Source organism: Phenylobacterium sp., assembly GCF_013822795.1.
In the GTDB taxonomy this organism is placed as follows: domain Bacteria; phylum Pseudomonadota; class Alphaproteobacteria; order Caulobacterales; family Caulobacteraceae; genus Phenylobacterium.
In genome coordinates this window covers 56,960-168,557 of the sequence record NZ_PNLB01000003.1, presented here as the reverse complement: position 1 = coordinate 168,557, position 111,598 = coordinate 56,960, and the positions used below count along the sequence as shown (strand labels likewise).

Here is a 111,598-nt window from a genome sequence, read left to right as displayed (position 1 = left end):
GACGTAGTCGTCTCCCGCGCCGCCTAGGACGATGTCGTTGTCCTGGCCTCCGCGGACGGTGTCGTTACCGTCACCGCCTTGGCAGGTGTCTGCGCCGATGTTGCCGTAGACGATGTCCGCGCCGCCGTCGCCGGTCAGCAGGTCGTTGTCCTGGCCGCCGACAACCCAGTCGTCGCCAGCCCCGCCGGCGGCGGTGTCGGCCCCCGTGTTGCCGTGAATGTCGTCGAAGCCCGAGCCGCCCTGGATGCGATCATCGCCCGCTTCACCGCGTAGGTAGGTCTGTCCCTGGCCTGTGTCCGCAGCGCCAGGAGGCAGAGTCGCGGAGATGGTGTCATCACCATTGCCGCCCCAGATGGTGTCGCGGCCGCCGACGCCGGCCAGCACGTCGTCGCTGTCATAGCCCCGCAGAAGGTCCGCGCCCGGGCCGCCACTGACTGTATCGCTCCCCGCCAGGATGGTCGCGAATGCGGCCTGGGTGGCGTCGGTCGTTACCCAGGCTCCGATCCCAGCCGCCGGCAAGGAAAGGCCGGTGAACTGACCGCGGATGACGCCGACCGGAGAGCCGAGGTCCGCGAACGTGAGCTCGGTGACCGTTCCTCCTGCGAGCTGCTCGTTGGCGTCGTAGACCAGGCCGACCCCCACGAGGTCCGCCGTCGCGAGGAGCCCCTTTAGGACAAGGTGGGTCGATGTCGCGAGGTCGATGTCCGCGCCCAGCAGGTGCGAGATGTGGGCGTTGTCGAGGTTTCCCGAGATGGTGGCCGTGACGCCGCCGCCGGTGGGCGCCAGGGCCCCGGTGGCGCGCGAGGCGGTCACCGTCGCGACAATGTTCGACGCGTCGATTGCGTCTAGCGTCCGAGAGCGAAGGATCACCGCATCGTCCGCCGTCCGGTCATCGGCCTCGCTGTCGGCGAAGACGATGACGTCGCTTCCAACCTGCACTGCCACGTAGTCGATAGAGCCGTTCGCGATCTGGGCGTCGGCGAGCGATCGGGCCCCGGCGAAGGAGCTCGCGGTCGCCTCAAGGTAGTTTGTCTCCGACCCGGCGGGCCTTAGGAAACTCAGGCGGTCCTGCGGGGCCCAGTCGAGCACGACGTCCATCTGGCCGACGGCCGCAGGCGAGTCACCCGCCTCGACGATAAACAGGTCGCTGCCGTCCCCGCCAACCAGGCTGTCGGCGCCGTCACCGCCGCCCAGGACGTCGTCGCCGCCAGCGCCGTCGAGGAGATCGGACAGGCCGGAGCCCGCCAGTCCATCGCCCTTGGGTCCGCCCCTGAGGGAGCCGGCGCCAGGAATGCCGATCGCGAAGGCCGACCCGTCAGGGAAGATGACATCAGCGCCGCCGGCCAGGCCGACCCCAAAAACGACGGTCCGGCCGCCTGGGATGGAGAGCACCGACAGCGAGGCCGGCTCCGTCGTTGTCGCCGCGTTGAATGTGACCCGCATGCCTGCCCCCGTGGCGGTCGGAAGCGAAAAGACCAGGGTGTCGTTGGCGCGGTCGAAAGCCAGCGCCTGCGCCGCTGTGATGGTTTCGAAGACATAGGTCGACATCGGCCCAAGCGCCCCCCAACGCTCGAAGACCGGCCCTAAACACCTGAGCCGCAAAGGCGACGATGGGTTAACGGGCCCGCTACGTCAACGCGCGCCGAGAGATCGCTCAGCTGCCGGGCGAGCGCCGTTCGAAACGCCGCGCCGTTGGCGTCCCCTTTAGGCGCTGGCTTTGCGGTCTGGGAGGGGCTCTCAAATGTCCGCTTCGCGGAGAAACGCCAACGTCCGTTACTGGCGCTATTGCGACGTTGCGGACCGGACGGGCCGCTCTATCAAATGTTGATGTCGACAGTCGGCCGCTGCGCCTACCGTTCCCTCTGGCGGTCCGGCGACCCCTCCTCAATCCCTGGCGTCGAGCCGTGACCCGCTCCCTTCCAAGGGAGCGGGTCTCTCGTCCCACTCGGGGCGGCGGCTAAGCGGAACTGCGTCGCAGAGCGTCAGACTATCAAATGTGGGGATGTTCGTGTGCGAGGCGCCGTAGAATGGACGGGCGGCGCGCCGTGACGGCGATGCCGGGTGAAGGTCGATCGCCATCCGGTTTACGGCGAGGGACAGGGAGGGATTTAGGTTGCGCAACAGCGCGTTGATCGCGGCCAACGATCCGGTTGTCGCCGAGGCTCGGGCCGAACTGGCGATGGAGATCGCCGGGCTGGGAACCTTCGAGCGCGATCTGCAATCGGGTTGGGTGAGCTTCTCGGACCGCGCGAGCGAAATCTATGGCGTCGGTCCGGCCATGGCGTGGACCGACTGGTTGGAGGGCGTCCACGTCGAAGACCGCGCCGAACTGCTGGTGCTGAAGGAGCAGATCCTCGTCGACGCCAGCCTGATCGACTGCGAGGCCGCGTTCCGCTACCGGCGCCTGGACGGCGCCGAGCGCTACATCGTCAAGCGCTTCCGGGTGCTGCGGGACGCCGCTGGGGCGCCCGTGCAGGTCGTCGGCGTCATCGCGGACGAAACGCTGCGCCGGGCCGAGGAGCTGCGCGGCGCCTGGCTGCTGGCTCAGCTCCAGCATCGGGTGAAGAACGTCATGGCCATGGTCCGCTCGCTGGCGCGGCGCACGCTTGAGAATTCGAGCGATCTGGCGGGCTACTTCTCGCATTTCGATGGGCGGTTGAACGCGCTCGCGCGCGTCCAGAGCGCCCTTGTGCGACGGGTCGACGAGGGGTTGGACGTCGAGGAAATGGTCCGCGAAGAGCTGCTGCAGGTCGCGGCCGAGGATGAGCAGGTGGACGTGGCCGGGCCGGCGGTGCGCTTGCACGGGCCGGCGGCGGAGTACCTGGCGCTGACCCTCCATGAGCTGGCGGTCAATGCCATGAAGTTCGGCGCGCTGTCGGCGCAGGGCGGCAAGGTGATCGTCGCGTGGGACGTCTCGCGCGGGGAGGGGGGCGAGCGGCTTCGGCTGAGCTGGCGCGAAAGCGGGGTCCCGGCCCTGGCGGCCAATCCCTTGCGCAGCGGCTTCGGCCGCCAGCTCGTGGAGCAGGGCCTTCCCTATCAGCTGGAGGCGCGGACGGCGTTCCAGCTCGAACCGGGCGGCGTGCGCTGCGAACTGGATATCCCGCTGTCGACGGGGGAGAGCCGCCCGTGAGCCTCTTCCTGAACCAGCCGCCAGGTCCCCGCGCCGGCATCGTCATCCAGCGACTGAAAGCCATCGCTCAGCTCGGCGAGGACGCCGAAGCTCTGTTCGCCAGCCTCTCCGACGTCCAATCGCTGCCGGCTGGCGCCGAGCTGGTGACCGAGCGCGATACAATGGAGCGGCCGCGCTACCTGCTCAGCGGCTGGGCGGCCAAGGTGCGCTGGCTGCCGGACGGCCGTCGCCAGATCTTCAATTTCCTGCTGCCGGGCGAGGGCCTGGGCGTCTGCATGCGTCCCAATCCGCTGGCCCTGTCGACCGTCGTGGCGCTGACGCCGCTGCAGTACATCGACGCCGGTCCGGTGCAGCGGGCCCTGCTCAGCGACGACGATCGGTGGAACGACCTGCGCGAGGCCGTGCACGTCGCCTCCAGCCTGGGCGAGGCCTACCTGCTGTCGCAGATCATGCGGCTGGGCCGTCAGACGGCCTACGAGCGGCTGTGCCACCTGCTGCTCGAGCTCCGCGATCGTCTGACGCTCGTTGGCATGGCCAGCGAGACCCATTTCGCCATGCCGATGACCCAGGAAACCCTGGCCGACGCGACGGGCCTGAGCATCGTCCACGTCAACCGCATCCTGCAGCAGCTGCGCCGCGAACGGCTTCTGGAACTCCAGGCCGGAAAGGCCCACCTGCGCGATCCAGGCGCCCTGGCGGCGATCGCCGACTACAAGGCGCCGCAACCCTCCGAGGAGCGCCATCGCTTCCGTCATTAACATGGGTGAATGTCGTCGCCGGACTTCGGCGGCAATGGTCGCCTCGTGCGTACCGACGACGGGGGAAATCGACAGGACGGGGAAGCGGCGCTCGCCGGGCTGGCCGGGCGGCGCGTGCTCGTGGTCGAAGACGATTGGCTGCTGGCTAGCGAGATCGTCAGGGTCTTGGAGGCCGCGCGCTGCGTTGTCATCGGCCCGGCGCCAAGCGTCCCATTGGCCCTGGCCCACGTCGAAAGCGGCCAGGCGATCGACGCGGCGCTCCTTGACATAAATCTGCAGGGCCAGCTCAGCTACGAGGTGGCCGATCTGCTGTTGGCGCGGGGCGTGCGCTTCGCCTTCGTGACCGGCTATCCCAAGACCATGCTGCCTCGCCGATTTGGCGAAGTGCCGCTGTACGAGAAGCCGTTCGAGCCGCGCCGCGTGCTGGGCGGCCTGCTCGCTGACGACGCCGAAACGGCCTGAGGACGCTGCTGCCAGCGCAGGCTCCTGGGCGCACAATCAATCGTGTAGTCGACGCCGCCGCCCGAGAGGAACCGCGCACGCCGACTTAACATTGGTGAATGCGCGAGCCCTGCTCGACGACGTCATACTGCTGCGATCGGCCCTGGAGGTTTCGGTGAGCGCTCGGCAGATGAACGGCGGCGGCGTAGCCGTCGCAGGCGCTCCACCCGCGTCGCCCGTCAGCGAGTTAGAGGCGCTACAGGCGCTCTATGACCTGACGGATCGGCTGCTGAGAGCGGGGAGCCATGCCGACATCTTCGAGGCTGCGCTCGACGCCATCGAACTCGGACTGGGCTGCCCGCGCGCTTCGATCCTGCTGTTTGACGAGTTGGGCGTCATGCGTTTCGTCGCCTGGCGCGGGCTGTCGGATCAGTACCGTTCTGCGGTGGAGGGCCACACGCCCTGGCGTCCAGGCGAGGAGGGCGCCTCGCCGATCACGATCGGCGACATCAATAGCTCGGAAGAGGCCGACGACATCAAGGCGACGATACGCGCCGAAGGCATCGGCGCGCTGGCGTTTGTGCCGCTGACCGTTAGCGGCGGCGTGATCGGCAAGTTCATGGTGTATCGTCCGGCGCCGCACGACTTCGGCGAGGTCGAGACCCGGCTGGCGCTCACCATCGCGCGCCAACTCGGCTTTGCGCTTGAGCGCCATCGCGCCGAGGACCGCGCCCGGCGCAGCGCCGAGCAGTTCGGCGCCGTCTTCGACAACATCCCCGTGATGATCAAGCTGTTCGAGCCAAAGACAGGGCGGCTGCGTCTCAACTGGCAGTTCACGCGCACCCTCGGCTGGACGAGCACCGAAGCCGCTTCGGCAGATCTGATGAGCGAGCTCTTTCCCGATCCGGCGGTCCGCGCCCGGGTCCGCGGCAACATGGATCGCTGCGAACCAGGGTGGTTCGATGTCGCCATGGTGGCGCGCGATGGGCGACGTCTCGAAAGCAGCTGGGCCAACATCCGGCTCTCGGACGGAAGTCGGGTCGGCATCGGCATCGACATCACCGAACGTAAGCAGGCGCTGGAGCGTCAGGAGCTTCTCCTGCGTGAGATGGATCACCGCGTCCGCAATCTCTTTAGCCTGACGAGCAGCATGGTTCGGCTCAGCGCGCGCGAGCCGGGAGACCGCGCGGGGCTGGCCCGTGACCTGGAAGAGCGGCTCGCGGCCCTGGCGGCGGCTCATGCATTGACCATGCGCAAGGACGGCGAGGGCGCAGGCGCAGCGAGGCTTCATGATCTGATCCGGGCCATCCTCGCGCCTTACCGCCGTGGCCTTGAAGGGCAGCTGGACATCGTCGGCCAGGACCTGCCCCTGGACGGCGAGGCGGCCACCTCCTTTGCGATCCTGCTCTATGAACTGGCGACCAATGCAGCCAAGTACGGGGCGCTGTCGCGGGCCGGCGGCAAGGTCAGCATCGCGACGCGGCTCACCCAGCAGGACCTGGAACTGGACTGGGAGGAGACGGGCGGTCCGGTCGTCGCCGCAGAGCCTTCCGCCGGCTTCGGCAGCCGCCTCAGCCGGGCCGCCGTCGCCCAGCTCGGCGGCGATCTGCAGCAGGTCTGGCGCCCCGAAGGCCTGCAGATCCATCTCTCGGCGGCGCTGGATCGCTGTCTGCCGGATGATCGACTGGCCAGCTAGCTGCTAGCTGGCCCCTATCATTTGCAAATGCGCCGGCGATTTCGCGGCCGCAGTCTTTTTTCGGGGTGTGGAGAGCCGACAGATGCCCGCCAGCACCGAAATTGTCGTCATTCGCTCCATTCACGGCTGGAGTCTGCTTGCCGGAAGCGGGCGGTGGGGCCGCTATGCCTCGATCGAAGACGCGCTGAGGGGCGGCCGTAGAATACTGAACTGGGAGATTGCACGGGGCGCGCCTGCTCGCTGCTGATCCAGGACCCGAGCGGGCGCCGCCGGCGCGCGCTCATATGACGGCCTACCGGGTCATCGTCGTCGATACGATCGGCCTGCTGATCGGCGAGCTCGAGGTCGACTTCGAGACTGACCTGGAGGCTATCGCCGCAGTCTTCCTGGCGGAGATTCCTCACCAATGCGAACTCTGGTGCGGGCCGCGGTTGCTGGGGTTGTTTCCAGCATCAGTGAGCCTCAAGGCGCCTGACGCGTCCCGCCCATCACGGCCCAGGCTCGGGCCCGCGTGACTTCGCCAGCAGCGCCTCGCCCTGCCCAAATCCGAGCGCCCGGGCGACCCTGGTGTTCCAGTCGTAGGGATCGGCCCGCACGATCGCCTGGCCGCCCTCGTTGAAGAGCACGGTCTGATAGAGGAGCCGGACGGGAATAGGATTGGGCAAGGCGACGTTCTGCTCCCGACCTTCGGAACGTGCTCGCCGCCATGCGTCGCCGACGCCTTCCTGAGCGGCGATGATCTCCGCGAAGCCAAGGGCGTCCTCAACCCGCACGCAGCCATGGCTGCGCTGACGCTGCACCTCGCCGAAGAGCTGCTTGGCCGGAGTGTCGTGCAGATAGATGGCGTGCTCGTTGGCCATGTCGAACTTCACCAGGCCGAGGGAGTTGGCGGGCCCTGAAGACTGCACGATCCAGCCGTCCTTCCAGGCCATGTTGTTGCGGCGAAGATAGTCCTCGCCCTTGCTGGCGAGTTCCTTGCGTTCGATGGAGCGCGGCACGGTCCAGCTCGGATTGGCGACGAGGCGCTTGATGGGAGACGCGAGCTGAGGCGTCGCGGTATCCGGCTCGCCGACGATCACCCGCCGGCTGTCGATCGCCGCGCCGTCCTGCCAGTAGGTGAGACGCGCCGCGGCGATGTTGACGTCGATGCGTGTCGCGGGCGGCTCGCGCTCGAGCCATCGCAGGCGCTCCATGTTGGCGGCGATCTGCGCGGCGCGCTGCTCATCGGTGAGGCTGAGCGCTTCGAGCGTGCGACCGCCTAGCACGCCGTCGGCCTCGATGCCGTAGTCGCCTTGCATCCGCCGGACCGCTGCGACCATCGGGCCTGAATAGGCAAGGCCGCCCGCCTGGCGCGCCTCCAGGTAGTCGAGAGCGACAAGCTGGGCGGCCACAGCCGGAATGCGCACGTCGGACTGGCCTGGGCGGATCGACGTCGATGTCCTGGCGATGTCCGGTCCGGCGGCCGGCGCGCCTTCGCCCAGCGCCAGGTAGGCCTGCGACAGCTTGCGATAGTTCTCGTCCTGCGGGGCCAGCGCCTCCAACCAGGCGCCGACCTTCCGTTCGGACATGGCCTGCGCCAGCTCGCGCTGCAGGTCAGGGTCAGGGCGGGGCAAGGTATAGATCTCGAAGAGCTTGTGCGGATCGCTGGCGCCGCGCGCAAGGGCCGAGGCGTAGGCAAGGGCGGTCTTTGTCAGGGCCGCGTCGTCCTGACCGGCCTTGGGAGCGTCGAAGGCCAGTCTGTCCAGGCCGTGCGCGCGGCGCTTGTCGATGGCCTCGCTCAGTTGACGGGTGAGGCCCGCATCCCACGGCGGGGCTTCGAGCGTTGCGGATCGGTCGGGAGGCGGCTTGGCGTTGCAGCCGAGAAGGGCGAGGGACAAGAAAAGCGGGGCGACGAACTGGCCTGGGCGCACGCGGAACTCCTACTGGGAGCAGCCTGAACGCCCAAGGCGGCGCTTGCGCTGCATGGTCGGGCGACTTGAAATGGCGGGGGCGAGGTTCCCATCTGAGGGGCGAGGAGACGCCGATGGACATTTCGCCTGCCGTTCTGGGCTACCTGTTTGGGCTGTTCGCCGTTGGCGTGGTCGCGTTCGTCGTCGGGCTGCGCCTTGGCGCGCGCACGAAGATCCAACCCAACGCTTCCGAAGACGAACAGGCCGCCGCTGCGTTCGGCGTGCTGCATCGGCATTTCGAACGGCGCGCCCTGGCGGCGCTGGAGTCTTCCGGCGCGCCTATGTGGTCTCCCGACCCTGCGCGTGTCGCAGACCTCAGTCATGGCGGGGAGTGCGACGTCCCGGCGTTGGTCGGACGCAATGGTCTTGTGCAGCGGCCTCCGGGAAGCGGCCCGCGCCGGACCTAGAGGAAGCGCCGCCGCAGCTCGCGCTGGAGGCGCCGAGCCCAAGCCTCCCGTGTCGGATCGCCTGGCGCAGCGGCGCGTTTTCCCCGCATCCGTCCAGGAGGTGTCACATGCCAGCCAAGTCAGCGGCGCAGCAGAAGGCGGCGGGGGCAGCCCTCTCCGCCAAGCGGGGCGAAACCCCCAAGGGCAAGCTGAAGGGCGCCTCGAAATCGATGATGTCGATGAGCGAGACCGAGTTGGAGAAGATGGCCTCGACCAAGCGCAAGGGTAAGCCCGAACACGTCCGGAAGGCGCACTGACCGCGGGAGCCGAGCCCGTCAGCTGAGCTTGATCTTCCGCTCGATCTCGGCGGCGGCCTTCTCGGCCTTCTTGCGCCGTTCGAATACCCCTCGCATGTGCTTCCGGTCGCTGTCGCTCAGCTGCGCTTCGGCGGCCACGAACTGCTCCTGCTCTTCCTCGCGGATGTGATGCAGATACTCGGCCTTGAGGCCGGCGAACCGTCGCAGCCACCCGGGCGATGACATGTCGCGCGCGGCGAGGTCGGCGAGCATGTCCTCGATCTCCTTGTGCTCGGCGATGGCATGCCGCGCGAAGTCGGTGGTCTGCGGATCGCGCAGTACGCTCGACCACAGAGCCTGCTCCTCGGCCGCGGCGTGGGCCTTCAGCTCGCGGACGAGCTCCTCGAAGAGTTTGCGGCGCTCGGCGGAGGCACCCTGGGTTTCCTCGATCATTGCGAGCAGGGCGCGATGCCGGTCGTGATCTTCGACCAGGCGCCCGAAAACGTCGGGGTCGCCGCGGAAGCTGGTCCGGGGCGTGCTGCCGAGCCGCGCGGCAAGGTCCGGGGCCAACGCCTTGGCCTTGGCCACAGCAGAGGCCTTGGCCTGCGCTTCTGTCAGTCTGCCGCCTGCCTGCACCATGCTCGCGCCCTTTCCTGCGTGCCGCCCGCCAGAGCCGGGCTGCTGAGGCGTACGCTGTGGCAGGCGAAAAGTTCCTGCGGGCGGAACGGGCCCCGTCCTAGGCGCCGAGGTGCGACGCCTGGTCCGCCGCCAGCGGCAGGACGAGCGTGAAGCGGGTCTCCTGCGGACATGAGGATGCGCTCAACTCGCCGCCGTGCGCCTTGGCGATCTCCGAGGCGATGTGCAGCCCCAGGCCCAGGCCGCCCTGGCTCGGCTGCACCTCGCCGCGCACGAAGGGATGGAACAGGCGCTCCATTGTCGCCGGCGGAATCGGCTCGCCGCTGTTGGCCACCGACAGCGTCAGCTGCTGATCGGCCATCGCTGCGCGCAGACGGACCGGCGCCTGTTCGGCGCCATAGGCCAGCGCGTTGGCGAGCAGGTTCGAGACAAGCTGGCTCAGCCGGCCGGGATCGACCGGCGCCTGGGCGTGCAGCTGAAAGTCGCACTCGATCAAGCGTTCCGGATGGCTCGCCTCAAGCTCCTCGACCACCTGGCGAAGGATCGGCTCGAGGTCATGGTGCTGGCGCTCGAGGGCGATGCCGCCGCCGAGCCGGCCTCGCGCGAAGTCCATCACGTCGTCGATCAGCCCGGCCATCCGGTCGGTGCTCGATTCCATGAGCCGGATGACGTTCTGTCCCTTGTCGCTCAGCGGCTCCTTACGCAGCAGGCGGGCCGCGCCGCCGATCGAGGCGAGGGGATTGCGCAGGTCGTGGCCGAGCACGGCGATGAACTGCTCGCGCAGGCGCGCGGTCTCCTGCTCATGAGCGAGTTGGCGGCGCGTCAGCTGCTCCATGGTCTCCAGCGCCTTGGCGTGCGCCTGGAGTTGATCGCGCTGATCGGCCAGCTGCTGCCGCTGGCGGTGGAGATCGAAGAAGACGTTGGCCTTGCTGCGCAGGATGTCGGCCTCGATCGGCTTCTGGATGAAGTCGACCGCGCCGGCCTCATAGCCGCGGAAGCGCCGTCGCCCATCTGCGCTGCCGGCGGTCAGGAAGATGATCGGCACATGGCGCGCGCGCGCCGCGCCGCGCATGAATTCGGCGAGCTGGAAGCCGTCCATGTGCGGCATCTGGACGTCGACCAGCGCCAGGGCGAAGTCATGCACCAACAGCAGCTCGAGCGCTTCCTCGCCGGAACGGGCCGTGAGGCACTCAAGTCCGTCGCGCCTCAGCAGCGCTTCGAGCGAGATGAGGTTCTCTTCCAGGTCGTCGACCAGCAGGAACTTGACGGGCTGCATGAGCTATCGGCTTCCCATGGCGATAAGGATGGATGCAAGTTCGGCCAGCCTCGCCGATCGGGCGGACGGGCACGCCTTGAGCGCGGCGTGCGGCATCGTGGCCACATGGGCGTGGTCCGGGTCTTCCACCAACGCCACGCCGCCGGCGTCGGCGACAGCCTTGAGTCCGGCCGCGCCGTCGGAGCTGGCGCCGGTTAGCACCACGCCGGTCAGTCCCGGCCCGTAGGCGTCTGCGGCGCTCTCGAAAAGGACGTCGATCGACGGGCGCGAATGCAGCACGGGCGGGTCGTCCGAAAGGCCGAGGGTAAGGTCCTGCTCCACGAGCAGGTGATAGTCGGCCGGGGCGAAGTAGATCGTTCCGCCCTCGACCGGCTCCTTGTCGTCGGCTTCGCGCACCGGCAGGCGGCATTTGGCCTCGAACAGCGGCACCAGCGCGTTGGTTTGGGCGGGCGGCACGTGCACCACGATCAGGACCGGCAGTGCGAAGTCCTCCGGCAGCGCCGGCAAGATGGCCGAGAGCGCCTCCACCGCGCCCGCCGACGCGCCCATGACGATGGCCTGCGGGGTCATGCGTCGCGCCTCTGATAGATCTTCTCATCAGGGACGAACGGCGAGAAGGCGTCGGCATGGGCCGAGAAGCGCAGGCTCTCCTTCGATCCCAACCCGAGGAAACCCTTGCGGCTCAGGGCGTCGCGGAAGAGGCCGGTGGCGCGGTCCTGGAACTGCCGGTCGAAATAGATGAGCACGTTGCGACACGAGATCATCTGCATCTCGGCGAACACCGCATCCGTCACCAGGCTGTGGTCGGAGAAGACCACGCGATCGCGCAGCGACTGGTCGAAGACGGCGTTGCCGTAGTCGGCGCTGTAGTAGTCCGAGAGCGACGACTTGCCGCCAGCTTCCTGGTGGTTGGCGGTGAAGGCCTTGATGCGCTCGAGGCTGTAGACGCCGCGCCCGGCGCTGGCCAGCGCCTCAGGATTGATGTCGGTGGCGTAGAAGAGGGTTCGGGCCTCCAGGCCCTCCTCGCGAAACAGGATGACGAAGGAGTAGAGTTCTTCGCCACCGCTGCATCCGGCGATCCAGACCTTGAGCGACGGATAGGTGCGCAGATGCGGAATGACCTTCTCGCGCAGCGCACGCCAGTACGTCGGATCGCGGAACATCTCGCTGACCTGGACCGTCAGATAGTCGAGTAACTGCGGCAACACGGCCGGATCGTGCAGCACGCCGTCCTGCAGCGCCGAGAAGCTGGGATAGTCGAGCTGCTTCAGGGCCTGGCGCAGGCGGCGCTTGATGGAGGCGCGCGAATAGTGCCGAAAGTCGTAGTGGTACCGGCGATAGAGCGCCTCGAGCAGCAGCTCGATCTCGATGTCTTCGACCCTGCTCACGCCTACCTCGGCATCCAGACGCGGACGAGCGAGAGCAGCTTGTCGACGTCGAGCGGCTTGGCCATGTAGTCGCTGGCGCCGGCTTGCAGACACCGTTCCTGGTCGTCAGGCATCGCCTTGGCCGTCAAGGCCACGATCGGCAGCTTGGCCCATCGCGGGTTCTTGCGGATTTCCCGCGTCGCCGTCAGGCCGTCCATGACCGGCATCATGACGTCCATGAGCACCAGGTCGACGCCGCCGGCCCCATCCTGCGAGGCCTCGAGCGCGGCGATCGCCTCCTCGCCGTTGCGGGCGATCTCGATGACGGCGCCGCGCGGTTCGAGGATGTTGGAGAGCGAGTAGATGTTCCGCACGTCGTCCTCGACGATGAGGATACGGCGGCCTTCGAGCACCGCGTCGCGGTTGCGGGCCTTGCGCAGCATCTTGCGCTGCTCGGGCGGCAGCTTGGACACCACCTGGTGGAGGAACAGCGAGACCTCGTCGAGAAGCCGCTCAGGCGATTTGGCCCCCTTGATGATGATCGAGTGCGAGTAGCGCCGCAGCTGCTGCTCGTCGTCGGGCGACAGGTCATGGCCGGTGTAGACGATCACCGGCGGGAAGGAGCCTCCCTCGCTGCTCAGCGTCTCGAGCAGCGCGAAGCCCGAAGAGTCCGGCAGGGTCAGGTCCAGCACCATGCAGTCGAAGGTCTCCTGCTTGAGACGCTCGAGACATTCGGCGGCGGTGCCGACGCCGACCGTCTCCACATCGCTGGAGGCGAGGAGGCGGCTCACCGCGTCGCGCTGCACTTCGTCGTCCTCGACGATCAGCACCCGGCGGACGGTCCGCGTCAGCTGCGCCTCAAGGGATTGCAGGTCCTGCGCCAGCTCCTCGCGCTTGACCGGCTTGACGAGGTAGCCGACCGCGCCGAGCGAGAGAGCCGTCTGCGTGTGGTCGGAGGCCGAAACCACGTGGACCGGAATGTGCCGGGTCTCGTCGTCGCGCTTGAGCTGGTCGAGCACGGTCAGGCCCGACTGGTCGGGCAGCCCGACGTCCAGGACCACGGCGCTCGGCTTGAAGCGCTTGGCCAGGTCCAGCGCTTCCCCCGCAGTGCGGGCGATCAGGCTCTGGAAGCCGAGATCGCGCGACAGGTCGCGGACGATCGCGGCGAACGGGCCGTCGTCCTCGATGATCAGCAGGCTGCGCCGTCCGGGGACCAGTCCGTCGCGGTCGTCGGCGGGCGCCCGTGACAGGCTCGCCTGCGCGGCCGCGGGCCGGGCCGCCGGCGCCGCCGGCGTCGGCGCCGGGCTCGCCACGGGCGGAGCCGGCCGCGGCGCGACCTGGGCCGGATCATAGGCGAGCGGGACCACCAGCGTGAACGTGCTGCCTTGCCCCTCGACGCTGCTCACCGAGATCGTGCCGCCGAGCAGTCGGGCCAGCTCCGTGGAGATCGACAGCCCGAGGCCGGTGCCGCCGTAGCGGCGGCTGATCGTTCCGTCCGCCTGGTGGAAGGCCTGGAAGATGCTGGCCTGCTGGTCCTTGGCGATCCCGATGCCGGTGTCGGTGACCGAGAACGCCAGCCGGTCCTCGTCCACCGGGGCGATCGTCAGGCTGACGGCGCCGGCTTCGGTGAACTTGAAGGCGTTCGACAGCAGGTTCTTGAGGATCTGCTCCAGCCGCTGGCGGTCGGTCTCCAGGCTGGCCGGGCCGCCGTCGTCGACGTCGATTTCGAAGGCCAGGCCCCGCTCGGCGGCGAGCGGCTCGAACATCTGCCTCAGACCGGCCGCCAGGCTCCCCAGCGGGGTGGTCTCCGGACGGATCTGCAGGTGGCCGGCCTCGATCTTGGAGAGGTCGAGGATGTCGTTGATGAGCGTCAGCAGGTCATCGCCGGACGACTGGATGGTGCGGGCGAACTTGACCTGTTCCTCGGTCAGGTTGCCGTCGGGATTGTCGCCAAGCAGCTTGGAAAGGATCAGCAGCGAGTTGAGCGGCGTGCGCAGCTCATGGGACATGTTGGCCAGGAAGTCCGACTTGTAGCGGCTGGCCTGTTCCAGCTCGCGGGCCTTGAGCTCGACCGTGGCGTTGAACCTGGCCAGGTCGTCCCGCTGGGTCTCCAGTTGCTGGGCCTGCTCTTCCAGCTGGGTGTTGATCTGCTCGAGCTCGACCTGCTGCTGCTCGAGCCGGACCTGCGATTCCTTCAGGGCGCGGCCTTGTTCCTCCAACTCCTCGTTGGAGACGCGCAGCTCTTCGCTCTGGACCTGCAGTTCCTCGGCCTGCCGCTGGGTCTCGGCCAGCAAGGCGCGCAGTTCGCTGCGGAACTGCGCCGAACGCAGGGCTACGCCGATCACCGGCGCGGCTTTCTCCAGGAGGTCCATGACCGGCGCATCCACCGGATTGAGGAAGCCGAGCTCCATGACGCCGATCACCGCGCCGTCGGCCAGCAGCGGCACGATCAGCAGGTGAACGGGGCTGGATCGGCCCAAGGCCGACCCGATGGCGAGGTACCCTTCAGGCACCTCCCGCACCAGCATCGCCTTGCCGGTGTCGACGGCCTGCCCAAGCAGCCCCTCGCGCGCGGCGAACGTCTCGGTGATCGCCGTGTCGGCCGGCACGCCCAGCTTGGCGGCGAGCCGAAACTCCGGGCCGTCGCTGGCGAAGATCGCCCCGGCCTGCGCGCCGAGATAGCCGGCGTAGAAGTCCAGAACCCCGTCGCCCAGCTGGTTCAGCGACAGGTCGCCGAGCATCGCGGTGGCCGCGCCGGCCTGGCCGCTGCGCAGCCAGTCTTCCCGGGCCCGGGCCTTGGTCGCGCGCCGCACCAGCAGGCCGACGACGGCGGTCAGGACCAGGCCGAGCACGCACGACAGGATGCTGCTGATCCAGGCGGTGCGATAGGCCGCTTCCATCTCGACGAGCCGCATCGAGCGCTGGCGGATCTCCTCCTGCTGCATGCCGTCGAGCTGGGCGCGAATGGCGTCCATGACCGCCTTGCCGCGGCCGGCCTCGACCACCGCGGCCGCCGCGTCGCGGCCCTGGCTACGCCGCAGGGCGATCGTCTGTTCCAGCTCGACGAGCTTGGCGTTGACGTTCCGGCGCAGCGAGCCGATCCGGCTTTGCTGGACCGGGTTGTCCTTGGCCTCTTCGGCGATGGCGTCCATGCGCGAAGGGATCGCCGCAACCGCGTCGTTGTAGGGATCGAGATACCGCTCGTCGCCGGTCATGACGAAGCCGCGCTGGCCCGTCTCGGCGTCCTGCAACGCCGAGAGCAGGCGGCTGAACGACATGATGACCGTGTGCGTGCGGACGACCTGCTCGTTGTTGTCGCGCAGCATCTGGACGTTCAGGAACGCGACCGCGCCGCTGATCAGGAAAAACGTGAGCGCCGCGACAAGCCCGATGGTGGTCCAGACCTCCGAGCGTCGCGCGAACGGCGAGGAGTTAGCCGGCAATGACGCACCCGCCATTCGTATTCCTTGTATGGTTCCGGACGCCACCGCCCCGCAGCGTGACCGCAGTAACAGGTCGGCGCCGCCGGCCGATACCTCGTTTGTTAATGCGCGCGGGTTCGACGCGCCCCCATGCTCGCGACGGTCGCCCGTTCATCGCGGCCAAACGAAGCGAAGCTGTGCTGACGTACGGGATGTGTGGCGCCTGCTGGTCGCCGGCAGGACCCATGTCCCTGCGATCACATCCCGGTGAACCTTTTTCGCCAGTGCGGCTTCTCTACCGGCTTAGAACATGGAGGAGACAAAGATGCGCAATCTGACAATTCTCGCCGCCGGGGCCGCCGCCCTGATGATGAGCGCCTGCAACAGTCCGCAGGACAAGGCCGCCGAACGCGAGGCCGACGCCCTCGAGGCGCAGGCCGCGGCGACGGCGAACGAAGCCCAGGAAAAGGCGCTCAACGCCGAGGCCGACAGGGTCGAGCAGCAGGCCGGCAACGCAGACGGCGGGGCGACCACCGCCAACACGCCCGACACCAGCCCGTCGAAGTAGGACATGCCGTGGCGACTCTATTCCGCGGGCAGTCCGAGCCTGGCCCTGCTGGAAGTGCTCGTGCACCTCGACCTGCCGCCCGAATTGATCCCGATCGACTACCGCCTGCTGGCGATACATGTACCCGATGGGGCGCCGATGGAGCGTCTGGACGACCTCCCGGTCGATCCGCTGGTCATCGGCGACGACTTCCTGGCGCGCGGGGCGGCGCTGGCGCTGCTCGTGCCCAGCGCGGTCGTGCCTCAGGAAGTCAACGCCCTGATCAACCCGCGCCATCCGGCCGCCGAGGGCCTGAGGGTCGAGACGAACGCGCCGTTCCGGTTCGATCCAAGGCTGTTCTAGCCCTCGCTAGAGCTCCCAGACGATCCGCTCGATGCCAGGATCGCTACGGCGATAGCCCCGTCGGGGCGCGATGGAAGCGGCCTCGGAGACCTCCGCGTCCAACGCTTCACTCAGGTCAAGAAGCTTCCACCCTTTAAGTTCGCCGCGGCGGCCGCTTCGGACCCAGGCGCGCAAGATTGCGCGGCCGGTCCTGGAGTAGCCGATCGCGTGCACTTCCACGTGGCGTGAAAACGTCTCGTATCGAAGTTCGAGCTGCCTCTGAGTGCGCAGCGCTTCGGCGGCCTTATCAATCAGCATGGCGCGATCCTAAGCTGACTCGCGACGCATAAGGGCTCGGCTGGGCGCCGCAGGCCTCAGGCGCTGCCCCAGCTTCCCGTGGGAGCGGCGCATCCCGGTCGGGAGACCCATCCGCCTTATGAGCGGGGCGACCGACATGGTCGGGACCGGCGCCCCTGGTGGTCGAGGTCGGCGTCTAGCTGCAGCGCAGCGCCCCGCGGACCTCGCGGCTGTTCTGCGCTTAGAAGGCGCCAGCAGCGAGTTCGTGAACATAGTGCGCGACATCGGCGGGCCAGCGCTCGACGAGGGCATCGAAGCGGGAGCTCTCGCCGGCGTAAAGTGCGCGCAGGGCGTCCTCGTAGCCGGGAAGGTGGCCGGCCAGGGCGTACATCACCTTGTAGGTCGCAGTCTGAGCCTTGCGCGCCCGATCCTTGTCGGCGTTGTCATGTTGGGCCTGTTCCACGAGGCGTCGAAGCGCGGCTGAGGCGCCGCCGGGCTGCTCCTGCAGCCAGGCCCAGTGTTTCGGCAGCAGTGTGATCTCGCGCGCGGTGACGCCAAGCTTTGGACGCCCGCGGCCGCGCGGCGGTTCGGCGTCATTAGGGGCGGGGCGCAGTCGGCGGGCGACGTCCAGCGCATCGCCGCGCAGGTCGAGATCCACCACGTTTCCGCTCGCGTCCTCGAATACGATCGGCATCTCGGCCTGACGGTCCTGCGCCGCGTGGGCCGCCAGTGCGACGGCTTCCAGATCGCCGTCGGCCAGGCGCGTCGATCCGACGAAGGCTGTGTAGGTCTGCGGCATGGGCGGTTCCGTGGGCGATCCCACAGGCCAATCTTTCAGCGCGGCGCGCTTGTCAATATGCCCGGGTAGAAATGGGGGGTAGAGCGCCAGCCGCGCGCAGATCCTCGGCCATGGTCCAAAGTGGTTGGTGCAGGTGCGCGGCGAGGGCAGGTCGGGGGACGCCCGGACAGACGCCTGGCGAAGCGCGCCGGCCTGGGCGACGTGCGCGCGCAGCCGCTTGAGGATTTCGACCTTGGGAAGGAACAGCATCCGCCGGTCACGCTTGGCGGCCGCGGCGGTAATCCAGACGAGGGGAACGATTGGAGCGCAGGCGCCTGGGACGTAGAGGACGCTCTCGGCGGCATTGTCCAGCCGCTGCCCCTCAAGCGTCCGGCGCCGGCGTCCGAACCGGTAGACGCCCGCATACTTCGGATTGCCGAGCAGGTTGCCGACCGTCCAAGTCGACCAGGGCCGGCCGTCCTCGCCGGCGATCCCCTCGCTGTTGAGCGTTTCGGCGATCTGGCCCTGCGCGAAGCCGCCGTGCAGGAACATACGGAAGATGCGCTGGACGGTCTCCACTTCCTGTTGCGGACCGTGGACGAACGCCACCCGGTCGCCCCGGATGAGCCGCTGCTGGCCAGGCTGTAGGACGGCTTTGATCTCTCCTTGGTCGTCCACGATGGCGCGGCGTAGGCCATAGCCGGCGACACCGCCCATCTTGCGGCCGTCCCGGGCGTGCCGGTACTGGGCCGAGCGGACCTTCTGCGAGAGCTCGCGGCTGAAGTCCGCCGCCAGCAGGCGCTTGACCGCCTTGACGATGTCGCCGACGCGGCCGGACATCTCATCGAACGGCTCGCTGCAGTAGCGGACATCCACGCCGGCGGAGCGGCAGAGGTACTCGTAGTGCGCCGCCTCGTCGGTGTCCTGAAACCGGCCCCAGCGGCTGACGTCCTGGACCAGCACCGCCTCAAAGCCCGCGTCCCCTGAAACGACATCGGCGAGCAGGCCTTGCAGGCCTGGCCGGCCCTTCAGTCGCAGGCCGCTGCGGCCAGGGTCCTCGTAACTGCGGACGATCTGGTACCCGCGGGCCGCCGCGAACTCGGCGATCTGCGCTGATTGCGCCGAAAGGCTGTGGCGCTGCTGATCGCTCGAGACGCGGATGTACTGGGCGGCGGGTTTCAAGATTGACCCCGCCGGCTTGGGTGGCCGATCAGTCTGCAAGCTTGGCCCAGGCTTCCAAAGCGCCGCCTGTAAGTCCAGGAGCAGGCCGCGTACGGCCACCCATCGACAAGCGCGCAGGTGATGCGTCCCTCGCGGTGGAGGAGGGCGCGCAGGTCGGCGAGCAACTCCTCGTCGGTGCGCCAACGGCGAGCGTCCAGCAGCGCCTTGGCCCTGTCGAACAGCGCGCGGCCCACAATCGCGGGCGAGGCGCCTTCCACCCGCAGCCACTGCCGTGGCGGCGTCCGGAGCGCTTCGCCGAGCCGGCAGCGGGTGCGGCCGTAGACGTAGGTTCCTGTGTAGGCCTCTTGGCGAAGCACGGCCTTGACCTGGGCGGTGGTCCAGCCTGTTGCGCAGGGGCTTGGGCCGCCCTTGCGATTGAGCTCGCCGGCGATGGCGCGGACCGAGAGCCCGGTCACGGCATAGAGGCGGAATATGGCCTGGACGATCGCCACTTCGCCTGGCGGGCCGGGCGCAAAGACCGTGCGGTGGGCGGACGAGGCCTTGGCTTCGCCTCGATGCATCAAGCCGACCGGGCGACGTTCGCGATCGACCGCCAGCCGGCGCAGGCCAAAGGGCGGGGGGCTGTCCGTGAAGCCCTTAGTTACGACGTAGCGTCTGCCCAGGGCGACGCGTTCGGACTGGGCGCGGCTGAACTCCGCGGCCATCGCCCGCTTGACCTGTTTGATCAGGTTGGCCTCCGGAGAGCCCTCGTTCTCGAAGGGTTCGGCGCAGTAGTGAACGGCGACGCCCGCCTGGCGGCACAGGAATTCGTAGTGAGCGCCCTCGTCGATGTCCTGGAAGCGGCCCCAGCGGCTGACGTCGTAGACCAAGATCGCTTCGAAGCGCCGCGCGGGCGACAGGGCGTCGGCAAGAAGGCGCTGCAAGCCGCGCCGCGCGCGCAGCGTCAGGCCGCTGACGCCGTCGTCGCTATAGGTGTCGAGGATCTGAAAGCCGCGCACAGCGGCGTAGGCCGCATTGGCGAGGCCCTGCTGTTCCAGGGAGCAGCTCTGCAGGCCGGTCGAGGCCCGGACATACTGCACGGCGGGCGTCATGGCCCAAAGCTAGATCCTCGCCCCCGCAAGGCAAGCGTCAGTTGGGCCAACGTCTCGTTCGAGCCCCGCCTCGGCTGAGGTCCGGAAGCGGGCGGGCGGTCCGCCGATGTATAAAACATACATAATGTGTTCGCGGAAGTCCCGTTTGGGGCGTACCATGAACGAATGGTCGAGCGTGCTAAGCCCTCCGAACCCCAGCCGAAGGACACTCTTTCCGTAGAGGTCGGCGATTGGTTCAAGGCCAACGCCACCGGGCGGGGCGTATTGGTGATCGGCGTGGTCCTTGTGTTGCTGGCCCTGGTCGGGTTGGCCCAACTCTGGGTCTCCCTCGTCAGCTGAGACGGCGGGCGCGCCGACTGGCGACTCGGTGCACGGGGGTGACCAAGGGGCTGATCCTAACGGCCTTCGCCGACGCGGCGGAAGGCGAGGCCGCAGGACGCCTGGCAAGCTTGCAGCCCAATATGGTCGCCCCGCCGAACCCATCGTCCCTGACGCGGCCTGGCTGCCTGAGAGCTGCGCACCGCGCTTGGCGACGTCCAACGGCCGGGCGCAAAGGCCGCTTGGCGCAGAGGCGCCCGGGCCGCGCGGCGCTGCTGCAAGGTTCATCTTCTTGCCTGCTTCGAACCGATGGCGGGGCGTGGCGCCTCGATGTCTGCAGCGGGCCGCGCCCATCGCGGCCTTGATGGCCTGATCTGGCCGCAGGATAGCGGCTTCGCCGCCGCAGACCCTCCGCAACGGCCCCGGGCCCTTGGCCTTCTTCCCCTGACGGCTGCGCCGTCATTCCTCGCGAGGCAAGAAGCCCTCGCCGGGGCCGTCCTGCGCTCCGCTCCGGGCCCTACCGGGCTGCAGGGGCCTGCGCCTGCGGACTGCCGATCGCCATCAAGGCCGCGATGGGCGTGGCCGAGAGACCTCAAGAGGAGGCCCACATGGCCACCATCGGCACCTTCGCCAAGCATGAAGACGGCTCCATTTGCGGCGCCATCAAGACCCTGACCCTCAACGCCAAGGCGGTCCAGTTCCGCCCGGCCGAGAAGGATAACGACAAGGCCCCGGACTATCGCATCTTCGCAGAGCAGACCGAGTTCGGCGCGGCCTGGAAGAGGGTCTCGCGGGAGAACCGCGATTACCTCTCGGTCAAGCTCGACGACCCGAGCTTCGCGGTCCCGATCTACGCCAGCCTGGTCGACGCCGACGAAGGTTACAGCCTGATCTGGTCGCGCAGCCGCATCGCCGACTGACCCGCCAACGCCTCGCCGCGTGGAGCGGCGAGGCGCCTCCCTCAAACCATCCGAATTCGAAAGGAGGCCGCCATGACCGGCCCCAACGAGAACACGCGTCAGGACCTCTACGCCGCCGTCACCAACCAGATCATGGCCGACCTGGATAAGGGCGTCACGCCCTGGACCAGGCCTTGGACCGCCGAGCACTTGGCAGGGTGCGTCAGCCGACCGCTGCGCCACAACCACCAGCCCTACAGCGGGATGAACGTGCTACTGCTCTGGGCTCAGGCGCTCGCCCGCGGCTACGCCGCGCCGATCTGGATGACCTTCCGCCAGGCCCTGGAGTTCGGCGGCCATGTCCGCAAGGGCGAGAAGGGCGCAACCGTGGTCTACGCCAACGCCATCAGCCGCCCCGAAGAGGGCGGGGACGATGCGGAGGTGGAACGCAAGATCCCGTTTCTGAAGGCCTACACCGTCTTCAACGTCGATCAGATCGAGGGCCTGCCGGCCGCCTACTACGCGCTGGCGGCGCCCGCGCTCGATATGCGGCAGCGGGTGGAACGGGCCGAACGCTTCTTCGGGGGCACCGGCGCCGAGGTGCGGCACGGCGGCAAGCAAGCTTACTACGCTATGGCCGGCGACTATGTGCAGTTGCCGCCGTTCGAGGCCTTCATCGACCCCGAGAGCTACTATGCGACCCTGGCGCACGAGTGCACCCACTGGACGCGCCATCCAACCCGGCTGGATCGCGACTTCGGTCGCAAGCGCTTCGGCGACGCTGGCTACGCCCGTGAAGAACTCGTCGCCGAACTCGGCGCGGCCTTCCTCTGCGCGGACCTGGGACTTGAGCTGACGCCTCGCGAGGACCATGCGGCCTATATCGGCTGTTGGCTCGAGGTGTTGGCCGGCGACAAGCGCTTCATCTTCTCGGCTGCGGCCCACGCCCAGCGCGCTGTCGACTATCTCGTCTCGCTTCAAGCGCCTGACGCTTAGGCATGCGCGCGGCGGGCTCTCAAGTCCGCCGCGCGTCCGACCTCATGTCGCTTTCCCGGGGACGTAGGTGCGGGGCTTGGCTCGGAGTGAGCCCCGTCTTCTGGAGGGCCGGCGCAGCCGTTGCTGAGCGATGTGCTCGGCTTCCTTGTGCATTCGCGACCCCACTCTGGGCCGCGTGGCGGTCAGGCGCGGCAAGGCGCTGTAGTCCGCGGGAGGTGCGGTGAGGGCGGAGGAAGTGACGGAGTGCCGGTGTAATCGGGCCGGCGGGCCGCGCGCCCGTCGCCGCGCCCGGCCACGCCGTCGCGTCCGTCGGCGTTGTCGCTGTTGCGGGCGCACCGCCGCGACCCGCTCAACGGCGGAGAGGGACGATGACGGAACACTATGCGGGCCTGGACGTGGGCGTGGCCGAGACGGCGATCTGCGTCATCGATCTGCAGGGCGAGGTGCGGCTGGAGGCGACGGTGGCGACCGAGCCGGAGGCCATCGCCCGGGCCCTGGCGCCCTGGCGCGCCACGCTGCGACGGGCCGGGCACGAGGCCGGGGCGCTGTCGCCGTGGCTGCAGCCGGCGCTGAAAGCCCTGGGCGTGCCGGCGACCTGCCTGGAGACCCGCCACGTGCGCGCGGCGCTGTCGGCCCAGCGCAACAAGACCGACGCGACCGACGCCCTGGGGCTGGCCCACCTGATGCGGACCGGCTGGTACCGGACCGCCCATGTGAAGACCGAAGCGGCCTATCGGCTGCGGCTGCTGCTGATCCAGCGCCGCAACCTGAAGCGCAAATTCCTCGACCTCGAAAACAGCATCCGCCATTCGCTGAAGAGTTTCGGCGTCAAGCTGGCCAAGGTCGGCCGGGGCGCGTTCGACCGGGCCGTCCGCGACGCCTGCGCCGACGATCCGCTGACCGCCGAACTGATGGACTGCATGCTGATCGCGCGCGCGGCCTTGTGGACCCAGTACCTCAAGCTGCACGCCCTGACCGTGCGCGCGGTGGCCCAGGACGACGTGTGCCGGCGCTTCATGGCCATCCCCGGCGTCGGGCCGATCGCGGCCCTGACCTTCCGCACGGCGGTCGACGATCCGATGCGGTTCAAACGCTCCCGCGACGTCGGCGCCTACTTCGGCCTGACCTCCAAGCGCTGGCAGTCGGGCACGTCGATCGACATCCAGGGCCGCATCAGCAAGGCCGGCGATCCCGATGTCCGGCGCGCCCTCTACGAGGCGGCCTCGGCGATGCTGACCCGCTACAAGGGGCGCAGCGCGCTCAAGACCTGGGGCGAGACCCTCGCCAAACGCTGCCACAAGAAGGCGGTCGTCGCCGTGGCCCGCAAGCTCGCCGTGATCATGCACGCCATGTGGCGCGACGGCACCGTTTACGCCGATGCGGCCACGACCGGCGCCGCCGACGGCGGGGCGACGGCCAAGGACCGCAAACTGCTGGGCGCTTACGCATGACGCTGCGCCCTGACTGTCACGCCGCCGCCAGCTCCGCCTGACCGCGAAGGAGATCCGCCCCCGGCGGATGAGGACTGATGCAGACCAGGAAAGCGGGAAGCACGATATCTTGCCTGTGGCCGGAGCGATCCAGGACCACGCCGGAGTGCCTGTGATGCTGCCCCGCGAGACCGATGCCGACATGCGCCGCGACGGATCCAGCACCGCCCAGTCGGTCGAGACCCCGCCGTCGATGAGCGCGGAAGAGTGCACGGCGCATCAGGACTCGGCCGCCGACCAGGCTCCGGGCCGGCGATCGCACACGCAGGCGTGTCGCGGCGTCGCCGTCGGTTCGGGCGTACAACCCGCATCCAGGAGATCCATATGAAGACCCCGAAAAGCAGCAGACCGATTAAGAGGGCAAGATAAAAGGGGAGGGAGCGCAGTTCTCACCATCGCCCATCAGATCAATGGGTTGCGTCGATGACCTTAGAGATCCCACGACTTGCGACGAGTTTTGTTTCTCGTGGCTTCAGTCTGTTTTCAGTGCCTGTGGGCGGGGCCGGAATGGGCTCAAAGCGGACATCCAAAATACCCGCTCAGCGCACCGCGTTGCATCCCAAAGCCAGTGCGTCTGAAACGGCCACATAGCGGCCCATCGCAAATGGCCGCAATCGACAACTAGCCCCGTGCCGGCGACCGTGGCCGGGTTGGCTTCATGGCGAACCTCTTATCGTCTGCTCGCGGCCCCAATGGAGGCGATGGGACGAGCGCGGGCTCACGCGGCGCTAGATGGCGCAAGCCCATAAACAGCAGGAAACATCCGGTGCGCCTGGGACAACGCCGCCAGGAGGGTCAGATGGGCTCGCCAACCGCGGTACTCCGCGTCCTCATCAATCCCGAGCGCGCGGTCACCGGCGGGGGCGAAGCGTATGAGCTGCTCGGTGATCCCCTGGCGGCCGAAAATCCAGCAGCCAATCCGGTGGCGGGACAACATTACGCAGAGGCGTCCGGCGTCGAGGTGGAACGCCGTGGCGTCGGCGCGGCCCGACAGCGGGTGGTGGACGAACATGAAGGGCCGTTCGATGCCCTGGAACCGGTTTGCGGTTTCCACGAAGACATCGGAGAGGCCAGGCCCTAGTCGCTCGCGCACGGCGTTGACCTGGCTGACGTGGGCGCAGACGACACCGATGTCCGCCGGGGTCACGTCACGGACATGGCCGTCGTCGCTCATTCGGGGGCCGCGGCGCAGCAGGCGTAAGATTGAAGCGACGAGCTCCTCGGCCAATTCACGGTCTGCTTCGCCGGTTATCTGCGGCGGCAGCTCCACCATGACGATGGAGGCACCAGCCGCCACACCGTCCAGTGCAGCATCGAAGGGCATGATCCCGGCGACCTGGAAGCGGACCGAGCGGTCGCGACTCATCGCCTGGAACGGCATGTCCGGATAGAAGGCCGGCTGGATGATGCTGACCGTGTCTTCGTTCAGTCGGCGTGATACCGGCAGGGCAAGCTGCATCACGTCTGGGTGGCGTTTCACCAGCGCCGCGGGGCACGAGACCTGAGGGCCGGACGGATCACAGCGCCAACGCTCGATCTCGCAATTCACGAAGGGGTCGATCTGGCCCGGGTCGCCGATCAGTGCGTGGCGCGGCGCGAGGTTGGCGATCAGATGATATTTGTAGTCCGGAAGCTGGAAGGCCTCGTCGACAATCTGCATGTCGAACATCTGATCGGGGGTTTGAATCCACGACCATTTCGCCGCGTTGCCGACGGTGATGGAAGGCCCATGTGGCAGGTCGCCGATCCGATGGACGGGTATGACCCTCGGCGACTGACGAAGGTCGTCAGGCAAAGCCAGCGACTTCTTGGCGAACATGTAGATGGGCAGCCCGCGGGCGTTCGCGGCCAGGCGGCGCGTTAGCTCGAACGCCTGTTCGTTCGTCTGGGTGACGACCATGCAGCGTTCGTGGAGCAGAGCAGCGCTTTGCAATGCCATGCGCTGCGCCACACCAGTCTTTCCAGCGCCCGGAGGTGAGCGCAGGACTAGGGCGGGAACGCCTTGCCACTGGCTCGCTAGGACCGCATCAAAGGCCGCGTCGGCGGTCGCCTGTGGATCCGGTGCGCCGCTCATGCCAGGTCCTCCACGACAGCGCGAAGGTTCGCCGGCTTCATGCGAAGGCTAGGTGTGGCGGGCGGAAGCACGTCGCCGTGGGTCCAGGGCTCGCGCGCCAGGCGCGTCATCATTTGGCTGAGATCCCCCGCGATTCCCGGCCAGTCTGGCGCTTTTGGCCCGAAATCTAGCGTCGGGCCGACAGTCATCTTCTTGGCGACGTTTTTGCCTGGCGTGCCGACACGGCCCGTGACCCAGGTAAACGCTCCGCGCCGCTCGATTTCGGTGACTCGCATCACCAGATTGCCCCTGTCGAACAGCCAGAGTTCATCGCCAAGGCGTAGATGCAGACCGTCCTGGTGGCTGCTAAGCACGAGGTCGTATTCATACTGCCGCGGCCCGAGGTGATGCTCGTGTCTGCCGACCAGCTGGCCGCGCAGCACGCTGCCCTTCACCACGCCGCGTTCGCGTGCGGCGTTGTCGTGACGGAGCATCCCGGCCTCCACGTTGCTGACAGCACGTTCGCGGGCGGCGACCTTCATTGCGGCGGCCTTAGGACGGTCTTTGTAAGGGAGGCGATGGCTCTGGTCGCGGGCCTGCATGAAGCGCTCGAACTCCTCGGTCTCCTGTTGGGCCAACGCGATCAACGCCGGGTTGTCGAGCCAGCGCGGCTGGGCCAGCACGGCGATCGCCCGCTGTGTGGCCGTGTAGATGGGCCGGATGACTCCTTCGAGCATGTGGTGAATACGCGTCTGGTGGAACGCCTGCTCGGCGCCAGGCGCGGCCTTGTGAAAGGCCTCGATCGCGGGCTGCAGCGTGGAGCTGTCGAAGGCTGGGTCGGTCTTCACACCCACAGGCGTTTCTTCCGCAATGGCGACGGCGGCGAAGATATCGCGACCGGGGGGCGGATCGATCCAGGTCAGAAGGGTCAGCAGGTGTTCGTCCTCGGCCTCCTGCTGGCCGGTGGCGTAGTGCAGGCGCAGCGCCCCCGACGCACTGATAAGCGCCTGTTGACCGGCGACCGGCGAGCGTTCGCCCGCATAGGTCCAGAGTTCACCGAGCCGGCGCATGTCCGGCTCGTCGGTGAACCGCAGGCGGTCGGCGAGGGTGTCGAGGTGTCCGAGGGCGCCGGCCGAGGAGACCCAGATTTGCGGGAACGTCCCGTCGGCGCGACACTGCGCGTAGTAGGCTTCAAACAGCGGCAGGAGCTCGCGCAACAGCGCGTTTTGGTCGTCGCGGCGACGTGGATCGGCGACAATGAAAACTTGGGCGGGATCGCCGAACCCGCCGAAGGCTGCCGCATGGACGGAGGTGTCTTCGCCGGCCATCGAGATCAGGGTGAGGATCTTGGCGTGCGGCTGGATCACCACCTGGCGCTGAGAAACGATGGGCACGGCCTGGCCGTTTTGGAGGGCGCGCAGCCGGGCGGCGACGTGAAGGAGGTCAGCCATTGGCGATCCGATCCAGCACCTGGCCGGCGTCGCGCAGCGCCTCCATGAGCGTGGCTTCCGCCTCGTTCTCAGGCGGCCGGCCACGGCCGTTCCAGAGGTCCAGGGCCCGTGAAATGGAGCCGGCCGCCGCTAGCTGCTCGGCGGCGAGATCGCCCAGGACGATCGGCTGGCCGGCCGCCAGCGCGTGCGCGCGGCATCGCTCCCAGAGCGCGCAATGCTCTTTGCAGGCGGAACGATAGTTGTTGGGCAGCCGCTCGATCATGGCAGGATCGGCCAGCGTGCCGCCGGCTGGCAGCAGTCGTTCCACATCGTCCAGGTCCGCCGGTGCCGTAGCGAGCGCGCGGATGAGGGAGGCCAACTCGGATTCCGCCCGCATTTGAGCAAAGAGACGTGGGTTGAACGAGCCTGGCGCGCGCAGCACCAGGTCGATCTTGTCGACCGCCATCTCGGGGGCGCGGCTACGGCGAGCGATGTGCTGACGCAGGGCGAGCGTGCCGACGGCGGCTTCGCGGCAGGCGGCGCGGATGTCGCTCTTGTCGGTCTTACCGCCCCGGTCGGCGAACGACTTGATCACGCCCACCCGGTAGGCGGGTTCGGTGTCGCTGGCGACCAAATAGGCCAGCTCCACTGGATGGTAGACGCCGACGATTTCAAGCGGCAGCCTGGGTCTCAAGATAAGGTTCGGGGCGCGGGGGTCGCCAGCGAGCTTTAGGTCGAGCAGCCGTTGCGTTTCGCTCTCGCGACGCGCCCGCGCCATGGCGGTGTCGCCCGGGGCCATGTCTTCGACCGAGGTGATCTTCACCTCGGTCTGGGTGAGCAGGCCCTTCTCGCGGTAGGCGGTCAGCAGCGAAGAACCGCCGTTGCCCAGCAGCCGCCGTTCGAAGCTCTGGGACAGCGTCATGGCGAAGGGCGACATGGCGTCGCCGGCTTCATGGAAAACCTTTTCGATGACTTCGCTGGGCGTGAGGCCGGCGATGACAATCGCCCGCAGGCGGGTGCAGGCAGTGTTGCGCGCTACGCCTTCGAGCCCGCGCGCGCCGACCTCGACGGCCGGAAGGCCGCCGCGCAATTGAGCGAGGCGCGCGTTCTCAGGCGTCACCGAACGGCCCTCTCCGCCGCGGCGGTGTCGATCAGCACCGGTCGGCCCCAGAGGCGCACCTGCGGCCCAGCGCCTGCCAGCTTGGCTGCGGCTTCGCGCCGTTCCTCCAAGTCTGCGGCCTCGATCGGCGCCAGTTCAACGCGGGCGGCGTCAATTGTGCGCTGGGTGTCGATTTCTTGGCCGTGCTGCACGGCGCCGGGCACCGAGCGCGCGAAGGGAAAAAGAAGGCGCTCGACCTGCTTGGCTTCGTGCGCGCCCGCCTCGCGCAGGTGCGCCAGGCGGGCGGACAGGCTGATCGCGATCCGTAGATTGTCGGTCCGAATGCTGCGGGCACCGACGATGCGGCGCTCCATTTCCCAGGACGAATTGGTGAGCAACCGTGGAATGGCGGTCAGCTGCTGGGCATTGATCGCCGGTACAACCCAGGCCGGACGCGCTGCAATGTTCCGTCGTGCCGCGTTTTCCTCGTCACGTCGTAGGCTCGCAAACCGCGACGGCGACGGCCGGTCCCCGGTGAGAGCCGCCGTCAGGTCGGCGATGAGCGCCGGCGCCGCGGGCACGCCCAGGTCATCCAGGGCGTCGAGCGCCAGCTCCCGCAGCGGCTTTCCGGGCTTGCGCGCCCGGGGCGTGGCGATCTCGCGGGCCTCCAGCTCGCTGAAGCGAAGGGATTCGGTAAGCCGCTGATATTCTGCCGTCAGCTCTACGATCTTCGCCTGTGCGCGTTCGCGACCAGCGGCATCGCTCGCGGCCAGAGCCTTCGCCATCGCCGCAAAGGCGTCCTGCTGGCGCTGAACGTTGCGCGCTAGCTGATCAGCGATGGGACCGGTGCGAGACATGACTCCCATATAGCGTTCCACGCTCTTCCATGCAATCCCACGCTTCCACATGGTCATCCATGCTTGGGAGTCAGTGGAAACCACGCGCTCGTGGGGTGTGGCCGTCCCAGATTATTTGGTGAGACAGAGCACCGATTCAGTGGCACCCGACGGCCGCACATATGTCTTGCGCCCCGGATTGACGTCGGACATTGAGCGCAGATGGAAGGATTTACTCTGGGCCAAGGTCAGCCCCTGGCCTGCGCCAATCTCGGTGATGATCTTTGGCAGGTCGTTGTGGATATCCTTGTAGTATGAATCCTGCACCACCAACACGGCGCGGCCGCCGGGCTTTAGGCTGAGGGCCAGCCGCTGCATCGAGCGGTGCATCTTGTCGAAGTAGTCGAGGTGGGTGCGGTAGTAGTAGCCTCCCGACGCTTTGGATGGGTGGGCCTTGAGCGCCGCGAGAAAGCGGACGCAGGTTTCGCCCCAGGCCTCGTCGACAGCAATGTCCCGGGTGGGCACCTGGGTTGAGCCGATCATCTGCCGGCCCAGCGCACGTTCTGCAGTCTTCAACAGGGGCGCCAGCACGGCCAGCTCGATGCGAGTCGCGGCTGTGTAGTCGATCCGTGTGCAATAAGGCGGTGAGGTCAGCACGAAGTCGACGCTGTCGGCAGCGATCTCCATCGCGACGGTGTCCGACAGACTGACCTTGCAATCCCCCGGATGAGGCAGCTTCTTCACGCTCTGGTCGGCGTCGCGCTTGGCCACCAATGCCGCGGTCATGCCGCGCACGTTGTTGCCGAAGTCCCGCGCGAGAGCCGCCTTCGCCGCGGCGATCCGGGTGTCGTCGGCCTTGGGCGCCCGCAACCACGTGGGGTTTGACGACCGGAAGGGCGCGACCAGCCGCCGGCAGGCGGCGAACAAGGCCACATACAGCGTCGCCGCAGTGCCCGAGATCCGATCGAGGTGCACCCCGTCTGGCGACTTGGTCATGCTGCCGACCAGGCTGCGCCGGATGTTCTGCTCGATGCCGCGGACGAAGGCCGCGGTCGCCGGATCGAACCAGCTTAAGAGCGCATCGTTCGGCTGCAGAGTCGGCGGCGACGAATGAGCATGCGAAAGAATCGTCGCGGCCAGGGGGCGCAGGTGATCAGCTTCACTGGGCGGGAGCAGGCGTGCCCGCGCCACGATGATCATCACCGGGTTCAGATCGATCCCGATTGAGTTCAGGCCCAGCGACGTGGCGGTGTAGGTCGTGGTCCCGCTGCCGTTCCACGGGTCCAGCACGACGGAGCCGTGCGGCAGCTTGGCACTCTTGAGCAGCTCGCGGGCGAAGAGCTCAGGGTAGCCAGCGTAGTAGGGGAAGAAGCCTTCCCATCCGGTTTGCAGACGTTTGTTCCGCTTTGGCGAAACGATGCGAAGTCGCTTGGCCATCAGCACGCACCAGGATCAGGGCGCGGATCATGCGCCAGTCTCCTCATGGCGCATAGCCCCGCTCGCGCCGCAGGATGATGTTCAGCCGGGTGATCTCCACCGGCAATAGGGCGGCCTGCATCAGGGCAATCGGTACGGTCGCCGACAGCGCGGAGAAGGCGCGGTCGAAGATGGCGACGCATGCGCCGTTGGTCAGGCGAGAGTCGAACAGTATGGCGTCGACGTCGGGCAGCTCATCATGCACCGCCTGCGAGAAGGTCTGGCCTACCGTATGGTCGCGGGCCCGGCTGGCGTCGGTATCGATGCCGAGCTCGTAGGCACCGGCACCTCGCAGATCGAGCAACACGAGCTCGCGGCTGGAGCTGACTGTCGTCAGGCAGACCTGCTCCAGGTGCGGCCGGTAAAGGAAACGGCGCGTTTTGCCCTCGAACCGGTCGCGCACGACCGCTTCGGCGAATGCGGTCGGGAAGTCGACGGCCGCGTAGAGCACCCGGAAAGCGTCGGTTGGGCTGGAATAGCGGCTCGATCCAAACCCCGCCCCGGCCGGTGTCGCCCGATGCTTGGTGGGGAGGATGCGCGGCCAGTCGGCAAGCTCGGCGGAGATCACCCGTTCTCGGAGTTTGGACGTGGCGAGCTTCACGCGTAGTCAAAGGCTCCGGCCGCTGCCCTGACGACGTCCTGAACTTCCCCGGCGTGAAGTGCGTCGATCGGTGCCTTGCCGTCTGTCATCCGGTTCGGGGTAACCAGCCACTCCCACGCCTCCTCGGCGGAGGCGAAGTGCTCGGCGACCTTGTCGAGGCCGTCCACGGGCCAGCGGCGATCGAACTGCCGCAACGGGTAGACGAAGTTCCGCAATCCCTTGCGCAGCGCCAGAACCCTGCCAGCCTTACGCCAATTGTCGAGGGTGCCCCGTGCGATGCTAAGCCGCTCGACCAGCGCACCGGCACCGACGAGCTCGCTCTGGGCCCAATCGGTCGCTTCGTCATCGACGGTGATGGCGTCCAGAAGTCGACTTCCCTTTGCGGCAGAAACAACCGGGCCAACGCCAGCACCCTGCAGCACACGCCCCCCTGGCGCGGCTGGCGGAGCAACCGCCTTCGCCTCGCGTCGACGGATCGTATTGACGGCCGCAGGCACGGTGACCTTCAGCGTCGCGGCCAACTCGACAAGGTCCTGCAGCGGCATGCGCTCGACCTTGCTTTCAATCGCCTTGGTCAGTGCGGCCCGCGTAAGGGATGGTTTCAATGTGCTCATAGCTCGTCCTTCGAGGCAATATGGGCAAAGTGGGCTAAATAGGCAACTGTTTCGCTGCAAATTTGTTCACCGACGGTAGCCACGCGCAGACTCTCGAAGGGCCCTCGTTGTGCTGAATGTTGAGCGCCAGTGTCATGCGGATGGCCTCTGAGCGCTGGCAGCCGACGCTCATTTCCTCCGCTTCAACTCATCTGTTAGACTGATGCTTCAGTAACCGCCCCTGTTCGACGCCTCGACCCGTCGCGTAGACTGGACGCCGCCCCTCTGACCCCCGGTTCGATCTCCGGGCAGCCAGGTCTGGCCCGTGACCGGGCCGCAATTTTCACCCTGCGCAACATTCAAAAGACCCGGGTCCAAGCCGCCAGCGCGCCCGCCAGGGCTGCAAACGCCACCGCAACGACTGTCAGGACAGGCCGAGTTGATCCTTCGAGGCGGGGCAATAGCCAGAGGAGGGGCCCACGCACCGGGCGCCGGGCTAGCAGGACGAGAAGACTGAAGATCAATGCGGCCGAGTACATCGCTAGCGGAAGTAGAGGTAGGATTATCGAGGTCGCGAGGTAGCCGAATGTTAGCTCCGGCGCTATGTCGAATAGCCGCAATTCTTCGGTCGCGATCCAGAAGGGCCACCCAATCCTGTCCGAGATTTCTACCAAGGCAAGCCCGATAGCGAGGCCTAGGACCGCGCATCCGATTGCGACGGCCACTGAAGCGAGAATGGTGAGCGAGGCGATGAAGGGCCCCGATCGCTGGACTATGCGCATGAAGAAGATCGCCGCAGTCCAAGAGAGGATGTCGCCGGGTACGTTCATCAGCGAGTAGGGGAGTAGATCTAGGGCGACCGAAAGCACGCTCCAGATCGAATCCTCACTGGTGACGTAGTTCACCATGACCGCTAACTGGAAGGGGAAGGTGGCCAGGATGCTGATCGCTGCAATGCGCAGAATCTTTGTCATGGGACTCAGGCCAAGCCGAACTGCCAGGAATTCCTGCGTTGCGCGGGCTGGAACCTGGTAGGATGCTCGCCAATTCTCGTCGAGTGAGACGTAGAGATCGACCAGCCGCATTCGGATGGCGTCGTCACCGCTCTTGCCGATCCAGAACTCGGCAAGTTGTGCGATCGAAGCGATCGTGACGAGCAATGCGATGAAGAGTACTAGCAATTTGCGGTTACCCTTCACGACTTAAGTTGGATTCAGGACGAATATCTGGGTTTACGCGTATGATGTCGTGGCGGGAGGCGGCTTGTTCTTCGTGCTGGCCGAACGCCTAAGTATTTAGGGCCGTGGAGAAGTCATATCTCTCTGAGTTCACCCAGCCCCCGCCAGTCGCGATCGCCCCCTTCCGATTCAGCACAACGTGCCGCCACTTTGGAACGGCAGAGGCTGACCGCAGATAGGAAAGCACGAGGAGCTCCAAGGGGAGCCCGTTTGGCGTTGTGCGCCACAGCTCTGCGTTCTTGTGAGCATCCTTGATGTGGCCAGATGGCCCTGAGAGGCCGGCCAGGAACTCACAAACTGCGTCCGCGGCTCCGGTGGAGCTGTTCTGCGCTATGAAGGCATTGATGTCGCGGGGGCTAAGTCCTTCCAGACCGCCATTCTGCGTCGTCAGGTCGAAGAACCACAGAAATTCACGCTTGCTAGGTGTGTTGCGCCCGCAGTTCGCCGCCCATTTGGTCGCTGCGGTCAGAGCACGTTCACCGACAGCGCTGATGCGCAGCTGTTGCTGAGCCCTCATCTCTGTCGTCCCCATCAGCCTGGCCAGTTCTGTCAGGGCGGTCGTCGGCAGTTTTTTGTTCGGTTGCCAGCCACGAACAATGGCCAAGGCGGCGCGGACGCCTGTTTCCTTCTCGCATGCGCGCCAAAGGTCAGCGCCAAGCGTTGGCATGGCCGACATGACCACATCTTTGCCCGTCGCTCGAACCATCGGCTGCAAGGAATTGCTGCCGATGTTCCATTGGAGCGCCCCGCAGGAAATCCCCATCTCGTCGAAGTCATCCGAAACGCCGAGGTAGGGATCGCCTCTGACCTCAAAACCAGGCGTAATCTCGACCGCCGAGGTGAGCCATTCGCCGGGGACGCCAGCGACCGTCGCGCCGCTCCTGACGGTAGGGGTCGCTGCAGCTAAAGTCGTCGCGATGGGCGGCCAAGGAATCTGAAGCGCTCCAGCGGTGTTAGGGCCGACGACACCGTCGGCTTGGCTCGCACCAAATGTCTCCGCCTGGAAGCCCATTACAGATTCGAGGGTGTCTCGACCAAAGTCGCCGTCCGCCTCCAGGAATGGGAAGCCGTTCGTACGAAGAGCATTTTGAACAGCGGTCACCCACTCGCCCTGCGATCCGAACCGCAATGAACGCGTGAGGGAACTTTGAGGTTTTGCAGAGACTAGGCCCGCCTCTGTTCCTGAAAACAGCAGATACGGAAAGTGGGCCTGTCCGCTTGCGTCTACACCATAGGCGTTGGCTACGAACCGGGCCCACGGACCAGATTCAGGAAGGTTGCCGTTGGCCGGCATGGTCGGTCTGCCAGCGACGACCTGACAGCCATTGCTTGAGAAGGCGGGAGTGTCGACGTTGTCGTGGTAGGCGCAGTGGAGATTGTCCCAGGGGTACTGGTCGGGAACCCGCCCGCTAATATCCAAGCGATCCGCGAGATCGAAGTCCAGATCATCCGCGTTGCGCCACACCGGGAAGAACATGCCCTGGCGGAAGGCGCGGTGGCCGGTTGGCTTGCCGGCCTTGTGAACGCCCCGATCGTAACCGTAGCGACCCAGCATAAGCATGTTCGCGCCGATACCGCCGGACGCCCGCGCGGATTGAATCGCCTTCAGGTTCGGAACCGTGGATCCGGGAAAGAGCGCCAGCACTCCGTTCTCCGGCCGCCATTGGCCGAGTGTGCAGCGCATATGCTGGTTGTCGGGTGTGACGAGACGCGCTCGATGGCCGCTCGAGAAATCCGTGCCCGTCACGTCGAGAGGGAGCAGGCCTCGAAAGCCAAAGAAGACCAGACCTCGTTCAGGAACAGTGAAGCATGTGCGCTCGGCGAGCAGCCGCAGCAGTTCGTGAGTGATCGTAATTTCGGCCACAACCTACCCCTCCAGTCGGCAGCCAGGGCGAGGACGACACAGACGCGCGGTTGAAAGATCGGCGTTCTTAGTGTGTCACGGTTCGCGTGGGGGTTCAACTGATGGGGGCGTGGGGCGGAAGCACTCGCGATACGCTAACTTATCGCTTCGGCGCTGCCGAGTCGCCAATGGGAGCTAGGTCGTCAAGCGCGCAGCCAACACCTCGAATTCACGCCAGAAGACGCCGCGACGCGTGGACGTTTCCATCAGCACCTCGTGAAATGCGTGCTCCACGATCGTGAACTGATCGAGCGTGTCGGCGGCCCTCGCGACCTGGCGGGCCGCTTCGGTGTCGGCGAGCCGGTCGTCCCCGGCGGCGACAATGCGCAATTCCGCCGGGCGGCCTTTCAGCTCATGGGCGCGGCGGCGGATCTCCGCAGATGATTTGAGGGCAAAGCGGACCCATCCCCAGGTGGGCGAGCCTAGGGCCAGTTCGCGATGCGCCATCAGCATGTCGTGCGTACGCCGCCAGCAGACTTCGTCGTGGGTGACCTCATTGTCCGCAAAGGTTTCGGCCCAGGGATCGGAAGCGCCGCGGGCATAGGCCTCAGCCTGGCCGAGCAGGCACCGCGTGTCGGCCATCGCCCCTGCGAACCAGGCGGGCATGGACAGTTTCACGCCGAGCATGGGCGCGGAGAGTACGACGGCGGCGAAGTCGCCAAGGCGGTCGAGGTGAGCGAGCAAGGTCAGGGCGCCGCCCATCGAATGGCCCATGCCGATCCATGGTCGCGGCAGGCCGCGCCGCTCGGCCTGCGCCAGCAGCAGTGCGTAGTCCTGCAGGAAAAGCTCAGAAGTCGTTGCGTGGCCCTTGAGCGGCTCAGCCGGCAGCATGCGGTCCGAGAGGCCTTGCCCGCGCCAGTCGTGGGTCACCACGGCGAATCCGCGCGAGAGGAGCTCATCGACGACCGGCCGGTACTTCTCGATGAACTCCGTCCGTCCGGGACTGAGCACGACGCCGCCCCGCGCGCGACCTGCCGGCCAGTAGATTGCGGCCCGCAGCCGCGCGCCGTTCTTGCCCTCGTACCAGAAGGCGGCGGCGTCCTCTAAGGCGCTCATGGGGCCTGGACCTCCACGTCGTCAGGGTGGAGCGCGACATCCACCCAGGGGGCGTCGGCGCCCTTGGCCCGCGCGGCCTCGATCACCAGGGCGCCGCCGACTGCCAGGCCTTGCGCGAGCCGGGGGGGGAGCTGCGCCGTGGCAACCACCACCAGGCCCTGCAGTTGCGCCATCCTCAGACGGCTGAGGACAATTTCAGCGTCGTCGTTGTGCAGAGCGCCCAAGGTCACCAACTGGACGGACGGCAGCAGTTGGGCGAGGTCGCCCATGGCATAGGTCTGGTCGGCCCACGACAGCCAGCTACCGGCCCTCGCGTCGGCAGTGAATAGGAGACGGCAGGCGCTTTGGGATCCGATCAGCCGGGAGAGCTCAAGGGCGACCACCAGCGAAGCGTTGTCGCTGGCCGCGTCCATCTGCAGGCCGATCGTTGATCCGACTTGCAGCCACTCGTAGTCGATCTTCCGCCAAGTGTCGGTCTGCAGGTAGCGCTCGTTCAGCCACGCAGCTGCAGGATCGACCCCCTTGGGCAGAGGGGATAACCGCGCGGTCGCCGCCGCGACCGTCGCCTGGTCGAGGCCATGATAGGCGGGAGAAAAGGGTTCGGTGAGCAGATCGGCCGGGGCGGGCGCGGCCGGCGCAGGCCGGCTGGCGGGCGGGGCGAGGATCACGGCGCCCCCGCCGCTGCCTGGAATGACGGGATCGCCGCTCGGACTGTCGGTCGCGCTTCTGGGAAACAGCGCTCCACCGCCGCTGCCTGGAATGGCTTCGCCGCCGCCGGCTGCTGCGACCAGGTTCTCGGCCAGATCCAGCGGCGTCCAGCCGCCGTCGGCCTCCAGCCTCTCATCGGCTCGCGGCTTGGCGCGGAAAAGCCGCTGGGAGGCGCGGGGCGGCGCGAGCACCTCGGCCTGAAAGCCGGCGCTCATGCGGACCGTCTCGCCCGGCTGCAGCCAGCGGGTGCGGGCCGGACCTACGTCGTTGAAGATCATGGCTAGACTTGGATCGCTGCTCGCATCGAACGGTCCCCAGGGATCGGAGGTCCCGAGGTCGTCGGCCCTAATCGCCAAGGGGTCCTCGCGTTCGCGCCGGTCGCGGGCTTTCGCCGCGGTCTTCCATTGGCGGGACAGCGTCTCGACCTCGGGATCGCGGTCGAAAGGCGACAACGGCCAGCCCGTCCAGATCTCCCGGACCTTCAGGCCCTTGAGCTGGCGGCTGGCTGCGGCGAAACCTCCGGCCTGCCGGTCGGCGCGGCTCGCAAGGATGAGGAGGTCGAGTTCGCCGCCGGTTTCCTCCATGATGTTCTTGGCCGCTTCCCGGGCCGCTGGCGCGCGATCTGGCGCGCAGCCAAAGCCGATCAGCACCTGACGGGGCCGCTGGTCCTGCGATCCTGGCAGGGTGAGCAGGAAGCACTCGCCGCCCAGTCCGCGGTAGACGCGCAGGCGAGGCAGCCCTTCAGTCGTGGAGGCCATGGGTCAAACCTCGTGCAGGAAGGCGAACGGCTCGTCGCTTTCGAGCCCGACGCGCGAGGCCGGCGGGACGTCGCGATCGAGCATGTAGTCGCGTTGCTGGGCGAGGCGTCGATTGTCGTCGATGCGCTTTCGCACGACATAGCGAATGGACCAGTCGCGCGGGTCCACGACCATCGTACAGCCGCCTCGGAACCAGAAGTCCTGGTCGGCGCGCGCGCCCTGGGCGCCGCGATCGGCGGCCTCCTGCTCGGCGGGATCGAAGAAGGCGCGACGGTCCTGCGTCACCTCGATGATGATTTGTCGGAGGTCCTGCCCATCCGGACCGGCGCGCCTGGCCAGCCGCACCGAATGAACGTCGAGCTTGGGGAGGCGATCGGGGCCGAGCGGTATGGTCTGCAGGTTCCGCGCCCAGGTCGCGCCGGTGAGCGCCACCCCCATGCGCCGCTCCCACATGGGGTCCAGGGGAGAGGGGACATCAAGCCAGGCTTGGACTCGCATGCGATTGACCTGCGCCTGGCGCCAGATTTCGTAGCGCTCGAACTTCGGCTGGATGTCGAGCTCGACGCTTTCGTCGAACCGACACCGGCCTTCACGCGCGTCTATGTCTTCGGGGCTTTCCCATTTCAGGCTGTCGGGTGCCATGGAGGCGGTCCCGTCGGGGAGAATGCCCCGGCGCCTGAAGGCCGCGGCGATGGCGACCCGGTAGTGCATCGGATCGTCCGGCACGAGATCGGCGTCCGCGGTGATCATGGCCCGGAGGAACTCTCCGAACCTTGGGTCCACCGGAGGCATGTAGTCCAGCGCGCGCACGCAGATCCGCAGCATCTGGTCGGCGACCTTTGTCGCCTCCTTGGCGAGGCGCGCGATCAGGTCAGGATGCAGTTCCGTCCCCGGGGAGCCGCCCGCAAGGCGCAGCAAGTCGGCCGAGCGCTGCTCGAAGATGGTCAGAAATCCGTCGAAAACCGCGGCGACCAGGTGTGCGCCGCGTGCATGCGCTTCGCGCTCGCCGGCATAGGCGCCCACGACCGGCGAAGCGCTCTCGTCGGTCCCGTCGACCCCCTCCCGCATCGCCCCGGCGCGTCCGCGGGCGTCGTTGAACTGGCGGGCCAGACCCGTCAGCAGGCTGCGCAGGCGCAGCACTCCGCGGCTGCGCGCCAGGTGCGCGGCCACGACCTCACGCATCGTGAAATGCTGCAGCAGCGCGACCACGTCGGCAAAGGCCTCATGGAAGGCCGGGGCGTCCGGGCTGGAGCGCTCGATGAAGCGGGTATGCGTGCCGTCCAGGATCGCGTGGGTGATCTCATGGGCGATGATGTCGTGCGAGAGGGCGGCGAACACCCAGGCGCCGGGCAGGCTGCGCGAGCCCTCCTTGGACTTGGCCTGGAAATAGCCGAACAGCACCGCCTTCTTCTGGGGACTGTAATAGGCGTTGTTGTGCCGGAAAGCGTGAGGGTAGAGCCGCAGTTTCTGAACATAGATCGGGACTGGGCGGCCAAGGCGGGTCTGGTCCCAGTTGGGCGACCAGAGCACCTTGCGGCCCATGGCCCGCTCGAAGTTGCGGATCGTCCGCATCGCCACGGCGTAGACCATCTGTTGATGGAACTGCGGGCGGCCTTCCGAGGGGGGCAGGCCGTCCTGGGCGAGCAGAACCGGATCGAGAGGATCGAGCGGGGCGTAGAAGCGGCCGCTCGCCGGGTCGAAGTCGACGACTTCAAGATATTCGCCGCTCGGGCCTGGACTAAGCGGCTCCTCCCAGGGCTCCTCCCAGGGAAGCGCGATCACCGCGTGGTTGAAGCTGGCCGACTCGGTCGCCATCGACGCCAGGGGATCGAAGGCGTAGACGCGAAAGCGTCGCATCGCGGGCGTCGGATAGCTCCGCTGAATTCCGCCTTGAGCTCGCATCGACATGCTGAACTCCCCCAAGTTCGCCATGCGTACCAGAGTTCAACGAACGCGAGACTTTCGCAATGATTTAGTTTATCAACCCTACAGCGTTGGGTTGATGAGGCGGCTCGGCCTGGGGGAGCGGACATGGCGACTGTGGTTGTGGGCGCGGGCGTACAGATTGATGCTCCGCCAGGCGTACGCGTGGCCCGTGTCGCCGCTTCCGCTGAACTGGGATTCGGCGCCGCTGGCGATGAGGGCGTCCTGCCCAATGCCCTGAGCGACGCCGGATTCAAGGGCGCGGCGACCTTCAGCCTGGTGGGGCAGGCCGAGCGCGGGCCGCTCGCGGCTGACGGAGAGGTCGGCGCGCCAACCGTGGTGCGGGTGCCGGTCGGGCCGACGGAGAGCGCCGTCATCCTGGTTGAAGGCGATGACGGGGTGTTCGCCTGGGCGATGCCGCAGCGTCGCCTCTCGAGCAGCAGTCTAGGCATCGCCGAGGTGGAAGGCGCCGAGCTGGTCTTTGTCCTTGGCGAGGCTCCGGTCGGACCGGCGATTTCCTGGGACGTCCTGCGGGCGAACCCGCTGCTCAACTGGCTGACCAAGCGCGCCAAGGGCGGGCTGAAAGCGCGGGTGCTGAAGTTCACCGTAGCCAAGATCGAAGACTGGGTGATCGAGAAGGTCGAAGGTGATCTGGCGCCTGGACTGCTGAGCGTCGAGGGCCAGGATCCGACCAAGTGGCGCGTCGGCGGGCAGGCGCCTCGGCTGGGCGCGGTGTCCGGCTTGGCCGCCAAGCGGGTGCTGTTGCTGGTGCACGGGACCTTCTCGACCACTGAAGGCAGCTTTGGGCAACTGACGGCCTCGCAGGCTGGCAGGGATTTCCTGCAAGACCTTTACGGCCGCTACGACGCTGTCCTCGGCTTCGATCACCGCACCCTGGCCGAGTCTCCCGAGGCCAATGCGCAGGCCATGTCGGCCGCTCTGCATGGCGTCCTGCCGAAGGGCGCCGAGGTCGACGCCATCGGCTACAGCCGCGGCGGCTTGGTGTTGCGCGAGTGGCTGGAGACGCTAGTTCCGGCTGAACGGCCTGACCTCAAGCTGGGCAAGGCGGTGTTCGTGGGCTGCACCAATCGCGGTACCAACCTGGCAGAACCCGAGCACTGGCGTACCCTGATCGACCTCTACACCAACGCGGCCATCGCGGCGGGACGCGCCGTGAGTTTGCTGGCGGGGCGGCCCGAACTGACGCCGGCGATCAGCTACACCCTCAAGACCATCGGCCAGTTCGTGCAGTACTTCTCGACCGTCGCGATCACCATGAACCACGTGCCGGGCCTTGCGGCGATGCGGCCTTCAAGCCCGCTTGTCACGCGACTGAATGCGGCGAAGGAGACAGGACCATCGCCGCTCTACCACGCGGTCACATCCAACTTCGTCGCCCAGTTCGACGCAGAGATGGGCGTGACGAAGGAACTGGCCCAGATGGTCAAGGACCGCGTGACCAATCAGCTTTTCGGGGGGGCGAACGATCTGGTGGTCGACACCAGCTCGATGACCTTCCTGGGCTCGCGCCAGGCCCGGCTCGACACTACGCGGACCTTCGCCTTCGGCGATGGAGAAGACGTCTATCACACGATCTATTTCGGCGCAGAGCCGACCGCTCGCAAACTCGGAGAATGGTTGCTTTGAGCCAACCGCGCCGATCGCGGGGCCTGCTTCTCGAGCGGTCCAAGAGCGGTCTCCATTTGCCCGCGATGGGAACACTGGGGGCCGTGTCTCCAACGCCGACGACCACCGTACGTTCTCGAGGCCGGCTGGCCCCTCGGCGCGACTTGCTAGAGATTTTGAGACCGCTGCTGATCGCGCGCTAGGTTCGAGGCGAGAATTCTGGGTAGCGGGGCGCGTCGCGCAGCCAGCATAACCAGCATGGGGGAACGGCGGCATGTCTACCGATGCGATCCTGGACAGACTGTCCGGCGACACTGCGCTTGAGGACGCCTTAGCGGCTCAGGGACTGAGTCTCGGCCATCACGACCTGCGGCGAGCGATGGCCCAACGGGCCAAGGATATCGCGGATGAGTTGGCCGCCGTGCGGACGCGCCACGCCGAAGCCCGGCGAGCTCTCGACTTGCGGCTCGGCGAACTTCAGGCGCGGAGCGACGACGGCGGCGTGCTCGCTCTTCTCGGGTTCGTCATTCTGATCTTCCTGGTCTTTGGGGCTCTCCTCGGCCTTGCCACATGGCGCGACTGGCCGATTCTCGAGCAGATGGCGAGAACGTGGCCGCGACCTTGGACCGGCGGCTGGGCCGTCCGCATTCTCTGGAGCGTTCTGGCCGCGACGAGCATCGCCTTGGTCTGGATCCTATACAGCCTCGCGTTTCGCCTGCCACGGCTGCGCCGCAAACTCCGTGGCAGTCTGGGATTGCACGAACTCGAGGAGGACGAAAAACAGACGCGCGCGGCCGAGGCGGAGGCCGCCGGCAGGGTGATGCGCGAACACATCAGCCTGTTCCTGAATGACCTGCAGAGGCATGGTTACAACGCATCTATCGTCGTCGACCCACGCGGGGAGAAGAACATCGGCTCACGGCTGGTGACGAGAAGCACCGGTCTGTCGGAAGTTCCGGGACCAGGGCATGAAGTCCCGACGGCGGCCCGGGCGCAAATCCTGCGTAGAATTCATGAGCTTCCGGGCGCCAGCCTGGGCATCAGCGGACCCCGTGGGGTCGGCAAGAGCACCCTTTTGGCGTCGATCTGCACATCGGACGCCGAGCATGGACCAGGGCGGCGGCTCGCCATCCGGACGGCCGCGCCGGTGGAATACGAGGGCCGCGACTTCCTCCTTCACTTGTTCTCCAGCCTGTGCCGCGAGGTGCTGAAAGTGGAGGGATGGGGACAGAGAGGAACCCTTGATCAGGATGTCCTGGCGGAGTTTCAATCGTGGCAGAAAACCACGCTTAAGGGGTATGCGCGGGGCCTCGGCGATCTACTGCTGGCGGTAGGCGCCATCTTCACGGTCTTGGGATTTGGGCTCGCGGCGTTCGTGGTTCAGCTCAATGTCGCAGCGCTGGACCAGGCGACAACGCCAGTCGCGCCGGCCCTCGCTCAAAGTGCAGCGCCCGCCGTAGCCCGGCCGAAGACGAGTCCGCCCGCCCAGCCCCAGCCGAACCCAGCGCCCGGGGCTGCGGCAAGATCGCCAGCTCAATCGCGAGCCTTGTCCGAAGTTCTGGGTTTCGTCCCAGGACCGTTCATATTCCTCGGACTGACCTGCCTTACGTTCGGCGCCGCCATCGCCATTCCGCTACGTCTGTCCCGCCGCTTACCACGGCGCGCCATGGCGACCAGCGAAGGCGCGAGTCACATCGTCGAGCGGTCGCTCGTCGAATTACGCAACATCCAATTTCAGCGCAGCTACACCTCGGGCTGGTCGGGCGGACTCAAGGCGCCTGTCGGCCTCGAAGCGGCCATCACAGGCGGCATGTCGATTTCCCAGCAGGCCGAAAGCCTGCCGGAACTGGTCGAGCGCTTCCGCCGGTTCGTCGAGCTCCTGGCCAACGAATACGGCAGCGTGATCATCGGCATCGACGAGCTCGACAAGCTGCGGTCGGCGCAGGAGGCCGAGAAGTTCCTCAACGGCGTCAAGTCGGTGTTTGGGATTCCCCGCTGCTTCTATCTGATTTCGGTGTCCGAACACGCGCTGAGCGCCTTCGAGCGCCGCGGGCTCGGATTTCGTGACGCCTTCGACAGCGCGTTCGACGACGTCTGCCTTGTGACCTACGGCGAGCTCGCCGCATCACGCGAGCTTCTTGCGCGGCGCATCGTCCGCTTCCCGGAACCTTTCGTTCAACTCTGTCACATGCTCTCAGGGGGCTTGCCGCGCGACCTGATCCGCTATGCGCGCCTGGTGCTTGAGCTGGCCGACGCCGAGCCCGCGGGTCTCAACGTCGCCGCCGCCGCAAGCCAGTTGGCTCGGCTGGAGCTCGACAGCAAGGTGCGCGCGAGCTCCGTCGCGCTGCGCATGACCGCCGATGAAACAGAGATTGCGGACCTTCTCGACGCCGTTGCCCAACTCTCGAGCGCGACCTCGATTCCCGATCTCAAGGGGCCTTGCGACGCCCTAAACGATAAAGCGCGCGCAGTGCGGGCCTCTGGAAAGGACTACGCAAATCGTGCGGCCTCGATCTGCCAGGAATTGACGACCTATGTCGGCCTGCTTGAGGCGGTTCTGGTCACCGCGGAACTCAGCAAGGAGCAGGATGGCTGGCTGATCGTGCAACATCTGGATCTGAGCGAGCTGGTAGCAGGCGCGCGACAAGGCATCGAGGTCAGCGCGGCGCTGGCGGCGGCTCGGCTCGTACGAATTGAGTCGACCATCGCGCTGGCGGGCATCAATCTGCCGTCAACGACCGGCGCTCCCGCCACGCCCGAACTTATTGGTCCATGAGCGAGGCCGACGATCAAACGCCCGCGCGGGAGCGCCTGGATCTCGAAAGGGAGCGCTTGGCGCTCGAAGAGTCCGACCGTATTGCACGGCGGTCCATGGACGAACGCGACTACCTGCTGCGCGAACGCGACATGGCCTTGCGCGAAAGCGAAGCCTCTCTGCGCACAAGACAGGCGCGTTGGGCCTCGTGGTCGAACCCTCTCACGGTCGCGCTCGTCGCCGCAGCGATCGGCGCCTTCGGGAATGCGGCCGTGGCCTACTGGAACGGCGTCGCCGCTCGCGAGCAGGAACGTGACAAGGCCGAGTACGCCCGCGTCCTGGAAATGATCAAGGTCGGCGACCCGGACAAAGCTGCGGAAAATCTCGAGATGCTCCTCAGGATGGGGCTGTACCGCGACGCCAACGGGGATCTGAAGCGCTACCTGGACAACAGGCAGCCTGGTGAAGGCGGCTACCTGCCGGTGTCGTCAGGCAACGCCGGTTCGCCGGCCGCCCCCTCCGTATCGGCCGAATCCCTTGAGATCTTGGAGCGAGGCGCGGAACAGGCACCCTGGCTTAAGGTCGCCCTCGCGGAACGCGGCGTGCAAGAAATCCCGGGGGCTGCCGCCAATCCTCGCATCATCGAGTTCATCGCCTCGACGCCCGAAGGGCGGGGAGGGGCGATTGGCGATGAGTTTCCCTGGAACAGCCAGTTCGCGAACTGGGTGATGAAGCAGTCGGGATACGCCGGAACAAACTCCGCCCAAGCAGTGTCCTGGTCCAGGTGGGGCACGCCCCTTGAGACCGCGAAGCCCGGCGCGGTTGTCGTCTTCACGCGCGGCGACAGCGGCGGCGGCATGGTGGGCTTCTACGTTCGCGACCTACCCGATGGGTCCGTCGAGGTTCTAGCTGGGAACCTGTTTAACCAGGTGACGGTCAGCAAGATGGCCAGCTCGAAGCTCATCGCTGTCCGATGGCCGATGGAGCCCGTGACGGCTCCTGAGGCTGGTCGCTTCTAGACGTGTAACGGGTCAGAATTGATGTCCCGGTGAGGAGGGTTTTTGTCCCGGGTTCACGGTTGCGGGTGACAAGCTCGGCGAATTTCTGTCCGAAGCGTTCAGGACTTTTGTCCTTACGGTCTCAACGATGTCTACGCCGGTGCGACCGTAAGGGTGGGGTTCGGTCGCTTGTGAGGTTCCTGCAAGCGGACCTTCAACTGAGTCCGCTTCCAGCCCCGGGGCAAATGTCCGGAAGTGGCGCTAAGCAGCCCAGCAATGCAGCTGAGCTGCGGTCTGTACCAACGTCCCGGCGTGATCAGGCGTGGAGGTCGGAGAACTCGTCGAGCACGATCGGAGGCTTGTCGGGGAGATTGATGCGGATCTCTACAGATCCCCCCGCCGCCTCGACGAAGCGTCGCAGTGTGGAGACGTAGAAATCAGCCTGCCGCTCCATCTTTTGGATGGAAGGCTGCTTCTTACCCAACTGATCTGCGATCTGAGCTTGGGTCTTTCCAGCGATCTTCCGGACCTGAGCTAACGTGTTGACATGCTCGGCCAGTGCAGCGGCCCGAGCCTCGATCTTGGCTCGGCGTTCCGGCGTCATCTCCGCAAGGATGTCGTCAGTGCGACGAGCCATGATCTACTCCCTTTTCTTCCTGTCCAGCCAATCGCTGAAACGACCATCGGCGGTCTTGATCAGCGTCTTGTAGAAGCGCTTCTCCGAAATGCCCGACTTGTCGCCGCCGCAGAGGATGACGGCCTGAAGGTCGGGATCGAACGCGAAGGCGAAACGCCAGACGCCGTCGGCGGCTTTGAAGCGGATTTCCTTCATGCTCGCATGGTCGGAGCCGTTCAGCGTATCCACCTGAGGGCGTTTCAGCGGACCGAACCGCTCCAGAAAGCCGGTGAGCGGAGTTCGTCCTGCACGTCCTCAGGCAGAGCGTCGTGCTCCGCTTCGAGGTCGTCGTGGTTGATAACCGTCCAAGCCATGCCCCTGTATAGCCTTTAAGCTATGTGTGGGAATAGCCTTAAAGCTATATTGTGGAGTGGCCGTCGGCGCTCGATCTCTCCAGAAACCCGCGTGGCTTTGGGAGTAATGTCGACGTCGCCGCAGCCGGAGAGCCGCATCCCTGACCAGGAGGTGATTTCTTCAGGCACCGAGCTGACTTGAGCGCCTTCTTCCAAACCCTTGCGACAAGTCCAATTCCTCGTTGCTTCACCCATACATGCGCTCGCGCGCCAGAGAACTTCGTCGCGATCTGAGTGGCTTGGCACCGCCAATGGCAGGTAGTCTCCGTCTTGGGGGAGTCGAACATGCCATTGGTTTTGGTGCACAACGACGTCGTGACTAATCCGGCGCACGCCTGGGATGACGTTGAGGGCGTGCACTACCACTACCCCTCAAAGTATCAGGGCAAGATCACGACCGGCGAACCCTTCGTCTACTATCGCGGGGTACATCGGCTCGGCGGCAAACGTGGTCCCGCCGAGTACGTCGGGTTTGGGCGGGTCGGGACTATTTGGCTTGATCCCAAGACCCAGGAGAGCTCACGAAAGGCCTGGTACTGCGCGATCGAAGGCTATCAGCGTTTTGAGACGCCGGTTCCCGCGAAGGTCGACGGGGTGAATTTGGAGGATATTCCTGCCAACCTCTGGCGTGACGGCGTTCGTACGCTCGAGCCCGCCGTCTATCAGCGGATTATGGAGCTTTCGGGCGGGCGGGTGCTCACTGCGACTGCAAACCCGCCTGAGAGCGCTAGCATTGTCATCGCTAGGAGCGACAATCTGGTAGTCCCTGTAGCGACCTCAGGACCGACCCGCGCTCGGAGCTCCTACCGTAGGTCCAAGCAGGCCAAGGTGATAGGCGATTGGGCGGAGGCAGTGGCCCTTCGGCACATAAAAGCCGAGCATCCTGGCTCCACAGCCCACTTCCACCGCGCTGCGATGGGCGAGACCCCGGGGTGGGACATCGACTTTCGCGACGAAGGCGGGACGCTGCAGCGGGTCGAGGTTAAGGGCACGACAGGCGGCGGCTTCACGGGGATTGAGGTCACTGCCGGCGAGCTTCGCTCAGCCAGAACTCATCGCCAGGGCTATTGGCTCTACCTCGTCGCTGGCTGTCTCACGGCTTCCCCCAAAGTGCAGATCATCCAGGACCCAGTCTCATACATCGAGACAAGTGCGTGGGCCGCCACGCCGGCTGTTTACTCGGTTCGTTTCCAGGGACAGCCTTAGGCATTGACGGAATTCACGGGTCAACGCACCAAGCCCTCGCGAGTCGAGAGCTAGATGCGGCGTGACGTTATGCCCACGCCTTGTTGAGAACCTGCGCCGCGAGAGCGGCCTTGTCCTGAGGCAAGAAGCGGCCGTAGTGCTGGGAGACCATTTCCGGGGTGTCTTGGATTGCGTAGCTCGCTTGTTCGTAAGAGCCAGTCTGCTTGAGCACATGGGTTGCGAGCACATCGCGGATGTTGTGAGGGCCGTGGGGAAGGAGCCCCTCTATGGCGCCTCGTCCGGTGTAGGGGTTGTAGATCCCGTAGCGTTGAATCACGAGACGCCAGGCTTCGTAGAAGCCACTCTGCGTGTAGCTGGCATTTCGGCTGGTGGTCTTCACCGTCTTAATGAAGAACGTGCCGGGATCGGGTGATCCGCTTAGGAGTAGCGCTCGTCCGCGCTCCAGGTAGTAGTCAATGTAGGCGTAGAGGCCTCCCAGGTCCGGCAGGACAAGCCGAAAGGGACGATTGCCGAAGAACGAAGAGCTTGAGTTCTTGAAGGCGACTGCAGGAATGAAGAGTTCCCAGCCTTGCTCCCGTTCGTTCCATCGCAGTTCGCCGCGTTTGCCCTCGATTAGCTGCCGCTCGGTCAGCGGCCGTTCGTCCTGCCGACACGCGAGCAGCTGGCGAAGGTTCTTTTGCCGTAGGCCCGAATGCAGGCCGATGCGGAGCATCAGGAATGATCGCACCGCCTCAGCATGAGGCTTTGGGTAGCGCTTGGGGTCCGGCATTCGCCGCGCGATTTCCTCGGTGATCTTGCGGTACTCGGCGAGGGGGCTGTCTGCCTCGAGGATCACCAGGATCGGCTCGAACGGATCACGATGGACGCGGGCTACACGTTCGATTTCCTTGGCTCTCGCCACTGCGTGTTTGTTTAGCCGGTCGCAGGCCTGATCCCAGTTGGTCTTGACGGCGTCGACCTCGGCCTGACTCACGAGGCCTTCAACGGGCACAAGCCGATCGGCGATGTCTCGGCGCTGACGTAGCCAGCCTGTCTCTGCTCGGGTGAGCGCCGCGCCAAGGAGCAGCATCTCGGCCTCCCAGCTTGTGTAGAAGCCGCGCCGCCGTTCGCGCCATTGGACGTACCAGTCCCAAACGGCGGGGAAGAGCAGCATTCCGAAGGTCAGGTCGGCAGCGGGCAGGCCCAATCCCCGAACTTCGCCGTTTGGCGAGGCGGCAAGCGCGCCAAAGAGGAGGCCAAAGTGTTCAGTCCGCTGAGCCGCTGTGGCTTCGTTCCAGACCCCGCTGCGTTGAAAGCCGGTCCTCGTGAGCGTGGAGCTCTTGAACGAGGCGAGATCGTTCATCTCCTCTTGCAGCTGTGGAGGGGCATCGAGTTCATTCTGCCTCCTGCTCGTGTCAAATCTCATTCCGAAACGCTGCTTGACCGTCTCGCCGTGATATTTGCGGTAGTCCGTGCTGCCCGAGATGATGACCCGGCGCACCCATTCGAGGATCCGCGCCCGCTCGGCCGCGGGGCGGGACGCGAAGTCGTCAGGCAGGTGCCAGGCGAGCCGTCGAGATTCTGAGGCACTTAGTTCCGGCGTCTTTCCGGCGCTCGCACGTGGCCGCGGCCCAAGCTTCTCCTGAAAGTACCCCTCCGGAAGCTGATATCGCTGTTCAATGCGATTGAGCAGCGCGAGACTCTCGACCGCCTGCGGCTGCTTAAGCCCTCGTCGCCAGGTGCGAAGCGTGCCTTTGTCGAGGATGTCCTCCGGGCCGGCGATCGCCGCATGCAGCGACCAGCTGCTGTCGCCATGGCGGGTCATGTGGTGATTGAGGGCTCTCGCGAATGGTGCCGCGTCTCTCGGAAGAGCAGATCTGCTACGGGGGCGAGGATCAGCGCTATTGGACCGATGATCCGGCGAGGCAGCGAGCTGTGGTCGCCCGACAAGCGCTCGCTCGTGTGCCGCGAGGATCGGGACAATGACGTTTCGTCCGGCGAGAATCCGCTCGTGCGCGACGCCTGACTTTCGGGCCAGGTCCACCCAGTCATAGCCCCGGCCGCGTCGAGCTGGTGTTTCGCCTCGTTTCCATGCGCTGAGGAGGCAATTCCGTAGCTTTTGGACCTCCGCGCCAGTGAAGGCTCTCGGTAGTCGCAGGCGGCAAAACCGCGAGATGGCTAGAGCGAAATCGCCCTGTTCGAGGTCCATGTCTTCCTCCGGTCAAGACGCACACGGAAGCAGACGCAGTCGATGTTCGACGGGCTCACAGCGTGGCAGTGGTCTGTGGCTTGACGTTTGTGATCGGCGATCACCCTGAACGGGAATGCCGATGATCCGAATTTTGTTGGCAGCGACCTCTGAGTTTTGGGTTTCTGCGCGCCACGATATCGGTAGCGTATGATCTAGCCGCGAAGCGGGGGAGCTGATGGCCAGTGCCGCTAAGCTTGTCCAACGTGGGGGCGCAGTACTGGCGCCCCTCGCAATAGCTCTGGCGTGTCTAGGAGGCGTTGCAGAGGCGCGCGCAGATCCGTGCAAGGCGATCCCAGACCAAGGCCCCTTGCCTAGTTATCTCGAGGCCGGAGCGCGCTTCTCAGGCCCTGTTGTCTACGTCGGGGACGGTGACAGCCTCTGTGTGGGCGTTGGCCCTGGCAGGTCAGATTGGGTCGAAGTTCGCCTGGCTGATTTTTATGCCCCGGAACTCGGCTCGCCTGAGGGGCCTTCGGCAAAGAGGGCACTCGAGGGGCTGGCGATGCGAAGGGACGTCGTCTGCATTGCCGAGCACCAGAGCTATGATCGAGTCGTCGCGCGCTGCGAACTGAACGGCCAGTCGATCGGTGACCTGTTGCGCAGCGATGGGGGAAGGGAGGGCGGAAGGGGCTACTCGGGGAGCGCCGCGTCTTTCAATGCAGGGAACGCCAGCCAACCAATTGGCCCGGGAAGCCTAGGCAACGAGCGGGGCGACTGGATGCTCGCCGCAGCGGCGCTGAGCGCGACGGCTGCAGTTGGGTTTCTCTACATGGGCTTGAAGAAGCCTATCCGAGGTCCTCGAAAGTCTGCCCGGCGCGGCGAACAGAATCGTCGTCGCCGTTGAGCCTCACGTGGAGGGGCCGGCCTCGTCCAGCAGGTGTATGGGGAATCAGACCGAGCTGACCCCGGAAAGCGTCCTGAAACGCTCTGATTTCGACTGACCCCTCGTGGAACGGTGAACCGAACCATGAACACGGGTGCGCTGAGAGTGCCCCCTATTTGCCCTCAAACTGGCAGTCGGACTGACAATTAATTCGGGGTCAGTCCCTAGCGGCTTGAAATGTAAGGGAAAAATGGTGGATGCGACAGGGATTGAACCTGTGACCCCCTCGGTGTGAACGAGGTGCTCTCCCGCTGAGCTACGCATCCGCCGCAGGAAGGGTGCGCCTATAGCCGCTAGCTTTGCGCCGGGCAAGCGGTCAGAAGCCGAACGCACGCATTTGCCATCTGATCGAAGTGATCGACCAGGATGTCGGGGGCCAGTTCGGCCGCTGGAATCTCGGTGTAGCCGAAGCTGACCAGGATCAGCGGAGCCTTGGCCGCACGGGCGGCGCCGGCGTCGGTGGAGGCGTCGCCGACCATCACCGCGCGTTCGATCCGCCCGCCTGCGGCCTCGACGGCGAAAATCAGATGGCGGGGGTCGGGCTTCGGGGCGGGGGCCGAATCGGCTCCCACAACGGCGTCGAAGAATCGGGCGAGATCGAGCTTCTCGAGAATCGGCGTCGACAGCCCGGTCAGCTTGTTGGTGCACACCGCCAGCCTGGCGCCGGCCGCCTTCATCTCTGCCAGGCATTCGACCACGCCGGGATAGGGGCGGGTCAGGTCGGCGCTATGCTCGTTGTAGTGCGCCAGGAAGCGTTCGAAGAGCGCGGGCATGTGTTCGGCCGACAGCGGCCGGCCTTGGGCGGCGAACCCGCGCTCGATCAGTCGGCGGGCGCCATGGCCGATGAAGGGGCGCGCCTCCTCCAGCGGCAGCGGCGCGACGCCCTCCTGCTGCAGGATGACATTGAGCGTCCCGATCAGGTCGGGCGCGGAATCCACCAGGGTTCCGTCGAGGTCGAAGGCGATGGTCGCGCCGTCCAGCGCGCTGAGATCGGTCAAGAAACCCTCCGTCGAAACCGCTCGCCGTTTCGGCTAAACGCCGCATGATTGCAACATCCGCCCGACTCGTGAGGACCGATCCATGACCAGACGCGCCGCTGTGATTATGGCCGCCGGCCAGGGTACGCGCATGAAATCGCCGACGCCGAAGGTCCTGCACAAGGTCGGCGGACGGGCCATCCTCGATCGCGTGATCGACACCGTCCAGGCCGCCGGCTGCGAGCGGATCGTGGTGGTGGTCGGCAATCACAGCCCGGCCGTGCGCGCCCTGGTCGAGGCGCGACTGGGGACGGACGCCGTGGCCGTGCAGGACCCGCCGTTGGGCACCGCCCATGCCGTCCTGGCCGCCCGCGAGGCGCTGGCCGACTTCGACGGCGACGTTCTGGTGCTGAACGGCGATTGCCCCTTGCTGGAGCCTGGCGACCTCGAGCCGCTGTTCGACCTGCGGGCGCGTGGGACCGACATGGCGATGCTGGCCTTCGAGCCTGCCGATCCGCTGCTCTATGGGCGCGTCTTGCGCGGCGCCGACGGCCATGTCCTGCGCATTGTCGAAGCCAAGGAGGCGACGCCCGAGGAGCTGGCGGTCAGGGTCTGCAACGCCGGGATGATGGCCGCCGACCGCCGCCGGATGTTCGACTGGCTGTCGAAGGTGACCAACGACAACGCCAAGGGCGAATACTATCTGACCGACTCGGTGAAGATCGCGGTGGCGGACGGCGCGCTGGTGCGGGCCTCGCTCGCGCCGGAGAGCGCGGTCATGGGCGCGGACACCGCCATGCAACTCTCGCAAGCCGAGGCGATCTTCCAGCAACGCCGCCGTGCGCATTTTCTGGCCGAGGGCGTGCAGATGCTGGCTCCCGACACCGTCCATTTCAGCTGGGACACCCAGATTGCGGCGGGCGCGGCGATCGAACAGTTCGTGGTCTTCGCACCGGGCGTCAGCGTCGAGACCGGCGCGGTGATCCGCGCCTTCAGCCACCTGGAGGGCGCGGTGGTGAAGGCCGGCGCGCTGATCGGCCCCTATGCGCGCCTGCGGCCCGGCGCCGAGATCGGCGAAGAGGCGCACATCGGCAACTTCGTCGAGGTCAAGAAGGTCAAGGTGGGCGCCGGCGCCAAGGCCAACCACTTGTCCTACCTCGGCGACGGCACGGTCGGGGCCAAGGCCAACCTCGGGGCGGGCACGATCTTCTGCAACTACGACGGTTTCGACAAATACGAGACCCATGTGGGCGAGGGGGCGTTCGTGGGCTCCAACTCGGCCCTCGTCGCCCCGGTGACGATCGGGGCGGGGGCCTATACCGGCTCGGGCTCGGTGATCACCCGCGATGTCGCCCCGGACGCCCTGGCGCTGGAGCGCAGCGCCCAGGTCGAGAAGCCCGGCTGGGCCGCGCGCTTCCGCGCCGCCAAGTTGGCCAAGAAGGCGAAGAAATAACGTCGCGGCCAGCCTGCGCTTGGCCTATGTCACCGCCATGAGCACTGCAGACGATCAGAAGCGGGCCGCCGGCGAAGCCGCCGCCGCCCTTGTCGAGAACGGCATGACCGTGGGCCTGGGCACAGGTTCGACCGCCGCCTGGTTCGTAAAGGCTCTGGCGGCTCGCGGATTGGACATCGTCGGTGTGCCGACCTCGCTGGCGACCGCTGAACTGGCGCAGAGCCTTGGTATCCGCCTCGGCGAACTCGGCCAGGTGAGGTCCATCGACCTGACCGTCGACGGCGCCGACGAGATCGGCCCGGCCCTGTCGCTGATCAAGGGCGGCGGCGCGGCCCTGCTGCGCGAGAAGCTGGTCTGGGAAGCTTCCAAGCGCTGCGTGGTCATCGCCGACGCCGAAAAGCGGGTCGCCAAGCTGGGAAAATTCCCGTTGCCGATCGAGGTCGTGGCCTTCGGACATGAGACCACGATGCTGCGGATCTGCGATGCGCTGGCCGAGTGCGACCTCGGGATCGCGCCGCGTCTGCGCCTCAAGGACGGCGCCCCGGTGAAAACCGACGGCGGCAACCTCATCTATGACGCAGCTTGCGGGCGTATCGAGGACCCCGCCCAGCTCGCCGATGCGCTGAAGAGCGTGACCGGCGTGGTCGATCACGGCCTCTTCCTGGACCTCGCGGACATGGCCCTGGTGGGCACGCCGGACGGCGTCGTCACCCTCGAGCCGTAAGGAGTCATCTGTGGCGAAGTACGACTACGACCTCTTCGTGATCGGGGCCGGTTCAGGCGGCGTGCGGGCCGGACGGCTGGCGGCGCTGTCGGGCGCCAAGGTCGGCATGGCCGAGGAGCACCGCGTGGGCGGCACCTGCGTGATCCGCGGCTGCGTGCCCAAGAAGTTCATGGTCTACGCCTCGGAGTTCGCCAACCAGGCGCAGGTCGCCGAGGGCTACGGCTGGAGCGTCGGCGAGGCGCAGTTCGACTGGAAGCGCTTCCTGGAGGCCAAGGACCGCGAGATCGCCCGCCTGTCGGGGATCTACGTGACCAACCTCAGCAACGCCGGCGTCGAGATCGTTCACGCCAAGGCGCGGCTGAAGGACGCTCACACGGTCGAGCTGGTCGGCAAGGGCGAGGTCACCGCCGACAAGATCCTGATCGCCACCGGCGGGCGGCCCTGGACGCCGACCGAGTTCGCCGGCGCTGAGCACATCATCACCTCGGAAGAAGCCTTCCATCTGCCCGAGCTGCCCAAGCGGATCATGGTCGCAGGCGGCGGCTATATCGCTGTCGAGTTCGCCGGCATCTTCGCCGGACTGGGCGTCGACACGACGCTGGTCTATCGCGGCCCCAACATCCTGCGCGGCTTCGACGACGACATCCGCTCGCACGTCACCGAGGAGATGAAGAAGCGCGGCGTGAAGATCATGCTCGGCTGCCAGCACCAGAGCATCGAGAAGACCGCCACCGGCCTCGTCAGCCACATGGACGGCTGCGGCGACATCGAGACCGACGTCGTGATGTTCGCCACCGGCCGCAAGCCGTACGTCGAGGGCCTGGGCCTGGAGACCGCGGGTGTGACGCTCAACGAGGCGGGCGCCATCGCCGTCGACAAATTCTCGAAGACCAACGTCGACAACATCTGGGCGGTCGGCGACGTCACCGACCGGATCAACCTGACACCGGTGGCGATCCGCGAAGGCGCGGCTTTCGCCCAGACCGAGTTCTACAACAACCCGACCAGCTTCGATCACGACATGGTCGCCTCGGCCGTCTTCTCGCAGCCGCCGGTCGGCTCGGTGGGGCTGTCGGAAGCCGACGCCCGCCATCTTCATGGCAAGGTCGACATTTACCTGTCCCGCTTCAGGCCGATGAAGACGACCTTCTACGGGGGCGACGAGCGTTGCATGATCAAGCTGGTGGTCGAGGCGGGCACCGACAAGATCCTCGGCTGCCATGTCGTCGGGCCGGATTCGCCGGAGATCATCCAGATGGCCGCCATCGCCCTGAAGATGGGGGTGACCAAGCCGCAGTGGGATTCGACCTGCGCGGTGCACCCGACACTGGCCGAAGAGCTGGTGACCATGCGCGACAAGTACGTGCCCCAGGGCGCGGCGGCGTGACGGCGGCGGAGGTGGGGGCGGGCGCGCCGGTCCGGGAGGCCTCCTGGTTCGGCTGGATGCTGGCCTTCGCCTTCGTGCTGGCGCCGGTCGCCGGCTGGGTGGGGCCGCTGGCCTTCGCTCCGATCGTAGGCCTGAGCGGCTTTCTCTGTCTCGGCGCGCTGCGCATTGAAGAGCGAGACCGTCCGGCCGCCCTGGCGATCCTGGTGCTGGCGACCTGGGCGCTCGTTTCGATGGTCTGGAGCCCGTTCCATCCGACCAAGGCTGGGCAGGCCACGGCGATGAAGCTGATCCTGCAGGGCGTGCTCTACTGGGCGCTGTTCCGGGCGGCGGGATCCATGACCTCGGCCAGTCGAGCCCTGGCCCTGCGCATCTTCGCCTGGGGCATGGCGCTGCTGGGCGCGTTGCTGGCGATCGAGGCCCTGACCGGCGCCGGCGTCTACCAGGCGCTGCGCCAGGCGATGAACGATCCGATCCGGCCGGACCTGGCAGTCAAGAACGTGGCCCAGGGCGGCTTCGTGCTGGCCGTGTTGACCCCCGCCGCGGCCCTGGCCGGATGGCGGACTGGCGCCGGGGTTTTGCCTGGCCTGCTGATGGCTGCGGGAATTCTGGGGGCGAGCTTCGGGCTGGACGCCGACGCCCCGATCATCGCCCTGACCTTCAGCGCCCTGGCCGCCTGGGCGGTCTGGCGCTGGCCGGTCTGGACGCCTCGCGTCATCGGCGGTCTCGCTGCGGCGCTGTTCCTTGCTGCGCCGGCCGTCGTCTGGGCCACCCGCCAGCTCGGCTGGTTCCAGACGCTGGAGCGCGAGGTGCCGCTTTCCTGGTCGATGCGCATGAGCTATTGGCGCCACGCGGCCGACTGGATCGGCGATCATCCGCTGCGCGGCTGGGGCATCGACGCCAGCCGCATGTTCGGCCCCGGCATCACGCTTCACCCGCACAACGGCCCGCTGCAGATCTGGCTCGAGCTTGGCCTGATCGGCGCGACGGCGGCGGCGGTGTTCTGGTTCGTGGCCATCGCCAGCCAGAGCCAGCCGCGGCGCGACGTGGGGCGTGGCGTGGCGGTCGCCACGGCGGTCGCCTACCTGACCTTCTCGGCGGTGTCGTTCGGCGTCTGGCAGGAATGGTGGCTGGCGGTCGGCGGCCTGGCGGCGGCCGGGTGTATGGCCGTGCAGCGACAGGGCAGGGCGGAAAACGCCTAGCAAGGTCCCCGAGGCCTTCCTACGTCATCGACTGCGTAATCATTCTGGGTTTAGAAGCCCTCGGCCCGTTCGTCGTGCGGGCGCGGAGTTGAGCCATGACCGAACATTGGACGCCTGCCTCCTGGAGGAACAAGCCCGCCAAACACGTGCCGACCGACTATCCGGATCTGGCCGAAGTGGCGAAGGTGGAACAGGCGCTGCGCGGGATGCCGCCGCTGGTGTTCGCCGGCGAGGCCCGCCGCCTCAAGAGCCTGCTGGGCGACGTCGCCGAAGGGCGCGCCTTCCTGCTGCAGGGCGGCGACTGCGCCGAGAGCTTCAAGGAATTCCACGCCGATAACATCCGTGACACCTTCCGTCTGATCCTGCAGATGGCGGTGGTGCTGACCTTCGCCGGCGGCAAGCCGGTGGTGAAGGTGGGCCGCATGGCCGGGCAGTTCGCCAAGCCGCGCTCGTCGCCCGTCGAGACCGTGGACGGCGTCGAGCTGCCGTCCTATCGCGGCGACATCATCAACGGCATGGAGTTCGACGAGGCTTCCCGCCGACCCGATCCCCAGCGCCTGCTGCAGGCCTACGGCCAGTCGGCCGCGACGCTGAACCTGCTGCGCGCCTTCGCGGGCGGCGGCTACGCCGACCTCTACAACATCCACCGCTGGACGCTCGGCTTCGTCGCCGACAGCCCGCAGGGCGCCAAGTACCGCGAGCTGTCGGAGAAGATCAGCGAGGCGCTGACCTTCATGGCCGCCATCGGCGTGACGCCGGAAAGCCAACCGGACTTGCACCGCGTCGAGTTCTTCACCAGCCACGAGGCCCTGCTGCTGGGCTTCGAGGAAGCGATGACCCGCGTCGATTCCACTTCGGGCGAGTGGTACGACACCTCGGCCCACCTGGTCTGGATCGGCGAGCGCACCCGTCAGCTCGACGGCGCGCACATCGAGTATTTCCGTGGCATCAAGAACCCGATCGGCGTGAAGTGCGGCCCGACCATGGAGCCGGACGACCTGCTGCGGCTGATCGACGTGCTGAACCCGAAGAACGAGCCGGGTCGCCTGACGCTTTACGGCCGCTTCGGCCACGACAAGATCGCCGAGCGTTTGCCGCGCCTGCTGCAGGCGACCAAGAAGTCCGGCCGCTCGGTGGTCTGGGCGATCGACCCGATGCACGGCAACACCCTGACCGCCGCCAACGGCTACAAGACGCGGCCCTTTGACCGCATCCTGTCGGAAGTGAAGAGCTTCGTGCAGATCGCCGAATCCGAGGGCGTCCATCCCGGCGGCGTGCACCTGGAAATGACCGGTCAGAACGTCACCGAGTGCCTCGGCGGCGCGCGGGCGCTCTCAGAGACCGATCTGGCCGATCGCTATCACACGCACTGCGACCCGCGCCTGAACGGCGAGCAGGCGCTGGAACTGGCCTTCCTGGTGGCCGAGAAGCTCAAGGAAGAACGCCTCGAAGCGGCGCTGCGCGCGGCGATCTAGGCAAGAGCAGGGAAGGGCGTCGGCATGACGCGGTTCCGACCCGAGGGCTGGCCAACGCTGGTCCCGAGGATATTCACCGAGGATGTCGCCGGGTTGGCGGCGTTCCTGGAGGCGGTCTTCGGGGCGCGCAGCGTGGTGCGCGGCGACGCCCCGGCTGAGGTCTGGATCGGTGAGGGCGTCGTGCTGATCAGCGAGGGCGGGGGACGGCGGGAGCCGACGTCCGCGTTCCTTTATGTCTACGTCGAGGACGCTGACCTGATCTACCAGCGTGCGATGGCGGCGGGAGCCGAGACGCTCGAGGCGCCGCTTGAAACAGCCTATGGCGACCGCCGGGCGACATTCCGCGACGCATGGGGCAATGTCTGGCAGGCGGCCACCCGCCAAGCCTGAGGCGCAAGGCCCGCGCCAGTAAAGTCACCGGCGCCTGGAAAATGGGCGCCGGCGGCATCCGGCCTCTTGCAGAGCGCGGTCCAAAGCCTCACCTTCCGCGCCTCTTTGAAAACCGGTGAGATCATGGCCGACCCGGCCCAGGCTGCTCTTCCCTCGGGAGAGCGCGAAATCGACGTTGTGCGCAAGGAAACGGCGGAGCTGTGGAAGCTCTCGTGGCCGGTCGTGCTGTCGCGCCTGGGCATCATGGTCATGGGCCTGTCCGACGCCATCGTCGTTGGCCGGTTCTCCGCGACGCAGCTCGGCTATCACGCGCTGGCCTGGGCTCCGACCAGCGTGGTGGTGACCATGTGCGTCGGCCTGCTGACCGGGGTGCAGGTGATGACCGCCCGCCGGATCGGGCAGGGGCGGCGCGAGTTGACCGGCGCAGTGCTGCGGCGCGGCCTGTCCTACGGCTTCTGGATCGGTGTGGTCTCGATGGTCGTCACCCTGGCGGCCGGCCCGACCTTCCTTCACGTCATCGGCCTGGAGAAGGACCTGGCCGACGGCGCGGCCAGGGCGATGCTGATCTTCGCCCTGTCGCTGCCCGGATACGCCTTCAGCGTGGCGGCCAGCTTCTGGCTGGAGGGGCTGGGCAAGCCCAAGCCCGGCGCGGTGATGATGTGGCTGGCCAACGGCGTGAACCTGGCCCTGCTGCTGGTCCTGGTGCCTGGCAACTTCGGCCTGCCGGCGCTGGGCGCTGTAGGCGGCGCCTGGGCGACGACAGGGGCCCGGACCTTCCTGGCCCTGGCGATGCTCGCCTACATCTGGCGCATGCCCGAAGCTCGCGCGCTGGGCGTCTTCAACAAGCCCGAGCGGGACAAGCCCGCCGAGGTCGAGCAGCGGCGCATCGGCTATGGCGCCGGCGCCTCGAACTTCTTCGAGGTCGCGGCCTTCGCCTCGATGAACATCTTCGCCGGCTGGATGGGCGGCCTCAGCGTCGCGGCCTGGGCGGTGGTGCTGAACGTCGCGGCCCTGGTCTTCATGGTGCCGCTGGGCCTCTCGACCGGCACGGCGGTGATGGTCGGCCGCGCCTATGGCGCGCGCGACGCCCGCGGCGTGACGCGGGCCGGCTTGATCGGGTTCGGCATTACCGCGGTCTTCGGTCTCGTCATCTCGCTGGTCATCTGGCCGAGCGCCAGCCTGATCAGCCAGGCCTACACCTCCGACAAGGTGGTGATCGCCATGGCGTCGGCGGCGTTGGTCCTGTCGTGCCTGTTCTTCCTGGTCGACGCCCTGCAGGTGGTCATCGCCCAGGCGCTGCGGGCGCGCGGGGATGTCTGGCTGCCGACCTTCACGCACCTGACCAGCTATGTTCTGGTGATGATGCCGCTGGCCTGGTTCCTGGCGATCCACCTGAAAATCGGGCTGAACGGCATCGTCTGGGCGGTCATCGCAGCCTCGTTCCTGTCGGCCGGCCTGCTCAGCGCACGGTTCTGGATGTTGGCCCGCCGCGGGTTGTAGCGGAACTATTTTTCGCGCGGTGAACGGTCGATTCACGCTGATCTGCGAGGGTGCCGCCCATGGTTCTCTCGTCGAAAATCACTGCCCGTTTCCTGCTGATCGCCGCCGCGGTGGTCTGTGGCGTCGGCATGATCACGCCGGGCCTGCAAGGCGTGGAGAAGAACTTCGTGCCGGCCGATAAGGCCGCGCACTTCATCGCCTTCTACGGGCTGACCGCCCTGATGATGGCTGCGTTCCCCAAGAATCGGCGCCTGGAAATCACCCTGGCTGCGGTCATGCTGGGCGCCTCGATTGAGGTGGCGCAGATGTTCACCCATCGCGGGGTCAGCTTCAGCGACCTGGCCGCCGACGCGGCCGGCGCCTTCGCCGTCTGGGTTCCGATGTGGATCCAGTCGCTGCGCAGTCCGCCGGTGGTCGAGCGCCGCCGCCGGGCCAGCGACCGGGTTCCGGAAACCTCGGCCGCGGCCTGATCGGTCCGCCCTAGGCTTCGACGCCCAGGATCCAGCCTTCCTCGGTCTCTGCGTCGACGATGACGTCGGCGGCCGTGCTCTTCGCGCCGAAGATCGCCCCCAGCTTGCCGGTCTCGTCCAGCCGCGCGAAGTGCTCGGCGGTGACGCGGACCTGCGCCTGGTCCTTGATCTCGCCGGGCTGTGGCTGGGCCTTGTAGAGCGAGGGATAGACCTCGGCGACCACGACCCCGACGCCGGCCAGGTCGGCCTCGGTCAGCGCCTTGAAGCCGCCTTCAAACGGCCAGACCTTCACGGCCTCGCCGCGGGCGAGCTTGAGGCGGCGCACCGCCGGGATGCCCAGGATCGCCTGACCGCCGACCGAGCCGTTGTAGTAGAGCTTCCAGATCGACGCCGCGCCCTTGGCCGCCAGGTCGGCGTGGCGGAACTCCGGCAGGTCGTCCGGGCCATGGGCGCGCGTGCGCTTAGGCTGCAGCGTGGTCAGCGCATCCTTGGGCGGGCAGCCCCAGAACGGGAACGGGCCGCCCGTCAGCCGCCGATTGATCTCCGAACCGACGCCAAAGCGGTTGTTGGTGTTGTCGGCCTTGTCCTTGACCATCTTGTCGAGCTGATCCCAGACCGCCCGCCACGGGAGGTCGCCGGGCAGGGCGAGGGCCTTGGCCAGGCCGCGCGGGAATCCGAGCGGGAAGTCGAAGCCGACCAGCACGCGCTCACCGCGCTTCTGGAAGTCGTCGAGAATCTCGGCGAGCTTCTTTTCGGCCTCGGCGCGGGTGGCGGGATTGAACGCCTCGAACGACAGCCTGAAGCGCAGGTCGCGCTTCATCACCCCGATCCAGACGGAGTCGGGGCCCGTCGCGGGCTTGGCCGCCGCGCTCCAGTCGACGATCACATAGGCGCTGAACAGGCGAGACACGGGAAACTCCGGCAGGAACTAACCTTTGGCTTGTAGCGGCTCGTTCCCGAGCGGCCAACGTCCTCAGGACAGCTTGACCAGCATCTTCCCGAAGTTCTCGCCGGAGAACAACTTGAGGAAGGCTTCGGGGGCGCGGTCGATGCCTTCGACCACGGTTTCACGCCACTGCAGCTTGCCGGCGGCGTGCCACTCGGCCAGGTCGTGGTGGAAGGCCTGCAGCAAGTCGTAGTGGCTGGAGACGATGAAGCCCTCCATGCGGATCTGCTTGCCGACCGCCAAGGCGATGTTGCGTGGTCCCGGCGGCGGGGTGGTGGCGTTGTACATCGAGATCATCCCGCACAGCGCGAAGCGCGCGAACGGCCGGGCCGAGTTGAGCGCGGCTTCCAGGTGATCGCCGCCGACATTGTCGAAATAGACGTCGATCCCCTCGGGGGCGGCGGTCTCCAGCGCCTTCACCAGGTCGGGCGCGGCCTTGTAGTCGAGGACCTCGTCGACCCCGAGTTCTTCCTTGAGGAACCGCACCTTCTCGGGCCCGCCAGCCGAGCCGATCACCTTGTGGCCCTTGAGCTTGGCGATCTGGCAGACCATCGAGCCGACCGCCCCGGACGCGGCCGAAACGAAGACCACGTCGCCGTCCTTCAGGCCCGCAACCCGCAGCAGGCCCGCATAGGCGGTCATGCCGGGCATGCCGGCCGCGCCCAGGAACGCCTGCGGCGGCAGGCCCATAGTGTCGAGCTTCTGGACCATCGAGGCGTGAGCGTTGAACGCCTCGCGCCAGCCGTAGTTGGACTGCACCAGGTCGCCCGGCTTGAAGCCCTCGTCGCCGGACGCGATGACGGTGCCGACCGCGCCGCCATGCATGGCCTCGCCCAGGGCGTAGGGCGCCGCATAGCTCTTTGCGTCGTTCATCCGGCCGCGCATGTAGGGGTCGACGGTCATCCAGTCGTTGCGGACCTGAACCTCGCCCGCCGCGGGTGGGGGCAGGGTGACGGACGCCAGTTCGAAGTTGTCGGCGTTCGGCGTGCCGACGGGGCGGCTCTTGAGCCGGACCTCGCGCGAGGTGGTCATTCTGGCGTCTCCCTTGCCCGCCGGTGATCTCTTGCGGCCCACGTTGGCGCTCGCCGCAGGTGGCGTCGAGTGGGGCTTCCGTGTAAGGCGCGGCGCTAGAGTTGGTTGCGGAGCGAATCCATGGGCGAACCCCTGCGAGGCGGCGTGATCGGCGCCGGCGTGTTCGGCGGCCACCACGCGCGCAAGTATGCGGGCGCCAAGGGGGCTGTGCTGTCGGCGGTGCTCGACACTCACCACCCCGACCGCGCCGCAGCGCTGGCCGTTCCGCTGGGCGGCCGGGCGTTCCACAAGATCGACGAGTTTCTTGAGGCCTGCGACGTCGTCACGGTCGCCTCGCCGGCCAGCGTCCACATCGAGGGCGCGCTGGCGGCGCTAAAGGCCGGCAAGCCGGTCTACATTGAAAAGCCTATCGCCATCAGCCTGGCCGACGCCGACAAGATCATCGCCGAGGCGGCCAAGCAGAATCTGGTCGTCGCCTGCGGCCACCAGGAGCGAGTGGTGTTCCAGGCCATGGGCCTGTTCGACATCCCCGAGCAGCCGTTGCGCCTGGAATCGATCCGCCATGGCACCCCGTCCGAGCGCAGCCTCGACGTTTCGGTAGTGCTCGACCTGATGATCCACGATCTGGACCTGGCGCTGTCGCTGTCGACCGCCCAGCCCGTGGCGGTGGAAGGCGAGGGCAAGGTCGATTTCTCCGGCGGCTGGGACCAGGCCCGCGCCGAGGTGACCTTCGACGACGGCTTCACCGCGGTGTTCGATTCCTCGCGCATGGCGCTGGAGCGCAAGCGCAGCATGAAGCTGGTCTATCCGTCCGGCGAGGTCGAGATCGACTTCATCAGCCGCAAGTTCCGCAACACCACCGGCTTCCCGCTGAACGAGGACTATGCCGACGCGCCGGCGGTGAAGGACACCCTGGCGACCAGCGTCGAGGGCTTCCTGGCGGCGGTGCGCGGCGAGTCGCCTCGCCCGATCGTGACCGCCCAGGAGGCGGCCCGAGCGCTCGATCTGGCGCTGGCTGTCGAACAGGCGTTGGAGGATCGGGGGTAGCGGCGTTAGGTTTGGGCAAGACCCCAGCGGTGGAGCACGGCCATGACCAAGTTCGCCTACGACTTTGAGTTCCACACCATCGAAGGCGGCCACCTGCCGCTGGAGACCTATCGGGACAAGGTCGTGCTGGTGGTGAACACGGCCTCGCAGTGCGGGTTGACCCCGCAGTACGAGGGGCTCGAGAAGCTCTACAGCGACTATCGCGATCAGGGGTTGGTCGTTCTGGGCGTGCCCTGCAACCAGTTCGCGGGGCAGGAACCGGGCACCGAAACCGAGATCAAGGAATTCTGCGAGACCCGGTTCGCCGTCGACTTCCCGTTGACCGGCAAGACCGACGTCAAGGGCGACAGCGCCCACCCCTTCTACAAGTGGGCCAAGGAAGTGCTGGGCGAACCGGCCGAGCCGGTCTGGAACTTCCATAAAATCCTGGTAGGCAAGGACGGCAAGCTGATCCGCGCCTTCGGCCCGCGCACGGAACCGCTGGACGACGAGGTCGTCGGCGCGATCAAGGCGGCGCTCTAGGCTGGGTGCGCCCGGCGCTTAGCGGCCAGCAGTGAGCCGGACGACTGCTTGCGCGGGACGCGCAGCTCAATCGGCCAAGTCAAACGTAGTCGAGGGTTCAATGCGTACGGTCGGCTTGCTGGGCGGGATGAGCGCCGAGAGCACCACGCTCTACTATCAGGCCATGAACCGCCTGGTCCGCGAGCGGCTGGGTGGCCTGCACTCCATGCAGCTGCTGATGTGGTCGGTGGATTTCGCGCCCATCGCGCAGATGCAGGCCGACGGCGACTGGCAGGGCGCCGGCGAGGTTCTGGCCCAGGCCGCGGCCCGGCTGGAGCGGGCCGGCGCTGAGGCGATCATGATCGGGGCGAACACCATGCATCTGGTGGCCGACCAGGTGCAGGCGGCGGTGACTGTGCCGCTGATCCACATTGCCGACGCCACCGCCGACGCGGTGAAGGCGGCGGGCTGCGCGCGGCCGCTGCTGTTGGCCACTCGCTTCACCATGGAAAAGCCGTTCTACCGCGACCGTCTGAAGGCCCAGGGCGTCGAGGCGGCGATCCCGGGCGACGCCGAACGCGAGCGACTGCACGCGATCATCTACGACGAGCTGTGCCAGGGCGTGATATCGCCGGCCTCCAAGGCCGAGGTGCTGGCCATGGTTGCTCGTGCGGCGGACGCCGACTGCGTGATCTTCGGCTGTACGGAAGTTGGTCTTCTGCTGTCGCCAGAGGATCTCGATCGCCCGGTGATCGACACCGCGCTGGTCCATGCCCAGGCCGGCGTCGACTTCGCGCTGGGCTAGAGCCTCACAGCAGCCGCTCGTCGCTGCCCAGCTGGAACGGCGGCTCCTCGTCGTTCGCATCGTCTTCGTCGTCCACAGGGGGCCACGCAGGGCCCGGCGGGCCGGCGGCCACGCGCGGTGCGATCGGGCGGCGCAGGATCGCTTCGGCCCGCGCCAGCCAGCGGTTGGCCTCCTGCATGGCGTCGCCGGGCGAGGTCGTCCGCCGGCGCGTCTCGTCGCCGGCCAGCCACAGGTCGAGGTCGAAGTCGGGATGATGCGGGTCGTCGAAGATCAGCCGCAGCGTCACCCGCGCAGCGTGCTCAAGCGTCTGGTCCAGGGCGCGCCGGGGCTCGCCGCGGTAGGCACGCGCCACCACCTGGCCGTCGACGATGACCTCGGCGCCCATCAGCTCGTCCAGCCGGTAGATCAGCAGCCACGCCCCGGCGTCCCAGGCCACGGCCATCAGTCCGGTCGAGGTGTTGAACCCTGCGCCGCGCCCGCGCCCGCGGGCGATGACCACCGCTTCGGCCGGCCCCTTCAGGACCCGCTTCAGCGCGCGCCGGATGCGCCGCTCTTCGTCCATTAGCCAGGCCGCTGCGCTGCCCAGCAGCGTCACGACCACGCCGGCCAACGCCAGCAGCAGGAAGAGCCTGGGCCATTCGTTCATGCCTGGACGCTAGCGCCGTTCGCGAAAACCGAGAAGAGCGCCCGCCAGCCGATGATTGAAGTGTCACTCAGGTGGTGTCTCATATGCCTTCGGAGATCTGTTCGATCACCAGATGACAGGAGCGCGATATGGGTCTGTTGGACAGCATTCTGGGCGGCGCGGGCGGCGACGGCTCGCCGATCGGGGCCATTACCGACCTCCTTGGCCAGCAGCCGGGCGGCCTCGGCGGTCTGCTCGGCGCCTTCGAACAGGGCGGATTGGGCGAGATCGCCAAGTCGTGGGTCTCGACGGGCGGCAACATGCCGGTCTCGGCCGAGCAGATCCAGGCGGTGCTCTCGTCGGGCATGGTGGCCGAATTCGCCGCCAAGCTGGGTATCGACCCGCAGGCCGCCGCCGGCACGCTGGCCCAGGTGCTGCCGCAGGTGATTGATCAGCTGACCCCGAACGGCCAGGTCCCAGCCGGCGGCGGACTGGGCGGCATCGCTGACATCCTCGGCAAGCTCAGGGGCTAGTCCCGCGGGACCACCAGCGCCGAAGCCGCCTCAGCATGCGCCAGCTGACATAGATCACACCGAGCGCGCACAGCAGCAGGAAGGTCGCCACGGCGAGGGCGATGTGCGGCTGGCTCAGCACCAGCCACAGGCCCCCGGCGGTCATCACGTCTTCGAAGCCGCTGACGGCGATGTTGCTGACCGGCTCGGGGCTGGTGTTCACCACCGCGCGGGCGCTGGCCTTGGCGCTGTGGCTCAGCAGGGCGGCGCCGCCGCCCAGCATGAACACGACCACCTGCCAGGCCGGGTCGGACGCATCGACGATGGCCAGCGCCAACAACGCTCCGCCCAGCGGACGGATCAGCGTGTGGGCCCCGTCCCAGAGGCTGTCGAACCACATCACCTTGTCGGCGACCAGCTCGGCCACGGCGCCCAGGGCGGCGATGCCGATCACCCAGGGATTGGCGAGCGCGTCCAAGGCCTGGATTTTCTGCGGCAGATCGATGAGCCCGAAACGCATAGCCAAGCCCGCGGCGGCGATGCACGCATAGAGCCTCCAGCCCGCTAGAAAGCTCAGGCTTGCGGCCACTCCGACCAGTTCGACCGCGCCCATGGCCCGATCTCCCAGCAGCTTCTCGCGGCCACGCTAGCTCCGAACTCCGGGCAGGAGAAGCTCAGCGCTGGAAGTTGAAGACGTAGGCTTCCTGCAACATGTTGTTCTCGCGCATGAACTCGGCCATCGACTCATAGGTCGCCGTGCGGACCGTGGAGTCCTGGTCGTCGGTGCGCAGCCGCTGGTCGGCGATCGGTCCGAAGAGACGCACCACGGCGTTGGTCTTCACGACCGTCGGCTTGTAGTGGGCCTTCAGGTTCGTGGTGATCCGTTGCGGATCGTCCGTCTGCCAGATCGCCGCGCCGATCACGTTCAGCATGAAGTTGTTGCAGTTCTGGTACTTGCGGGCCCACGGGTTGGCGACCAACGAGTACGACGGGTTGTGGACCTTTTGGTAGGTCGGGCTGTCGATTACCGCCAGGATTCGGCGCTGCATCTCCGGGCTGGGGATGATCACAGCCATGTCGTCGACGGTGGAGCCGCGGGTGAAGTCGAGAGGGTAGTCCTGGACCAACCGGCTCTCGATCTTCGACCAATCCGACCCGTTTCCGGCATAGAGGTTGTAGACCGCGTAGCCCTTCATCGTGCCACCGTCGGCGGTCTTGATGTCGCGGTAGACCCAGAGCGCGCCGTGGGTATAGGCGATGCCCTCGGGCAGCTGGTCGCGCATGCGGCCGGCGCGGAACACCATCGCCACCCGTGCGCCCTTTGAGGCCAGGTCGCGCTCGACCTGCTTGGAGAACGCGGCCGCCTGTTCGGCGCTCAGGTGCCGGGAGATCGCGCGGACGGAGCTGTCCTGCGCGCTCGCCGGGGCGGCTGCGACGGCGCTGAGCGCCGTCGCGACGAGAGCAGCTTGAAAGGCTTTCATCAGGGATTCGGTTTCTGCGCGTTGTAGGGCACCGCAGGCATCGCGTCGGGCGAGACGACGACCTTGTCGTCAACCTTGAGCGGTCCGGACGTGAAGTCCGCTGAGGCGCCCGCGGCTTCGGAGAGACCGGCGCCGGCCGCAACTGACCCAGCGCCCGCCGACGCCACCGCCGAGCCGCCGACGACCGAGGCGCCAGCGGCGGCGCTGACGGGCAGGGCTGCGACGCCGACCACCGCCTGCACGCCTGCGGCGGCGAGATGGCCCGCCGCCTCGGAAGAGGCGCCGCCTGCGGCCGATGCGTTGGCCGCGCTGTCCTGGGCCAGGGCCTGGGCGCCGGACGCCGCCAGGGCGAGCGTCGCAATCATGAGAACTCGCATGGGGATCACCTCCGATGAACTTATGGTGCAGCTAGGATCGGGCCGGAATTGCGGCAAACGCTTTGCGACGAACTAGATCTCCAGCTCGACGACCAGCGGCACGTGGTCGGAGGGCTTGTCCCAGCCGCGCACGTCCTTGTGGATCACGCAGCCGCGCAGCAGGTCGGCGGCCTGGGGCGAGAGCAGGGCGTGGTCGATGCGGATGCCGTTGTTCCGCTGCCAGGCGCCGGCCTGATAGTCCCAGAAGGTGTAGGCCCCGGTCGCGCCGTCGGCGGTCATGTAGGCTTCGGTCAGGCCCAGCCACTGTAAAGCCCGGAACGCCTCGCGGCTCTGCGGCTGGAAGAGCGCGTCGCCCAGCCAGTTCTCTGGGTGGGCCGCATCGCGCGCTTCGGGAATGACGTTGTAGTCGCCGACCAGGGCCAGCGGCTCCTCGTAGCTTAGCAGTTCGCGGGCATGGGCGTTCAGGCGCGCCATCCAGCGCAGCTTGTAATCGAACTTTTCGGTGGAGATGGGATTGCCGTTCGGCAGGTAGATCGACGCCACCCGCACCGGACGCGGTCCGCTGATCACCGCCTCAAGATAGCGCGCCTGCTCGTCGGCGTCGTCGCCCGGCAGGCCCTTGCGAACGTCCTCCAGCGGCGCCTTCGAGAGGATGGCTACGCCGTTGTAGGTCTTTTGGCCGTGGACGGCGACGTTGTAGCCCAGGCGCTCGAACGCCTCGGCCGGAAACTTCTCGTCGACGCATTTGATTTCCTGCAGGCAGGCGACGTCCGGCGCGGCCTCCTCGAACCAGCGCAGCACCGTCTCCAGGCGTGCGTTGACAGAATTTACGTTCCAGGTCGCGATGCGCATCGACTGCTCCAGCTAGGGGCGGGACGCTAGTGGCGCCGCCTCTGCGGCTCAAGCCCTGCGAACGCACGTGACCTTGTCGCAATGATAGTCTAGCTACCTGCGACCAATTGTCATTGTTCGGGGGTAATCATGTCGCGTTTTGCAAAGCTGGCCATGGTCGGCGCAGCGGTGCTGACTGCGGCGCCGGCGGGTGCGTTCGCGCAAGGCCGTCCGGCCAAGGCGTCCAACGCTCAGAAGATGCAGGAGGCCGCATCGGCCGAAGTGCCGCGTTGCACCCGCAAGCTCGGCACGCTGTCGATCACCAACGGCGACGATCCGCGCGGTTGGAACCAGTACAATCTGGCTCCGCCGGCCAAGCTGCTGCGCTCGATCGTCCAGAAGTCGGGTTGCTTCAACCTGGTGGACCGCGGCGCGGGCCTCAACGCCGCGCAGGCTGAACGCGACATCGGCTCGGGCCTCGGCATGCAGCGCGGCTCGAACGTCGGCCAGGGCCAGATCAAGGCCGCCGACTACGTTCTGGTCGCTGAAGTGCAGGCGGCCGACGGCAACGCCGGCGGCTCGGCGTTGGCCGGCATCGCCGGCGGGCTGATCGGCGGCACCGCCGGCGCGCTGGTGGGCGGCATCAAGACCCGCAAGCTGGAAGCCAACACCGTGCTGTCGCTGACCAACGTCCGCACCACCGAGACCGTCTCGGTCACCGACGGTTATGCGGTGAAGAACGACATCGGCTGGAGCGCGGGCGGCGGCGGCTTCGGCTCCACCGGCTTCGGCGGCGCCGTCGGCGGCGGCTACGAAGACACCGAGACCGGCCGCATTGTCACCCTGTCGTTCATCCAGGCCTATTCGAAGATGGTCAGCGAGCTGGGCCTGGTGTCCAACTCGCCCGGTGCGGCTCCGGCCTCGCCGTCCAAGACCTTCACCGCGACGGCTCCGGTCAACATGCGCCGCGCGCCGGACGCCAAGGGCGCGTTGGTCCGCGCGCTGCAGCCGGGCGCGATTCTCTATCCGACCGGCCAGAAGGACGGCCTCTGGTGGGAAGTCGCCGACGAGAACGACAATGTCGGCTGGGTGCTGAACACCAAGCTCGAGCCTTCGCGCTAAGGGCTCGAAAGGGGCGGGGGCCGCGGCTCCCGCCCTTTTTGATTCAGGCTAGATTGAGAAGCTGACGCCGCAGCCGCAGCTGGACTTGGCGTTGGGGTTGCGGATCTTGAACTCCGCGCCGGCCAGTTCGTCGACAAAGTCGATTTCCGAGCCCTTCAGCATCACCAGGGACATCTCGTCCACCAGCGCGGCCGCACCATCACGCTCGACTTTCAGGTCGTCCGGCTGGGCGGCGTCGACGAGGTCGAACTGATACTGGAAGCCGGAGCAGCCGCCGCCCTCGACGGCCACGCGCAACATGATCGGCTTGCCTTCGACGGCGCCGATTTCGTGCAGCCGGCGAGCGGCGGCGGGCGATAGGGTAAGTTCGGTCGTGGTCATACTGCGGAAAACCTCTGCCTGGACTATATGAGATCGCCAAGCCCTTCGTCCAAGAGGGCGTCGTCAAACCGAGACCCGATGATCCTTCCGCCCCGCGCGCCCTACGCCGAAGATCCCACCAAGTCCTTGGGCCGCAAGGTGTCCGAGCCGGAGAGCCGCACCCGCACGGCCTTCGCGCGCGATCGCGACCGAATCATCCACGCAACGGCGTTTCGGCGACTCAAGGAAAAGACTCAGGTCTTCGTCGCTCACGAAGGCGACCATTTTCGAACCCGGCTGACCCATTCGCTTGAGGTTGCGCAGATCGCTCGCTCGGTGGCTACGGCGCTGGGCTTCGAAGCTGACCTGGCCGAGACCATCGCGCTCGCCCACGATCTCGGCCACCCGCCGTTCGGACACGCTGGCGAGGACGAGCTGCAGATCCAGATGGAGAAGTACGGCGGCTTCGACCACAACGTGCAGACCTTCCGGGTCGTCACCAAGCTGGAGCGCCGCTATCCCGGATGGGACGGCCTGAACCTGACCTGGGAAACTCTGGAAGGGATCATCAAGCACAACGGGCCGGTCGCCGATAAGCTGGACCGCCCGTCGTGGAACTCGATCGCCGAGTTCGACAAGGATTACGACCTGCGCCTGTCGACCTGGGCGTCGGCCGAGGCCCAGGTGGCGGCTCTGGCCGACGACATCGCCTACAACAATCACGACGTCGACGACGGCGTCGCCGCCGGCCTGTTCACGCTGGACGACCTGCTGGACGTGCCGTTGATCGGGCCGATCCTGGCCGGAGTCTACAAGGACTATCCGGGCGTGGACCCTGTGATCACCCGCCTGGAAGCCGTCCGGCGCATGATCGGGGCCATGGTCGACGACGTTCTGGCTGAGACCCATCGCCGCGCCCTGGAGGCCAAGGTCGCCACGCCTGAGGACGTGCGAAACATGGACCACGCGCTCGTCTCCTTTTCCCGGGACATGCTTGAGGACCTGTCGCGCCTGCGCGAGTTCCTGATGAACCGCATGTACCGCTACTGGAAGGTCAATCGCACGCGCAGCCAGGCCCGCCGTATTCTTGCCGAGATGTTCCAGTTGTTCATGGCGGAGCCTGACGTCCTGCCGACCGAGTGGTTCGCTCGCTCGCAGAACCGCGACGAGGCCGGGCGGGCGCGAGTGGTGTGCGACTACATCGCCGGCATGACCGACCGGTTCGCCATCGAAGAGCACCGCCGACTTTTCCACCTCGACGTCTGGAATTAGACGTAGGGCTGGCTTCGAAGCCCGGTTCCCTTCGGTAAACTCACCGAAACGCCGCGCGCGATTCGCGCCGCGGCCACCGAGTCCTTTTCGGAGCCTTCCATGTCCGACCCCGATCGCGGCGCCTATACGCCCCCGACCGACGCGCCGCTGTCCTTCGATGCGCGCCAGCCGGTGCGCGGCGGCGGCCCTGCGCCCGTCATGCTGATCCTGAGCGCCCTGGTCCTTATCGCGCTCGTGGTCGCCATCATCATGTTCTACCGTTCCGGCGTGCGCGAAGCCGGCGATGCGCCGCGCACCGTCGGCGCACCGGTGGCCGAGATGAAAGCCGCGCCGCCCGCCGAGGCTCAGCCCGCCGATCCGGCCGCCGGTCTGCAAATCTACCACTCGGAAGATGGCTCGGAGGCCCCGGCCGCGCCGAACTTCACCGCGCCGCCGGAACAGCCCCAGGCCCGCCCGGCTCCGGTGACGGTGCAGCCGCCGCCGCGTCCGGCCCCGACCTCGCCGGTCTCGGCCGCGCCGATCGCGCCGACCACGTCGGGCGGCCTGCGCCCGGCCGTGGCTCCGCCCGCCGTCCCGGTGACCAAGGTCACGCCGCCCGCCGCTCCGGCGCCGAAGTCGATCGACGCGGCTCTGGCCCAGGCGCCGGCGCCCCGGCCCGCCGCTGCTGGCGGTTCGGCCGCCGTCCAGATCGGCGCCTTCTCGTCCCAGGCGTTGGCCGACTCCGAATGGAACAAGGCCGTCGCGGTCGCTCCCGGCGTCGCCGCCGGCAAGGGCAAGAAGGTCGAGGCGGTCCAGAAGGGGACCTCGACCCTCTACCGCACCCAGGTCACCGGCTTCTCCAGCCGCGCCGACGCCGCGGCCTTCTGCGACAAGCTGAAGGCGGCCGGCAAAAGCTGTTTCGTGAAGTGACCGCCGCCGCGATCCTTGGCTGCTCGGGCCTGACGCTCTCGCGGGAGGAAGATGCGTTCTTCCGCGACGTCCGGCCGTGGGGGTTCATTCTCTTCGCCCGCAACGTCGAGACGCCGGATCAGGTGCGCAAGCTGGTCGACCAGCTGCGGGCCACGGTCGACCGCCCCGACGCGCCGGTGCTGATCGACCAGGAGGGCGGCCGGGTCCAGCGCCTGGGGCCGCCGCACTGGCGACGCTATCCGCCCGGTCGGGCCTACGGCGAGCTGGCCTCCAACGATCCGCTGCTGCGGCGGGAGATCACCCGTCTGGGCGCGCGCCTGCTGGCGCACGACCTGGCGGCGCTGGGGATCAATGTCGACTGCGTGCCGGTGCTCGACGTGCCGGTCGCCGGGGCGCACGACGTCATCGGCGACCGCGCCTACGCCAAGACCCCCGACGGGGTGGCGCTGCTGGGGCGCGCCGCCTGTGAGGGGCTGATCGCGGGCGGGGTGCTGCCGGTGATCAAGCACATCCCGGGCCACGGCCGCGCCATGGCTGACAGCCACCATGATTTGCCCGTGGTCGACACGTCCTTTGACGAGCTCGACGCCTGGGACTTCGCGCCGTTCAAGATGCTGTCGGACATGCCGATGGCGATGACCGCCCACGTGGTCTACTCGGCCGTCGACGCCAAGCGGCCGGCGACGACCTCGAAGAAGGCCATGAGTCAGGTCATCCGCGGGGCGATCGGCTTCGATGGCCTGGTGATGAGCGACGACCTGTCGATGAAGGCGCTCGGCGGCGAGTTCGCCGATCGCGCCCGCGATTCGCTCGCCGCCGGCTGCGACGTGGTCCTGCACTGCAATGGCGACATGGCCGAGATGAAGGCCGTGCTGGCCGGGACCAAGGCGCTTTCGGGTCAGGCCCTGCGCCGCGCCAAGGCGGCGCTCGGCCGGCTGGCCAAGGTGGCCGAGCCCTTCGACCTCGACGAGGCCCGCGCCCGGTTCGACGCCGCCTTCGACGGCAGGTGGGCCGCGTGAGCGCCTTCCAGCCCACGCTCGACTTCGATGCGGCCAGGACCGCGGCCGAAGACGGCGATGCGCTGGTTATCGACATCGACGGCTACGAAGGCCCGTTGCACGTCCTGCTGGCCCTGGCCCGCAACCAGAAGGTCGATCTGCTCCAGCTGTCGATCACCAAGCTGGCCGATCAATATCTGAGCTTCGTCCAGCAGGCCCGGCGCGTGCGCTTCTCGCTGGCCGCCGACTATCTGGTCATGGCCGCCTGGCTGACCTACCTGAAGTCGCGGCTGCTCTTGCCCAGGCCCGAGCGCCCGAAGGCCGAGGAACTGCCGGCCGAGGAGATGGCCGCCCAGCTCGCCTTCCGTCTGGCCAAGCTCGACGCCATGCGCAAGGCCGCCGACGCCCTGCGCGACGGGACCCAGCTAGGCCGCGAGGTCTTCGTCCGTGGTGACCCCGAAGCCATCAAGGTCGTGCCCTCGACCCGGCTCGAGGGCGACCTCTACGGCCTGATGAGCGCCTATATCGAGCAGCGCCGCAAGGAGCAGGGCCGCCATTACACGCCCCGCGTCCAGCAGGCCTATCCGCTGGAAGACGCCCGCGACCGGCTGCGCCACATGCTGCCCGATCTCGACCGCTGGACGCCGCTCAACGGCGTCGCGCCGCTTCGGCCCGCGGGGGAGGGGCCTAGCCAGGCCTCCTACGTCGCCTCGACCCTCTCGGCCAGCCTGGAGCTGGTCAAGGAAGGGGCGCTCGAGACCCGCCAGCTCGAAGCCTTCGCCGACATCTACCTTCGGGCCCGCAAGGAGTTGCGGCCGTGAGCAGCGAGACCGAACGCCAGATCGAGGCGCTGCTGTTCGCCGCCGCCGGTCCGCTCAGCCGGGAAGACCTCGCCAAACGGCTTCCGGCCAGCGCCGATGTCGAGGCGGCCATCGCCGCGTTGCAGAAGACCTACGAGGGCCGGGGCGTGGAATTGGCCTGCGTCGCCGGCCGCTGGCGCTTTCAAACCGCCGAGGACCTGGCCTTCCTGATGACCGAGGAGCGCGAGGAGCCGCGCCGCCTGTCGAAGGCCGCCCAGGAGACCTTGGCCATCATCGCCTATCACCAGCCGGTCACCCGCGCGGAAATTGAGTCGGTGCGCGGCGTCCAGGCCAGCAAGGGCACGCTCGATGTTCTGCTGGAGCTGGGGCTGGTGCGGATGCGCGGCCGTCGCCGGACGCCCGGTCGGCCAGTAACCTATGGCACCACGGACGCCTTTCTCGAGCACTACGGCCTAGCCAGTCTGAGCGACCTGCCCGGCGTAGCCGAGATGAAGGCGGCGGGACTGCTCAGCCTTGATCTGCCGCCGGACTTCAATGTTCCCAACCCCGCCGGCCTCGGAATGCCTGAAGAAGACCCGTTGGGGGACGACGAGGCGCCCGAATTCCACACGGATTTCCTGGGCGAGGACGATCCAGCGCATTAGGACGCGTGGCGTCTTGCAGCGTGACCGACTATATTCCGTTCACAACAGAGAGCGGGCGCGCGGCCGAGGGTGGCCGCCGACGTTAAGGAGTTTGGCCTGATGGGCTCATTTTCGATTTGGCACTGGCTGATCGTTCTGGTCGTCGTGGCGCTGCTGTTCGGCGGCCGCGGCAAGCTTTCGGGCATCATGGGCGACGCCGCCAAGGGCATCCGCGCCTTCCGTGACGGCCTGAAGGACGAGCCGACCTCCGCGGAGAGCAAGCCGCTGCCGAACACCGAACGCGAGAAGGACGAAGCGCGCGGCTAACCGCGTCCGTCCCGTCCAACATTTCGCCCGCGCCGGTTCCGATCGGCGCGGGCTCTTACGTCTAGGCTGCCTTACGAATGCTTCCCGAGATCGGCGGGCTTGAACTCCTGGTCATCGCGGCGGTCGCTCTGATCGTCGTGGGACCCAAGGACTTGCCTGTCATGCTGCGCAAGCTCGGCCAATTCACGGCCAAGATCCGCGGCATGGCCAATGAGTTCCGCGCCAGCTTCGACGAGATGGCGCGCCAGTCCGAACTGGACGAGCTCCGCAAGGAAGTCGAAGCCATGCGCCGCGGCCAGATCGCCGACGCCGCGGCGGACGCGTCCAAGGCTCAGGTCGACCAGGTCTTCAAAGAGATCGGCGACAGCCTCGAGGGGGGCGGCGTGCAGTTCCCGCCGTCGATCAGCCAGGCCTACGAGCCGCCGGCTTCGGAGCCCGAGCCGGCCCCGGCCGCCGCGCCGATCGTCAAGGAAGCCAAGCCGCGCGCGCCGCGCGCGGCCAAGCCCAAGACCGAGTCCGCCGCGAAACCCAAGGCCGCCGCCGCCAAACCGGCGAAGGCCAAGCCCAAGGCGGGAGCCAAGGCGTGAGCTACCAGGAAGACGACTCCGAGATCGAGGCCTCGCGCGCCCCGCTTCTCGATCACCTGGTCGAGCTGCGCTCGCGGCTGATCGTCTGCGTGCTGGCCATGGCGATCGGATTCGCCATCTGCTTCGGGTTCTCCAAGCAGATCTACATGTTCCTGCTGCACCCGTTCGCCATCGCCGCCCAGTTGCTGGCGGCCGAGCAGGCGGCGCACGCCCAGCAGGCTGCCGGGTTCGATATTCTCAAGTTCCTGTCCGGGACCAAGGATCTGTTCCTGGCTCTGATCGGCGCGCGCGAAGTGCCTGACGCCGCCGGCGCCGAGAAGTTGAAGCTGGTGTTCACCGCGCCGCTCGAGTTCTTCTTCACCAAGCTGAAGCTCGCCGGTTTCGGCGCGGTTGTGCTGACCTTCCCGGTCCTGGCCTGGCAGGTCTACGGCTTCGTCGCGCCCGGCCTCTACAAGCGCGAACGCAAAGCCTTCCTGCCGTTCCTGCTGGCTTCGCCCAGCCTGTTCCTGATGGGCGCAGCGCTGGTCTACTACGTGATCCTGCCGTTCGTGCTGTGGTTCTCGCTGTCCCAGCAGATCGTCGGCGATGCGGGGGTGACGGTCGAACTGCTGCCCAAGGTCTCGGATTATCTGAGCCTGGTGACGACCTTGCTGTTGGCCTTCGGCCTCTGCTTCCAGCTGCCGGTGGTGCTGACCCTATTGGGCATGGCCGGGCTGATCTCGTCCAAGGCGCTGTCGTCGGGCCGCCGCTACGCTATCGTCGGGGTGTTCGTGGTTGCGGCTGTCGTCACGCCGCCCGATCCGATCAGCCAGACCATGCTCGCGGTGCCGATCATCCTGCTTTACGAAATCTCGATCTGGTGCGTGCGGCTGATCGAGATCCGCCGCAAGCGCGAAGAGGACGAGGCGGGCACGGACGTGGCGGTCGTCTGAGGGCGCGAGGGGTTGGCCCGCTAACCAACGCGCTCTAGAGAAGTCCGCTCACTCCCACCTGTGGCGGCCCCATGCACGATATCCGAGCCATTCGCGAAACCCCGGAGCTTTACGAGCAGGCGTGGGCTGCGAAGGGCCGTTCCGGCGCCGCCGCCCAGGCGATCGAACTGGACGCCAAGCTGCGCGCGGCCAAGCTCGCCCTGGAAACCGCCCAGAGCCGCCGCAACGAAGCCTCCAAGCTGATCGGCCAGGCCAAAGCCAAGAAGGACGAGGCCGAGGCCCAGCGCCTGATGGCCGAGGTCGAGCAGGTCAAGGGCGTGCTGGCCGAGCAGGCCGAGGTGGAACGCGCCGTCTCCGCCGAGCTGCACGACCTGCTGGCCGCGCTGCCGAACATCCCGCTGCCGAACGTGCCGGTCGGCGCTGACGAGCACGAGAACGTCGAGGTCCGCCGCTGGGGCGAGCCCTTCGCCATCTCCAATCCCAAGGACCACGTCGATCTGGGCGAGGGGCTGGGTTTCGTCGACTTCGAGGCCGCCGCCCGCATGAGCGGCGCGCGCTTCGTGGTGCTGAAGGGCCAGATCGCCCGGCTGGAACGGGCCATCGGCCAGTTCATGCTCGACCTTCAGACCCAGGAGCACGGCTACACAGAGGTTTCGCCCCCGCTGCTGGTCAACGACGCGGCCGCCTATGGCACCGACAAGCTGCCGAAGTTCGCCGACGACCTCTTCAAGACCACGGACGGCCGCTGGCTGATCCCGACCGCCGAGGTGCCGCTGACCAGCATGGTCATGGGCCAGATCGTCGCCGAGGAAGAGCTGCCGCTGCGCATGACCGCGCTGACGCCGTGCTTCCGCTCGGAGGCCGGCGCCTCGGGCCGGGACACCCGCGGCATGATCCGCCAGCACCAGTTCTACAAGGTCGAGCTGGTCTCGATCACCGCTCCGGACAAGTCCGAGGAAGAGCACGAGCGGATGGTCGGCTGTGCCGAGGCCGTCCTCAAAGCGCTGGAGCTGCCGTTCCGCACCATGCTGCTCTGCACCGGCGACATGGGCTTCGGCGCCCGCAAGACCTACGACCTCGAGGTCTGGATCCCGTCGGAGGGCCGCTACCGCGAGATCAGCTCCTGCTCGAACTGCGGGGACTTCCAGGCGCGGCGCATGGACGCGCGCACCAAGAAGGCCGGCGAGAAGGGCACCCGGTTCGTCCATAGCCTCAACGGCTCGGGCCTGGCGGTCGGCCGCACGCTTGTGGCTGTCATGGAGAACTATCAGGACGAGAAGGGCCGCATCGCCATCCCGCAGGCGCTGCACCGCTATCTTCCGGGCCTGACGCACATCGGTGGCGCATGAAAATCCTCCTGACCAACGACGACGGCATCCATGCTGAAGGCCTCGTCGCCCTGGAGAACATCGCCCGCGCCCTGACCGACGATGTCTGGATCTGCGCGCCGGAATATGAACAGTCCGGCGCCAGCCGGGCGCTGACCCTGTCCGATCCGGTGCGGGTGCGGCGGCTGGACGAGCGTCGCTTCGCCACCACCGGCACGCCGACCGACTGCGTGATGCTGGCTGTCACCGAGCTGATGGGCGGCTTAAGGCCTGACCTGGTGCTGTCAGGGGTCAATCGCGGCGCGAACCTGGCCGAGGACGTCACCCTCTCCGGCACCGTCGCAGGCGCCATCGAGGGCATGGCTATGGGCATCCCGTCGATCGCGCTGTCACAGACCGGCTGGCCGCTGGTCGACGGCCAGGACATGTTCGCCCCGGCCGAGCGCTTCGGCCCCGGCATCGTCAAGCGGCTGGTCGAGATCGGCTGGCCGAAGGACGTAGTGATGAACGTCAACTTCCCCTCGCGAGCGCCGGATGAGATCACCGAGGTCGAGGTCACCCGCCAGACGTTCCGCGACGTGGCCGTGCGCCATGCCGAGAAGCGCACCGACCTGCGCAATCGCGACTATTACTGGATGGGCTTCCGCCACGAAATGTCGCAGCCGGCCGACGGCACCGATCTGCGGGCCATTTACGACGGTAAGATTTCCGTCACCCCCTTGCATATCGACCTGACTCACGCCGAAACCGTCTTTCGCCTGAAGGGCGTGCTCGGGGGCGCGCCGCCGAAGGTCTGAGGCGGATATGGGCAAGCAAGACGACAACGGCGAAGAGGGGCGGGACGTCCAACTCGCACGACTGGTGCTGTCGCTGCGCGCCCAGGGCGTCAGCGACCCGGCCGTGCTGGCGGCGCTCGAGTCGACCCCGCGCGAGCTGTTCACCCCGGACCTTTTCAAGGAAAGGGCGTTCGAGGATTCGGCGCTGCCGATCGCCTGCGGCCAGACGATCAGCCAGCCGTTCATCGTCGGCCTTATGAGCCAGGCCCTGCAGGTCGAGCCGCGTTCGCGCGTGCTGGAGATCGGCACCGGCTCTGGCTACCAGACCACCATCCTCTCCAAGATCTCGCGGCTGGTTTACACGGTCGAGCGCTACCGCACCCTGCTGGGCGAAGCCGAGGCTCGCTTCAAGCAACTCGGCCTGACCAACATCATCACCCGCTTCGGCGACGGCGGGCTCGGCTGGCCCGAGCAGGCGCCTTTTGACCGCATTTTGGTCACAGCGGCGGCGCCGGATGAGCCCAAGGCCCTGCTTTCACAACTGAAACCCTCGGGCATTCTGGTCGCTCCGGTGGGCAAGGGGCCGGTGCAGAGGTTGATCCGCTATCTCGGCGACGGGGCGGGCGGCTTCCGGGCCGAACACATGACTGACGTCCGCTTCGTTCCTCTGCTCGACGGCGTCGCCAAGGAGCCGTGAGGTACGACTAATTGGGTGGCCTGGGCGTCGGCCGTAACCCATCATTAACCCTGACGCCTCGACTGATTCCGATCCAATGTTCCCCGGAGCGGCGATGACGCTTTCTCTTTCGCGTACGGTTCTATTCCTTCTGGCCGGCACGGCGTTGACCGCCTGCACCACGGTCGAGCCTGTGCGTCCGAATTTCCCGACCCGGCCCACTCCGGCGCCGAGCCAGCCGCCGCCCGCGCCGCCTGCAGTCGCGCGTCCGACCGAGCCGCTGCCCGAGGCGCGCCCGACGCCGCCGGTGTCCTCGACGCTGCTGCCCAGCATCCAGCCGGCGCGCCCGCTGCCGCCGCCGGCGACGACGTCAGCGCTGCCGCCGGCCCCGCCGGTCATGCAGACCGTGACCCGCACGACGGTCGCGGGCAGGGTGGTCGACACTGCGGGACCCGCCAAGGATTACACGGTCAAGAAGGGCGATAACCTCGACGCCATCGCCCGCACGCTCGGCGCCGACCGCAAGCAGCTGGCCGAGGACAACAATCTCAAGCCGCCCTACGCCCTGCGTCCGGGCCAGGTGCTGAAGGGCCCGCGCACGGCCAACAGCAAGGCCTATGTGGTGGAATCCGGGGACACTCTGTTCGCCATCGCCCGCCGCTTCAGCGTCACCGCCGCGGCGATCGCCGAAGCCAACGAGCGCGACATCGACGCGCCGCTCTCGCCCGGCCAGCGCCTGATCCTGCCGGATGGCTACAAGGACAAGGGGCCGACGGTCGTCCGCACCCAGGTCCCGGTCGCTTCCAGCGGCTACGAACCGCCGCCGCCAGCGAGCACGCCGTATACGCCGCCCGCGAGCACGCCGCCGTATACGCCGCCGCCGCGCGTCACCCCGCCTGCGCCGCCGCCCGTCGTGGAGGCGCCCGCCACCACCGTTCGCATGCGCGTGACCGGCAAGGTCGTCGACACCGCCGGCAAGCCGAAGACCTACACGGTCAAGAAGGGCGACAACCTCGACGCCATCGCTCGCGACCTCGACACCACCCGCAAGGATCTGGCTGACGACAACAAGCTGAAGGCGCCCTATGCGCTGCAGCCGGGTCAGGTGCTCAAGGGGCCGGCGACCAAGGCCAAGGCCTACGTGGCCGGGCAGGGCGACACCCTGGCCCTGATCGCCCGCCGCTTCGGCGTCACTCAGAAGGCGCTGGCCGAGGCCAACGGCCTGCGGGTCGGGGCGTCGATCAAGGCTGGCCGCCAGGTGATCCTGCCCACGGGTTATCGCGACCGCGGACCGATCCGCGAGGAGGTCGCCGCGCCGCGCCCGACGCCGACACCGGCGCCGCCGCCTTACACGCCTCCTGCGCCTGCGCCTGCGCCGTACACGCCGCCTGCGGCCACGACGCCGCCGCCGCCCTACACGCCGCCGCCGGCGACGACGCCCGCGCCTGCCTATCCGACGCCCGTCCGGCCCGCGCCGCCGCCGCCGCCGAAGCCCGTGACGCCGGCTCCGACGCCGAGCACGCCGGCCCCGACCAGTGGAACGCCGACCGACGCGCAGATCTCAAGCTTCGGACGCGGCCGATTCGTCTGGCCGGTTCGCGGCGACATCGTTTCGGACTACGGCCCCAAGGGCACCGGACAGCGCAACGACGGCGTCAACATCCGCAGCCCGCAGGGCGAGACCGTCCGAGCCTCGGCGGCGGGCGATGTCGTCTATGCCGGCGACCAGGTGCCGGGCTTCGGCAATCTGGTGCTGATCAAGCACTCGGACGGTTGGGTCACCGCCTATGGCCACCTGGCTCGGGTCGACGTGAAGATGCAGCAGAAGGTCGTGCAGGGGCAGCAGGTCGGCCAAGTCGGCTCGACCGGCGGCGTGTCCGAGCCGCAGCTGCACTTCGAGGTGCGCTATGCCCCGACGCCGCAGGAACGCGCGCGGCCGATCGATCCCAAGTTGGTGCTGCCGAAGTAGTGGGGCGCGGCGAGGCCCTCCCTATCGGGGAGGGCTTCTGTTACAGCGGCAGGTGCTTGCCCTGCTCGCCAGCCAGGTCGCGGATGAACTGGTAGGCCACGCGCCCGGAGCGCGAGCCGCGCAGCTGCGCCCATTGCAGGGCCCGGCGGTCGAGGTCGGGTGCCGATAGGCCGTAGCGCACGGCATAGGCGTTGACGGCGGCCAGGTAGGTCGTCTGGTCCATCGGTGGAAAGCCGATCCACAGACCGAAGCGGTCGGACACGCTGACCTCTTCCTCGGCGTCCTCGGCCGAGGCGACCAGGCCGCGGTCCTCGGTGTTGGTGCGCGGCATCAGGTGGCGACGGTTCGAGGTCGCCACGAACAGCACGTTGCTCGGCGGACCGGAGACGCCGCCTTCCAGCGCCGACTTCAGGGCCTTGGCGGCGGCCGCGCCTTCCTCGAACGAGAGGTCGTCGCAGAGCACCACGAAGCGTTCGGGCCGCCCGCGCAACTCATCGAACAGCGCCGGCAGCTCGGTGACCTGGTCGCGGTCGACCTCGACCAGCTTCAGGTCGGGCGCGTCCTGCGACACCTGCATGAACGCGGCCTTGGAGATCGAGCTCTTGCCGGTGCCGCGCACGCCCCATAGCAGCACGTGGTTGCTGGGCAGGCCGCGCGCGAAGCGCTGCAGGTTCTCCAGGAACCGTTCCTTCTGCCGTTCGATGCCGAGCAGGGAAGCGAGCGACAGCGGATAGTCGGGCGCTGGATGGAAGGCGCCGGTCACGGGATCGTGGCGGAACAGGCGCGCTCCGTCGAACGAAGGGGCTACCTTGGCCGGGGGAGCCAGTCGCTCAAGGGCTTCGGCGATGCGGACGAGAACAGGTTTCAACGCGTCTTCCATGGCGAAGGTGCTTAGCCGCACGGCGCTTCCATTGCAAAACGAAGACGCAGCGCATAGCTTCCGCCGACCTGAAAAACCGGGCCGAGACGCGCCCGACTATTGAGCTTCGGAGCGCCATGTTCGCCACGCCCGCCTTCGCCCAGACCGCCGCCGGCGCCCCCACGGGCGGCCCGCAGGATCTGTTGATCCAGTTCCTGCCGCTGGTCGGCCTGGTCGTTCTCTTCTACTTCCTGATGATCCGCCCGCAGCAGCGCCGGATGAAACAGCACCAGCAGATGATCACCAACCTGAAGCGCAACGACACCGTCGTGCTGAACTCGGGCGTGGTCGGCAAGGTGGTGCGGGTCGAGGACAAGGAAATCGGCCTCGAAATCGCCCAAGGCGTCACCGTCAAGGTGGTGAAGGGCATGATCGCCGAGGTCCGTGTCCGCGGCGAACCGGCCCCCGCCAACGACTCCAAGGCCTAAGGGCTCGAAGTACACATGATCAATCTCTCGCGCTGGAAGGTGATCGCCGTCGTGTTCGCGGCGATCTTCGGCGTGGTGTTCACCCTGCCGAACGTGCTGCCCGCCGATGTGCGCGACAGCCTGCCGGGCTTCATGCCCAAGCAGACCCTTAATCTCGGCCTGGACCTGCAGGGGGGCTCGCACCTCCTGCTGGAAGTGGACACCGCTGCGCTCAAGCAGGAGCGGCTCACCAACCTGCTGGAAGACGTGCGCACCCAGCTGCGCGAGGCCAATATCCAGTTCGCAGAGCTGCGGCTGGTCAATGATCAGGTCAGCGTCCTGATCAACGACCCGGCCCAGGCGAACACGGCGGTCAACAAGCTGCGCAGCACGGTGGCGGCGGCTTCGGCCTCGACGCCGGGCGGCAGCGGCATCTCGGTTTCCTCGGCCGGCGGCGGGCGCATTGTGCTGTCGCTGTCCCAGGACGCGATGAACGCCGAGGCCGGCCGCGCCGTCGATCAGTCGATCGAGATCCTGCGCCGCCGGATCGACGAACTCGGCACCAAGGAACCGACCATCGTTCGCCAGGGCGTCAACCGCATCGTCGTTCAGGCCCCGGGCGAGAGCGACCCGCAACGTCTGCGCGACGTCATCGGCCAGACCGCCAAGCTGACCTTCCAGATGGTCGACGACAGTGTCACGCCGGAAGACATGGCCGCCGGCCGGGTGCCGCCCGGATCGGCCGTCTATGAGAGCGACGACGGCTCCACCCAGTCTTACGTTCTGAAGAAGCGCGCGCTGGTCACCGGCGAGATGCTGACCGACGCCCAGCAAGGGTTCGACCAACAGAGCGGCCAGCCCGTGGTGTCGTTCCGCTTCAACGGACAGGGCGCGCGCCGGTTCGCCGACGCCACCTCCCAGAACCTCGGCAAGCGCTTCGCCATCGTGCTCGACAACAAAGTGATCTCCGCCCCGGTCATCCAGAGCGCGATCACTGGCGGCAACGGCCAGATCAGCGGCAGCTTCACGCCGCAGACCGCCAACGACCTGGCGATCCTGCTGCGCGCCGGCGCGCTGCCGGCTCCGCTGAAGGTCGAACAGCAGTCCACGGTCGGCGCCGAACTCGGGGCCGACGCCGTGAAGGCGGGGATCATCTCGCTGGCCATCGGCGGCGTGGCGATCATCGTCTTCATCATCCTGGCCTATGGCCTGTTCGGCGTCTTCTCGGCCATCGCCTTGATCGTCAACGTGCTGCTGATCTTGGGGATCATGTCGCTCACCCAGGCGACGCTGACCTTCCCCGGCATCGCCGGCCTGATCCTGACATTGGCGGTGGCGGTCGACGCCAACGTGCTCATCTATGAACGGATACGCGACGAGGCCCACGCCGGCAGATCGCCGATCTCGGCCTTGGAGCATGGCTACTCACTGGCCTTGGTTTCGATCATGGACGCCAACATCACCAGCGCCATTTCCGCGCTGATCATGTTCCAGTTCGGCTCCGGCCCGATCCGCGGCTTCGCCTGGACGCTGCTCATCGGGGTCGTCACCTCGGTGTTCACCGCCGTCGTCATCACTCAAGTGCTTATCGGTCTGTGGTTCCGCGCCACCCGGCCGAAGGCGCTGCCGATCGTCTAGGATTTGAGAACATGTGGCCTCTGATCCGACTCCTGCCGCGCGAATTCCACTTCAACTTCGTGCGCCTGGCGCCCTATGCGGCGATCTTCTCGGCGATCCTCATCGTGCTCTCGGGCGTGTCGTTCTTCACCAAGGGCCTGAACCTGGGCATCGACTTCATCGGCGGTTCGATGATCGAGGTGCAGACCCCGGGCCCGGCCGACATCGGCCAACTGCGTCAGACCATGATGCGGGTGGGCGGTGAAGACGCCCAGGTCCAGCAGATGGGCTCGCCCAACAGCGCCATGCTGCGCTTCCGCACCGCCGAGGGCGTCAATCCCGTCGACGGCGCCGAGCGCATCAAGACTGAGCTCAGCAAGACTTTCCCCGGCATCACCTTCAAGAAGGTCGAAGTCGTCGGGCCCAAGGTCTCCGGCGAGCTGATGACCAGCGGCTTCATGGCGCTGGGCGTCGCGGTGTTCCTGATGCTGCTCTACATCTGGTTCCGGTTCCAGCTGCAGTTCGGCCTCGGCGCGGTCGTGGGCGTGTTCCACGACGTGCTGCTGACCTTGGGCATGCTGTCGCTGACCCATCTCGAGTTCTCGATGACCTCGATCGCCGCGTTGCTGACCGTCATCGGCTACTCGATGAACGAGAAGGTCATCACCTTCGACCGGCTCCGCGAGAACCTGCGCAAGTACAAGACCGCGCCGCTGGCGGACATCATCAACAAGTCCGAGAACGAGCGTCTGTCGCGGACCCTGATCACCGGCAGCACGGCGATCCTGGCCCTGTCCGGCGCGGTGTTCTTCGGCGGCCCCGTGCTGCTGCCGCTGGTCGTGACCATGGTGTTCGGCGTCATCGTCGGCACCTACTCGTCGATCTACGTGGCCCTGCCGATCATCCTGCTCTGGGGTGTGAAGCGCGGCGACGAGCCGGCCGAGCCGCTCAAGCCCATGGCCGCCCGCTAGGCGCGCCATGGCTCGGGACGCGCCTCAGATCGACGCTTACGGAGATGGCGGCTTCCGCCTCTCCACCGGTCGCCACGAGGGCTCCCTGCTGATCGTGCGCGACGAGGCCAGGGTCTGGCCCGTCCGCACGATGGGCGAACTGTCGCCGGACCACTTCGCGGACATCATCGCCGCCGGCCGCGGCGACGTCGAGTTCGTGCTGCTGGGCGCGGGGATGCACAACGCCTTGCCCCCGCGCGCGGTACGCGAGGCGCTGCAGCGGGCCGGTATCGGCCTGGAATTCATGGATACGCCGGCCGCCTGCCGACTTTACAACATCCTCACGGCCGAAGGCCGCAAGCTCGCGGCCGCCCTGATCGCCGTCTAAGCTTGGCTTTTCGACTGCTGCGAAGCGCCCTATACCCAGTCTTCAGGGCTGGAAACTTGAGGGGCATCGACAATGCAGGGACTGCTGTCCAACTTCCGCAACACCATGATCGTGAGCTTCCTGCTCGCTGTGATCATGGTCGTTGGTTACATGAGCCACTACGGCTCGGCTGACGCGATCTTCTGGCAGGCGGTGTTCCGCTGGATGCACACCTTCTTCGGCATCCTCTGGATCGGGCTGCTGTACTACTTCAACTTCGTCCAGATCCGGAAAATGCCGGACATCCCGGCCGAGCTGAAGCCCGCCGTTTCCAAGTACATCGCCCCCGAGGCGCTGTTCTGGTTCCGCTATGCGGCGCTGGCCACCTGGATCATGGGCGTGATCCTCGCCTTCAACCGCGGCTACCTGTTCCAGGCCTTCACCCTGGGCGCGCTGGACGGCTTCTCGGTGCCGCAGCACACCTTCATCGGCGTCGGCATGTGGCTGGCCACGATCATGTTCTTCAACGTCTGGGTCTTCATCTGGCCGAACCAGAAGATCGCCCTGGGCATCGTCGAAGGCGACGCTGACGCCAAGGCCAAGGCCGGCAAGCTGGCCATGCTGTTCTCGCGCACCAACACGCTGCTGTCGCTGCCGATGCTGGTCACCATGACCATGAACCAGACCATCTTCGGCTAGTCGCCGAACACGTCTAAGATCGGAAGGCCCGCCCCACCCGGCGGGCCTTTTGCTTGTGTGAGATGTCCGAGACCCAACCCGCCGCCGACCTCGACGATCAGGCCCGCCGCCTCGATCCGGAGCGCTGGCTGTCCAGCCGCTTCATCGCCGATCCTGCCGCTCGCGCCGATGTCATGGCCGTCTACGCCTTCGACTATGAGCTGGCCCGCGCGCCGAAGGTCGCGTCCAACGCCTTGATGGGCGAGATTCGCCTGACCTGGTGGCGCGAGGTGCTGGACGAGGTGTTCGAAGGACGGCCCGTCCGCCAGCATCCGACGGCCCAGGCGCTGGCCGCCGCCATCGCCCGCCACGCCCTGCCGCGCGAGCCGCTGGAGGCGATGATCGAGGCCCGTTACCGCGAGCTCGATGCGGCGCCGATGAACCTTGCTGACGCTCTTGAATGGGCGCGTGGCTCGGCCGGCGGGGCGGCCCGCGCCGTCGCGCTGATCCTCGACCCGAAAGCCGACCTCGTCCGCGCTGAACGGGCGGGCGAGGCGTGGGCCATCGGCCTGCTGATGGGCACCGCGGACATGGAGGGGGAGGCCGCTCAAGCGGCGCTGTCAGAGGCGCTGGCCGCCGGGCAGGGGATGTCGGTGGCTGCTTTCCCGGCCGTCGCTCACGCTACCCTGGCCCGGGTTCGCGCGCAGGGGCGGCGCGCCTCCGAGCTGGAGGCACGCCTGCGCCTGTTCTGGGCCAGCGCCCGCGGGCGGCTTTAGCGGCTACTCGGCGGCCAGCGCCGGCGCGCCGGCGACCCAGGCGTCGAGATCGGCCAGGGCGCGCTCGCCGACCGCCAGCTTCTTGTTGCGACCGCGCTCCTTGGCGCCGATGCGGCTGCCGTCCTCGCGTCGTTTCGGGCCGGCGGCGTCCATCGGCGGCAGCAGGCCGTAGTTGATGTTCATCGGCTGGAACGAGCCCTTGCCGGCGTCGATGTGGCCGCCGGTGATATGGCCGATCAGGGCGCCCAGGGCGGTGGTCGCGGGCGGCGCTTCGATCGGACGGCCGAGGCGCTCGGCGGCGGCGAAGCGGCCGGCCAGCAGGCCGACGGCGGCGCTCTCGACATAGCCTTCGACCCCGGTCACCTGGCCGGCGAATCGCAGCCGCGGCTGGTTCTTCATCCGCAGTTGGCCGTCGAGCAGCTTGGGGCTGTTCAGGAAGGTGTTGCGGTGCAGCCCGCCGAGGCGCGCGAACACGGCCTTCTCCAGACCCGGGATGGTCCGAAAGATCTCGGTCTGGGCGCCGTGCTTCAGCTTGGTCTGGAAGCCGACCATGTTCCACAGCGTGCCAAGCGCATTGTCCTGGCGCAGCTGGACGATGGCGTAGGCCTTCACCTCCGGATTGTGGGCGTTGGTCAGGCCGACGGGCTTCATCGGCCCGTGGCGCAGGGTCTCGCGGCCGCGCTCGGCCATCACCTCGATCGGCAGGCAGCCGTCGAAATAGGGGACGTTCTCCCAGTCCTTGAATTCGGACTTCGGGCCGGCCAGCAGGGCGTCAATGAAGGCCTCGTACTGCGCCTTGTCCATCGGGCAGTTGATGTAGGCGGCGGTGTCGCCGGCCGGGCCGGCCTTGTCGTAGCGCGACTGACGCCAGCAGACGTCCATGTCGATCGACTCGAAGTTCACGATCGGGGCGATGGCGTCGAAGAAGGCCAGCTCGCCTTCGCCGGTCAGCTGCAAGATCGCCTCGGACAGGGCCGGGGAGGTCAGCGGCCCGGTGGCGACGATGACGTTGTCCCACTCGGCCGGCGGCAGGCCGGCGATCTCTTCGCGTTCGATGGTGACCAGCGGATGGGCTTCCAGCCGCGCGGTGACAGCTTGCGAGAAGCCGTCACGGTCGACGGCCAGGGCGCCGCCGGCCGGCACCTGGTTGGCGTCGCCGCAGCCCATGATGATCGAGTCCAGCTTGCGCATCTCGGCGTGCAGCAGGCCGACCGCGTTGCCGGTCCAGTCGTCGGCGCGGAACGAGTTGGAGCAGACCAGCTCGGCCAGGCCGTCGGTCTGGTGCGCGTCGGTCTTCCGGACCGGGCGCATCTCATGCAGGACGACCGGAACTCCGGCCTGGGCGACTTGCCAAGCGGCTTCGGAACCGGCCAGGCCCCCGCCGACGATATGTACTGGTTGGTTCGACATGCGTGACTAACTAGCAACGATCGTAACACTTCGCGAGCGGGGCCTTGCGAAGGTTGAACTCCCCCACCAGAATCCGCAGCCAAACAGAGGCCGACTCGTTATTAGCGACGGCTTGGCCAGAGGATTGTGATGAGCGCGTTTTCGGCGACTGACGCCGCTTTCGAGGGTTTCCGACTGACGCGCGAACGCCCAAGGACGGTTCTCGTCTGGGCGGTGCTGTGCTTCCTCGTCAGCGTCTGCAGCGCCATCTACCTGACGACCGTCGGGCGGGAGGCCAGCGCGATGCTGGACGCAGGGCCGGCCGACACGCCGAACCTGGCTGCTCTAGGCGAAATGCTCGCCGTGCTGTTCCCGATGATGATCGTCGGGTTGCTGTTCCAATGCGTGATGGCGGCGGCGGTCTATCGCGTGACCCTGCGTCCTGAGGATCGCGGCTTCGCGTATTTGAAGTTGGGCGCGGACGAGGCTCGGCTTGCGGCGCTGACTGGCGTCTACTTCATGCTGGTCCTCCTCGCGACGATCGGCGCGGTGCTGGTGGCCGGCTTGATTGCAGCCCTGGTGATGGCGGTTGCTGGCCAGGGCGCCGGCGCGATGATGGGCATTGTCATCGAGTTCTTCATCCTGGGGGTCCTGTTCTATACGGCCGTCCGGCTGTCGTTGGCCCCCGCGATCACCTTCTCCGAGCATCGCCTGGCGATCTTCGACTCCTGGCGGCTGACCAAGGGCCAGTTCTGGAAGCTGACCGGCGCCTACGGCCTGGCGATCTGCGGCATCATCGCCATGTCGCTGCTGGTGCTGGTGATCTTCGCGGCGGCCGTCGCCATCGCCAAGGGCGGCAATCTTCAAGAGGCTGGCAAAATGTTCAGCCCCGACAGCACGTCCGTGCAGTCCTACTTCACCCTGACCACCGTGCTCTATCTGCTGGTCTCCGGCTGGCTGACGGCGATCTACTACGCTGTGGTGATCGCCCCCGCCGCGGTGGCGTATCGGGGGCTCACCAAGGCGGCCGACGCCTAGGCGTCGGCGCTCGGCCGGGCCTTCACCCGCTCGCGCCAGGCCTTGAGGTTGGCGAATTCGTCCTCGACCGGCAGGCCGATCCACTCGGCGAAATCGACCGTCGAGAGCAGGCAGATGTCGGCCATGGTGTAGCTGTCGCCGACCAGGAACTCGCGGCCTTCCAATTCGCGGTCCAGATACTTCTGGGCGCCCTGGTAGGTCTCCTTGTTGGATTCGCCGAAGTCCTTGAACTGGGTCAGCAGCGCGGCCGTGTACGGGTGCGCGTGGCGCCAGAAGTTGCCGACCGGCATCATCACCGCGAACTCGACGCGGCGGATCCACTGATCGACCAACGCCTTCTCGACTGCCGTGCGGCCGAACAGCGGCGGCTCGGGGTGGGTCTCTTCGAAGTAGCGGCAGATGGCGACGGTCTCGGAAATGCAGGTCCCGTCGTCCAGTTCGAGGGCCGGCAACTGGCCCATGGAGTTCTTGGCCCGGAATTCGGCCGATTTGTGCTCGCGCTTCATCATGTTGACCGGCGTCTCGGGCAGCTCGACGCCCTTCTCGGCCAGGAAGATGCGCACGCGGCGGGGGTTCGGCGCCGGCATCGGCGCGCCGTAAAGTTTCATTGGGTCGCTCCCTAATCTTCTTAAGTATGGAGCGAGGCTATTTCGAACACGCGTTTGAATGCAAGCGTCATTCCCTGGCGTCAGCGGCGGCCTGCGTGCGGGTCCGAAAGCCGCCAGCGCCTTCGCTTGCCGGGTGCTAGGTTTGCATCATGACCGACGGCTTCGCCCTGTTCGACACCGCCATCGGCCTCTGCGGCGTCGCCTGGAACGCGCAGGGGCTGACAGGCGTCATGCTGCCGCTCAGCGAGGGCGGCGATCCGCGCGCCCGCATGGCCCGTCGCCACCCCGGGATGGAGGAGGGGGAGCCGCCTCCCGCCGTGGCGGACGCCATCGCCGGCATGCAGGCGCTGCTGCGCGGCGAGAAGCGGGATCTGTTGGAGGTGACGCTGGCCGATGGGGCGATCGCTCCGCTCGCGGCCCAGGTCTACGCAATCGCTAGGGCCATCCCACCGGGCCAGACCCTGACCTATGGCGACATCGCCCGCCGGCTCGGCGACGTCAGCCTGTCGCGCGCCGTCGGTCAGGCGTTGGGCGCCAACCCCTGGCCTATCGTGGTGCCGTGCCATCGCATCCTGGCGGCCGGCGGCCGCAAGGGCGGCTTCTCGGCCCCCGGCGGCGCCGACACCAAGCTGCGCATGCTGGAGATCGAGGGCGCGCTGGCCCCCGACACCCTGCCGTTGTTCGGCGGCCGCTAGGCGCGCAGCTTGGCGCAGCGCTCGTTGCGGCGCTTGTCGTGCTTTTCGAGGATCTCGGCCAGATAGCGGCCAGTCCAGCTCTTGGGACTGGCGGCGACCTGCTCTGGGCTGCCCTGGGCGACGATCTCGCCGCCGCCGTCGCCACCCTCGGGGCCGAAGTCGACGATCCAGTCGGCGGTCTTCACGACGTCCAGGTTGTGCTCGATGACCACCATGGTGTTGCCCTGGTCGGCCAGCTCGTGCAGCACCTCGAGCAGTTTCTTGACGTCCTCGAAGTGCAGGCCGGTCGTGGGTTCGTCGAGGATGTAGAGCGTCTTGCCGGTCGCCCGCCGCGACAGCTCCTTGCTGAGCTTCACGCGCTGCGCCTCGCCGCCCGACAGCGTCGTCGCCGACTGCCCGACCTGGACGTAGCCTAGGCCGACGCGCTTCAGCGTCTCCATCTTGTCGCGCACCGGCGGCACCGCTTTGAAGAAGTCGGCGGCTTCCTCGACGGTCATGTCCAGCACGTCGGAGATCGACTTGCCCTTGAACAGCACTTCGAGCGTTTCGCGGTTGTAGCGCTTGCCGTGGCAGACGTCGCAGGTGACGTAGACGTCGGGCAGGAAGTGCATCTCGATCTTGATCAGGCCGTCGCCCTGGCAGGCTTCGCAGCGGCCGCCCTTGACGTTGAAGCTGAACCGGCCCGGACCGTAGCCGCGGGCCTTGGCCTCGGGCAGGCCGGCGAACCAGTCGCGGATCGGCTGGAAGGCGCCGGTATAGGTCGCCGGGTTCGAGCGCGGCGTGCGGCCGATCGGCGACTGGTCGATGTCGATGACCTTGTCGAAGTTCTCCAGCCCCTCGATCTTGTCGTGCGGGGCCGGGGCGTCCGAGGCGTTGTGCAGCCGGCGGGCCGCGGCCTTGTAGAGCGTCTCGATCGTGAAGGTCGACTTGCCGCCGCCGGAGACGCCGGTGATGCAGGTGAAGGTTCCGACCGGGATCTCGGCCGTCACGTTCTTCAGGTTGTTGCCGGTCGCCCCAACGACGCGCAGCACCTTCTTCTTCGAGATCGGCCGGCGGTCCTCCGGGATCTCAATCTCGCGAACGCCCGACAGGTACTGCCCGGTGATGCTGCTCGGATTGTCCATCACCTGCTGGGGCGTGCCTTCGGCCACGACCTCGCCGCCGTGGACGCCGGCGGCCGGGCCCATGTCGATGACGTAGTCGGCGGTCATGATCGCCTCTTCGTCGTGCTCGACCACCAGCACCGAGTTGCCGAGATCGCGCAGGCCCTTGAGGCTCTCCAGCAGCCGGGTGTTGTCGCGCTGGTGCAGGCCGATCGACGGCTCGTCCAGGACGTAGAGCACGCCGGTCAGGCCCGAACCGATCTGGCTGGCCAGGCGGATGCGCTGGCTCTCGCCGCCGGACAGGGTGCCCGAGGCGCGGCTCATGTTCAGATAGTCGAGCCCGACATTGACCAGGAACCGCAGGCGGTCGTTGATTTCCTTCAGGATCCGCCGGGCGATCTCCATCTGCTTGTCGGTCAGATGGTTGTCGAGGTCGGTGAACCACTCGCCGGCATGCTTGATCGAGAGCCGGCTGACCTCGCCGATGTGCTTGCCGTCGATCTTCACGGCCAGAGCTTCGGGCTTCAGGCGATAGCCTTCGCACGCCTCGCAGGGCGTCTCGGATTGGTAGCGGCCCAGTTCCTCGCGGACCCACGACGAATCCGTTTCGCGCCAGCGGCGCTCCAGGTTCGGCAGAACGCCCTCGAAGGTCTTGTTGACCTCGTACTTCCGGGCGTTGTCGTCATAGACGAACTTGATCTTCTCGCTGCCCGATCCGTACAGCACCACCGTCTTGGCGCCCTCGGGCAGCTTCCACCACGGCATGTCCATCGAGAAGCCGTAGTGGGCGGCCAGCGCCTGCAGGGTCTGGGTGTAGAGCGGCGAGGGGCCCTTCGCCCACGGCGCGATGGCGCCCTTGTGCAGGGTCTTGTCCTTGTCGGGCGTGATCAGGTCGGCGTCGAACGCCAGCTTGGCCCCCAGACCGTCGCAGACCGGGCAGGCGCCGTAGGGATTGTTGAATGAGAACAGTCGCGGTTCGATCTCGCTGATCGTGAAGCCAGAGACCGGGCAGGCGAATTTTTCCGAGAAGATCAGCCGCCGCGGCTCATCCTCGCCCTCCGCCTTGTCGGCCCATTCGGCGGTGGCGATGCCGTCGGCCAGCCGCAGCGCCGTCTCCAGGCTGTCGGCGTAGCGGGTTTCCATCCCGCCCTTGGTGACCAAGCGGTCCACGACCACGTCGATGTCGTGTTTGAACTTCTTGTCGAGCGCCGGCGCGTCCTCGATCGGATAGAACTCGCCGTCGATCTTCAGCCGCTGGAAGCCGGCCTTCTGCCACTCGGCGATTTCCTTGCGGTACTCACCCTTGCGGCCGCGCACCACTGGCGCAAGCAGGTAGATCCGCTCGCCGTCGGGTAGGGCGGTCAGCTTGTCGACCATCTGACTGACGGTCTGGCTTTCGATCGGCAGTCCGGTCGCCGGCGAGTAGGGCACGCCCACCCGCGCCCACAGCAGGCGCATGTAATCGTGGATCTCGGTCACCGTCCCGACGGTCGAGCGCGGGTTGCGGCTGGTAGTCTTCTGCTCGATCGAGATTGCCGGCGACAGGCCCTCGATCAGGTCCACGTCCGGCTTACTCATCAGCTCGAGGAACTGGCGCGCATAGGCCGAGAGGCTCTCGACATAGCGGCGTTGGCCCTCGGCGTAGATCGTGTCGAACGCCAGCGAGCTCTTGCCCGAGCCCGACAGCCCGGTCAGCACGACAAGTTCGCCGCGCGGAATATCGACGCTGACGTCTTTCAGATTGTGCTCGCGGGCGCCGCGGACACGGATGAAATTAAGCTGCTCGGCCATGTTTTTCCGGAAAACGCTTGCAGCCGCCGATGCCCTCAGCAGCTTCCGTCCAATGTAGTTCCGAGACTCACCGATAACACGGGAACATTCTGCGAACAAACCCGCTGCGGCGATATCACCGGCAGGTTCTAGCGCGGGCCTCGCACAAACCTGTCAGCAGTGTTGTCAGCAGGGCGGCGATTTCTCCTGGACTTACGCGGCGGAGGGGCAAGCAGCGTTTCGGCCGACAAAGACGGAGGAAGCCCATGGACCTGACCCCACAGCGGCGCTTCGTGACCCCGCTGGCGGGCGAGCGCGTCGAGGACCTGGCCGCCCGCGCGTTGCCGGACGAACCGTTAGGCAGCGCCGTCGACCAGATCCGCAGCTGGAACCTGCATATCTTCGCCATGCGCAAGCCGGCTGGGCTGATCCTCGGCAGCGACGTGGTGTTTGTGGAGCCGCCGCGGCGATGAGCGGGCCGGCCGAGGCCGTGATCGCCGGGGCGGAGATCGCCGCCGGCCACGACGGCTCGGCCGAACTGGTTTTGCGACTGCGCTACCCGAACGGCGGGCAGGGCGTGGTGGTGCTGGAGGCCGACAAGGGCCTCGAACTCATGGCCGCCTGCGGGGCGGCGCACCTGGACGAGCTGGCCGGGCATTCCTGGCGCAAGCTGCTGGAGGGAACATGTTCGACGTGATCGTGCGTAACGGGCTCGTGGTCGACGGGTCCGGCGAGAAGGCCTTCAAGGGCGACGTGGCGGTGAAGGACGGCCTGATCGCGGCGGTCGGCGAGGTCTCCGGCCCGGCCCGGCGTGAGATCGACGCCGGCGGGCGGGTCATTGCGCCCGGCTTCATCGACCCGCACACACACTTCGACGTCCAGCTGCTGTGGGACGGCGCGGCGCGCCCGGCGCTGGAGCACGGCGTCACCTGCATCGTGCCCGGCAACTGCTCGCTGTCGCTGGCCCCGCTGAAGGCCGCAGACCGGCCCAAGGTGGTCGGCATGTTCCAGCAGATCGAGGAGATGCCGCCCGAGGCCTTCACCCAGGCCTTCGACTGGAGCTGGGAGGACTTCGCCGGCTACCGCGACGCCATCGCCCGCAACCTCTCGATCAACGTCGCGCCGCTGGTCGGCCACAGCGTCATCCGGCTGTGGGTGATGGGCGAGGCCGCCCAGCAGCGCACCGCCACCCCCGCTGAGATCGCCGCCATGCAAGATCTCCTGCGCGAGTGTCTGGCGGCCGGCGCGGTCGGCCTGTCGACCAGCTTCGTCGACCTCGACGAGCACGGCCGCCCAGTGCCCAGCCGCTTCGCCGATTTCGCAGAGCTGGACGCGCTGTCGGCGGTGCTGGGCGAGTTCGGCCGCATGCTTCAGTGCGTGCCGGAGTTCTACGACGTCGACATCACCATCGCCCGCATCGACCAGCTTTCGGAGCTGTCGCTCAAGCACGCCATCCCGACCACCTTCTCGCCGGTGTTCGACAACACCTCGACGCCGGATAACGCCCCGCGGATCCTGGCCCGGGTCGAGGAGCAGTTCGCCCGCGGCGCGCGGGTCTGGCCGCAGATGCAGACCCGACCGATCGACATCAGCTTCTCGCTGCTGCGGCCGAGCCTGTTCTTCGCGCGGCTGCCGCGCTGGGTGCGGGTGCTGCGCCAGCCGCTGGAGGCGCGGCTCCACTCGCTCAACGACCCCGACACCGTCGCCAAGATGGTCGAGGACCTTGGCCCCGACGGCGGCCGCAAGATGATGGGCGGGCTGATCGTGCGCGGCGGCGACGCCGCGCCGGCCGAAATGGTCGGCAGGACGCTGGGCGAGATCGCGGCCGAGCGCGGCCAGGTCCCGGCCCAGGCGCTGATCGACATCTCGCTGGCTCACGGCCTGGACGTCGCCTTTCTCGCCGCCGATATGGGCCACGAGGACACCGACCGCATCGGACCGATGCTCGCCCATCCGCTCGTCCACATCGGGGCCAGCGACGGCGGCGCGCACATCGCCTCGTTCTCGACCTATGGCGACACCGGCTACCTGTTCAGCGAATTCGTCCGCAAGTCCGGGCGCCTGAGCCTCGAGCACGCGGTGCGCAAGATCACCGCCGAGACCGCCGACATCTGGGGCCTGAAGGGCAGGGGGCGGCTGACCCCCGGCCACGCCGCCGACATCGTGGTTTTCGATCCCGCGACCATCGACCGGGCCGAAGAGCGGCCGGTGTTCGACATGCCCGGCGAGGGGATGCGCTACGTCCGCGACGCCCGCGGCGTCGACGCCGTGCTGGTCAACGGCGAGGTCGCCTACCTTGGCGGGGCGTACACCGACGCCAAGTCGGGGGTGGTCTGCGTCTAATCGGGATCCATGATCTCCTGATCGTATCGAGCTGCGTACGGCGGCCGCCGCGTGAATGGGGCCCGGTCTTCGGCTGGCGCCGAAACCGGGATGACAGTCATGCGGACCAAGGCTTGACGAGTCGATTTACGCGTGTAATCCAATTGAGAACTACAAACGTAATTTGGAGGAAGCGATGCAGTCGACGGTCATCCCGCAGCCCGATCCCATGAACCCGATCGTGGTTCCGGAGTTCGAACGCCTGAGCTTCGCCCAGGTGTTTCTCGACGCCTCGCGGCTGAACCAGGGCGTCATGCTCGTCCTGATGGTCATGGGCGTGGCCGCGGTCGTGCTCTGGGCGCTCGGGTTCGGCCGTTCCCTGTCGGCCCAGCCGAGCCGATCGGTGGCGGGATTGCGGTACCTCAAGGGCATGTGGGTCGGGGCGCTGCTGCTCGGCCTGTTCGGCGCGTCCTTTACCCTGGTCAGCGGTTTCATGGGCCTGGCCAACGTGCGTCCGACCCCGGCCATGGCCGTGCTCGCGCCCGGTTACGCCGAAGCGATGTTCCAGGTCATGCTCGGCTTGGCGGCTTCGACCCTGGCGGTGATCTGCCATCAGGACTTGGACGCGCGCCTGCGCCGGCTCGCCGCGTGATCGGCATCACCGAGGCCGAGCGCCAGGTGATGGAGGCGCTCTGGTCCGGCGGTCCGCAGACCCCCGATGAACTGGTCAAGGCCGTCGCGCCGGCCCAGGGCTGGGGCGAGGCGACGGTCAAGACCCTGGTCAACCGGCTGCTCAAGAAGGGGGCGATCGCCTCGCGCAAGCAGGACGGGCGCACGCTCTACGCGCCGCTGGTGGCCCGCGACGAGTACGTGACCGCCGAGAGCCAGGGCCTGCTCGACCGCCTGTTCGGCGGCGAGTTGGCCCCGATGGTCGCGCACTTCGCCCGCCGCCAGGCGCTGTCGGACGAGGAGAAGGCCCGTCTGCGCCGGCTGCTCGACGAACTCGACCGGGAGTAGCCGGCGGCTTCCAGCGGCGCGGCGGCAAGCGTAAGTGTAGCGCTTCGCTTTCAGAGGGCTGCACCTTGCGCTTGACCCGCCGACACCTGCTCGCCGCCGCCAGCCTGGCGGCGCTGGTTCCCCTGGATCTGGCCGCCGCCGCCGAGGTCGGAGGTTCGCCGCAGGACGCGGCGTTCGCCAAGGTCTCCAAGGACTGGCTGGAGGGGTATCTGAAGCTCAGCCCGGCGTTCGCCACCATCATCGGCGACCACCGCTACGACGCTGAGCTCGACGACGTCAGCGCCGCCGGCCGTGCCGCGCGGATCCGGTTCAACAAGGATGTCCTGGCGGCGCTCGAGGCGATCCCGCACGCGGGGCTGTCGCGGGCCAACCAGGTCGATGCGGCGATCCTGGGCAACCAGGTCCGCGGTCAGATCTGGACCGACGAGGTGCTGCAGGACTGGGCCTGGGACCCGCTGATCTACTCGAACATCGCCGGCAGCGCGCTCGACGGTCTGATGGCGCGTGAGTTCGCGCCGCTGCCCGATCGCCTGCGTTCGGCCGCCGGCCGCATGGAGAAGCTGCCGGCCTTCCTGGCCCAGAGCCGCAAGGAGTTGCAGCCGGCCCGGGTCCCGAAGATCCATGCCGAGACTATGGTCGGTCAGAACAAGGGACTGCATTCGCTGGTCGCGCAGGTGACGGCGCAGGCGGGCGTGCTCGGCGGCGCCGACCGCGCGCGTCTGGACGCGGCCGCCGCGGGCCTGACCCGCGCCATCGACGAGCACCAGGCCTGGCTGGAGAATGAACTGGTCCCCGCCGCCGCTGGCGACTTCCGGATCGGCGCGGAAAAGTACGACCGCAAGCTGGCCTTCGCGCTGAACTCGCCGCTCAGCCGCGCTGAGATCAAGACCAAGGCCCTGGCGGCGCTGACCGACATCCGCGCCCAGATGTACGGCATCGCCCGCGGCGTCGTCGCCGGCCGGCCGGGTGCGCCCGACGCGCCAGCCAATCCGAGCCCCGAGCAGCAGCAGAAGGTGATCGAGGCGGCGCTGGAGCTGGCCTACGACAGGAAGCCGGCGCGGGGCGGCCTGGTCGAGGAGGCCGAGCGCCAGCTGAAGCAGACCACCGACTTCGTCCGCGCCAAGGGCCTGGTCACCGTGCCGACCGAGCCGGTGAAGATCATCCTGACGCCGGAGTACCAGCGCGGGGTGGCGGTGGCCTACTGCGACCCGCCCGGGCCGCTCGATAAGGGCCAGAGCACCTTCTACAAGATCTCGCCGATCCCGGACGATTGGACCGACGCCCAGGCGGACTCGTTCCTGCGCGAATACAACGTCTACGGCATGCAGGAGGTGACGATCCACGAGGCGATGCCCGGCCACTACCTGCAGCTGGCCCACTCCAACCGCTATCCGTCGGTGCTGCGTTCGGTGCTGTACTCCGGCTCGTTCGTCGAGGGCTGGGCGGTCTACGCCCAGGACGTCATGGCCGAGGCCGGGTACCTCGGCGGCGACCCGCTCTATCTCCTGGCGCATCTGAAACTGCATCTGCGGGTGATCGCCAACGCCATCCTCGACCAGGGCGTCCATGTCGACGGCATGAGCCGCGAGGCGGCGATGGAGTTGATGACGGTCCAGGCCTTCCAGCAGGAGCGCGAGGCGGCCGGCAAATGGGTGCGGGCGCAGGTCTCGTCGGCGCAGCTGCCGACCTACTTCGTCGGCTGGCAGGAGCATTGGGCCCTGCGCCGCGAGGCCGAGAAGCGCTGGGGCGCCGACTTCAACCTCATGCGCTACCACGACAAGGTGCTGTCGTTCGGTTCGCCGCCGGCCCGCTTCGTCGGCCAGCTGATGTTCGACCAGCCGATCGCGTAGTCGAAACATCCATCGTCATGGCCGGGCCGGCAGGTCCCGGCCATCCATACTCGCAGATTTCGACGGTGAGCACTGTGTCTATGGATCCCCGGCACGCTGACGCGGCCGAGGATGACGATTCCTGGGATTAGATCGTTGAACCCCTCCGCCGGGGTGAGCGGGGAGGGGCTCAGCCCTCGCGCCGCTCATAGTTCGGCGGGCGCTTCTCGAGGAAGGCCGCGACGCCTTCGCCGAAGTCGCCGTCCAGGCTGGCGAGGATCTGGTTGCGGTCTTCCATGGCGATCGCCGCCTCGAGGCCCTGGGCGTCGATGGCGTGGTTCAGCGCCTCCTTGGTCAGGCGCAGGCCCAGCGGCGTGGCGTGCAGCATGTCGGCGGCGAAGCCCTGCGCCTCGGCCTGCATGGCCTCGGGCGCGATCACCCGGCTGACCAGGCCCAGCTGATATGCGCGCTCGGCGTCGATGAACCGGCCGGTCAGCATGTATTCGGCCGCCACTGACGAGCCGACCATCCGCGGCAGGAAGTAGCTGACCCCGATGTCGCAGGCCGATAGCCCGATGCGGATGAAGGCGGCGTTCATGCGGGTCTTCGGCGTCGCGATCCGCACGTCGCTGGCCAGCGCCAGGGCGAAGCCGCCGCCGCTGGCCGCCCCGTCGACGCAGGCGATGATCGGCTGCGGGCAGCGGCGCATGGCGATGACGATCTCGCTGATCTGCCGCTGGCCGGTCAGGCTGGCCCCGACCGAGCGCCCGCCGGGCGCTGCGGTGTTGCGCTCCTTGAGGTCCAGCCCGGCGCAGAACGCCCCGCCGGCCCCGCACAGCACCACCACCCGCACGTCGCGCCGCCAGTAGAGCCCGACGAAGAAGTCGCGCAGCTCCTCGACCAGCTTGCGGTTCAGGGCGTTCAGCCGCTCGGGCCGGTTCATGGTCGCCCAGACGACGTCGCCGTCCTGGCGCAGCTCGAGGTGTTCGTACATCGCGGGCCCTCCGAGATTTCGAAGGAGCTTGCGCCCGCCGCCGCCGCGTCAGGCAAGCGGCGGCTACTTCGCCTTCAGCTCGTCCGCCTGCTTGAGCACCCGCAGGGCGTTGCCGCCCCAAAACTTGGCCAGGTCGTCCTTGCTGAAGCCGGCCGCGATCAGCCGCTCGGTCAGGGCCGGGAAGTAGGTGATGTCGTCGAAGCCCTCGATGCCGCCGCCGCCGTCGAAGTCGCCGGAGATCCCGATGTGGTCCTTACCCGCGACCTGCGCCGCATGCAGGATGTGCTTCATCAGGTCGTCCATGTTGGCCCGCGCGATCGGGTACTTGGCCTCGATGGCGTTGCGCGCGGCGCGATAGGCCTCGCGCTTGTCGGCCGGGATGTCGCGCGGTTGCCCGTAGGTCTTGAACAGCGCCGTCAGCTCTGCCTTGCGCTCCGGAAGGTCCGGCATGTCCTTCATGTAGCCCGAGAAGGCGTTGATCTGGATCACGCCGCCCTTGGCCGCCAGCTTGCGCAGCAGGTCGTCGGGCGCATTGCGCGGGTGGTTGTAGATCGCCTTGACGCCCGAGTGCGACAGGATGATCGGCGCCTTGGACAGGTCGAGCATCTGGTCCAGCACCTGGTCGGAGGCGTGGCTGGCGTCGAGCAGCATGCCCAGGCGGTTGGCCTCGGCCACGAACTGCTTGCCCTCCGCTGACAGCCCGCCGTGGATCGGGCCCTTCGGGTCGGTGGCGCTGTCGGCCAGGTCGTTGTTGGCGAAGTGCACGGGCGAGATCATCCGCACGCCCATGTCGTAGAAGGTCTTCATCAGCGTCAGGTCGCCGGCCACCGGCGAGCCGTTCTCCATGCTGATGTAGACGAAACGCTTGCCGCTCTGGCTGATCGTGGCGGCCTCGTCGGCCTTGGTCGCCAGGGCGAAGATGTCGTTGTTCTTGGCGACCATCTCGTGGATCACCATGGTCCGCAGCAGGGCGTGATCGCGCGCGGCGATGTTGCCTTCCTTGGTGTTGGCGCCCTGCGGCGTGAACACCACGAAGAAGCCGCCGTCGACGCCGCCCTCGACCATCCGCGGATAGTCGACCTGGCTGCCGTCCTCGACCTTGTTGCGGGCGCGGATGTCGAAGCCGGGATTGGCCTCGTTGGCCGGGGTGTCGAAGTGGGTGTCCAGCACGATCAGGTTCTCGTGCAGGATCTTGGTCTCGGGCTTGACCTTGGGGGCCTGGGCCAGGACCGGCGAAGCGCTCGCCAGCAGAACTGCGAGCGGAAGACCAAACTTAAGCACCAACGCCACTCCCCGAAATTTGAAGGCCGGAACCTTCAGCATTCCGGGGAGTCTGCGCAAGCCTCAGTTGCGGTCGATCCGTGCGGCGAAGCAGCCGCGGCCTGCATTGTGGGCATGCAGGTAGGCGACCTGCGGATCGGCGAGCAGTTTTTCGATCGCCGGCGCCAGATCTGCGCCGGGGGAAAGCTCGGCGGCGGTCATCATGCCGGCGGCGTCGAACGCCCGTAGCGAGATATGCGGCCGCACGGCCAGGCATTGGGGCAGGGCGTCGACGACCACGGCGGTCTCTTGGGCCGCCTCGCTCACGAAGATGGCGTGCGAGGAACGATAGGGCGTGTCGGCGCTCTGATGCTCGTAGTTCAACAGCAGCAGCGTCTGGCCCACGGCGGCGTCTTGCAGGGTGACGCGGCAGGGAAATCCGATCGGCGTCGTCGCCGTGTGACGAATAACGCCGCGGGCGGCGAGCTCGCTGTCGGAAAGGCCGAACAACGGGCGAAACTCATCGACCGGCAGGCCGGTGATCTTGAAGGACATCTCGGTCTCCGAAAAGTTCAGGCGGCGTCGTGGAAGATGACGCCGAGGGTGTGGCGCTGGCCGCTGCGCAGCTGGCTGACGCCGTGACGCATGACGACCCGATAGCTGCCGCGAGTTCCGCGCACCGGCCGGTGGTGGACGGCGAAGATCAGCCCGTCGCCCTGGCGCAGCGGCGCGACCTCGGCCCGCGACTGCATGCGCGGCCGTTGTTCCGTCAGCACGAACTCGCCGCCGGTGAAGTCGCGTCCCGGTTCTGACAGCAGCACGGCGAGTTGCAGCGGAAACACATGCTCGCCGTATAGATCCTGGTGCAGGCAGTTGTAGTCGCCAGGGCCGTACTGCAGCAGCAGCGGCGTGGGCCTCTGCTGCCCCGCCTCGTGGCAGCGCTGCAGGAACGCGGCGTGCTCGTCGGGATAACGCACCGCGATCCCCATCGCCTCGTTCCAGCGGTTGGCGATCGGGACCAGCCGCGGATAGAGCCGGGTCCGCAGGCCGCCGACCAGGGCGGGCAGGGGATAGGCGAAGTACCGGTACTCGCCGCGCCCGAAGCCGTGGCGGCTCATCACCACCCGGCTCCGGAAGCCGTCCTCGCGGTCATAGAGGCCTGAGATCGCCGCGCACTCGTGCGGCGTCAGCAGGCCGGGCAGCAGGGCTGAGCCCTGGGCGTCGAGGTCGCGCTCGACCTGAGGCCAGTCGAAGGACGCCAGGCGCCCTTCGCCGGCCGGAGTGGAGGCCAGGGCGCTCACGCCGCGGCCTCGCGGTCCAGCAGCGCGCGCTTGCGCTCCACGCCCCAGCGGTAGCCCGACAGCGCCCCGTCGTTGCGCACCACCCGGTGGCAGGGAATGGCGACCGCGAGCGCGTTGGCTGCGCAGGCCTGGGCCACGGCGCGCACCGCCGCCGGCTTGCCGATCTTCGCCGCCACGTCGGCATAGCTGGCGGTCTCGCCGGCTGGGATCTCGCGCAGGGCTTGCCAGACGCGCTGCTGGAAGGCGGTGCCGCGCACGTCGAGCGGCAGGTCTAGGCCCAGCTTCGGCTGCTCGACGAAGCCGACGACCTGGGCGACCAGCGCCTCGAACGCCGCATCGCCGCCGATCAGCTCGGCCCGGTCGAACCGGTCCTGCAGGTCGCGCAGCAGATCATCGGGGTCATCGCCGAACAGGATCGCGCAGACGCCCTTGTCGGTGGCGGCGACCAGGATCGAGCCCAGCGAGCATTCGCCGAGCGCGAACCGGATCTGCGCCGCCTCGCCGCCGGCCCGGAACCGGGTCGGGGTCATCCCCAGCACCTTCTCCGACTGCTCGTAGAAGCGGCCGCCGGAATTGAAGCCGGCGTCGTAGATCGCCTCGGTGATGGTGCCGGCTTCCCCCAACGCCTGGCGGACCCGCTCGGCGCGCCGCGCATCGGCATAGGCCTTGGGCGTCACGCCGGTGACTGCCTTGAAGATCCGGTGGAAGTGGAACGGGCTCATCCCGGCTTCGGCCGCCAGAGCCTCCAGCCCGGGGACCTCTTCGGCGCTCTCGATCAGCCGGCAGGCGGCGGCGACCGCAGCGGCGTTGCGCTGCGCCAGCGGCGCCTGGTCAGGCTTGCAGCGCTTGCAGGGACGAAAACCCGCGGCTTCGGCCTCAGCGGTCGAGGTGTGGAAGGCGACGTTCTCCGGCCGCGCCGGCCGGGCCGCGCAGGACGGGCGGCAGTACACGCCGGTGGTGCGCACGGAATAGAAGAACGCGCCGTCGGCGGCGGCGTCGCGGGCGGCGAGCGCCGCCCAGCGGGCGCTCTCGGTGTCGAATGCGATCTGCATCTCAAATGCTCCATCGATCTGGTGAGCGATGGGATAGGCCCACGGGCGGGGGGTGAAACTCCGGCTCTTGCTTTCAAATCCGCATAGCGAGGGCTGATCGCAAGCGTCGCTGCAGCGACAGGTCCGGAAACCGCGATTTGCGAAGCCGCCCGCCGGCCCCTATATCGGACGCTCACCGCAAGGAGACGGCCCACCATGGACATCGCGACGGACACCCACCTCGTCCTGAACGCCAATCTGTCCACGGTTTCCCATGTCCGCCTTTCTGACGCTCGACGGCCTTTCCTACAAAACGCCTGACGGCCATCCGCTCTTCGATGATCTGACCCTCGCCTTCGGGGCCGAACGCACCGGCCTCGTGGGGCGCAACGGCGTGGGCAAGACCACGCTGGTCCGGCTGATGCTGGGCGAGATCGCGCCCGCGGCCGGCGCCGTCGCCGTGCGCGGCCGCATCGGCGTCTTGCGCCAGGCTCTTGCCCCACCGCCAGGCGCCAGCGTCGCCGACGTTCTGGGGCTCGCCGGCGACCTCGCGCGCCTCGACCGGATCGAGGCCGGCGAGGGGACCGAAGACGACTTCGACGAGGCCGACTGGGCGATGCCTTCGCGGCTGGAGGCGGCCTTCGCCCAGGTCGGCCTGGCGGGCCTCGATCCTGCGCGTCCCGCCGCCGAGCTCAGCGGCGGTCAGGCGACCCGCGCGGCGCTGGCCGGCCTGCTGGCCAGTGAGCCGGACCTGCTGCTGCTCGACGAACCGACCAACAATCTTGACGCCGAGGCGCGCGAGCTGATCGCCCAGGTGCTGGCCGGCTGGAAGGGCGGGGCGGTGGTGGTCAGCCATGACCGCGCCCTGCTGCGCCAGATGGACCGGATCGTCGAGCTGACCAGCCTGGGCGCCAAGGTCTATGGCGGCGGCTATGACCTCTATGCCGAGCGCAAGGCGCAGGCCGAGGCGGCGGCCGTCCGCGACCTGGCCGACGCCGAGCGGACGCTGGCCCGCGTCGAACGCGAGACCCAGGTCGCCCGGGAGCGCAAGGATCGCCGCGACGCCGCGGGCCGCAAGTTCGCCGCCAAGCGCAGCGAGCCCAAGATCCTGCTCGGCGGCATGGCCGAGCGGGCCGAGAACTCCGGCGCGCGCGAAGGCCAGGTGGCCGGGCGGCTGCGCGAACAGGCGGCTGGCGATCTGGCCGAGGCGCAGGGCCGCGTCGAGCGGCTGCGCCGGCTGACCTTCGAGCTGCCGCCCTCCGGCCTGGCGGCGGGCAAGACGGTGTTGGCCTTCGACGACGTCGCCTTCGCCTATCCCGGCGCGTCGCCGGTGCTGCGGGGGCTGTCGCTGCGGATCGCCGGCCCTGAGCGGGTAGCCGTCACTGGCCGCAACGGCGCCGGCAAGTCGACCTTGATCGGCCTGGCGACGGCCGAGCTGACCCCGACCGCCGGTCGGGTCACCCATGGCGCGAGGGGCGCCCTTCTGGACCAGAAGACGGCCATGCTCCGTCCGGCTGAAACCCTGGTCGAAGCCTTCCAGCGTTTGAACCCCGGCGCCACACGCAATGACGCCCATGCGGCGCTCGCGCGCTTCCTGTTCCGCAACGCCGCGGCGGAAAAGCCGGTCTCGGCGCTGAGCGGCGGCGAGCGGCTGCGTGCGGCCATGGCCTGCATGCTGATGTCAGAGATCCCGCCGCAGCTGCTGGTGCTGGACGAGCCGACCAACCACCTGGATCTCGACTCGATCGCCGCGGTCGAGGCGGCGCTGCGCGGCTATGACGGCGCGATCCTCGTGGTGAGCCACGACCGCGATTTCCTGGACGCGATCGGGATCGATCGCGAACTGCGGCTGGGCGCGGACTAGGCCTGGCTGGCGTCCAGCGTCACCGCCGCGACCAGCCCGTCGGGCACGAGGTCGCGGACCACCGTCGCCAGCCCGATCCTCACCGGCAACTCGCCGCCATCCTTGATCAGCAGGGTGGTGGTGATCTGGCTCGGCTGACCGCCCTGCAGCGCCGCCTCGAGCGCCTCGGTCAGCGCGCCGCGGTCGCGCGGCCGGGCGATGTCGGGCAGGCGGCGGGAGATCAGCTCCTCGGCCGAAAAACCAAGCCGCCTGGCGAATCCGGCGTCGACGGTGGTCAGCACCCCGCGGACGTTGAGCCGCAGCACCATCACTTGCGGCAGCATCGACAGCGCCGCGTCCAGGGCGCGCGCCTCGTTCAACTGCGCCTGCATCTCGCGCTCGGCCGTGCGGTTCTGGATCAGCACCGCCACCCCGCCGGGATAGGGAAAGGCGCGGAAGGCGTAGCGGCGCACGCCGGGAGCGTCGCCCGGCGCCTCGAACTCCAGCGTCTCGCCGGTGCGCAGGGCGCGCTTAAGCTGATCGCCCAACAGCGAGCGCGCCGCCGGTGGAAACAAGTCCGCCCAGAACCGGCCGACGAGCTGCGAGGCGTTGTGTCCGACCAGCGCCTCGAACACGTGGTTCACCGCGGTGATGTGCAACTCGGCATTCAAGGCCATGAAGGCCTCGGTGACGTGGTCGAGGATCGCGTGCTGGCTGACTTCGTACGACGGTTCGCGGTCTTCGCGCGGGTGGAAGCAGTGGTCTTCCTTCGATGCCGAGTAGTAGTCCGCCGATACCAGCACGACGCGTGGGCGTCCGTGATGGGTGACTATGACGGGGCCGCCCAAGGCGCGGTCCTGCCACTGTCCAAAGTTCCGGCTGATCTCGCCGGCGGTGACGACGGAAGTCTCTCCGTGGCCGTTGTTCATCGCTATTTCAAGCTTCGCGTGAATTCCGCGGCGTGCGCAATTCCCGGAAGGCTCGCCCCCAAGCCCGACTACGCTTGACCTAACGCTTGCGTTGCTTCGCGAGCGAACGCAACTCGAAATACACGCGGTCTGGTTGATCGCAAAAGATGCGTAAAATGCGTACTTTATATGGTTACTCTATGCGGGCGCGAGAAGTCGCACCTTGGGCCCCAAGGCGCGGTCGGCGGCCGCGGACGTTACGCCCGAGGCCGCCTTACGCTTGTTCCCTAGGCCGGGGGCTTCCGCACCACGCGGAACGTGCCGTTGGCCCGTGCGCAGGGTTCGCCGTCGGCGGTGACGAAGGCCTGGGCGAAGGCCAGGGTCGAGCCCGGCTTCACGAACACGGTGTCGAACTCCAGCCACTGGCCGATCTTGGCCGCGCCCAGGAAGTCGAGGGCGAGGTTGACCGTCACCAGACTGGCGTCCGGCCCGAGCCGGTGCGCGCAGGAGAGCCCCATGGCGTTGTCGGCCAGGGCGCTGATCAGTCCGCCGTGCACCATGCCGCGGCTGTTGGTGTGAGCCGCCTCGGCCACCAGTCCCAGGATGACGGCGTCGTCGGTCCTGCGGCTGTAGATCGGCTCCCACGGGTCGGTGACCGGGCTGTGCCGGAAATGACGCTGGAAGCCGGCCGGGATGGGTATGGTCTCCTGCATCATCCCATGCCTCACGCCGCCGCGGCGAGCTTGGCCAGGCTGGCGATGGTCTTGGCCACTGCCTGGGCCGCCTCCGCGCCCTTGGTCAGGAAGTGTTCGCGGAAGAAGGACTGGTGGGTGTCGTGCTCATGGAAGTGGTGCGGGGTCAGCACCACCGAGAACACCGGCACCTCGGTCGAGAGCTGCACCTGCATCAGGCCCGAGATCACCGTCGAGGCGACGAAGTCGTGGCGATAGATGCCGCCGTCGACCACGAAGCCGGCTGCGACGATGGCCGCGTACTTGCCGGTCTTGGCCAGGGTCTGGGCGTGCAGGGGGATTTCAAAGGCGCCGGGCACCTCGAACCGGTCGATGGCGCTCTCGGAAAAGCCGAGGCCGCCGATCTCCTTGAGGAAGCCCTGATAGGCGTTGTCGACGATTTCGCTGTGCCAGCCGGACTGGACGAACGCGATGCGGGCCAGACGGAAAGCGCCGTTGGCGGTGGGGACTTCGAAGTGGGTGACAGTCATGGTCAGATCCCTGAGATGGATTGAAACCACGACTCAGGGAGACGCTAGGCCCCGGCCAGGGATCCCCGCACGCGGACGCGCAAGGACTGGCCGTCGCCAGCGGTTCTCATAACCGGACTCTAACCGTCGGCCCCGGGATCACACCGGAATCTGCTGTCCCCGACGACCTATCGGCTATCGGGCGCCCGCGGGCTCGTGCGGCCAAGGCCGCCATTACCGCCGGTGGGGACTTTCACCCCGCCCTGAGAACGCGGTCGCCGGAACAGCCCGACGACCAGGCCAAACTAGGCCCATGACCCAGGGTCAAACAAGCGTTTAATTTCTACGCCGAGCCCCAGCGCGGCTAACAGCGGGGCAGGGCGCGGGCGCCTCAGGCCCGCTTGTTCAGCGTGATCGAGGTGGCCGAGGCCGCCGGCGAGGCCGCCCCGCCGCGGCCGTAGCCGGAGCCGGTGTTGCGCTTGGAGGCGACTTCCTCGGCGATCGCCCGGACCAGTCCCTCGGTGACCGTCTTGGCGGCGTCCAGCGCGCGGCCTTGGCGGGCCAGCACCGCGTCGAACGCCTCGGTGGCGCGGATCAGCCTGGTGCGCTGCATCAGCGGTGCGCCGGCCACCAGGTGCGGATTGGCGCGCACGCGGGCCGACTCGTGGCGGTAGACGTTGGCCAGCTTCGAGGTTTCCTCGATGTGCTGAGCCGCGTCCTGTGGCCGGCGCTCTTCGAACGCCAGAGCTTCCTGTGCGATCAGCTCGGTCAGGCGCTCGGTCAGAACGATCAGTTGTTCGACGCGGTCGGTCGCGTCCGTGGCGGAGATCGCCATGCCAAACTCTCCTAACTCAAACCTTGAAGCTTCAACATTTCCTGGGCGACGCGGTCGGACAGGCCGACCCCGCCGGCCTTGGTCACCTGCTTGGCCATTGCGTCGCTCATGAACGACTTGAACGCCGCCTCGCCGTGGCCGCCGTTGAACGGGGCCTCGGCGCCCACGTCCTTGAACATCTGGTTGAGCATCACCGACAGGAACGAGGTCTCGAAGTCCTTGGCGGTCTTCTCGATCTGGCCGCGCTTGGCCATCTGCTCAGCGGTGAGCTGCGGTGTCGCCGCGGTCGGGATGCTGAAGGTGGAGCCAAGGTCCATCACATCACCTCGATGTCGGCTTGCAGCGCGCCGGCCGCCTTGATGGTCTGCAGGATCGAGATCATGTCCCGCGGCGTGACGCCCAGGGCGTTCAGGCCCGCGACCAGGCTGGCCAGCGAGGCGCCGTCGCGCAGGGTGATGAACTTCTTGCCCTTTTCCTCGTCCACCTGGATGTCCGACTGCGGCACGACCGCGGTCCGGCCTTGGCTGAACGGGGCCGGCTGGCTGACCGCCGGGCTTTCGCGGACGGTGATGGTCAGGTTGCCCTGGGCGATGGCGACCGTGGAGACCCGGACGTTCTCGCCCATGACGATCACGCCGGCCACCTCGTCGATCACCACCTTGGCCGGTGCGTCGGTCTCGACGCTCAGGTTCTCGACCTGCGACATGAACGAGACCATGTCCTGGCCGCCCGGCGAGCGGAGGGTGACGATGGTCGGGTTGTCGGCCCGGGCCGAGCCGGGGAAGCGGGTGTTCACCGCGTCGGCGATCTTGCGGGCCGTGGAGAAGTCGGGATTGCGCAACGTCATGCGCAGCTCGCCCATGCTCGCCATCTGGAAGCCGATCTCGCGCTCGACGATGGCCCCGCCGGCGATGCGCCCGGCGGTCGGCACGCCCTTGGAGACCGACGAGCCCGAAGCGCCGCCGGCCGAGATCGAACCGGTCTGCACCGTGCCCTGGCTGACCGCGTAGGCTTGGCCGTCGGCGCCCATCAGCGGGGTGACCAGCAGCGTGCCGCCCTGCAGGCTCTTGGCGTCGCCCATCGCCGACACCGTGGCGTCGATCGGCGCGCCGGCGGCGACGAAGGCGGGCAGGCGGGCCGTCACCATCACGGCGGCGACGTTCTTGGTGTTGAGGTTGGTGTCGCGGGTGTTGACCCCCAGCCGCTCGAGCATGGCCTCCAGGCTCTGGCGGGTGAAGGGGGCGTTGCGCAGGCTGTCGCCGGTGCCGTTCAGGCCGACCACCAGACCGTAGCCGACCAGCATATTGTCGCGCACGCCCTCGAACTCGACGATGTCCTTGATCCGCGACTTGGCGAAGGCCGGCCCCGAAACAAGGGCGGCGGCGATGAAGGCGGCGCTGAAGAGGCGGATGGTTCGACGCATGGGACCCCGGCGCAAAACGGACGACAAGAACTCGTCAAATCCCCTTGCGACGGGCGTGCCAGTTCAAAATATCAGCAAAATCAATGGTCAGGCTTGCCGCGGCGCCGCGCGGGAGGCGCCTGGCGGCAGAAATTGCCCGGCATTAACCATACCATAAGCTTGCCCCGCGAGATTTGGGACGAACCATGGTAGAGGGCCTTTTATGAAGGTCAGCGGAACAAACGGCGTCGGATCGGCCGCCGGGCCGGGCAAGGCTAAGCCCGCCGGCGGAGGCGGGTTCCAGGTCGCCCAGCCTGCGGCGGCTGCGGGCGCGGCTCAGGTCGCCCGCGCCGGCGGCGTCGGCGGCGTGATGAGCGTCGATGCGATCCTCGCCCTGCAGGATATCGGTGGCCCCCTGGAGCGCCGCCGCCGCGCCGTCGGGCGCGCGGGGAAGATCCTCGATGTTCTCGAAGACGTGAAAATCGCGCTCCTTTCGGGCGACGTGTCGGTGGACGATCTAGAGCGCCTGAAGCGGGCGGTCGCCGAGGAGCGTCAGGGTTCCGACGACGAACGCCTAGAAGGTGTATTGAACGAGATTGAAACCCGTGCTGCCGTGGAGCTAGCTAAACTCGAGCGCGCGAATCGTGCGGCGTAATGGCCTACGGAGAGCGAGGTTCGTTGAAAGCGGATTTCTATTTGGTATAAGCGGCCCGCGTTTCGTCGGGTTGATGTACCGAGGGGGCTTGAGGCGTCTATGAGCACGGCCACGATGTTGGCGGAAAAGCCTGAATATCGTCCTTCCGAGGACGAGGAATTCATGAATGAGCGGCAGCTCGAGTATTTCAAACAGAAGCTGCTGAACTGGAAAGAGGACATTCTCCGCGAGTCCCGGGAAACCCTGGCTCACCTTCAAGCGGAGACTGAGAACCATCCGGACCTGGCGGACCGGGCGACGTCGGAAACCGACCGAGCCCTTGAGCTGCGTACCCGTGATCGCCAGCGCAAGTTGATCTCCAAGATCGACGAAGCTCTGCGGCGGATCGAGGATGGATCGTACGGCTACTGCGAGGACACCGGCGAGCCGATTGGCGTCGCCCGCCTCGAAGCCCGTCCGATCGCGACGCTGAGCCTGGAAGCCCAGGAGCGGCACGAGCGCCGCGAACGGGTCCATCGGGACGACTGAGTTTGATAGGGCGGTCCTTCGGGGCGCCCTTTTTCTTTGCGATCTTGTCTGAGGACGGTCCTCGTGGCCGCTCGCGGAGCTATGCCGTCGCGATAGCGCTCCGGCCCGCGAGCATTTTGATCGCTGGCGGCTCCGACCTCTGGTCCAGCTCGAAGACGGACGTTACATGACAGGGCATGTCCACGCGCCTCGTCATCGCCGCCATCCAAGCCAATCCGACCGTGGGCGCCATCGCCCATAACGAGGCGCTGGCGCGTGAGCGCCTGGCTCAAGCCAAGGCGGCCGGGGCCGACATCGCCGTCTTCTCCGAGCTGTTCATCAACGGCTACCCGCCCGAGGACCTGGCGCTGAAGCCGGCCTTCTGGGCCGCCGGCAAGGCCGCGGTCGAGCGCTTGGCCCTCGACACCAAGGACGGCCCGGCCGCCCTGGTCGGCGTCATCTGGCCGAATGCGACGCCGGGCGGGCGTCCGCACAACGCCCTGGCCTTCCTCGCTGAGGGCGAGATCAAGGGCCTGGCGATCAAGGGCGACCTGCCGAACTACGGGGTCTTCGACGAAAAGCGGGTGTTCGAGGCCGGCGCCTCGGCCAGCGTCTTCGAATGGAAGGGCGTGCGCCTCGGGGCGCCGATCTGCGAGGACATCTGGTCGGCTGCGATCTGCGCCGACCTCAAGGCCCAAGGCGCGGAGATTCTGCTGGTCCCCAACGGCTCGCCGTTCCGCCGCACCGCCGATCACGAGCGGATGGGCGTGGCCAAGGCGCGTGTCGCCGAGACCGGCTTGCCGATGCTCTACGTCAACGAGGTCGGCGGTCAGGACGAGCTGGTCTTCGACGGCGGCTCGTTCGCGCTGTCGGCGCAGGGCGAGGTGGTCATGCGCCTGCCGATGTTCGAGGAAGCCTTCGCCCTGACGGTTTGGGAAAAGGGCGCGGCCGGCTGGGCCTGCGTCGAGGCGCCGATGGCCGACTGGGTCTCGGGCCCGGAAGAGGTCTATCGGGCCATGGTGCTGGGCCTGCGCGACTATGTGAACAAGTCCGGCTTCCCGGGCGTCTTGCTGGGCCTGTCCGGCGGGGTGGACTCGGCGATCAGCGCCGTGGTCGCCGCGGACGCGCTCGGCGCGGATCGGGTCCGCTGCTTCATGCTGCCCTCGCGCTACACCAGCCAGGACAGCCTGGACGACGCCGCAGACTGTGCGAAGCGGCTGTCCATTCGCCTGGACGAGATCTCGATCGTCCCGGCCATCGACGCCTTCGCCCAGATGCTGACCCCGCACTTTGAGGGTAAGGCCCCGGACCTGACCGAGGAGAACATCCAGGCCCGCGCTCGCGGCGTCTCGCTGATGGCGCTCTCTAACAAGCTCGGCCTGATGCTGATGACCACCGGCAACAAGTCGGAGATGGCGGTCGGCTACGCCACGCTCTACGGCGACATGTGCGGCGGCTACAACGTCCTCAAGGACATCTACAAAACCGAGGTCTACGCCGTCTGCGACTGGCGCAACACCAACGATCCCTATGGCGTCGCCGCCGATCCGATCCCCGAGCGCATCCTGACCAAGGCCCCGTCGGCCGAGCTGCGGCCCGACCAGAAGGACCAGGACAGTCTGCCCGAATACGCCGAACTCGACGCCATCCTGCATGGCCTGGTGGAGGAGGAGGCGACCCTCGACGAGATCGTCGCCCGCGGCCATGCGCCCGAGACCGTCGAGCGCATCCAGCGGCTGCTCTACAATTCCGAGTACAAGCGCCGTCAGGCCGCGCCCGGCGTGAAGGTCGGGGCCCGCGCCTTCGGCCGCGACCGCCGCTATCCGATCGTCAACGGCTTCCGGGACGTGGTCAGCAAGTGATCGCGCCGGTCATCGAGACGGAGCGGCTGGTGCTGCGGCCGCACGCCAAGGCCGATCTCGACGTCTGCGCGGCGCTGTGGAGCGATCCCGAGGTCGTCCGCTTCATCGGCGGCCGCGCCTTCACCCGTGAGGAATCCTGGGCCCGGCTGCTGCGCTATGTCGGCCATTGGCGCGAGATGGGCTTCGG

Annotated in this window: 109 protein-coding genes, 1 tRNA gene and 1 riboswitch (2 of these 111 cut by a window edge); of the genes, 60 read left to right on the top strand and 50 right to left on the bottom strand. The window is 67.5% G+C overall.

Annotation, left to right across the window (positions count from 1 at the left end; genetic code table 11):
* Nucleotides 1–1,548 carry the 5' portion of a calcium-binding protein gene (locus C0481_RS03880; protein WP_293400872.1) on the bottom strand. 258 nt of this gene lie to the left of the window's left edge, so 1,548 of the gene's 1,806 nt are visible here — the first part of the coding sequence; its start codon is at nt 1,546–1,548; its stop codon lies off the left edge, out of view.
* Nucleotides 1,549–2,113: 565 nt separating this feature from the next.
* On the opposite strand from C0481_RS03880, the gene C0481_RS03875 reads away from it, so the two are divergent.
* The 4 genes from C0481_RS03875 (at nt 2,114) to C0481_RS03860 (ending at nt 6,025) form a co-directional block, all read left to right on the top strand.
* Nucleotides 2,114–3,130 carry an HWE histidine kinase domain-containing protein gene (locus tag C0481_RS03875; RefSeq protein ID WP_293400870.1) on the top strand — a complete coding sequence of 339 codons (1,017 nt, stop codon included), beginning with the start codon at nt 2,114–2,116 and terminating at the stop codon, nt 3,128–3,130.
* Nucleotides 3,127–3,888, top strand: coding sequence for a Crp/Fnr family transcriptional regulator (locus C0481_RS03870; protein WP_293400868.1), 762 nt, complete (start codon nt 3,127–3,129; stop codon nt 3,886–3,888). Before C0481_RS03875 ends, C0481_RS03870 begins: the two co-directional genes overlap by 4 nt.
* Before the next feature lie 9 nt (nt 3,889–3,897).
* Nucleotides 3,898–4,350: a response regulator gene (locus C0481_RS03865; protein WP_293400866.1), complete on the top strand. Its 453-nt coding sequence runs from the start codon at nt 3,898–3,900 to the stop codon at nt 4,348–4,350.
* Nucleotides 4,351–4,519: 169 nt separating this feature from the next.
* Nucleotides 4,520–6,025, top strand: a complete 1,506-nt coding sequence (locus C0481_RS03860) for an HWE histidine kinase domain-containing protein (protein WP_293400864.1) — start codon at nt 4,520–4,522, stop codon at nt 6,023–6,025.
* A gap of 488 nt (nt 6,026–6,513) precedes the next feature.
* Here C0481_RS03860 and C0481_RS03855 read toward each other — a convergent pair whose 3' ends face one another.
* A complete protein-coding gene (locus C0481_RS03855) occupies nt 6,514–7,902 on the bottom strand; it encodes a L,D-transpeptidase family protein (RefSeq protein ID WP_293400862.1) in 1,389 nt (462 codons plus the stop codon).
* A gap of 146 nt (nt 7,903–8,048) precedes the next feature.
* On the opposite strand from C0481_RS03855, the gene C0481_RS03850 reads away from it, so the two are divergent.
* Together C0481_RS03850 and C0481_RS03845 are read left to right on the top strand one after the other, a co-directional pair.
* Nucleotides 8,049–8,381 carry a hypothetical protein gene (locus C0481_RS03850; RefSeq protein ID WP_293400860.1) on the top strand — a complete coding sequence of 111 codons (333 nt, stop codon included), beginning with the start codon at nt 8,049–8,051 and terminating at the stop codon, nt 8,379–8,381.
* Between the two features lie 107 nt (nt 8,382–8,488).
* Nucleotides 8,489–8,677 carry a DUF3008 family protein gene (locus C0481_RS03845; RefSeq protein WP_293400858.1) on the top strand — a complete coding sequence of 63 codons (189 nt, stop codon included), beginning with the start codon at nt 8,489–8,491 and terminating at the stop codon, nt 8,675–8,677.
* 18 nt (nt 8,678–8,695) lie between these two features.
* Here the strand turns inward: C0481_RS03845 and C0481_RS03840 are convergent, their stop codons facing one another.
* From C0481_RS03840 to C0481_RS03820, 5 genes are all read right to left on the bottom strand, one after another.
* The gene (locus C0481_RS03840; protein ID WP_293400856.1) at nt 8,696–9,295 is read right to left on the bottom strand and encodes a hemerythrin domain-containing protein; all 600 of its coding nucleotides are present in this window, start codon (nt 9,293–9,295) and stop codon (nt 8,696–8,698) included.
* 97 nt (nt 9,296–9,392) lie between these two features.
* Nucleotides 9,393–10,568, bottom strand: coding sequence for a hybrid sensor histidine kinase/response regulator (locus tag C0481_RS03835; protein ID WP_293400854.1), 1,176 nt, complete (start codon nt 10,566–10,568; stop codon nt 9,393–9,395).
* A gap of 3 nt (nt 10,569–10,571) precedes the next feature.
* Nucleotides 10,572–11,138, bottom strand: a complete 567-nt coding sequence (locus C0481_RS03830) for a chemotaxis protein CheB (RefSeq protein ID WP_293400852.1) — start codon at nt 11,136–11,138, stop codon at nt 10,572–10,574.
* Nucleotides 11,135–11,956 carry a CheR family methyltransferase gene (locus C0481_RS03825; RefSeq protein WP_293400850.1) on the bottom strand — a complete coding sequence of 274 codons (822 nt, stop codon included), beginning with the start codon at nt 11,954–11,956 and terminating at the stop codon, nt 11,135–11,137. Before C0481_RS03825 ends, C0481_RS03830 begins: the two co-directional genes overlap by 4 nt.
* Nucleotides 11,957–11,958: 2 nt before the next feature.
* Nucleotides 11,959–15,393 (bottom strand): response regulator, encoded by a 3,435-nt coding sequence (locus C0481_RS03820; protein WP_293400848.1) that lies wholly within the window; start codon nt 15,391–15,393, stop codon nt 11,959–11,961.
* A 289-nt stretch (nt 15,394–15,682) separates the two neighbouring features.
* On the opposite strand from C0481_RS03820, the gene C0481_RS03815 reads away from it, so the two are divergent.
* Nucleotides 15,683–15,925 (top strand): hypothetical protein, encoded by a 243-nt coding sequence (locus C0481_RS03815; protein ID WP_293400846.1) that lies wholly within the window; start codon nt 15,683–15,685, stop codon nt 15,923–15,925.
* A gap of 3 nt (nt 15,926–15,928) precedes the next feature.
* On the top strand, nt 15,929–16,267 hold the full coding sequence (locus C0481_RS03810) for an RES family NAD+ phosphorylase (RefSeq protein ID WP_293400844.1): 339 nt from the start codon (nt 15,929–15,931) through the stop codon (nt 16,265–16,267).
* Between the two features lie 6 nt (nt 16,268–16,273).
* Here the strand turns inward: C0481_RS03810 and C0481_RS03805 are convergent, their stop codons facing one another.
* The 3 genes from C0481_RS03805 to C0481_RS03795 form a co-directional block, all read right to left on the bottom strand.
* The gene (locus tag C0481_RS03805; protein WP_293400842.1) at nt 16,274–16,564 is read right to left on the bottom strand and encodes a hypothetical protein; all 291 of its coding nucleotides are present in this window, start codon (nt 16,562–16,564) and stop codon (nt 16,274–16,276) included.
* A gap of 220 nt (nt 16,565–16,784) precedes the next feature.
* Nucleotides 16,785–18,503 (bottom strand): DUF2239 family protein, encoded by a 1,719-nt coding sequence (locus tag C0481_RS03800; protein WP_293400840.1) that lies wholly within the window; start codon nt 18,501–18,503, stop codon nt 16,785–16,787.
* Nucleotides 18,500–19,594: a recombinase family protein gene (locus C0481_RS03795; protein WP_293400838.1), complete on the bottom strand. Its 1,095-nt coding sequence runs from the start codon at nt 19,592–19,594 to the stop codon at nt 18,500–18,502. Before C0481_RS03795 ends, C0481_RS03800 begins: the two co-directional genes overlap by 4 nt.
* Nucleotides 19,595–19,759: 165 nt before the next feature.
* On the opposite strand from C0481_RS03795, the gene C0481_RS03790 reads away from it, so the two are divergent.
* From C0481_RS03790 to C0481_RS03775, 4 genes are all read left to right on the top strand, one after another.
* Nucleotides 19,760–19,933 (top strand): hypothetical protein, encoded by a 174-nt coding sequence (locus tag C0481_RS03790; RefSeq protein WP_293400836.1) that lies wholly within the window; start codon nt 19,760–19,762, stop codon nt 19,931–19,933.
* 587 nt (nt 19,934–20,520) lie between these two features.
* Nucleotides 20,521–20,832: a DUF736 domain-containing protein gene (locus tag C0481_RS03785; RefSeq protein WP_293400834.1), complete on the top strand. Its 312-nt coding sequence runs from the start codon at nt 20,521–20,523 to the stop codon at nt 20,830–20,832.
* A 72-nt stretch (nt 20,833–20,904) separates the two neighbouring features.
* The gene (locus tag C0481_RS03780) at nt 20,905–21,807 is read left to right on the top strand and encodes a zincin-like metallopeptidase domain-containing protein (RefSeq protein WP_293400832.1); all 903 of its coding nucleotides are present in this window, start codon (nt 20,905–20,907) and stop codon (nt 21,805–21,807) included.
* 368 nt (nt 21,808–22,175) lie between these two features.
* Complete coding sequence (locus tag C0481_RS03775) at nt 22,176–23,258, top strand: IS110 family transposase (RefSeq protein ID WP_293400830.1); 1,083 nt, start codon at nt 22,176–22,178, stop codon at nt 23,256–23,258.
* 757 nt (nt 23,259–24,015) lie between these two features.
* On the opposite strand, the gene C0481_RS03770 is transcribed toward C0481_RS03775, so the two are convergent.
* The 12 genes from C0481_RS03770 to C0481_RS03715 form a co-directional block, all read right to left on the bottom strand.
* A complete protein-coding gene (locus tag C0481_RS03770; RefSeq protein WP_293400828.1) occupies nt 24,016–25,371 on the bottom strand; it encodes an AAA domain-containing protein in 1,356 nt (451 codons plus the stop codon).
* Entirely contained in the window at nt 25,368–26,801 is a 1,434-nt protein-coding gene (locus tag C0481_RS03765) for a hypothetical protein (RefSeq protein WP_293400826.1), read from the bottom strand. The genes C0481_RS03770 and C0481_RS03765 overlap by 4 nt, the downstream gene beginning before the upstream one ends.
* Nucleotides 26,794–27,870 (bottom strand): hypothetical protein, encoded by a 1,077-nt coding sequence (locus C0481_RS03760; protein WP_293400824.1) that lies wholly within the window; start codon nt 27,868–27,870, stop codon nt 26,794–26,796. Before C0481_RS03760 ends, C0481_RS03765 begins: the two co-directional genes overlap by 8 nt.
* A gap of 26 nt (nt 27,871–27,896) precedes the next feature.
* Nucleotides 27,897–28,793: a hypothetical protein gene (locus tag C0481_RS03755; RefSeq protein WP_293400822.1), complete on the bottom strand. Its 897-nt coding sequence runs from the start codon at nt 28,791–28,793 to the stop codon at nt 27,897–27,899.
* 54 nt (nt 28,794–28,847) lie between these two features.
* Complete coding sequence (locus C0481_RS03750; protein ID WP_293400820.1) at nt 28,848–30,152, bottom strand: DNA methyltransferase; 1,305 nt, start codon at nt 30,150–30,152, stop codon at nt 28,848–28,850.
* 43 nt (nt 30,153–30,195) lie between these two features.
* Nucleotides 30,196–30,792 carry an RES family NAD+ phosphorylase gene (locus C0481_RS03745; protein WP_293400818.1) on the bottom strand — a complete coding sequence of 199 codons (597 nt, stop codon included), beginning with the start codon at nt 30,790–30,792 and terminating at the stop codon, nt 30,196–30,198.
* Nucleotides 30,789–31,406 (bottom strand): hypothetical protein, encoded by a 618-nt coding sequence (locus C0481_RS03740; RefSeq protein WP_293400816.1) that lies wholly within the window; start codon nt 31,404–31,406, stop codon nt 30,789–30,791. Before C0481_RS03740 ends, C0481_RS03745 begins: the two co-directional genes overlap by 4 nt.
* Before the next feature lie 338 nt (nt 31,407–31,744).
* Nucleotides 31,745–32,584: a hypothetical protein gene (locus tag C0481_RS03735; protein WP_293400814.1), complete on the bottom strand. Its 840-nt coding sequence runs from the start codon at nt 32,582–32,584 to the stop codon at nt 31,745–31,747.
* A gap of 88 nt (nt 32,585–32,672) precedes the next feature.
* The gene (locus tag C0481_RS03730; protein WP_293400812.1) at nt 32,673–34,487 is read right to left on the bottom strand and encodes a peptidoglycan-binding domain-containing protein; all 1,815 of its coding nucleotides are present in this window, start codon (nt 34,485–34,487) and stop codon (nt 32,673–32,675) included.
* A 174-nt stretch (nt 34,488–34,661) separates the two neighbouring features.
* Nucleotides 34,662–35,582: an alpha/beta hydrolase gene (locus C0481_RS03725; protein WP_293400810.1), complete on the bottom strand. Its 921-nt coding sequence runs from the start codon at nt 35,580–35,582 to the stop codon at nt 34,662–34,664.
* Nucleotides 35,579–36,940, bottom strand: a complete 1,362-nt coding sequence (locus C0481_RS03720) for a hypothetical protein (RefSeq protein ID WP_293400808.1) — start codon at nt 36,938–36,940, stop codon at nt 35,579–35,581. Before C0481_RS03720 ends, C0481_RS03725 begins: the two co-directional genes overlap by 4 nt.
* A gap of 111 nt (nt 36,941–37,051) precedes the next feature.
* On the bottom strand, nt 37,052–38,905 hold the full coding sequence (locus C0481_RS03715) for a hypothetical protein (protein WP_293400806.1): 1,854 nt from the start codon (nt 38,903–38,905) through the stop codon (nt 37,052–37,054).
* Nucleotides 38,906–39,079: 174 nt separating this feature from the next.
* Here C0481_RS03715 and C0481_RS03710 point away from each other — a divergent pair, with 174 nt between their 5' ends.
* The 3 genes from C0481_RS03710 to C0481_RS03700 all read left to right on the top strand — a co-directional run bounded on the left by C0481_RS03710 (nt 39,080) and on the right by C0481_RS03700 (nt 44,371).
* Entirely contained in the window at nt 39,080–40,618 is a 1,539-nt protein-coding gene (locus C0481_RS03710) for a hypothetical protein (protein ID WP_293400804.1), read from the top strand.
* Nucleotides 40,619–40,871: 253 nt separating this feature from the next.
* Entirely contained in the window at nt 40,872–43,373 is a 2,502-nt protein-coding gene (locus tag C0481_RS03705) for a P-loop NTPase fold protein (protein WP_293400802.1), read from the top strand.
* A complete protein-coding gene (locus C0481_RS03700) occupies nt 43,370–44,371 on the top strand; it encodes a TIGR02594 family protein (protein ID WP_293400800.1) in 1,002 nt (333 codons plus the stop codon). The genes C0481_RS03705 and C0481_RS03700 overlap by 4 nt, the downstream gene beginning before the upstream one ends.
* A 295-nt stretch (nt 44,372–44,666) precedes the next feature.
* Here the strand turns inward: C0481_RS03700 and C0481_RS03695 are convergent, their stop codons facing one another.
* The gene (locus C0481_RS03695) at nt 44,667–44,987 is read right to left on the bottom strand and encodes an XRE family transcriptional regulator (RefSeq protein WP_293400798.1); all 321 of its coding nucleotides are present in this window, start codon (nt 44,985–44,987) and stop codon (nt 44,667–44,669) included.
* A gap of 3 nt (nt 44,988–44,990) precedes the next feature.
* Nucleotides 44,991–45,215: a type II toxin-antitoxin system RelE/ParE family toxin gene (locus C0481_RS03690; RefSeq protein ID WP_293400796.1), complete on the bottom strand. Its 225-nt coding sequence runs from the start codon at nt 45,213–45,215 to the stop codon at nt 44,991–44,993.
* 449 nt (nt 45,216–45,664) lie between these two features.
* Here C0481_RS03690 and C0481_RS03685 point away from each other — a divergent pair, with 449 nt between their 5' ends.
* Nucleotides 45,665–46,585 carry a DUF3883 domain-containing protein gene (locus C0481_RS03685; protein ID WP_293400794.1) on the top strand — a complete coding sequence of 307 codons (921 nt, stop codon included), beginning with the start codon at nt 45,665–45,667 and terminating at the stop codon, nt 46,583–46,585.
* 67 nt (nt 46,586–46,652) lie between these two features.
* On the opposite strand, the gene C0481_RS03680 is transcribed toward C0481_RS03685, so the two are convergent.
* From C0481_RS03680 to gph, 3 genes are all read right to left on the bottom strand, one after another.
* Nucleotides 46,653–48,389 (bottom strand): hypothetical protein, encoded by a 1,737-nt coding sequence (locus tag C0481_RS03680; protein WP_293400792.1) that lies wholly within the window; start codon nt 48,387–48,389, stop codon nt 46,653–46,655.
* A 1,497-nt stretch (nt 48,390–49,886) separates the two neighbouring features.
* Nucleotides 49,887–49,961: transfer RNA gene (locus C0481_RS03675), tRNA-Val, on the bottom strand.
* Nucleotides 49,962–49,988: 27 nt separating this feature from the next.
* Nucleotides 49,989–50,693 (bottom strand): phosphoglycolate phosphatase, encoded by a 705-nt coding sequence (gene gph / locus C0481_RS03670; RefSeq protein ID WP_293400790.1) that lies wholly within the window; start codon nt 50,691–50,693, stop codon nt 49,989–49,991.
* A gap of 82 nt (nt 50,694–50,775) precedes the next feature.
* Here gph and glmU point away from each other — a divergent pair, with 82 nt between their 5' ends.
* The 8 genes from glmU to C0481_RS03630 all read left to right on the top strand — a co-directional run bounded on the left by glmU (nt 50,776) and on the right by C0481_RS03630 (nt 59,270).
* Nucleotides 50,776–52,125, top strand: a complete 1,350-nt coding sequence (gene glmU / locus C0481_RS03665; RefSeq protein WP_293400788.1) for a bifunctional UDP-N-acetylglucosamine diphosphorylase/glucosamine-1-phosphate N-acetyltransferase GlmU — start codon at nt 50,776–50,778, stop codon at nt 52,123–52,125.
* A gap of 37 nt (nt 52,126–52,162) precedes the next feature.
* On the top strand, nt 52,163–52,849 hold the full coding sequence (rpiA, locus tag C0481_RS03660; RefSeq protein ID WP_293400786.1) for a ribose-5-phosphate isomerase RpiA: 687 nt from the start codon (nt 52,163–52,165) through the stop codon (nt 52,847–52,849).
* A 10-nt stretch (nt 52,850–52,859) separates the two neighbouring features.
* Nucleotides 52,860–54,236, top strand: coding sequence for a glutathione-disulfide reductase (gor, locus tag C0481_RS03655; RefSeq protein WP_293400784.1), 1,377 nt, complete (start codon nt 52,860–52,862; stop codon nt 54,234–54,236).
* Nucleotides 54,233–55,435: an O-antigen ligase family protein gene (locus C0481_RS03650; RefSeq protein WP_293400782.1), complete on the top strand. Its 1,203-nt coding sequence runs from the start codon at nt 54,233–54,235 to the stop codon at nt 55,433–55,435. Before gor ends, C0481_RS03650 begins: the two co-directional genes overlap by 4 nt.
* Nucleotides 55,436–55,530: 95 nt before the next feature.
* Nucleotides 55,531–56,910 (top strand): class II 3-deoxy-7-phosphoheptulonate synthase, encoded by a 1,380-nt coding sequence (locus C0481_RS03645; RefSeq protein WP_293400780.1) that lies wholly within the window; start codon nt 55,531–55,533, stop codon nt 56,908–56,910.
* A gap of 24 nt (nt 56,911–56,934) precedes the next feature.
* A complete protein-coding gene (locus C0481_RS03640; RefSeq protein ID WP_293400778.1) occupies nt 56,935–57,300 on the top strand; it encodes a VOC family protein in 366 nt (121 codons plus the stop codon).
* Nucleotides 57,301–57,423: 123 nt separating this feature from the next.
* Nucleotides 57,424–58,800, top strand: coding sequence for an MATE family efflux transporter (locus tag C0481_RS03635; RefSeq protein WP_363223115.1), 1,377 nt, complete (start codon nt 57,424–57,426; stop codon nt 58,798–58,800).
* A 59-nt stretch (nt 58,801–58,859) separates the two neighbouring features.
* Nucleotides 58,860–59,270, top strand: coding sequence for a VanZ family protein (locus C0481_RS03630; RefSeq protein ID WP_293400776.1), 411 nt, complete (start codon nt 58,860–58,862; stop codon nt 59,268–59,270).
* 10 nt (nt 59,271–59,280) lie between these two features.
* Here C0481_RS03630 and C0481_RS03625 read toward each other — a convergent pair whose 3' ends face one another.
* Nucleotides 59,281–60,180 (bottom strand): cobalamin biosynthesis protein CbiG, encoded by a 900-nt coding sequence (locus tag C0481_RS03625; protein ID WP_293400774.1) that lies wholly within the window; start codon nt 60,178–60,180, stop codon nt 59,281–59,283.
* A gap of 63 nt (nt 60,181–60,243) precedes the next feature.
* Nucleotides 60,244–61,248, bottom strand: coding sequence for an NADP-dependent oxidoreductase (locus tag C0481_RS03620; RefSeq protein ID WP_293400772.1), 1,005 nt, complete (start codon nt 61,246–61,248; stop codon nt 60,244–60,246).
* Nucleotides 61,249–61,368: 120 nt separating this feature from the next.
* Between C0481_RS03620 and C0481_RS03615 the strand changes: the two genes are divergently transcribed.
* From C0481_RS03615 to C0481_RS03605, 3 genes are all read left to right on the top strand, one after another.
* The gene (locus tag C0481_RS03615) at nt 61,369–62,295 is read left to right on the top strand and encodes a Gfo/Idh/MocA family oxidoreductase (protein ID WP_293400770.1); all 927 of its coding nucleotides are present in this window, start codon (nt 61,369–61,371) and stop codon (nt 62,293–62,295) included.
* Between the two features lie 42 nt (nt 62,296–62,337).
* Nucleotides 62,338–62,817 (top strand): glutathione peroxidase, encoded by a 480-nt coding sequence (locus C0481_RS03610; protein ID WP_293400768.1) that lies wholly within the window; start codon nt 62,338–62,340, stop codon nt 62,815–62,817.
* Between the two features lie 100 nt (nt 62,818–62,917).
* Entirely contained in the window at nt 62,918–63,601 is a 684-nt protein-coding gene (locus tag C0481_RS03605; RefSeq protein ID WP_293400766.1) for an aspartate/glutamate racemase family protein, read from the top strand.
* A 4-nt stretch (nt 63,602–63,605) separates the two neighbouring features.
* Here the strand turns inward: C0481_RS03605 and C0481_RS03600 are convergent, their stop codons facing one another.
* Complete coding sequence (locus C0481_RS03600; RefSeq protein ID WP_293400764.1) at nt 63,606–64,247, bottom strand: hypothetical protein; 642 nt, start codon at nt 64,245–64,247, stop codon at nt 63,606–63,608.
* Nucleotides 64,248–64,375: 128 nt separating this feature from the next.
* Between C0481_RS03600 and C0481_RS03595 the strand changes: the two genes are divergently transcribed.
* A complete protein-coding gene (locus C0481_RS03595; protein ID WP_293400762.1) occupies nt 64,376–64,759 on the top strand; it encodes a YidB family protein in 384 nt (127 codons plus the stop codon).
* Here C0481_RS03595 and C0481_RS03590 read toward each other — a convergent pair.
* The 4 genes from C0481_RS03590 to xth all read right to left on the bottom strand — a co-directional run bounded on the left by C0481_RS03590 (nt 64,749) and on the right by xth (nt 67,448).
* Nucleotides 64,749–65,351 (bottom strand): DUF4126 domain-containing protein, encoded by a 603-nt coding sequence (locus tag C0481_RS03590; RefSeq protein WP_293400760.1) that lies wholly within the window; start codon nt 65,349–65,351, stop codon nt 64,749–64,751. The two genes, C0481_RS03595 and C0481_RS03590, sit on opposite strands and share 11 nt — an antisense overlap.
* Nucleotides 65,352–65,412: 61 nt before the next feature.
* Nucleotides 65,413–66,219, bottom strand: coding sequence for a DUF2145 domain-containing protein (locus C0481_RS03585; protein WP_293400758.1), 807 nt, complete (start codon nt 66,217–66,219; stop codon nt 65,413–65,415).
* Nucleotides 66,219–66,596: a hypothetical protein gene (locus C0481_RS03580; protein WP_293400756.1), complete on the bottom strand. Its 378-nt coding sequence runs from the start codon at nt 66,594–66,596 to the stop codon at nt 66,219–66,221. The genes C0481_RS03585 and C0481_RS03580 overlap by 1 nt, the downstream gene beginning before the upstream one ends.
* A gap of 72 nt (nt 66,597–66,668) precedes the next feature.
* A complete protein-coding gene (gene xth / locus C0481_RS03575) occupies nt 66,669–67,448 on the bottom strand; it encodes an exodeoxyribonuclease III (RefSeq protein ID WP_293400754.1) in 780 nt (259 codons plus the stop codon).
* Between the two features lie 153 nt (nt 67,449–67,601).
* Between xth and C0481_RS03570 the strand changes: the two genes are divergently transcribed.
* Nucleotides 67,602–68,549 (top strand): CsgG/HfaB family protein, encoded by a 948-nt coding sequence (locus C0481_RS03570; RefSeq protein WP_293401051.1) that lies wholly within the window; start codon nt 67,602–67,604, stop codon nt 68,547–68,549.
* 48 nt (nt 68,550–68,597) lie between these two features.
* Here the strand turns inward: C0481_RS03570 and erpA are convergent, their stop codons facing one another.
* Nucleotides 68,598–68,930: an iron-sulfur cluster insertion protein ErpA gene (gene erpA / locus C0481_RS03565; RefSeq protein WP_293400752.1), complete on the bottom strand. Its 333-nt coding sequence runs from the start codon at nt 68,928–68,930 to the stop codon at nt 68,598–68,600.
* 27 nt (nt 68,931–68,957) lie between these two features.
* On the opposite strand from erpA, the gene C0481_RS03560 reads away from it, so the two are divergent.
* From C0481_RS03560 to C0481_RS03505, 12 genes are all read left to right on the top strand, one after another.
* The gene (locus tag C0481_RS03560; protein ID WP_293400750.1) at nt 68,958–70,181 is read left to right on the top strand and encodes a deoxyguanosinetriphosphate triphosphohydrolase; all 1,224 of its coding nucleotides are present in this window, start codon (nt 68,958–68,960) and stop codon (nt 70,179–70,181) included.
* 99 nt (nt 70,182–70,280) lie between these two features.
* The gene (locus tag C0481_RS03555) at nt 70,281–71,090 is read left to right on the top strand and encodes an SPOR domain-containing protein (protein WP_293400748.1); all 810 of its coding nucleotides are present in this window, start codon (nt 70,281–70,283) and stop codon (nt 71,088–71,090) included.
* On the top strand, nt 71,087–72,109 hold the full coding sequence (nagZ, locus tag C0481_RS03550; protein WP_293400746.1) for a beta-N-acetylhexosaminidase: 1,023 nt from the start codon (nt 71,087–71,089) through the stop codon (nt 72,107–72,109). The genes C0481_RS03555 and nagZ overlap by 4 nt, the downstream gene beginning before the upstream one ends.
* Nucleotides 72,106–72,909, top strand: coding sequence for a ScpA family protein (locus C0481_RS03545; RefSeq protein ID WP_293400744.1), 804 nt, complete (start codon nt 72,106–72,108; stop codon nt 72,907–72,909). Before nagZ ends, C0481_RS03545 begins: the two co-directional genes overlap by 4 nt.
* Entirely contained in the window at nt 72,906–73,553 is a 648-nt protein-coding gene (gene scpB / locus C0481_RS03540) for an SMC-Scp complex subunit ScpB (RefSeq protein WP_293400742.1), read from the top strand. The genes C0481_RS03545 and scpB overlap by 4 nt, the downstream gene beginning before the upstream one ends.
* Nucleotides 73,554–73,652: 99 nt before the next feature.
* Entirely contained in the window at nt 73,653–73,859 is a 207-nt protein-coding gene (locus C0481_RS03535) for a twin-arginine translocase TatA/TatE family subunit (protein ID WP_183769598.1), read from the top strand.
* Nucleotides 73,860–73,936: 77 nt separating this feature from the next.
* A complete protein-coding gene (gene tatB / locus C0481_RS03530) occupies nt 73,937–74,446 on the top strand; it encodes a Sec-independent protein translocase protein TatB (protein ID WP_293400738.1) in 510 nt (169 codons plus the stop codon).
* Nucleotides 74,443–75,378 carry a twin-arginine translocase subunit TatC gene (gene tatC / locus C0481_RS03525; protein ID WP_293400736.1) on the top strand — a complete coding sequence of 312 codons (936 nt, stop codon included), beginning with the start codon at nt 74,443–74,445 and terminating at the stop codon, nt 75,376–75,378. Before tatB ends, tatC begins: the two co-directional genes overlap by 4 nt.
* 71 nt (nt 75,379–75,449) lie before the next feature.
* A complete protein-coding gene (gene serS, locus C0481_RS03520) occupies nt 75,450–76,727 on the top strand; it encodes a serine--tRNA ligase (RefSeq protein ID WP_293400733.1) in 1,278 nt (425 codons plus the stop codon).
* Nucleotides 76,724–77,503, top strand: coding sequence for a 5'/3'-nucleotidase SurE (gene surE, locus C0481_RS03515; RefSeq protein WP_293400731.1), 780 nt, complete (start codon nt 76,724–76,726; stop codon nt 77,501–77,503). Before serS ends, surE begins: the two co-directional genes overlap by 4 nt.
* A gap of 7 nt (nt 77,504–77,510) precedes the next feature.
* Nucleotides 77,511–78,179 (top strand): protein-L-isoaspartate(D-aspartate) O-methyltransferase, encoded by a 669-nt coding sequence (locus C0481_RS03510; protein WP_293400729.1) that lies wholly within the window; start codon nt 77,511–77,513, stop codon nt 78,177–78,179.
* A 94-nt stretch (nt 78,180–78,273) separates the two neighbouring features.
* On the top strand, nt 78,274–80,127 hold the full coding sequence (locus tag C0481_RS03505; RefSeq protein WP_293400727.1) for a LysM peptidoglycan-binding domain-containing protein: 1,854 nt from the start codon (nt 78,274–78,276) through the stop codon (nt 80,125–80,127).
* A gap of 40 nt (nt 80,128–80,167) precedes the next feature.
* Here C0481_RS03505 and C0481_RS03500 read toward each other — a convergent pair whose 3' ends face one another.
* Nucleotides 80,168–81,007, bottom strand: a complete 840-nt coding sequence (locus C0481_RS03500) for an ATP-binding protein (protein ID WP_293401050.1) — start codon at nt 81,005–81,007, stop codon at nt 80,168–80,170.
* Between the two features lie 116 nt (nt 81,008–81,123).
* Here C0481_RS03500 and yajC point away from each other — a divergent pair, with 116 nt between their 5' ends.
* The 6 genes from yajC to C0481_RS03470 all read left to right on the top strand — a co-directional run bounded on the left by yajC (nt 81,124) and on the right by C0481_RS03470 (nt 85,841).
* Complete coding sequence (yajC, locus tag C0481_RS03495; RefSeq protein WP_267229736.1) at nt 81,124–81,474, top strand: preprotein translocase subunit YajC; 351 nt, start codon at nt 81,124–81,126, stop codon at nt 81,472–81,474.
* A gap of 15 nt (nt 81,475–81,489) precedes the next feature.
* A complete protein-coding gene (gene secD / locus C0481_RS03490) occupies nt 81,490–83,091 on the top strand; it encodes a protein translocase subunit SecD (RefSeq protein WP_293400722.1) in 1,602 nt (533 codons plus the stop codon).
* Nucleotides 83,092–83,102: 11 nt separating this feature from the next.
* The gene (gene secF, locus C0481_RS03485; RefSeq protein WP_293400720.1) at nt 83,103–84,041 is read left to right on the top strand and encodes a protein translocase subunit SecF; all 939 of its coding nucleotides are present in this window, start codon (nt 83,103–83,105) and stop codon (nt 84,039–84,041) included.
* A 7-nt stretch (nt 84,042–84,048) separates the two neighbouring features.
* Entirely contained in the window at nt 84,049–84,408 is a 360-nt protein-coding gene (locus C0481_RS03480) for an Mth938-like domain-containing protein (protein ID WP_293400718.1), read from the top strand.
* Between the two features lie 72 nt (nt 84,409–84,480).
* Nucleotides 84,481–85,086 carry a urate hydroxylase PuuD gene (locus tag C0481_RS03475; RefSeq protein ID WP_293400716.1) on the top strand — a complete coding sequence of 202 codons (606 nt, stop codon included), beginning with the start codon at nt 84,481–84,483 and terminating at the stop codon, nt 85,084–85,086.
* A 62-nt stretch (nt 85,087–85,148) separates the two neighbouring features.
* Nucleotides 85,149–85,841 carry a squalene/phytoene synthase family protein gene (locus C0481_RS03470; RefSeq protein WP_293400714.1) on the top strand — a complete coding sequence of 231 codons (693 nt, stop codon included), beginning with the start codon at nt 85,149–85,151 and terminating at the stop codon, nt 85,839–85,841.
* A gap of 3 nt (nt 85,842–85,844) precedes the next feature.
* Here the strand turns inward: C0481_RS03470 and trmFO are convergent, their stop codons facing one another.
* A complete protein-coding gene (gene trmFO / locus C0481_RS03465; protein WP_293400712.1) occupies nt 85,845–87,251 on the bottom strand; it encodes a methylenetetrahydrofolate--tRNA-(uracil(54)-C(5))-methyltransferase (FADH(2)-oxidizing) TrmFO in 1,407 nt (468 codons plus the stop codon).
* 129 nt (nt 87,252–87,380) lie between these two features.
* Between trmFO and C0481_RS03460 the strand changes: the two genes are divergently transcribed.
* Nucleotides 87,381–88,268 carry a hypothetical protein gene (locus C0481_RS03460; RefSeq protein ID WP_293400710.1) on the top strand — a complete coding sequence of 296 codons (888 nt, stop codon included), beginning with the start codon at nt 87,381–87,383 and terminating at the stop codon, nt 88,266–88,268.
* Here the strand turns inward: C0481_RS03460 and C0481_RS03455 are convergent.
* A complete protein-coding gene (locus tag C0481_RS03455; RefSeq protein ID WP_293400708.1) occupies nt 88,265–88,876 on the bottom strand; it encodes a glutathione S-transferase family protein in 612 nt (203 codons plus the stop codon). The two genes, C0481_RS03460 and C0481_RS03455, sit on opposite strands and share 4 nt — an antisense overlap.
* A gap of 149 nt (nt 88,877–89,025) precedes the next feature.
* Here C0481_RS03455 and C0481_RS03450 point away from each other — a divergent pair, with 149 nt between their 5' ends.
* Nucleotides 89,026–89,571: a methylated-DNA--[protein]-cysteine S-methyltransferase gene (locus C0481_RS03450; RefSeq protein WP_293400706.1), complete on the top strand. Its 546-nt coding sequence runs from the start codon at nt 89,026–89,028 to the stop codon at nt 89,569–89,571.
* On the opposite strand, the gene uvrA is transcribed toward C0481_RS03450, so the two are convergent.
* The gene (gene uvrA / locus C0481_RS03445) at nt 89,568–92,465 is read right to left on the bottom strand and encodes an excinuclease ABC subunit UvrA (RefSeq protein WP_293400704.1); all 2,898 of its coding nucleotides are present in this window, start codon (nt 92,463–92,465) and stop codon (nt 89,568–89,570) included. The genes C0481_RS03450 and uvrA overlap by 4 nt on opposite strands.
* 245 nt (nt 92,466–92,710) lie before the next feature.
* On the opposite strand from uvrA, the gene C0481_RS03440 reads away from it, so the two are divergent.
* From C0481_RS03440 to C0481_RS03415, 6 genes are all read left to right on the top strand, one after another.
* The gene (locus C0481_RS03440; RefSeq protein WP_293400702.1) at nt 92,711–92,917 is read left to right on the top strand and encodes a hypothetical protein; all 207 of its coding nucleotides are present in this window, start codon (nt 92,711–92,713) and stop codon (nt 92,915–92,917) included.
* Entirely contained in the window at nt 92,914–93,141 is a 228-nt protein-coding gene (locus tag C0481_RS03435; RefSeq protein WP_293400700.1) for a hypothetical protein, read from the top strand. Before C0481_RS03440 ends, C0481_RS03435 begins: the two co-directional genes overlap by 4 nt.
* On the top strand, nt 93,129–94,787 hold the full coding sequence (locus C0481_RS03430; RefSeq protein ID WP_293400698.1) for an amidohydrolase family protein: 1,659 nt from the start codon (nt 93,129–93,131) through the stop codon (nt 94,785–94,787). Before C0481_RS03435 ends, C0481_RS03430 begins: the two co-directional genes overlap by 13 nt.
* 175 nt (nt 94,788–94,962) lie before the next feature.
* Nucleotides 94,963–95,418 (top strand): MotA/TolQ/ExbB proton channel family protein, encoded by a 456-nt coding sequence (locus C0481_RS03425; RefSeq protein WP_293400696.1) that lies wholly within the window; start codon nt 94,963–94,965, stop codon nt 95,416–95,418.
* A complete protein-coding gene (locus tag C0481_RS03420; protein ID WP_293401049.1) occupies nt 95,418–95,783 on the top strand; it encodes a BlaI/MecI/CopY family transcriptional regulator in 366 nt (121 codons plus the stop codon). The genes C0481_RS03425 and C0481_RS03420 overlap by 1 nt, the downstream gene beginning before the upstream one ends.
* Before the next feature lie 65 nt (nt 95,784–95,848).
* Nucleotides 95,849–97,633: a DUF885 domain-containing protein gene (locus tag C0481_RS03415; protein ID WP_293400694.1), complete on the top strand. Its 1,785-nt coding sequence runs from the start codon at nt 95,849–95,851 to the stop codon at nt 97,631–97,633.
* Nucleotides 97,634–97,802: 169 nt separating this feature from the next.
* On the opposite strand, the gene C0481_RS03410 is transcribed toward C0481_RS03415, so the two are convergent.
* The 5 genes from C0481_RS03410 to ada form a co-directional block, all read right to left on the bottom strand.
* Complete coding sequence (locus tag C0481_RS03410) at nt 97,803–98,606, bottom strand: enoyl-CoA hydratase-related protein (RefSeq protein ID WP_293400692.1); 804 nt, start codon at nt 98,604–98,606, stop codon at nt 97,803–97,805.
* A 63-nt stretch (nt 98,607–98,669) separates the two neighbouring features.
* Nucleotides 98,670–99,887, bottom strand: coding sequence for a dipeptidase (locus C0481_RS03405; RefSeq protein WP_293400690.1), 1,218 nt, complete (start codon nt 99,885–99,887; stop codon nt 98,670–98,672).
* A 63-nt stretch (nt 99,888–99,950) separates the two neighbouring features.
* On the bottom strand, nt 99,951–100,421 hold the full coding sequence (locus tag C0481_RS03400) for a DUF1203 domain-containing protein (RefSeq protein WP_293400688.1): 471 nt from the start codon (nt 100,419–100,421) through the stop codon (nt 99,951–99,953).
* A gap of 17 nt (nt 100,422–100,438) precedes the next feature.
* A complete protein-coding gene (locus tag C0481_RS03395; RefSeq protein ID WP_293400686.1) occupies nt 100,439–101,167 on the bottom strand; it encodes a 2OG-Fe(II) oxygenase in 729 nt (242 codons plus the stop codon).
* Entirely contained in the window at nt 101,164–102,219 is a 1,056-nt protein-coding gene (ada, locus tag C0481_RS03390; RefSeq protein WP_293400684.1) for a bifunctional DNA-binding transcriptional regulator/O6-methylguanine-DNA methyltransferase Ada, read from the bottom strand. The genes C0481_RS03395 and ada overlap by 4 nt, the downstream gene beginning before the upstream one ends.
* Nucleotides 102,220–102,472: 253 nt before the next feature.
* Here ada and C0481_RS03385 point away from each other — a divergent pair, with 253 nt between their 5' ends.
* Complete coding sequence (locus C0481_RS03385) at nt 102,473–104,062, top strand: ABC-F family ATP-binding cassette domain-containing protein (protein WP_293400682.1); 1,590 nt, start codon at nt 102,473–102,475, stop codon at nt 104,060–104,062.
* Here C0481_RS03385 and C0481_RS03380 read toward each other — a convergent pair.
* From C0481_RS03380 to C0481_RS03355, 6 genes are all read right to left on the bottom strand, one after another.
* The gene (locus C0481_RS03380) at nt 104,059–104,970 is read right to left on the bottom strand and encodes a PAS domain-containing protein (protein ID WP_293400680.1); all 912 of its coding nucleotides are present in this window, start codon (nt 104,968–104,970) and stop codon (nt 104,059–104,061) included. The two genes, C0481_RS03385 and C0481_RS03380, sit on opposite strands and share 4 nt — an antisense overlap.
* Before the next feature lie 266 nt (nt 104,971–105,236).
* A complete protein-coding gene (locus tag C0481_RS03375) occupies nt 105,237–105,665 on the bottom strand; it encodes a PaaI family thioesterase (protein ID WP_363223105.1) in 429 nt (142 codons plus the stop codon).
* A gap of 8 nt (nt 105,666–105,673) precedes the next feature.
* Nucleotides 105,674–106,171, bottom strand: coding sequence for a 6,7-dimethyl-8-ribityllumazine synthase (locus tag C0481_RS03370; protein ID WP_293400678.1), 498 nt, complete (start codon nt 106,169–106,171; stop codon nt 105,674–105,676).
* 98 nt (nt 106,172–106,269) lie between these two features.
* A riboswitch (FMN riboswitch) is annotated at nt 106,270–106,425 on the bottom strand.
* A 116-nt stretch (nt 106,426–106,541) separates the two neighbouring features.
* The gene (locus C0481_RS03365; protein ID WP_293400676.1) at nt 106,542–106,985 is read right to left on the bottom strand and encodes a flagellar basal body protein; all 444 of its coding nucleotides are present in this window, start codon (nt 106,983–106,985) and stop codon (nt 106,542–106,544) included.
* An 11-nt stretch (nt 106,986–106,996) separates the two neighbouring features.
* Nucleotides 106,997–107,302, bottom strand: coding sequence for a rod-binding protein (locus C0481_RS03360; protein WP_363223103.1), 306 nt, complete (start codon nt 107,300–107,302; stop codon nt 106,997–106,999).
* The gene (locus tag C0481_RS03355) at nt 107,302–108,408 is read right to left on the bottom strand and encodes a flagellar basal body P-ring protein FlgI (RefSeq protein ID WP_293400674.1); all 1,107 of its coding nucleotides are present in this window, start codon (nt 108,406–108,408) and stop codon (nt 107,302–107,304) included. The genes C0481_RS03360 and C0481_RS03355 overlap by 1 nt, the downstream gene beginning before the upstream one ends.
* A gap of 202 nt (nt 108,409–108,610) precedes the next feature.
* Between C0481_RS03355 and C0481_RS03350 the strand changes: the two genes are divergently transcribed.
* From C0481_RS03350 to C0481_RS03335, 4 genes are all read left to right on the top strand, one after another.
* Nucleotides 108,611–109,042 (top strand): flagellar assembly protein FliX, encoded by a 432-nt coding sequence (locus C0481_RS03350; RefSeq protein ID WP_293400672.1) that lies wholly within the window; start codon nt 108,611–108,613, stop codon nt 109,040–109,042.
* 99 nt (nt 109,043–109,141) lie between these two features.
* Nucleotides 109,142–109,570, top strand: a complete 429-nt coding sequence (gene dksA / locus C0481_RS03345; RefSeq protein WP_183769634.1) for an RNA polymerase-binding protein DksA — start codon at nt 109,142–109,144, stop codon at nt 109,568–109,570.
* A 176-nt stretch (nt 109,571–109,746) separates the two neighbouring features.
* Nucleotides 109,747–111,411 (top strand): NAD+ synthase, encoded by a 1,665-nt coding sequence (locus C0481_RS03340; protein WP_293400667.1) that lies wholly within the window; start codon nt 109,747–109,749, stop codon nt 111,409–111,411.
* A protein-coding gene (locus C0481_RS03335) for a GNAT family N-acetyltransferase (protein ID WP_293400665.1) crosses the window boundary here: on the top strand, nt 111,408–111,598 show its 5' portion. The gene runs 331 nt beyond the window's last position; only the first 191 of its 522 coding nucleotides appear in the window; the start codon lies at nt 111,408–111,410; its stop codon lies off the right edge, out of view. Before C0481_RS03340 ends, C0481_RS03335 begins: the two co-directional genes overlap by 4 nt.

What these genes read in the sequence shown, in the direction of transcription:
- C0481_RS03865 (WP_293400866.1), top strand. Translation starts at nt 3,898, where the DNA reads ATGTCGTCGCCGGACTTCGGCGGCAATGGTCGCCTCGTGCGTACCGAC.
- C0481_RS03860 (WP_293400864.1), top strand. Translation starts at nt 4,520, where the DNA reads ATGAACGGCGGCGGCGTAGCCGTCGCAGGCGCTCCACCCGCGTCGCCC.
- C0481_RS03850 (WP_293400860.1), top strand. Translation starts at nt 8,049, where the DNA reads ATGGACATTTCGCCTGCCGTTCTGGGCTACCTGTTTGGGCTGTTCGCC.
- C0481_RS03845 (WP_293400858.1), top strand. Translation starts at nt 8,489, where the DNA reads ATGCCAGCCAAGTCAGCGGCGCAGCAGAAGGCGGCGGGGGCAGCCCTC.
- C0481_RS03840 (WP_293400856.1), bottom strand. Translation starts at nt 9,295, where the DNA reads ATGGTGCAGGCAGGCGGCAGACTGACAGAAGCGCAGGCCAAGGCCTCT.
- C0481_RS03835 (WP_293400854.1), bottom strand. Translation starts at nt 10,568, where the DNA reads ATGCAGCCCGTCAAGTTCCTGCTGGTCGACGACCTGGAAGAGAACCTC.
- C0481_RS03830 (WP_293400852.1), bottom strand. Translation starts at nt 11,138, where the DNA reads ATGACCCCGCAGGCCATCGTCATGGGCGCGTCGGCGGGCGCGGTGGAG.
- C0481_RS03820 (WP_293400848.1), bottom strand. Translation starts at nt 15,393, where the DNA reads ATGGCGGGTGCGTCATTGCCGGCTAACTCCTCGCCGTTCGCGCGACGC.
- C0481_RS03815 (WP_293400846.1), top strand. Translation starts at nt 15,683, where the DNA reads ATGCGCAATCTGACAATTCTCGCCGCCGGGGCCGCCGCCCTGATGATG.
- C0481_RS03810 (WP_293400844.1), top strand. Translation starts at nt 15,929, where the DNA reads ATGCCGTGGCGACTCTATTCCGCGGGCAGTCCGAGCCTGGCCCTGCTG.
- C0481_RS03805 (WP_293400842.1), bottom strand. Translation starts at nt 16,564, where the DNA reads ATGCTGATTGATAAGGCCGCCGAAGCGCTGCGCACTCAGAGGCAGCTC.
- C0481_RS03795 (WP_293400838.1), bottom strand. Translation starts at nt 19,594, where the DNA reads ATGACGCCCGCCGTGCAGTATGTCCGGGCCTCGACCGGCCTGCAGAGC.
- C0481_RS03790 (WP_293400836.1), top strand. Translation starts at nt 19,760, where the DNA reads ATGGTCGAGCGTGCTAAGCCCTCCGAACCCCAGCCGAAGGACACTCTT.
- C0481_RS03785 (WP_293400834.1), top strand. Translation starts at nt 20,521, where the DNA reads ATGGCCACCATCGGCACCTTCGCCAAGCATGAAGACGGCTCCATTTGC.
- C0481_RS03780 (WP_293400832.1), top strand. Translation starts at nt 20,905, where the DNA reads ATGACCGGCCCCAACGAGAACACGCGTCAGGACCTCTACGCCGCCGTC.
- C0481_RS03775 (WP_293400830.1), top strand. Translation starts at nt 22,176, where the DNA reads ATGACGGAACACTATGCGGGCCTGGACGTGGGCGTGGCCGAGACGGCG.
- C0481_RS03770 (WP_293400828.1), bottom strand. Translation starts at nt 25,371, where the DNA reads ATGAGCGGCGCACCGGATCCACAGGCGACCGCCGACGCGGCCTTTGAT.
- C0481_RS03765 (WP_293400826.1), bottom strand. Translation starts at nt 26,801, where the DNA reads ATGGCTGACCTCCTTCACGTCGCCGCCCGGCTGCGCGCCCTCCAAAAC.
- C0481_RS03755 (WP_293400822.1), bottom strand. Translation starts at nt 28,793, where the DNA reads ATGACCATGTGGAAGCGTGGGATTGCATGGAAGAGCGTGGAACGCTAT.
- C0481_RS03750 (WP_293400820.1), bottom strand. Translation starts at nt 30,152, where the DNA reads ATGGCCAAGCGACTTCGCATCGTTTCGCCAAAGCGGAACAAACGTCTG.
- C0481_RS03740 (WP_293400816.1), bottom strand. Translation starts at nt 31,406, where the DNA reads ATGAGCACATTGAAACCATCCCTTACGCGGGCCGCACTGACCAAGGCG.
- C0481_RS03725 (WP_293400810.1), bottom strand. Translation starts at nt 35,582, where the DNA reads ATGAGCGCCTTAGAGGACGCCGCCGCCTTCTGGTACGAGGGCAAGAAC.
- C0481_RS03715 (WP_293400806.1), bottom strand. Translation starts at nt 38,905, where the DNA reads ATGCGACGCTTTCGCGTCTACGCCTTCGATCCCCTGGCGTCGATGGCG.
- C0481_RS03710 (WP_293400804.1), top strand. Translation starts at nt 39,080, where the DNA reads ATGGCGACTGTGGTTGTGGGCGCGGGCGTACAGATTGATGCTCCGCCA.
- C0481_RS03705 (WP_293400802.1), top strand. Translation starts at nt 40,872, where the DNA reads ATGTCTACCGATGCGATCCTGGACAGACTGTCCGGCGACACTGCGCTT.
- C0481_RS03700 (WP_293400800.1), top strand. Translation starts at nt 43,370, where the DNA reads ATGAGCGAGGCCGACGATCAAACGCCCGCGCGGGAGCGCCTGGATCTC.
- C0481_RS03695 (WP_293400798.1), bottom strand. Translation starts at nt 44,987, where the DNA reads ATGGCTCGTCGCACTGACGACATCCTTGCGGAGATGACGCCGGAACGC.
- C0481_RS03685 (WP_293400794.1), top strand. Translation starts at nt 45,665, where the DNA reads ATGCCATTGGTTTTGGTGCACAACGACGTCGTGACTAATCCGGCGCAC.
- C0481_RS03680 (WP_293400792.1), bottom strand. Translation starts at nt 48,389, where the DNA reads ATGACCCGCCATGGCGACAGCAGCTGGTCGCTGCATGCGGCGATCGCC.
- glmU (WP_293400788.1), top strand. Translation starts at nt 50,776, where the DNA reads ATGACCAGACGCGCCGCTGTGATTATGGCCGCCGGCCAGGGTACGCGC.
- rpiA (WP_293400786.1), top strand. Translation starts at nt 52,163, where the DNA reads ATGAGCACTGCAGACGATCAGAAGCGGGCCGCCGGCGAAGCCGCCGCC.
- C0481_RS03645 (WP_293400780.1), top strand. Translation starts at nt 55,531, where the DNA reads ATGACCGAACATTGGACGCCTGCCTCCTGGAGGAACAAGCCCGCCAAA.
- C0481_RS03640 (WP_293400778.1), top strand. Translation starts at nt 56,935, where the DNA reads ATGACGCGGTTCCGACCCGAGGGCTGGCCAACGCTGGTCCCGAGGATA.
- C0481_RS03635 (WP_363223115.1), top strand. Translation starts at nt 57,424, where the DNA reads ATGGCCGACCCGGCCCAGGCTGCTCTTCCCTCGGGAGAGCGCGAAATC.
- C0481_RS03630 (WP_293400776.1), top strand. Translation starts at nt 58,860, where the DNA reads ATGGTTCTCTCGTCGAAAATCACTGCCCGTTTCCTGCTGATCGCCGCC.
- C0481_RS03620 (WP_293400772.1), bottom strand. Translation starts at nt 61,248, where the DNA reads ATGACCACCTCGCGCGAGGTCCGGCTCAAGAGCCGCCCCGTCGGCACG.
- C0481_RS03615 (WP_293400770.1), top strand. Translation starts at nt 61,369, where the DNA reads ATGGGCGAACCCCTGCGAGGCGGCGTGATCGGCGCCGGCGTGTTCGGC.
- C0481_RS03610 (WP_293400768.1), top strand. Translation starts at nt 62,338, where the DNA reads ATGACCAAGTTCGCCTACGACTTTGAGTTCCACACCATCGAAGGCGGC.
- C0481_RS03605 (WP_293400766.1), top strand. Translation starts at nt 62,918, where the DNA reads ATGCGTACGGTCGGCTTGCTGGGCGGGATGAGCGCCGAGAGCACCACG.
- C0481_RS03600 (WP_293400764.1), bottom strand. Translation starts at nt 64,247, where the DNA reads ATGAACGAATGGCCCAGGCTCTTCCTGCTGCTGGCGTTGGCCGGCGTG.
- C0481_RS03595 (WP_293400762.1), top strand. Translation starts at nt 64,376, where the DNA reads ATGGGTCTGTTGGACAGCATTCTGGGCGGCGCGGGCGGCGACGGCTCG.
- C0481_RS03590 (WP_293400760.1), bottom strand. Translation starts at nt 65,351, where the DNA reads ATGGGCGCGGTCGAACTGGTCGGAGTGGCCGCAAGCCTGAGCTTTCTA.
- C0481_RS03585 (WP_293400758.1), bottom strand. Translation starts at nt 66,219, where the DNA reads ATGAAAGCCTTTCAAGCTGCTCTCGTCGCGACGGCGCTCAGCGCCGTC.
- C0481_RS03580 (WP_293400756.1), bottom strand. Translation starts at nt 66,596, where the DNA reads ATGCGAGTTCTCATGATTGCGACGCTCGCCCTGGCGGCGTCCGGCGCC.
- xth (WP_293400754.1), bottom strand. Translation starts at nt 67,448, where the DNA reads ATGCGCATCGCGACCTGGAACGTAAATTCTGTCAACGCACGCCTGGAG.
- C0481_RS03570 (WP_293401051.1), top strand. Translation starts at nt 67,602, where the DNA reads ATGGTCGGCGCAGCGGTGCTGACTGCGGCGCCGGCGGGTGCGTTCGCG.
- erpA (WP_293400752.1), bottom strand. Translation starts at nt 68,930, where the DNA reads ATGACCACGACCGAACTTACCCTATCGCCCGCCGCCGCTCGCCGGCTG.
- C0481_RS03560 (WP_293400750.1), top strand. Translation starts at nt 68,958, where the DNA reads ATGAGATCGCCAAGCCCTTCGTCCAAGAGGGCGTCGTCAAACCGAGAC.
- C0481_RS03555 (WP_293400748.1), top strand. Translation starts at nt 70,281, where the DNA reads ATGTCCGACCCCGATCGCGGCGCCTATACGCCCCCGACCGACGCGCCG.
- C0481_RS03535 (WP_183769598.1), top strand. Translation starts at nt 73,653, where the DNA reads ATGGGCTCATTTTCGATTTGGCACTGGCTGATCGTTCTGGTCGTCGTG.
- tatB (WP_293400738.1), top strand. Translation starts at nt 73,937, where the DNA reads ATGCTTCCCGAGATCGGCGGGCTTGAACTCCTGGTCATCGCGGCGGTC.
- serS (WP_293400733.1), top strand. Translation starts at nt 75,450, where the DNA reads ATGCACGATATCCGAGCCATTCGCGAAACCCCGGAGCTTTACGAGCAG.
- surE (WP_293400731.1), top strand. Translation starts at nt 76,724, where the DNA reads ATGAAAATCCTCCTGACCAACGACGACGGCATCCATGCTGAAGGCCTC.
- C0481_RS03510 (WP_293400729.1), top strand. Translation starts at nt 77,511, where the DNA reads ATGGGCAAGCAAGACGACAACGGCGAAGAGGGGCGGGACGTCCAACTC.
- C0481_RS03505 (WP_293400727.1), top strand. Translation starts at nt 78,274, where the DNA reads ATGACGCTTTCTCTTTCGCGTACGGTTCTATTCCTTCTGGCCGGCACG.
- C0481_RS03500 (WP_293401050.1), bottom strand. Translation starts at nt 81,007, where the DNA reads ATGGAAGACGCGTTGAAACCTGTTCTCGTCCGCATCGCCGAAGCCCTT.
- yajC (WP_267229736.1), top strand. Translation starts at nt 81,124, where the DNA reads ATGTTCGCCACGCCCGCCTTCGCCCAGACCGCCGCCGGCGCCCCCACG.
- secD (WP_293400722.1), top strand. Translation starts at nt 81,490, where the DNA reads ATGATCAATCTCTCGCGCTGGAAGGTGATCGCCGTCGTGTTCGCGGCG.
- secF (WP_293400720.1), top strand. Translation starts at nt 83,103, where the DNA reads ATGTGGCCTCTGATCCGACTCCTGCCGCGCGAATTCCACTTCAACTTC.
- C0481_RS03480 (WP_293400718.1), top strand. Translation starts at nt 84,049, where the DNA reads ATGGCTCGGGACGCGCCTCAGATCGACGCTTACGGAGATGGCGGCTTC.
- C0481_RS03475 (WP_293400716.1), top strand. Translation starts at nt 84,481, where the DNA reads ATGCAGGGACTGCTGTCCAACTTCCGCAACACCATGATCGTGAGCTTC.
- C0481_RS03470 (WP_293400714.1), top strand. Translation starts at nt 85,149, where the DNA reads ATGTCCGAGACCCAACCCGCCGCCGACCTCGACGATCAGGCCCGCCGC.
- trmFO (WP_293400712.1), bottom strand. Translation starts at nt 87,251, where the DNA reads ATGTCGAACCAACCAGTACATATCGTCGGCGGGGGCCTGGCCGGTTCC.
- C0481_RS03460 (WP_293400710.1), top strand. Translation starts at nt 87,381, where the DNA reads ATGAGCGCGTTTTCGGCGACTGACGCCGCTTTCGAGGGTTTCCGACTG.
- C0481_RS03455 (WP_293400708.1), bottom strand. Translation starts at nt 88,876, where the DNA reads ATGAAACTTTACGGCGCGCCGATGCCGGCGCCGAACCCCCGCCGCGTG.
- C0481_RS03450 (WP_293400706.1), top strand. Translation starts at nt 89,026, where the DNA reads ATGACCGACGGCTTCGCCCTGTTCGACACCGCCATCGGCCTCTGCGGC.
- uvrA (WP_293400704.1), bottom strand. Translation starts at nt 92,465, where the DNA reads ATGGCCGAGCAGCTTAATTTCATCCGTGTCCGCGGCGCCCGCGAGCAC.
- C0481_RS03440 (WP_293400702.1), top strand. Translation starts at nt 92,711, where the DNA reads ATGGACCTGACCCCACAGCGGCGCTTCGTGACCCCGCTGGCGGGCGAG.
- C0481_RS03435 (WP_293400700.1), top strand. Translation starts at nt 92,914, where the DNA reads ATGAGCGGGCCGGCCGAGGCCGTGATCGCCGGGGCGGAGATCGCCGCC.
- C0481_RS03430 (WP_293400698.1), top strand. Translation starts at nt 93,129, where the DNA reads ATGTTCGACGTGATCGTGCGTAACGGGCTCGTGGTCGACGGGTCCGGC.
- C0481_RS03425 (WP_293400696.1), top strand. Translation starts at nt 94,963, where the DNA reads ATGCAGTCGACGGTCATCCCGCAGCCCGATCCCATGAACCCGATCGTG.
- C0481_RS03410 (WP_293400692.1), bottom strand. Translation starts at nt 98,606, where the DNA reads ATGTACGAACACCTCGAGCTGCGCCAGGACGGCGACGTCGTCTGGGCG.
- C0481_RS03400 (WP_293400688.1), bottom strand. Translation starts at nt 100,421, where the DNA reads ATGTCCTTCAAGATCACCGGCCTGCCGGTCGATGAGTTTCGCCCGTTG.
- ada (WP_293400684.1), bottom strand. Translation starts at nt 102,219, where the DNA reads ATGCAGATCGCATTCGACACCGAGAGCGCCCGCTGGGCGGCGCTCGCC.
- C0481_RS03385 (WP_293400682.1), top strand. Translation starts at nt 102,473, where the DNA reads ATGTCCGCCTTTCTGACGCTCGACGGCCTTTCCTACAAAACGCCTGAC.
- C0481_RS03380 (WP_293400680.1), bottom strand. Translation starts at nt 104,970, where the DNA reads ATGAACAACGGCCACGGAGAGACTTCCGTCGTCACCGCCGGCGAGATC.
- C0481_RS03375 (WP_363223105.1), bottom strand. Translation starts at nt 105,665, where the DNA reads ATGATGCAGGAGACCATACCCATCCCGGCCGGCTTCCAGCGTCATTTC.
- C0481_RS03370 (WP_293400678.1), bottom strand. Translation starts at nt 106,171, where the DNA reads ATGACTGTCACCCACTTCGAAGTCCCCACCGCCAACGGCGCTTTCCGT.
- C0481_RS03365 (WP_293400676.1), bottom strand. Translation starts at nt 106,985, where the DNA reads ATGGCGATCTCCGCCACGGACGCGACCGACCGCGTCGAACAACTGATC.
- C0481_RS03360 (WP_363223103.1), bottom strand. Translation starts at nt 107,302, where the DNA reads ATGGACCTTGGCTCCACCTTCAGCATCCCGACCGCGGCGACACCGCAG.
- C0481_RS03355 (WP_293400674.1), bottom strand. Translation starts at nt 108,408, where the DNA reads ATGCGTCGAACCATCCGCCTCTTCAGCGCCGCCTTCATCGCCGCCGCC.
- C0481_RS03350 (WP_293400672.1), top strand. Translation starts at nt 108,611, where the DNA reads ATGAAGGTCAGCGGAACAAACGGCGTCGGATCGGCCGCCGGGCCGGGC.
- dksA (WP_183769634.1), top strand. Translation starts at nt 109,142, where the DNA reads ATGAGCACGGCCACGATGTTGGCGGAAAAGCCTGAATATCGTCCTTCC.
- C0481_RS03340 (WP_293400667.1), top strand. Translation starts at nt 109,747, where the DNA reads ATGTCCACGCGCCTCGTCATCGCCGCCATCCAAGCCAATCCGACCGTG.